This is a genomic window from Dyadobacter alkalitolerans DSM 23607, assembly GCF_000428845.1.
Lineage (GTDB): Bacteria > Bacteroidota > Bacteroidia > Cytophagales > Spirosomataceae > Dyadobacter > Dyadobacter alkalitolerans.
In genome coordinates this window covers 4,185-119,527 of the sequence record NZ_KE386806.1, presented here as the reverse complement: position 1 = coordinate 119,527, position 115,343 = coordinate 4,185, and the positions used below count along the sequence as shown (strand labels likewise).

The window sequence follows — 115,343 nt, the reverse complement described above, 5'->3', positions numbered from 1 at the left end:
ATGCCGTGGGCGTTTCAAATATCACATGGCGCGTGAAGCAAAGCGGAAATATTATCAGAAATGGTAAAACAGGTAATTTAACCTCAAATTCCGCTGCATTATCGTTTGCCACATTGGGTGCAGGCACTTATTCTCTGGAAATTGAAGGTGGTGACTGCGTATCTTCGGTAAGCACTTCGAACTTTACGATTAACGCGGGAACTTGCCCTGGCGGTCCTACATTGGGCACGATCAGTAACATTTCGGTATCTGGTCTGCGTTTCCAATTTGACGGTAACGGTGTTCCTAACATTACATGGAGAATCAAATCCGGTGCGGATGTAGTTCGCAATGGTAAGACTCCTGGCTTGACTTCCTCACTCGTTGACATCTCATTCGCGACACTTGGCGGTGGAACTTATACATTGGAAATTGAAGGTGGTGACTGTGTATCAACTGTCAGCTCGAAAACATTCTCCATTGGCTCGACTAACTGCGCAAGCGGACCATCGATCTCCGGCATCACAAATGTTTCTGCTACTGGTTTGACATTCAATTTCAACGGCGTGGGCGTTTCTACAGTAACATGGCGCGTGAAGCTAAGCGGAAATGTAGTAGCAAGCGGAAAAACGGGCACTTTGAGCTCTAATTCAGCAGCTATCACATTCGCAAGCCTTGCAGCGGGTAACTACTCTCTGGAAATTGAAGGCGGCAACTGTACATCTACGGTTAGCACTTCAAACTTTACGGTTGCAACACCAAACTGCGCAAGCGGCCCGGCAATTTCAGGTCTTAGAAATGTTTCGGCATCTGGCCTGACTGTTGATTTCAATGGTGTGGGTGTTCCAAATATCACTTGGCGCGTGAAGCAAAGCGGTAATGTGATCAGAAATGGTAAAACAGGTAACTTAACCTCAAACTCTGCGGCGTTAACATTTGCTACGCTGGGTGCAGGCACTTATTCACTCGAAATCCAAGGTGGTGACTGCGTATCTACGGTAAGTTCTTCAAACTTCACTATCAATGCAGGAACTTGCCCAGGCGGTCCGACATTGGGCACGATCAGCAACATTTCGGCATCCGGCCTGCGTTTCCAATTTGACGGTAACGGCGTTCCTAACATTACCTGGAGAATCAAATCCGGTGCGGATGTAGTTCGTAACGGTAAGACTCCTGGTTTGACTTCCTCTCTGGTTGACATCTCTTTTGCAGCACTGGGCGGCGGAACTTATACTTTGGAAATTGAAGGTGGTGACTGTATCTCGACTGTTAGCTCGAAAACATTCTCCATCGGCTCGACAAATTGCGCAAGCGGCCCGACAATCTCAGGCATTGCTAATGTCTCAGCTACCGGTTTGACTGTTAACTTTAATGGTGTAGGCGTTTCATCTGTCACATGGCGGATCAGACAAGGCGGAGCGATAGTGGCAAACGGAACAACTGGAAATCTTTCCAGCAACTCTGCTGCGATCACCTTTGCAGCGCTTAATGCAGGCTCTTACTCACTTGAAATTCAAGGTGGCAATTGCGTATCAACGGTTAGTTCAAGCACATTTAATGTAACTACGGTTGATAACCGCCTTCCATGCGAGTACGGACCAATTTTGAAATCTGTCTACAACCAAACTGAGACTGGCCTGATATTTAACTTCCATGGTAACAATGTTGCCAGCATCGACTGGAAGATCATGCAAGGAAATACGGTAATGCGTTCTGCACGGGTTAATTTGACCAGTGACCGTCCGCAGATCAGCTACGCTGCGCTTGAAAGAGGTGACTACACGCTTCAAATTGAAGGCGGTTCTTGCAAATCAAGTGTTCAGACGATGGCATTTAAAATTGATGCAGTGCTTCCGATCTACATCGCCAGGTTTGCTGCTGCACCAGCGGAAGAAGGCGTTGAGCTTTCATGGAATGTGACTGACGAGCAGAATGGTAAAGGTTTTGAAGTGATCCGTTACGATAGCCAGGTGAAGGTTCCGAATGTGATCGGCGAGTTGCCATTGTCTGACAAGCGTGTTGGAGAATACAAATTCGTTGATAAATCACCGGTTTACGGCAACAACTATTACCAGCTGAAAATGGTCGACCAGGATGGTAAATTCCTTTCCAGTCGCATTGTTACAGTTCGTTATGAAGCTATTACAGGAGCATTTGTATCGCCTAACCCGGTTAGAGACGTTGTTAATGTTGAGTTTATTTCAAAATCTGCCGGAAAAGGAAGAGTTGAAACTTACAACATCAGCGGCATCAAACTGAATTCGGCTGAGCAGGATGTGGTTGAAGGAAAAAATACTTTACCACTGAATGTAACGGGCTTGAATGAAGGTCATTATTTCCTAAAAGTCTACTATGGCAATCAGGAAATGAACATGCGGTTCTTCAAGGTTCGCTAGTAATTAAATGTTTTGAGAAAAAGGGATGTGGCTCGCTGTCACATCCCTTTTTTGTTTGGTAAATAATTGAAAAGAAATACTTGCAGCAATGTCCTATTCGTCCATACTCATTTGTAATGGGGATGTAAATTATTTATCATTAACCATAAATTGAGAACAATATGGAAGAGTACATTGTAATTATGCGGTTGGATTTGCTGACCAAGGAAGCCCAGCCCTCGCCCGAACAAATGGAAGGCTTTATGAAGCAATATCATGACTGGGTTGGCGGCATTGCGGCCCAGAACAAATTCAGCGGCGGAAAGGGCTTAGCTGTCGAAGGGAAGGTGCTTAAACCAAACAATGTGATGACAGACGGGCCGTTTGTCGAAATCAAAGAATCGGTTGCGGGCTTCATCATCATTAAAGCAGCCAGCCTCGATGAGGCCGTTGAAATGGCACAAGCCTGCCCGATCCTGCATGGTGAAGGCAATAGTGTTGAAGTCCGGAAAATCATTTCTGTGCACGAAAGCTAAAACAATGCCCGACCACGGACCCGTCATCCCACATTTGTTCAGGACCGAATACCGGAAAATCGTATCCGTGCTTTGCAGGCATTTCGGGTTTCGGGAGATTGAGGTGGCCGAAGATATTGCAAGTGAAACGTTTCAGGCAGCCATGCAAGCCTGGGGCATAGAAGGCCTCCCGCCCAATCCGGCGGGATGGCTTTATAATACAGCGAAGAACAAAGCTAAAAACCACCTCCATCGGGAGTCCATCTTCCGGGACAAAATCGCGCAGGAATTGCAAAAGACCGCGCAACAATCAGACAGCGCCAAGATTGACCTTTCATTCCAAAACATTACAGACAGCCAGCTGCAAATGATGTTCGCAGTTTGTCATCCTTCCATCTCCCACGAATCGCAGATATGCCTCTCGCTGCGCATTCTTTGCGGGTTCGGAACCGACGAAATAGCGAGCGCCTTCATGACAAATAAAGAAGTCGTCAGCAAACGCATTTTCAGGGCGAAAGAAAAGTTGCGCGAATCAAAAGTGGCTATTGAAATGCCGCCTTTAACGGAAATTGAAGCCAGGCTGGAACCGGTTTTGAAGACCATTTACCTGTTGTTTAATGAAGGTTACTATTCAGTTAATCAAAACAATACATTAAGAAAGGATTTATGTCTTGAAGCAATCCGCCTTTGCACCATGCTGATCGAGCATCCCGAAACCAACAAACCGAAAGTAAATGCACTGCTGGCGCTGATGTGTTTTCATGCTTCGCGCTTCGATGCGAGAATGAATGACAACGGTTCCCTGATTCTTTATGACGATCAGGATTCGAGCCTTTGGAACACAGACCTGATCAGTAAGGGCGCTTACTTTCTAAAAATGGCCGGGCAGGGAAATGATTTGTCTAAATATCACCTCGAAGCCGGCATCGCTGCATGGCATACGCAACAGGCAGACAGCCCCCGAAAAGTGGGACGGGATTTTGCATCTATACAATCAGTTATTACAGCGCGAGTACTCCCCTATCACAGCGCTCAACCGCACCTACGCTGTTGCAAAAGTCAGGGGAAAAGCGGCCGCAATCGCAGAAGCAGAAAAATTGCAAATGCCCGACAATCACTTCTACTTTGCCCTCTTAGGAACGCTTTATACGGGTCTCGATGATCAAAAGGCAATGATGCACTGGCAAACCGCATTGTCCCTCGCCAAAACAGAAAGCGACAAAGAAGCAATCCGCAAAAAGCTTGCTGATTGAGCTAAGAAACTTCGATTGCCGCAATGGAATTGCCGCAATGGGATTGCCCCAATGGAATTGCCCCAATGGAATTACGGCAATCGAATTGTCGCATTGTACCCTCTAATTCGTCGTATTTACACTGCGTCTGTCGGCCGGATGTGCGGTAGATTTGTATCAACAAAAACAAACTCAACCATCAAACATTTACTGTCATGAAAACGACCCGCATTATTTTCTGGATTTCAACAACATTGATCTTTTTGTTTGAAGGCGTCATGCCCGCGCTCACTTCCCATACTGAAATGGCCCGCGAAGGAATCCGGCATCTGGGTTACCCAGATTATTTTGGCCCGATGATCACAGCCTTCAAAATTGCCGGCACAATAGCATTAATGCTGCCGCAAGTTCCGCCGCGCCTTAAAGAATGGGCTTATGCCGGCTTCGTCTTCGACTTCCTCTGTGCAAGCATCAGTATCACCGTCGTAGACGGATTCGGCTTCAACTCCATATTCCCGCTGATCGTTCTAGTCGTTCTCATGGTGTCATATTTCACTTATCACAAACTTCAAGCCCAGCAACATGGCACGCATGCCTTTTGATGCGCTGCATTTTTTTATAAACTAAACTAGAAAGGAATACTCCTTTCTAGTTTAGTTTATAAAAAGAAATCAATGTAAATACAAAGGCTGCAAATGCGCAGAAAGTGCGGACGGTATGAAGATTATTCCATGGCTGTTCGAACAATAAGCGATGTCTGGCAATCTCGCTACTAGTCGCTGTATTAATATCAAAGTTGGCCAGTGCGTCATTCAGTGGCACATTTCCGAAAATAGTAATTCCTAAAACGCCTACGACGTAAATGCTGGTTGCCGTTAACAGCATTTTGAGTTGAAAAGCATGTTGTAAGGAATAGCTAAGCCAGCTCGCCAGGATAAGCACCAGAACTGAACCCATGAACGAAGCGAAAAATGCAGGGTTCAGGATCGCTTTGTTAATCTGCTGCATTGCACGCAAATATTCCGCATCAGGCAATTTATGCAAGCCCAAATTAACCGAGCAGGAATAGGAATAGAATAAGCCGGCAGACAACCCCGTCAATAACGCAGAAATAACCAGGCTAGGGAAGTAAATGAAGTTCATGTGTTAATGGAATAGCAAGATGTAGTCATCACTCTTTAAACATGGGCAAAGTTAGCATCCTCATTCTCATTACAATAGAAAAAACCCGACATTGAACGACGGAAGTCTCCATAAAAAACACTCAAAAAACATTCCCAGAGCCTTGCGGCATATCATTTAAATAGTACTTTTGCAAAATCCTCGGCCAGGTGGTGAAATTGGTAGACACGCTACTTTGAGGGGGTAGTGCCTTCGGGTATGGGAGTTCGACTCTCCTCCTGGTCACAACCTGCGCTGTATTCCGGCGCAGGTTTTTTTATGGCATTCCTTTTTAAAAAATTAGCATATATTTACTATTAATTGGACGATCCCTGATTTTTCTTAATAGTTTGAAGGACTACCACCACATGAAAGTGATTGCGCTGCTTGGCGTTATTGGGCTCGTTTTTGCTTCCCAGTCTGTTTGCCACGCTCAGTGCTTGACCAAAGTGAGCCGATCCACGAACAAAACGGAATATTATCAAGTTGTTCAGCTGGTGGATAAAAAGGAATATCTGAGCCTGTCGAGGACGGGGGAAGAGAAGATTTTTACCTATCACAATGAAGAAGTAGAACTCATTTTTCACGTGCAAATGTTCACGGAAATAAGGTTTACAACCAAAGAAGGCACTTTTTCACTTTTTACAACCACTTCCGACCGCAATTTCTGGAACAAGTCATTTATGCTTTCCTCGCCGGTTACGCCTCAGGAACTGGAGAAAATGAAAGGCACATCCAAGATTGAAATCATCCTTCCCGAGGAGCGCAAGATTTACACATTCAGCCTTAAAAGCAATCAGATCCTCAACAAGGCATTAGCATGCGTGCTTTAATCGACATTTATTAATGGTCTGATTTTCAGATGTAAAACAACTCCTTGTTTAACCTGGAAACGATGTAGTTGAAATCGTCTGGATTAGAAGCAAAGTCCATTTGGTTTACATCAATTTCGATGATTTTGCCATGATCGTAATGTTTGACAAAATCATCATAATAATGGTTGAGTGCTGTCAGGTAATCGGTTGAAATGTCGGCTTCGAAGTCCCTGCCCCGCTTTTTGATTTGCGAAACCAGCTTCGGAATGTCTGCTTTGAGGTAAATCAACAGATCCGGTTGGGACACGGTCCGTATAATGGATTCAAAAAGCAAAAGATAGGTTTGGTAATCCCGCTCGGTCATCACGCCGGACTCATGCAGATTTCTTGCAAAAATAAATGCATCCTCGTAAATGGTCCTGTCCTGAATAATGGTCGAGTAAGTGGTTTCGCGTATTTTCTGGACCTGTGCGAAGCGGTTATTAAGGAAAAAGATTTGCAGATTAAATGCCCAGCGATCCATATCCTGGTAAAAATCAGCAAGATAGGGATTGCCTTCGACGGCTTCGTACATGACGTCCCACTTGAAATATTCACCCAGCATTTGGGTTAATGTCGTCTTGCCTGCGCCAATGTTGCCAATGATTGCAATGTGCATAATGTGAACGGAGTAATGCTTGGGAATGCGTTGATTGCGGTAAAAATATAGAAATCATTTCAATAGTTTGCTTCGTGCAAAAGTCCAATTCGCGCATTTTCGTTAAAGTGCGTTTCTTCGTATATTTGCACCTGATTTGGGGGAAAGAGCTGCGTGGACATAACCCTTTCCTCTTTGGAATACATCAACTAATGCAACAATGAAGCCTTTCAAGGTAATTTTATATTATTTCTATGCGCCCATCGAAGACACGGAAACGTATCGCGATGAGCATCATTTGTTCTGCGTGCACCACAATCTTCTGGGCAGGATCATCATTGCGCCGGAAGGTTTGAACGGAACAGTTTCCGGCACACCGGAAGACTGTGAGGCTTATATGAATTACGTGCGTTCGGACAGCCGGTTTAAGGATGTGCAGTTTAAGGTGGAAGAGCATGATAAAGTGGCTTTTCAAAAATTGCATGTCCGGGTGAAGGACGAAATCGTCAATTCCGATCTGGGTGTTGATCCGCTGGTCCGCACGGGTAAGCATTTGGAGCCGTCTGAATTTAAGGAAATCCTTAACGATCCGAATGTGGTGCTTGTGGATATGCGCTCGGATTATGAGCATGAATTAGGCAAATTCAAGGGTGCGATCACATTTGATATGCATAACCTCCGCGAGCTGCCTGATCACATTCACGAGATCGAACATTTGAAAGATAAGAAGATCGTAACCTATTGCACAGGCGGCATTAAGTGCGAAAAAGCAAGTGCTTATCTGCTCGAACAGGGTTTCCAGGACGTATATCAGCTACATGGCGGCATTATCCGTTACGGGCTGGAAGAAGGCGGGGAAAATTTTGATGGTAAATGCTACGTTTTTGACAACCGCATTGCGGTTGAGGTTAACAAAGTCAATCCAACCGTTATCTCCCGCTGCTACATCTGCGACGAACCTTGCGACCGCATGATCAACTGCGCCAATGCAGAATGTAACACGCACGTGCCGGTTTGTCACAAATGCGGTGAAGAAATGGAGGGTGCATGCTCACCTGAATGTAAGGCGCACCCGGACAAACGCACGTATGACGGAACGGGATATTATGTGAGCAACAGCAACCATTACCATCCACTGCAAGGCCTGAAAAGTCAGAAGAAGAACATTAAAAAAATGAAACTGGCCCAAAGAACTGAACCGGCTCAACAAGTCAGTTCTTTTTCCAACACATAATCATTCATCCAGTAAGGACCAATGGGAATGTCCTCCTGGCCTGTCACTGCAAAGCCCATTTTTTCATAAAATCCCTTTGCCTTATTGTACCGGTTGACATTTAAACCTAATTTTTTCCCACCGACCGACTTTACATAATTTTCAACCGCAGCCAGGAGATATTTTCCCGCACCCGTTCCCTGCGTGGAAGGAAGTACATATATTTTATGTAACTTAAACTTTTCCCGGCCTTCTTCGGAAACAGATGCAAAACCTTCCGGCTTGCCGTCGTTCAACAAGATCAGGAAGGAATGCTGCTCAACGATAAACTGACGCTCGAGAGACTCGGGGGAATATATTTTTTCAAACATATAGTCAATCTGTTCTCTCGTAAGTATTTCACTATAAGTTGCTTCCCAGGTCTGTTCCTGAATTCCGATGATGGTTGGGATGTCGGCTGTGGTTGCAGGCTTTATTGAGAATGATGGCATAATGCTTAATTTTGACTCATAGCAGTTACAAATAAATCTTTTTTCAACCTAAAAACCGCATTACTTCATTCGTCAGTTCGGACTTTTAAACCCCTTAATGTGACCGGCGATAAGTAGAATTATATGAGACCCCTTATTTTAGTTACAAATGACGATGGCATAACGTCCAAAGGAATCCGGACATTGGTGGAAGTGATGCAAACCATTGGAGAAGTGATCGTTGTTGCGCCAAACAGCCCGCAATCCGGGATGGGCCATGCTATCACGATTGGCGAACCGCTAAGACTTTATTCCACACATATTTTTGAAGGCGTTGTTGAATATGAATGTTCCGGAACACCTGCCGACTGCGTAAAACTGGCTAAAAATTATGTTTTGAAGGATCGCAAACCGGACCTGGTCGTGAGTGGGATCAACCATGGAAGCAACAGCTCGATCAGCGTGCTTTATTCCGGGACCATGTCCGCAGCCATAGAAGCTGCGATAGAAGGTATTCCGGCGATTGGGTTTTCATTAACGGATTACCGGGAAGATGCGGATTTTGATCATGCCATTCCATTTATCAAATCCATTACTGAAGAAGCGCTCAAAAACGGCATACCGAACGGCATCGCACTGAACGTTAACATTCCTGAGAAGACGGACCTACCGTTGAAAGGCGTAAAAGTTTGCAGACAGGCGCACGCAAAATGGCAGGAAAAATTCGATTATCGCGTAGACCCGAACGGAAGAGGTTACCTGTGGATGGCAGGCGAATTCGTGAATTTTGACACCGAAAAAGAGGATACCGATGTCTGGGCACTGGATAACAACTACATTTCTGTTGTGCCGTGCCAATATGATCTGACAGCGTATGAGGCGTTAAAACAGCTTTCGACCTGGGATTTATAATTTTAAAATTCAGCTATGGCATTAGTAGGGAGTTTATTAAAAAAAGGAATTCATATCAGCAACATTGTTGCTAACCGCAGGAAAGCAAGTCTTCACATTCAGCAAAAAAAGACGCTGGCGAAATTGCTGGCCAAGGCGCGCTACACAGAGTTTGGAGAAAAATACAATTTTGACGAGCTGCTTTCATCCATATTGTTCAGTGAAAAAGGCGCTTATTACGAATTATACAAGAAAACAGTTCCGGTTTACGATTACAACAAGATCTTTAACGAATGGTGGCACCGTTCGCTTGAAGGAGAAAAAGACATTTGCTGGCCCGGCCAGATCAAATATTATGCATTAAGTTCAGGAACTTCCGAGGCTGCTACGAAGCACATTCCGGTCACCAAGGCCATGTCGCGCGCGATCCAGAAGACCAGCATCCGCCAGATCCTCTCGCTCGGACATTATAAGGATCTTCCCAATGATCTGTACGAAAAAGGCTTCCTGATGCTCGGCGGCAGTACAAATCTGAATAATCAGGACAAACATTTTGAAGGCGATTTAAGCGGCATCACGGCCAAGCAGATTCCCTATTGGTTCAGGCCTTACTATAAACCCGGCGAAAAAATCGCGGCGCAAAAAGATTGGGGTTTGAAACTGGAAGAAATTACAAAGCAGGCGCACGAATGGGACATTGGGTTCATCGTGGGCGTTCCGGCGTGGATCCAGCTTTTGATGGAAAAGATCATTGCGCATTATAACGTAAAGACCATTCATGATATATGGCCCAATTTGCAGGTCTTTGCGCACGGTGGCGTCTCGTTTGAGCCTTACAGAAAGGGTTTCGAAAAGCTGCTGGCAAGGCCATTGATCTACATTAACACGTATCTTGCCTCCGAAGGATTTATCGCCTACCAAACCCGCCCGGGCGCAAAAGGTATGGAGCTGGTTTGTGACAATGGGATTTTCTTCGAATTTATTCCCTTCAACGAAAAAAACTTTGACTCAGAAGGAACATTGTTATCCGATCCTGAGACCTTAATGATTGATCAGGTTGAAGAAGGGAAAGAATATGCATTGCTGCTGTCGACCTGTGCCGGATCATGGCGTTACCTGATCGGTGACACAGTTAAATTTGTGGACAAAGCGAAAGGTGAAATTGTCATTACAGGACGTACGAAGCATTATTTGAGTCTTTGCGGGGAACACCTTTCGGTCGATAACATGAACAAAGCCGTCGATCTGGTTTCGGATGAGATGGGGTTAACGGTTAAAGAATTCACTGTCTGCGGCATTGAATACGGTTCTATGTTTGCGCATCATTGGTATATTGGTGTAGAAGAAACGGATGTGAATGCAGAAGAGCTCAAAACCAGACTGGACGCCAAACTAGCAGAGCTTAATGATGACTATGCCGTGGAAAGGCGTCATGCATTGAAGGAAGTGTTTGTTACTGTGCTGCCGAACAAAGCTTTTTACGACTGGATGAATGCCAAAGGCAAAATGGGCGGCCAGCACAAGTTTCCGCGCGTTTTCAAGAATTTCCTGATGGACGATTGGAAGGGATTTTTGCAAAAGAACAGCTACATAACGGAGCCTCCTTCGCATTAACGCAGAAAATTGACATAAGCAATCTGGCAGGCGATCAGGATAAAAACGACGCCTGTCACTTTGTTAAATATCGTGACCACTCTTGGCGTAAAAACACGTTTCAACTTGTGCGCAAAGATCGCAATGCCACATTCCACCAGAAAGACCGCCACTACACTCGCCGCAAAAAAAACAAGCACCTGGTGATAATTGTAATGCAGATTGGTGCGGATATAGGAAGCAATGGTGACCCAGCTGATAAAATTCACCGGATTCAGCCCATTCAGAAAAAAACCGGTTGTGAAATAATAAAGAAGATTGCCGAACCGGGTTGTCGGATAGGCGATTTTTGGCTGACCTTTAATCAAATTTGTTAGCCCTAACGCGATCAGGAAAAATACGCCGGCACCAGCCATCCACTTCTTGAAATCGGGAATATCGGGCAGTAATGCAGTTCCGTAGATAGCGAAGAAAACAAAAATAATGTCGCAGACGAAAACGCCTAATGCGATCTTCACGCCGGTTTTATAACCGTTATCAACACTGTTTTGGACCAATGAGAAAAAGACGGTCCCAAAAGTGAGGCATAATCCTATTCCCGTAAGCGTCCCATAGAAAAGCGATTCAAGCATATCAGATTCCCTTCAGTCTGGCGGTCATTAAAATTGCGCATACAGACAGCGAATCAGTAATTTCGGAACGCATGCACATGTCAACCGCTTCCTGCAAAGATACTTTCCGCACTTGCAGATCTTCCGTATCCTCAGGCTCTGCTTCCTGTTGCGTCAGTTCTTCGGCGATGAACAGGAAACCTTCTTCATTGGTGGCGGAATTGGAAGTATGAATGCGCGCAAGCTTGGTCCATTTTTCAGCCAGTAAACCCGTTTCTTCTTTCAGCTCCCGCTTGGCTGCGTCCAGCGGATCTGCATTTAAAGCGCCGCCGCCTTCCGGAATTTCCCAGGAATATTCATCGATTGCATAGCGATATTGTCCTACCAGATAAATGTTGCCCTCGGCATCCAGCGGAATAACGCCAATGGCTTGATTCTTAAATTTTACCAGCCCATAAATGCCCTTATTTCCCGACGGGTTGATCACATCGCGATGGCTCAGTTCGAGCCACGCATTTTCGTAGACAGTTTCGGTTGAAAGTGTTTTCCAATTATTTTCTGTGGTTATAACCCGCATTTTCTTAGTATTTTTGGCCTCTGAATTTCAAATCGCAAATGCAAATAAACCAAAATAAGCTTAAACAACGTCTCATACTGCTGTCTTTTATAGCCAGCATCATCCTGACGGGTTTGAAATTCTTCGCTTATTATCTTACCTCTTCCAACGCCATCCTGAGCGACGCGCTGGAATCGATCATCAATGTTATAGCGAGTGGTTTTGCGTTTTACAGCATCTATCTTTCGGCGCAGCCCAAAGACAGGAACCATCCCTACGGCCACGGCAAAATAGAATTTTTCTCCGCTGGATTTGAGGGTGCGTTGATCATGATCGCTTCGCTTTTTATCATTATCGAAGCGGTGAACAGGATCCTGGACCCAGCTCCTATTCAAAACCTGCTTCAGGGTTCCGGGTTTATACTTTTTACCATCATTATAAACACTGCTATTGGTTATAAGCTTTTAACCGAAGGCAGGAAAATGAATTCGCTGGCACTTACCGCCGATGGACGCCATTTGATGACGGATAGCATCAGCAGTCTGGTCCTGATCGTGAGCGTTGGACTCATTATGCTCACGGGCTACGTCTGGATTGATAGCGCTGCTTCCCTCCTGTTCGGTTTATTTCTTGCTTATAACGGGTTCCTGCTTGTTAGCAAATCCGTAGCCGGGCTTATGGACGCTGTGGATGACGCGTTGCTGGAAAAAGTGGTGCAGACATTAAAGGATAACAAAAAAACAGAATGGATCGACGTGCACAACCTTCGTGTGCAGCAATACGGCTCTGATCTGCACATTGATTGCCATTTGACATTGCCATATTATTGGGAACTGCAAAAAGTGCATGAAACAATTCATAATTTTGAGAATATACTGAAAGAAAGTCATACGGGAGAAACCGAGATTTTCGTTCATGCAGACCCGTGCCTGTATCAATGCTGTTACTTTTGCCGGGTCGAAAACTGTCCCGTTCGCGCGCATGCATTTATCAAGGACATTGATTGGGACGCAGCGAGTCTGGTGAAAAATGAGAAGCTGTATAATGAAGCAAGAATTCACATTCCATAATAAATATAAATCTAAATTCTAACCAAAATGTACGTTTCTCGTCGCGATTTTCTTAAAAAAGCCGGTGCTACTGCCTTCGCAGCGACTGCTTTTTCCGACTTACTAATGGCAGATCCTGCCAAAAAACTCTGGTTTGATATTTCACTCGCAGAATGGTCTTTGCACAAAGCCCTTTTCAAGAAGGAACTGACTAACCTCGATTTCCCGGCATTGGCGAAAAAAGAGTTTGGCATTTCCATCGTGGAATATGTAAACCAGTTCTTCAAAGACAAAGCGGAAGACAAAACATATCTGAATGATTTGATCCAAAGACAAAAAGACAACGGCGTTACCGCACACCTGATCATGATCGACGGCGAAGGCGGCCTGGGAGAATTGGACGCTGCAGTTCGTAACAAGGCTGTTGAAAACCATTACCGCTGGGTAGAAGCTGCGAAATATCTGGGTTGCAAAACCATCCGCGTAAATGCATTCGGAAAAGGTAGCTTTGAAGAAATAGCAAAATCTGCTGTTGACGGGCTTGGTAAGTTAGGTGAGTTCGCTGCGAAAACAGGCATTAATGTAATCGTCGAAAACCACGGAGGCTCTTCTTCCAATGGTCAATGGTTATCAGGCGTAATGAAGCAGGTTAACCTCAAAAATGTAGGGACATTGCCAGACTTCGGTAACTTCTGCATCACCAGAAAAGACGGCGGCTGCGCAGAATCATACGACAGATATCAGGGAACGAAAGAACTAATGCCCTACGCAAAAGGCGTAAGCGCAAAAACATATGACTTTGACGAAAAAGGAAACTGTATCGAAACGGATTACACAAAAATCCTGAAAATCGTTAAAGACGCAGGTTTCAAAGGAATCGCTGGAATTGAATATGAAGGAAGCAAGCTTTCTGAGTATGATGGAATTAAAGCTACGAAGGCGTTGCTTGAGAGAGTTGGACCAACGGTTTAACACAAGGAGCGTTAAGCGTAAGGTTTGATTAGTTCTGTTACCTTGGGCGGACTGTCCCTGTCACCCTGAGCGGAGCCGAAGGGACGTGTAGGATGCTTGCTGGCATGCTGCACGTCCCTTCGGCTCCGCTCAGGGTGACAGGGCTGGTCTTTAAAGCTAACGAATCACATCCCCAAATAACTCAAAAACTCCTTTTTAGTACTCTCCTCCTGAAACTTCCCCCCATAAAACGCGGTAACAGTGGAGCTTCCCGAATCTCTTATTCCCCGCGACTGAACGCACATATGTTGTGCATCGATTACAACTGCCACATCTTCCGTTTCCAACGCTAATTTCAGTTCCGTAGCAATCTGCACGGTGAGGCGTTCCTGGACTTGCGGACGTTTTGCGAAATATTCTACGATGCGGTTCAGTTTGGACAGGCCGATTACTTTACCACTGGAAATGTACGCAACGTGCGCTTTTCCGTAAATGGGGACAAAATGGTGTTCGCAGTTGGAGAACACCGATATATCTTTTTCGACCAGCATCTGGTCGTATTTGTATTTGTTTTCAAAAAGCGTAACGGCTGGCTTATTCTTTGGATCAAGACCGCTGAAAACCTCTGTGATAAACATTTTGGCAACCCGTTTCGGTGTGCCTTTCAGGCTGTCATCGGTCAGGTCCAGGCCCATGATTTCCATAATGTGGCGGAAATGCTTTTCAATCAGCTCCATTTTCATGTCGTCCTCCATTGCAAAGGCATCTTTGCGCAAAGGCGTGTCGATCGAAGAAAATACATGATCGTTTCCAACTTCCTCAACCTCAACCATTTCAGTCGACGGGATATTCGACAAAGTTCCGTTCTGTTTCATATAATCTAACTTTCAGGTCAAGGCCTGAGTCAATTTTTGATCTTAATATGGTATAAATAACGATCGCGATATTTTCCGCGGAAGGGTTGAGTGATTTGAATTCTTCTACGTCGAGATTAAGGTTTTTATGATCAAAACGATCAAGCACAAATTCCTTTAAAACAGAACTCAGCACTTTCATATCCAGCACATAACCGGTTTCAGGGTCAACTTCCCCCGTCACCTGAACGATCAGCTCATAATTGTGCCCGTGAAAATTGGGATTATTGCACTTACCGAACACGTTCTCATTCTTTTCAGCCGACCATTCCGGATTATGAAGACGATGAGCCGCATTGAAATGTTCCTTCCGGAACACCGCCACCTTTTGAGCCATATGATGATTTACTTAAAATAAAATGCGCTTTAAATGTCGTTACAAAGTATGTGTCCAACACACTTAAAGCCTTCGAGCCTGGACGTAATGCTCTTTCTGGGGTCACTTGTGTTGGGTTAACGCTTTGCAATTCCAATTTGTTCATTTTTTAAAATAATCGTCACCACTTGCAAGAATTTCCATTTCATCTGAATTAATAAAAAAAATTAAAAAATACGGTTATTGAATGTAAATTGCGATCTTGGAAACCATTGTGCCGATGGCAGGCCAACCGCATCCTGAACCTTTAAATGGACAACGTCATGAATAGACGCGACTTTATTCAACAAGCCTTAATGGCCGGACCCGCCATCGGGATATTGCCGTCAATGTATTCCAACGAAGCGAAAGCAGCTGAGAAAGTGCGACTGGGGTTTATCGGTGTAGGTCTTCGCGGCCGCAGTCACCTGAAACAGGCACTTTTTCGTCCGGATGTGGAAGTGAATGCAATCTGCGACATTGATCCGGCCGCCATCAACGCTTCCCTGGCACAAATCAAGAAATCGGGAAGAAAAGCGCCGGCGGTTTATGGTAAGGGTGACGAGGACTTTCTGAATATGGTTAAGCGCGATGACCTGGATGGGATCCTGATCGCAACGCCCTGGCAATGGCATGTTCCTATGACGCTGTCTGCCATGAGAGCTGGAAAGTATGCAGCGGTTGAAGTTTCTGCCACGGTCACTTTACAGGAGTCGTGGGACCTGGTGGACACATTTGAAAAAACCGGATCGCATTGCATGATCCTCGAAAACGTGTGTTACCGCCGGGATGTCATGGCGATATTGAACATGGTCCGCAAGGGAATGTTTGGCGAAATGACCTATGCGCATTGCGGTTACCAGCACGATCTGCGGTCTGTTAAGCTGAATGATGGCAAAAGCAATGGCGGTGTTGGCGTTGAATTTGGTGAAAAAGGATTTTCGGAAGCCAAATGGCGCACCCAACATTCCGTCGACCGCAACGGCGACATTTATCCAACGCATGGCCTCGGCCCTGTGGCACATTGGATGGACATTAACCGCGGCAACAAATTCTCTTATCTGACTTCCACGGCTACCAAATCGAGAGGTTTACACAAATACATCGTTGATCATGGCGGTAAGGATCATCCTAATGCCAAAGTCAATTTCAAGCTCGGCGACATTGTTACGACCGTAATCCAATGCCATAATGGCGAGAACATTGTACTCGTTCATGACACAAACTCGCCACGCCCCTACTCGCTCGCTTTCCGTGCGCAGGGGACCAACGGCATCTGGATGAACGACGGACACAGCATATATATAGAAGGCGTTTCGCCAAAAGAACACACCGCCGAACCTGACAAGGCCTATCTCGACAAGAACGACCATCCGTTGTGGGCAAAATATGCGAAAGATGCAGAAAGCGCCGGCCACGGCGGCATCGATTATTTCGTATTAAGAGGCTTTATTGAATCCATCAAAAGAAAAACCGTACCGCCCATTGACGTGTACGATGCGGCCACATGGAGCGCCATCAGCCCATTATCCGAAATGTCCATTGCAAAAGGAAGCGCGCCCATTGAAATTCCGGATTTCACCCGGGGCAAATGGAAAACCAACAAGCGCATTTTCGGACTGAATGACGAGTATTAACAGCTATTTTTCATTTTTAACCTACATAACCCTTACCAATTAATTCAAACCTAAATGGACAACAAAAAAAGCTACCTTGGCCCTCTCTTTATGATTGGCGTTATATTCTTCGTGATGGGTTTCATCACCTGGGTAAACGGCACATTAATTACCTTTTTCAAAAAAGCATTTTCCCTTGATAACACCAGTTCCTACCTGGTAACATTCGCCTTTTTCATTTCCTACACGATCATGGCGATCCCGTGTTCTTATGTTGTAAAAAAGACGGGTTTCAAAAACGGAATGTCGCTGGCCCTGCTTGTGATGGCGGCGGGAACATTGATCTTCATTCCAGCTGCTGAAATGGCCTCCTATCCGGTGTTTTTGGTCGGACTTTTCACAATTGGGATCGGTCTGACGGTTTTGCAAACATCTTCCAATCCATATGCAACAATACTCGGGCCACGCGAAAGTGCTGCTCAGCGGATCAGTATCATGGGAATTGCCAACAAATCGGCGGGGATTCTGAGCCAGGTGATCATTGGTAAATTGCTCTTATCCGGTGCAAGCTCAACAGACCCCCAGGAAGAACTTGACAAAGTGGTTGTCCCTTATCTCGTTCTGACAGCCGTTTTGGTCGGTCTGGCGATTTTGATCCGCATGTCGAAAGGCTTGGTTGAAGTAAGTGAAGAAGAGGAAGCGCCGGTTGGATCAGCGCCGGTTGTAGAAAAAACGAGCGTTTTCCAGTTTCCTAACCTTGTGTTGGGCGTGATCGCACTGTTCTGTTATGTGGGTGTTGAAGTAATTGCCGGGGATACGATCATTAATTATGGTGTTTCGCTCGGTTTTGCAGAAGAAGAAGCGAGGCTTTTTGGAACATATACATTGGGTGGGATGATGTTTGGCTATGTTTTGGGCATTGTTTTGATTCCTAAATATGTATCTCAACAGGCATATCTCATGTTTTCGGCCGTTCTCGGAATGGTAGTAACCATTGCTGCGATCTTTACAACCGGCTTTGCATCAGTGCTTTGCATTGCAATTTTAGGTTTTGCCAATGCGGTGATCTGGCCTGCATTATGGCCTTTGGCATTGAGCGGACTGGGTAAGTTTACCAAAATAGCGTCTGCATTACTGGTAATGGGGATTTCCGGGGGCGCGGTGATGCCATTGGTTTACGGCGGCATTGCAGATTCAATCAAAAGCACGCAGCAGGCTTACTGGATCATGGTTCCGTTGTATATTTTTATCCTTTATTTCGGTCTGGTAGGCCATAAAAAGAAAAGCTGGTAGTTCATGAAGATTTCGACGCCGGGCCGTATATGTTTATTTGGTGAACATCAGGATTATCTTGGATTGCCTGTCATTGCAGCGGCCATTTCCCGCCGGATCAGCATCGACGGGCATTACCGTAATGATGACAGAATCATCCTGCATTTGCCCGATCTTGGGCTAAAAGAGGAGTTTTCTCTAAACGATACATTTCCATACGTGGTGCAGCGGGATTATTTCCGCAGCACCATTAATGTTTTAAAACGAAAGGGTTTGACCTTTTCCAAAGGTTTTGAATGTGTCATTCACGGCAACATTCCGATCAATTCCGGAACGTCGAGCTCATCAGCATTGATTGTTTCCTGGGCACATTTTCTGGATAAAATGAGCGATAAGCCGGTTGGTTTTTCTCAAAAAGAATTGGGAGAAGTCGCCAATGCAGCCGAAGTGCTCGAATTTGGCGAACCCGGCGGCATGATGGATCATTATTCTACGGCCATCGGCAATGTGATTTACCTGGAATCAACACCCATCATTCATGTTGAAGCACTTACGCCGACATTGGGAACATTCGTTTTGGGTGATTCTTTGGAGCCGAAAGACACATTAGGCATTCTTGCGCGTTGCCGTTACGGAATGGAAGACGTGATCAAAAAAGTCACGCAATTTGAACCCGAGTTCTCCATTTTCACCACGCCTTTTGAAAAAGCTGCTGACTACAAATCAAAGCTGACCGACGACGAGCTGAGCCTTTTAAAGGCCAATCTCGAAGATCGCGACATTCTTCTTGAAGGTAAAGTGCTGTTAACACAAAGCATCCATAGCCCTGTTAATGAGGAGTTTGACAAACATTTTGGCGGACTTTTATATAAACATTACAAAAACCTCCGCGACCATAAAAGGACGTCAACGCCCAAGATAGAACGCATGATGAATGCAGCTTTATCGGCGGGTGCATTGGGCGGCAAGATCAATGGCTCGGGCGGTGGCGGCTGCATGTTTGTATATGCGCCCACGCAAGCCGAGGAGGTGGCCGAAGCCATTGAAAAACAAGGCGGAAAAAGTTACATCATCACAGTTGATTCAGGAACGCGGATCGAAAACTGAGGCATTAAAATGCACGATTGTAATTCCGATTGTGTTTTTGTTTTAAGACCTTTGCCAATATCATAACAACTCCATGGCAGTAGTTACAGCTTCTGAAAAAACGACAAATCTTTACTGTCCTTCCCTGACAGCATATAAAAGACGCGAAACCATCACCATTAATATCGGCGACCTGCCTATGGGTTCCGACTATCCCATTCGCGTGCAGTCGATGACCACGGTTGACACGATGGATACGCAAGGTTCCATTGATGAGGTGCTTAGAATGGTGGATTCGGGCTGTGAATATGTGCGCATTACGGCGCCCAGTGTAAAAGAAGCACAAAATCTTGAAAACATCCGAAATGGCCTGCGCAAGCTTGGTATCAATGTTCCGCTCATCGCCGACATACATTTCACACCCAATGCAGCCGAACTGGCAGCGAGGATAGTTGAAAAAGTAAGGATCAACCCTGGAAATTACGCCGATCGCAAGCGTTTTGAAGTCATTGACTACACCGATGCTTCCTATGCCGCGGAATTAGAACGGATCCGTGAAAAATTCATCCCATTGGTGCGCATATGCAAGGAATATGGCACAGCGATGCGCATTGGCACAAATCACGGCTCGCTTTCAGACCGGATCCTGAGCCGTTATGGCGACACACCGCTGGGTATGGTGGAATCGGCGCTGGAATTTCTACGGATCTGTGAAGAATTCAATTATTTCAACATTGCGCTTTCAATGAAATCCAGCAACACGCAAGTGATGGTGGAAGCATATCGGTTGCTTGTGCAACGTTTGGATGAAGAGGGCTTAAAGCCTTATCCGTTGCACCTTGGCGTGACAGAAGCAGGTGAAGCGGAAGATGGCCGGATCAAGTCGGCTGTTGGAATTGGCACATTACTGGAAGATGGCTTGGGCGATACAGTCCGTGTTTCATTAACGGAAGCACCTGAAAAAGAAGCGCCTGTGGCCCGTGCGTTAATCCAGCGTTATGCTGACAGAACACCGCACGATTTCATCGAGCCGGTTGAATCTTGCCCTATCAATCCATTTCAATACACAAGAAGGGATACAAAAGAGGTTTATAATTTCGGTCATTTGAACGTGCCGCGTGTGATTGCGGATTATTCCAATATCGAAGTTACCCAGCTCGAAAACCTGAAAAGCATCGGACATTTCTTTTTGCCCGTGCCGGATAAATGGGCTATGAACGATCAGGGAGCCGATTTTATATATTCCGGGAAAAACCCTGTGCCGTTCATGCTGCCAAACGGTTTGCGTGAGATCCTGGATTTTGAGCAATGGCAGCAACATGAAAATGCTGCAAACAAATTTCCGCTTTTCGAGGCGGAACAATGGCTTGAAACCGATAAGGCACTCGTTTCAACACAGTTGAATTTTATCAAAGGCACCATACATTCCCTGAATAATGCGCTTCTGAAAAGTGTCAGAGAGGCAACCAACATTGTCCTGCTGATACACACCGACAACGCGCATGCAATGCCGGAACTGCGGCGGTTTTTCTATAAACTGGTTGAAAAAGGCATCAAAATTCCGGTTGTTATCCAGCGTGAGTACGCCACCGATTTGGGCGATGAACTGACATTATATTCAGCTACGGACGTTGGTGGATTGCTGGTTGATGGTTTTGGAGATGGCGTGTTGTTACAGCCAACATTCCCGACGCATATCAATCATACAGATAAGCTGAAAGCTGCCGCTTCATTCAACAGCATAGCATTCGGCATTTTACAAGCCGCGAGAACCAGAATGTCGAAAACGGAATACATTTCCTGCCCATCCTGCGGACGAACGCTTTTTGACTTACAGGAAACAACAGCCATGATCCGCAAGCACACCGAACATTTGAAAGGCGTGAAAATCGGCATTATGGGCTGCATCGTGAACGGACCAGGTGAAATGGCCGATGCGGATTATGGATACGTGGGTATGGGAAAAGATAAAATTGCTTTGTATCGTGGTCAGGAAGTGATCAAAAGATCAGTAACCGCGGCGAAAGCAGTAGAAGAATTGATCGGGTTAATTCGTGAAGACGGTCGCTGGATCGAGCCGGACGAGCGTGAAATATTGGTTTAGCAGGGTTGGTAAAGACAGAAAAAGAAAAAATTTATGAAAAGATACTTTCAATTAGGCGACGTGTTTGGTTACTTCTTTCGCGTCTTCAAAAAAAGGGATCCGAATGCCCCCGATTCCTTTAATCTCCGCATGATGCATGGCATTAACCGCATCTCCATCGTCATGTTTTTGATTTGCGTTATCATTATGATCGTTAGAGCATTAACAAGATAAACCTGGAATCGCTGAGAGACTTTTGCCTGCAACTGCCAGGCGTAACAGAAGAACTGCCCTTCGGTCCTGATACACTCGTATTCAAGGTAAAAGGCAAAGTGTTCCTCCTCACCCCCCTGGACTCAGCGTCCCACCAGTTTAACGCAAAATGCGATCCCGAAAAAGCAGAAGAGCTAAGAGAAAAATATCCGGACGTTAAGCCCGGATATCATATGAATAAGAAGCACTGGAACACGGTTTACGTCACCGGTAACATTCCTAGTGAGACGTTGTTTGGCTGGGTGAAGGACTCTTATGATTTGATTGTGAAGAGTTTGCCGAAGAAGGATCAGGTTGAGCTGGTCTTATGACTTGCAGGCTGCCATAGTGCTAGCCCTTCGGCTCCGCTCAGGGTGACAGGGCAGGAGGATTGTCAGTCTGAGCGGAGCCGAAGACACGACCGCAACGCAACCTGCTCGTAGCGCACCCTGTCAGTCTGAGCGGACCGGGCCGCCGGGCGGCAGAAGACACGACGACAGCGCCCTACTTCGCGGCCTTCATCTCCTCATCCAGCTTCTTGCTCAGCGTCTCACAAACCCCTTCAATCGCATCTGCCATCACATTGTCATTGGTAGCTGTCAACAGCGTATCCGCGATGCCGCTCATGAGTTCGATGTAGAAGCGTTTCATTTCGAAAACTTCCATATCCTTGGTCCAAAGGTCGATTTTTAATGTGCCTCTGTGGTAATGGTCCCAAACGGCGATGGCGATGGCGCGGGTGTCGTTGATGCCTTCATTGGGGTTGTCAGTAGCATTCCAAAAAATCTTTTCCGGTATGTTCTTGTCGTCAAGTTCGACACTAAAATGTATTTCTGATTTTTTCATATGAGGTGTTAATATTTAGACAAAAGTAACCAATTGAGGAAATTTATAGTTCTGAAAGATTACTTTGCTGCCTGCTTGAACACCTTTTTCAAAAGATCGGTAACCCGTGCTTTCGGGTCTTCGCGGATTTTTTTCTCTTCCTGGGCGATCAAAATGAATAACCCGTCAATGGTCTTTTGCGTAGCATAACCTTTTAAATCCGGGTTCACTTTCTTCACCAAGGGAATTTTGTTATAAGTGTCGACGATTTCCTTATAATAGTCCGTCGCCTTGTTCAGATTGAGCGTAGAGTCTACAACAGGGAAGAATGTCTTATACAAATCTTCATTCGTCGTCTTCTTCAAATATTGCGTTGCCGCATCATCCTGGCCTTTTAATATGCCTAGTGCATCAGGGACGGTCATGGACGTAATGGCCTTTACAAAAATAGGTTTTGATTTCTTTGCGGCATCTTCTGCTGCGCGGTTGAGTGACAATGTAAATTTATCCACCTGATCTCCCAGTCCCATCTTCCTCAATGTCTCTGCGACTTTCTGCGCTTCCGGCGGGACGGCAATTTTGATCAGTTCATTTTTGAAAAAACCATCCACTTTGGAAGCTTCCGCAGAACCATGACTAATCCCGACATTCAGCGCCTCTTTCAAACCCGATACGATTTCATTTTCACCAAGTCCATCCGATTTCCCGCTCACCTTATCCAGCACTTTTCCTAAGTTGAACTGGGCCTGTGAATTAGTCGCTGCCAGGAGTGAAAATATTAATATTGCTAAGATTTTGTGATTCATTACGATTGTGTTTGTTAAATTCTGACTACGGTCTAAACGTACTCAATAACGATTAATTTTACTTATTTTTGGGAAAATAACGGTCTCAATCAACCAATTTCAAACTATGGCTCCCATAATCCGGGCTGAAATATTAACGATCGGTGATGAAATCCTTTTTGGACAAATTACGGATACGAATACGCAATGGATTGGCTCTCAACTGACTGATATAGGCATTCGGCCGGTTAGAAAGACTTCGGTTGGAGATAACAAAGCCGACATCCTGGATGCCTTTTCGGCGGCCAGCCAGCGGGTGAACGTTATTATTGTGACGGGAGGCCTCGGCCCTACCCGCGATGACATTACGAAGCATACATTTTGCGAATATTTTGGGACTGAACTTGAAATCAACCAGGAGGCACTGGAACTGATCACGGCGTTTTTTGCAAAACGCGGACGCGCCATGACCGAGCTGAACATCCAGCAGGCTGCACTTCCCAAAAATTGTACCTACATTCCAAATCTTTGGGGAACCGCGCCGGGAATGTGGTTTGAAAAAGACGATGTAATTTATGTTTCGCTGCCCGGCGTGCCGTACGAAATGAAGAGCCTGATGGAGTTTGAGATCCTCCCCAGGCTGAAATCAAGATTCGTTTCAAACATTATTCAACATAAATCGGTGCGGACGATCGGCATAGGAGAATCTTTTCTGGCCGAAACGATCGCACCTTGGGAGGATGCCCTTCCTGAGCATATAAAGCTTGCATATCTACCTCATTTCGGGCAAGTTAAGCTGCGTCTTACGGGCACTGGAACAGATCAACCCCAGCTGGATGCCGACCTGGCAGAGCAGGTTGCATTACTGATGCCGTATATTGAAGAATGGGTTTTTGGATTTGATACAGATGAACTGGAAACAGTGATCGGATCGTTACTTAAGCAGCACAATGCGACAGTAGGGACGGCGGAAAGCTGCACGGGCGGTTTCGTTGCCAACCAAATCACGAGTGTTCCCGGCGCTTCGCAATATTTTCAGGGCTCGGTGGTGAGTTACAGCAATGAAGTCAAAATGAATTTGCTGGGCGTTTCACCTCAGACATTGAAGGCATTCGGGGCGGTAAGTGAGCAGACGGCGCGTGAAATGGCCGAGGGTGCCCGCAAAGTGCTGAACACCACATTCGCGATTTCCACGACAGGCATTGCCGGACCGGATGGAGGCACGGCCGAGAAGCCGCTTGGAACTGTCTGGATCGCCTGCGCAACACCGGAGGAAACATTCACCCAATTACTTACCTTGCGCAACAACCGGAAGATCAACATTGAGCTTACCGCTTCCTATGCACTGAATTTGTTGCGCAAAACCATTTTGAAAACAAATCTTGCCATCAAAGGCTAAGGAGAACAATAATATACATTCGGCAACAAAATAAGCTGCCGCGAATGAAAGATACCAGTTATGAAAATAGTTGAAATGGTAATGCCTCCAATGGGCGAAAGTATTATGGAATGCACTGTCCTTCATTTACTTGCAAAAGCAGGTGATAAGGTTTCGGTGGACGATTCGATATTGGAGGTTGCCACGGACAAAGTTGATACGGAGGTCCCCTGCCCTTTTTCCGGCGTGCTTACGGAATGGCTTGTTGCTGAAAACGACGTTGTGCCCATAGGAAGCCCGGTTGCAAAGATTGAAGTGGAGAATGATGTGGATGAAAGCGATCAGCAGCCAGTGGATAAACCTGTCCATGAGCCGGTTAGCGCGGCATCAGAGGTGGAAGCAACGGCGGCTGTATTGGAAAAGGAATATGAGGAAGTGCTTACCAAAACGGCACAGTCTGCACTGGAATACGCCAAAAATAGCCCGGAAAACAATGCATTCTATTCCCCTCTTGTTCTGAGCATTGCGCGTGAAGAGCACATCACGGAAACGGAGCTGGCCACCATTCCGGGAACGGGCATGGAAAACCGGGTCACTAAAAACGATATTATTTCCTTTCTGGATAACCGTAAAAAGTCTCCTGCAACGGCAATGCCAGTTGCGACATCACTGAACGGCAGCAACGAGATCATTGAAATGGACCGGATGCGGAAGATGATCTCGCAGCGGATGGTTGAGTCGAAGCGAATTTCGGCGCATGTTACTTCCTTTATCGAGACCGACATGACGCCGGTGGTTCAGTGGCGGGAGCATACAAAGGCTGAGTATAGAAGGAAAACGGGCGACAGCATCACGTTTACGCCTATTTTGATTGAAGCTGTGGTAAAAGCGATCAAAGATTATCCGATGATCAATATTTCAGTGGATGGCGACCGGATCATTAAAAAGAAGGAGATTAACATTGGCATGGCCGTAGCTCTGCCGGACGGAAACCTCATTGTTCCGGTTATCCATCGCGCAGACCAGTATGATCTGCCTGGGTTGGCAAGAAAAGTAAATGATCTCGCCAAGAGAGCGCGGGAAAACAAGTTGAAGGCCGACGATCTGGCTGGCGGGACTTACACGATTTCCAACATTGGCGCATTTGCCAATCTGATGGGCACGCCGATTATCGTGCAGCCCCAGGTCGCGATCATGGCTTTTGGCGCAATAAAAAAGAAACCGGCCGTGATTGAAACGCCGCAAGGCGATTTGCTCGGCATTCGCAGCCTGATGTTTATCTCACATTCGTATGACCACCGCGTTGTGGACGGCTCCCTGGGCGGACTCTTCCTGAAACGCGTGCACGATTATCTTGAAAATTTCGATACGCACAGAACTATAATGTAATGCTCAGACTCACCTTGGACATGGATGATGTGATGGCGAACACGCACAAAAAACTCGCCAACATTGTTCATAATGATTTTTCAACGGTATATAATGAAGAACAGCTGAGAAAAAGCGCTTTTAGAGATATTTTACACCCCAAGCAACTTGCAAAGCTGCACAAGATCATTGATACGCCTGGCTTTTTTGCCGACATTGAAGTGATGAACGGGGCGGTTGAAACAGTCTACAAGCTGTCTAAGTTTTATGAAATATTTGTGGCAACGGCCTGCATGGAATTTCCAACGTCGTTCAACGATAAATTTGCATGGCTAAAAAAACATTTCCCGTTCATTCCGTGGACTAATGTTGTGTTTTGCGGTTACAAAAGCATTATCCAGTCCGATTACCTGATTGACGATCACGTGCGAAACCTGAATGCGTTCAAAGGCACAGGCATCCTCTTTACAGCGCCGCATAATGTTAAAGAAACCTCATATAAGCGTGTTTCCAATTGGAAGGATGTTTCTGAATTATTCCTACCCATCGCATGAAGCTACTACTTATTGAAGACGAACCGAAAACGCTGCAATCCATTAAACAAGGGCTGGAAGAAAACGGATATGAAGTGGACATTGCCTATGACGGCCTGATCGGCAGGCAGCTGGCAAAAAACAATACTTATCAACTCATTATCAGCGACATTATCATTCCCGGGATCAACGGCATTGAGCTTTGCCGGGAGATCAGGACCTGGGGTGATGAAACGCCGATCTTAATGTTAACCGCGTTGGGCACGACAGATGATAAAGTCACGGGTCTGGATGCCGGCGCGGACGATTACCTGGTTAAGCCATTTGAATTCAAGGAACTTTTGGCACGGGTAAGGGCACTAACCAAACGCGGCACAACCGTTTCTCATACCGCGCAGCTTTTGAAGTTTGCAGATCTGGAAATATCGTTGGACGCAAAAACGGTTCATAGGTCAGGAAATAAGATCAATCTCACGGCAAGGGAATTCAACCTGCTCGTTTACCTGATCCGAAACCAGGGCCGGGTCATTTCCAAAGTGGAGATTGCGGAGCAGGTTTGGGATATCGGCTTTGATACGGGCACCAATGTCATTGAAGTTTATGTAAATTATCTTCGAAAAAAAATCGATAAGGATTATCCTGTCAAGCTGATCCACACCCAGTTTGGTATGGGCTATGTGCTTAAAGTAGAGTAAATTATGCAGATCCGCACCAGACTTACAGTTCAGTTTTCCCTGCTGGTGAGCGGAATCCTTCTGATCACTTTTCTGGCTATCTACTTTTTTTCCTATTACAATGTTAATGAGGACTTTTACGATCGGTTAAGGTCCAAAGCCAAGTCGCAAGCCGAACTTTTGCTGAAAGTCCCGCAAGTGAATACTGAGGTTTTGAAAGCATTGGATGAAACCAATCGAGATTTGATCTACGACGAAAACACATTCATTTTCGACGAAAAGAACCGCCTCATTTACAGCAACCCAACCAGCCCTCAGTCCAAATCCATTCACGTATCCAACTTCTGGCTGGACGAGATCCGGAAGGCCGGACAGATCCGCTACACTGATGGCGATTATAAAGTTGTAGGGTTGTATTACAAATATCCCTTCAATCGCGCCGTGGTTTTGTTAGGCGCAAAAGATTTGTACGGACAAGCCAATCTGTCCAATTTAAGCACCCTACTCACGGTTTTGTTTTTTATCGTGACCATTATCGTGGCACTCGTTGGCTGGATTTTCTCGAAACGTGCATTAAGGCCAATTTCCAAGGTGATGAATGCCGTTGAAAGGATTTTGCCCCAAAAACTGGACACCAGACTGGACGTTCCGAACCAAAAAGATGAAATAGGGCGCTTAACGACAACATTTAACAATCTTCTTGACCGGATTGAAACCGCATTCCAAATGCAAAAGATATTCGTGGCTAATGTTTCGCACGAGCTTAAAAATCCATTGACCAAGATCCGTTCGCAGCTGGAAGTCAGTATGCTAAAAGAACGAAATACAGCTGATTACCAGCTTACTATTCAGTCAGTTTTGGAAGACATTCAGGAGCTGGCGCAACTATCGAATACATTGTTAGAACTAGCGAAAGTGAGCGAGGATCAAAAAGATCTGCTCACAGAAATCATTCGCGTTGATGATCTTTTACTGGATTGCCGACTGGGCCTCGCACAAGCAAACCCTTCCTACAACATTCAGCTCAATTTCGACGAGTTGCCCGAAGACGACACCTGGCTTGAACTGACTGGAAACTCTACATTATTGAAAACCGCGTTCCTGAATCTGATGGACAATGCGTGCAAGTTTTCCGAGAACAATACAGTAAATGTGAATTTGAAAACGTCTGCGAGGCGATTGACGTTGAGCTTTTCAGATAATGGTAAGGGAATTCCGAAAGAAGATCAGAGTCTGGTTTTCCAACCATTTTACCGCAGTGACAATACGGCAAACATTAAGGGATATGGAATCGGGCTGTCACTGGTGGAGCGGATTGTGAAGCTGCATTCGGGCAATGTCAACATTTTCTCCAATCAACCGAAGGGCACAACATTCGTTGTAACATTTTCGAAGCTCTAAGCAAATTCTAACTTTTTATTAACGCCCTTTTAAGTATTGTATGATTTATTTGTATTGTCTTAATAAGACATGCCGATAAAACGGCAGTTCAAAAGGATTTCATTTTTTGTGGTGTTAATAAGCAAACTTGGCAGGTGTATCTCACACCTGCCAAAGTTTTTTATAACGTAGTGCATTACCCCTTCTTCCTAATCTCAATGATCTTCAACTTATTCAGCATCTTGATCACCGGGTACGTTGGGTCTACTTCATACCATCTTGATCCGAAATTGATTGAATTGGGTCTCTTGTGGTGATTATTCTGAAACAGCTCGCCCATCATTAAGAAATCGAAGATGAGAGAATTCTTTGATTTGTCCTCATTATCGAAGTTCTGGTAACCGTATTTGTGACCGCTCCAGTTTACAATTGCGCCGTGGATTGGGCCCATTAGGAAGTGGATCGGCAAAAGGAAGAAAAACGCCCAGTGCATATCCAGATAAATGTAGGCAAGGATGTAAAATGCGGTATACAACAACGCCCAGCCAGAACGTGAAAGCCACGAATCTCCCAACTTTTCAATAAAGCGCCATTCCGGATAATTTCTTTCGAATTGTGATTCAATTGCTCGCTTGCGGCTTAGCACTGCATTATAAATATTCTTCGTTTCCCACATCATCGTAAACACGTTTTTAGTATGGTGCGGCGAGTGCGGATCTTTTTCCGTGTCGCTGAAAGCATGGTGCATCCGGTGAAGAATCGCGTAAGCTCTTGGACTTAAATAGGAAGACCCCTGGGAAAGATAAGTCAGTAAATAGAAGAACCGCTCCCATGGCTTGCTCATAATGAACATTTTATGAGCAGAGTAACGGTGTAGGAAAAAGGTTTGACAAAAAAGGGATAAATACCAATGTACAACAAAAACGATAAGGACTATATACATGGAACGAGATGAAATGATATTATTTTAAACTTTGTACAAAAGTAAGGCTAAGCACTTACAAAACCGAAATTCAGAAAACTAATTTGGAATTATTTTATATTGCCTACGCCTGTATTTAGAGAATCATGAAAGCATAACTTAGCAGGTTCGCACCCATTTGCAGCGCCTTTCTTCGCATTTCCTCGGGATCATTGTAAACACTCTGATCTTCCCAGCCATTGCCCAGATCTGTTTCGTAACTGTAATAGCAAACCAATCGTCCTTGCCAGATAAGCCCGTAACCTTGCGGCTGCTTGCCATCGTGCTCATGAACTTTGGGCAGTCCTTCCGGAAACAGATATTTGATCCGGTAAACCTGGTGGTCAAAAGGCAGCTCGACAAATGAAAGCTCAGGAAAAACCTTTTTCATTTCCCGTCTCACAAACTGATCGAGGCCATAGTTGTCATCGATGTGCAGAAACCCGCCCGAGAGCAGATAATTGCGCAGGTTTTGAGCCTCCGCATCGTTGAAAACAACATTGCCGTGGCCCGTCATATGCACAAACGGATAAGTGAAAATGTCCGCGCTACCCACTTCCACCACGTCTTCTGTGGGGTTAATGTTCATTTTCAGCTCCGTATTGCAGAATTTGATCAGATTGGGAAGAGAGGTTTTGTTGGCATACCAATCGCCACCGCCGCCGTATTTAAGTTTTGCAATCTTTAACGATGATTGCGCCAATGTTACTGTGCCTATCAGAACTAATGTGACCAGCCCTAAAAATTTCCCAAAACGCACTAATGATCGGTTCATATACATTGATGCTTTTATAATATGTTCTGTGCCAGGTTAATGGCATGGCAGCCTGCTACGGCCGCTGTTTCTGTTCTTAAACGGGTCGGGCCGAGGGAAACCGTTGAAAATCCGTAATCAAATGCCAGCGAAACTTCCTTTTCACTGAAATCTCCTTCAGGACCTATCAATAAAGTGGTTCCCTGGTCTTTTTTTACTTTACTAAAAACGTGCTCAACCTTATTATGATCTGGCACATAGGCAATTAATTTTACAGAATCCTTTACATCCCTCACAAACGCTTCATATTTATTGCCCACCGTGATGATCGGCAGATAATGTTGCTGTGATTGTTTCATCGCAGCGGCAGCGATCCGGTTCAGCCTGGTGAGGTTTACGACGCGGTTGATCGTGTCTGTATTCGTATGTTCGGTGATTACAAAATCAATGCGCTCCACGCCTATCTCGGTCATCTTCTCCACCATCCACTCATTGCGCTCGGCCTTGCGCGTGGGCGCGATCACCATATTTACGGCAAAGGGTCGTCTTTCGATCTGCTGTGATTCCAAAACTTCGTAACCCGCCTTTCTGCCCTGAACATTCAACACGCATTTCTGCAATGTGCCTTTGCCATTGGTAACATATATAATGTCGCCGGAGCCGAGCCTCAGCACTTTGGAACTGTGCCTGGCCTCTTCTTCATCCAATTCAAAAATTTTCGAGTCGGGCTGGTAAAATAGATGCATTTGGAAAGTAAATAGGAATTAAAATAAGAGAACCGTCGACATTATCAAAGCGACGCTCAAATTTACGTGTATGAAGCACATAACCACCATGGCAGCCTTATATTATTCCGGGAATGCCAAAAAAGATGATTTTTGCATTTTGGCAACATTTTGACATGAAGCACGTCCGATTGAAACGCGGATTTAGTGTTTTTGCAAAAATATTCTCCGGAAGCATTCATTTACAATTTCACCACTTTTATGAGAATAGTACATCTTTTACTGACAATACTACCACAAACCCAATAATATTCTGTGTATGGTTAATTTTTCTTAGTTTTTATTTTTTGGAAATACATTTTTGCATTAATATTGTGCCGTTATAATAATTCGTCACCACTTTATCTAGTACTATTATGTCAAAATCCAAGCTGGAATATATTTGGTTGGATGGCTACAAGCCGACCCAAAGTTTACGTAGCAAAACCAAAATTGAAAGCGATTTCAGTGGAAAATTGGAAGATTGCAGCAACTGGTCATTTGATGGTTCATCTACTGAACAGGCGCTTGGCGGTTCTTCTGACTGTTTGTTAAAACCCGTTTACATTTGCCCGGATCCATTGCGCAGAGATGCTTATCTGGTTATGTGCGAAGTGCTTAACGCAGATGGAACTGCTCACGTATCCAATGGTCGTGCGACAATTGAGGATGATGACAACGATTTCTGGTTCGGTTTCGAGCAAGAATATTTCCTTTGGGATGTTGATACAAACAAACCATTGGGCTTTCCGGCAAATGGTTACCCTGCACCACAAGGACCATATTATTGCTCAGTAGGCGCGCAGAATGCATTTGGCCGTGAGATCATTGAGGAGCACCTTGACGCATGTCTTGATGCAGGCCTTAATGTTGAAGGTATCAATGCAGAGGTTGCAGCAGGACAGTGGGAATTCCAGATCTTCGCAAAAGGCGCGAAAGAAGCTGGTGACCAGATCTGGCTTGGCCGTTACTTGCTTGAAAGAATCGGTGAAAAATATGGTGTTGCTATCAACTGGCATTGCAAGCCTCTGGGCGAGCTTGACTGGAACGGAAGCGGAATGCACGCTAACTTCTCGAATTCTGCTTTGAGAACAGCTGGCAGCAAAGAAGTTTTCGATAAGGTTTGCGAATCTTTCCGTCCTGTTGTTAAAGAACACATTGAAGTTTACGGTGCAGATAACCACCTGCGTTTGACTGGAAAGCACGAAACTGCTTCTATCCACGATTTCAGCTACGGTGTATCTGACCGCGGTGCATCGATCCGTATCCCGGTTCTAGTTCCTCAAAAAGGATGGAGCGGATATTTGGAAGATCGTCGTCCAAACTCAGCTGCTGATCCTTACAAAGTAGCAGCGCGTATTATCAAGACTGTTAAATCTGCGCTATAATATTTGCAGAACGGAATATAATGTTAAATGAAAAAACCGCTTTAAAAGCGGTTTTTTCATTTAGAGCTATTTCTAAGTTCGCTTCAAACCTCAATCCTGCTCTTCGCTTCCGGAGAAGGAATAAAGCGTCGGATCTAGCTGGATGCGGCCGGCGTTGAAGCGGAGGATGAAATCGTTGATGGTTTTATCATTGATTTCTGTTTTGTTCAATCCCACTTCCAGCCCGATTCCATAGTCAAACGTCTCGTCCGTTTCAATGTGCTCGCGAACCGTGATCTCTTCATTTTCTTCGATCTCTTCGATGAATTCGGTCAGCATTAATTCTGCCTCCTCGTCTTGCTCATCGTCACAAACGTAATCGTCCGGGCGCTCGTCGAGGGAAACGTAATTCGGCATCACTTTTTTCAGCCTTTCCAAAGCAGCATCGTAAACCAATGTCGAATGGTGCAATCTCAATGTATAGATCAGCGCGTCGTAGATGACTTCTTTTTCTTTATACATGCCTACAAACTGAACGTGCGCATGTTCGTTGTTGTCTTCTTCATCATCTTCCAGCTCGTCCTCAACGTGTATAAAGCTTGATCGCTTCGCCTTACATTCTTGTTTCAGCACTTCAATTTCTTCTGGATCAAATCCCGGATTCATAGTCTCGATAGTTTATTGAATAAAGCGTTTGCTTTAAAATTATTCCAAAAATAACATTTCACGGTATTTTGCCAAAGGCCAGTCTTCATCATCGATTAATAATTCCAATTTGTCCACGTGATATCTGATCTCTTCAAAGAAACCTTTCACTTCCGAACCATACATTTTCGCCCTTTCAAAAAGGTCGTCAATGTTGTTGGCTGTCTTGCGCTGATCCGTCATTTCCTGCACAAGCTTTTTGATGACGACAATGTGCGTTGAAATGTCCTTGATGATTTCCTTGATAGGCGCAGCCTCTTCCAGCATTTCCAGATCTGTCAGCGATCGGGCCGTTTGCGCGAGTTTGAACTGATATTTTACAACCGTGGAAACGATGTGGTTTAATGCAAGATCGCCGATTACACGGGATTCGATCTGCAATTTTTTGACATAATTTTCCAATTCGATTTCATAGCGTGCATGCAATTCACGCGAGGTAAGCACGCCCATTCTTTCAAATGCAGCAATAGTGCGTTCGGTTTTATATGCATGCAAGGCCTCGTAAGTTTCACGGATATTGGTAAGCCCCCTGTTTTTGGCCTCTTCCACCCATTCCTCAGAATAACCGTTTCCTTCGAAAAGAATGTTTTTGGATTCTGTAAAATAGCGTTTCAGGATCTCTACCGTTGCTACTTTCTTTTCCTCTCCTGCCGCAAGGCGTTCATCCATTTCTTTTTTGAATTCCAGCAACTGGTTTGCTACTATGGTGTTCAAAACGATCATTGGCGACGCGCTGTTTTGCGAGCTTCCTACTGCGCGGTATTCAAATTTATTTCCTGTAAAACAGAATGGCGAAGTGCGGTTACGGTCCGTGTTATCGCGCTGCAAATTAGGAATGCGGGTTATGCCCAATTTGTAATAAAAATTTTCCCCTTTTTCCAGCGTGATCTCGCCTTTATTCACCAGTTCTTCGAGCATATTCGTCAGTTCATTTCCTAAGAAAACAGACACAATCGATGGCGGCGCTTCATTCGCCCCCAACCGATGCTCGTTACCGGCAGAAGAAATAGAAGCACGGAGCAGGTCTGCGTGATCGTGAACAGCTTTCACCACATTCATCAGGAAAGTCAGGAAGCGGAGGTTTTCTTTTGGCTTGGAAGTTGGTGCGAGCAAATTGATGCCTGTGTCCGTAGACAGCGACCAGTTGTTATGCTTACCGCTTCCGTTGATACCTGCAAAAGGTTTTTCGTGAAAAAGCACCTGGAAATTATGCTTGTCGCCCACTTTCTGCATTAAATCCATCAATAATGCATTGTGGTCAATGGCCAGGTTTACTTCTTCAAATGTCGGTGCACATTCGAACTGGCCGGGTGCGACCTCATTGTGGCGCGTCCGCACGGGAATGCCCAGTTTCAATGCTTCAAATTCAAAATCCACCATAAATGCATTCACCCTTGGCGATATAGAACCAAAGTAATGGTCGTCCAGCTGCTGGCCGCGCGCGGGGCTGTGTCCAAAAACGGTTCTACCTGCCATTAGCAGGTCGGGACGGGCATAGTATAGTGCTTTATCAACCAAAAAATATTCCTGCTCAATGCCCAATGTTGGCGTTACTTTATCCACGTCGCGGTTGAAAAACTGGCAAACCGAAGTGGCCGCTTTATCCAGCATTACCAGCGATTTCAGCAATGGTGCCTTATAATCCAGCGCCTCTCCTGTGTACGAAATGAAAACAGACGGGATACATAATGTCTTACCTCCCGCCCCATTATCCATCAAAAACGCCGGAGAGCTTGGGTCCCAGCCCGTGTAACCACGTGCCTCGAATGTTGCACGCAAGCCGCCGCTCGGGAAGGACGATGCGTCCGGTTCCTGCTGCACCAATGCGCTGCCTTTGAATTTTTCGACGGCTTTTCCGTCTATCGTCAGGTCGAAAAATGAATCGTGCTTTTCTGCCGTGGTTCCGGTAAGGGGCTGGAACCAGTGCGTATAATGCGTCGCTCCTTTGGAAACTGCCCATGATTTCATTGCCGCCGAGACCTCGTCTGCAACCTCCCGGTCAATCGTCGAGCCGGAGCGTATTGCATTAGAAATCTTGGTGTACGCCTCAGCGGAGAGCAGTGTTTTCATTACATCATCGCTGAATGTGTTACTACCATACAAGTCGGTAATTTTTTCTGATGGAGGGGAAAGTGAGGGGGCAACCCGGCCTTGGGCAATTTCAAACGCTTTGGAACGAAAAGTCATTTTATTTCTTGATTTATATTAATTCTGCCCAAAATTATTTATTTAAAAGTACGAACAACAATTCCGGGCGACATTTTCACATTTAACCTCATTCCATACGGCAGGTTGGCGCATTTTTCAGAACTTTGCAGATTCTCTCAGACACAATGCGCAAAAGATTAGAATTTATTGCTCTTTACGGGATCACCTGGATCGTTCTATTCCAGTTTTTCCGGATCATATTTCTCGCTTATCATTTTAAGAAAACCCTTGAACTGCCTCCTTCTCTTTGGGTTAGCAGTGCCGCGCACGGATTACAAATGGACATTTCCTTTGCCGGCTATATATTGCTCATTCCCACATTGCTGGTCATGTTTACGGCCAGAAAATGGCGCTGGTTTGCCAAAACGCTTTCTATATACAGCATCATTGTCTCATTTGCAATCGTTTTGCTCGTTGTTACCGACCTGGAACTGTTCCGGGCATGGGGATTCCGCATTGACGGCACATCCTTACATTACCTGAAAACGCCTACGGAGGCCATGGCATCCATGGGTGCCGCGCCGGTGGTTCCGCTTTTAATGCTGTTCGCGTTGCTGTTTATATTGGTTTGGAGGCTGTTGCAAACGATTATCAGGCGAAGCACTTCGGCCTTTCAGCAAACGGGTTTCGTTTATACCATTCCGGTTTTTCTGGTTTTAACTGCCAGCCTGATCATTCCTGTTCGCGGGGGTCTTCAACTGGCCCCTATGAACGAAAGCGCAGTGTTTTTTAGTGATAAAAGTTTCGCAAATTATGCCGCTGTGAATGTTCCCTGGAATTACATGAGCTCGCTGATCAATGCGACTTATCAAAAGAAAAACCCCTTCAAATATTACGAAGAAAAGCAGGCGGACGACATGGTAAAGACGCTGTATCACGCCGACAGCACTTCGGAAAAGGTTGTTAAGGAGGGAAAAATCAATGTGGTGGTGCTCATTTGGGAAAGCCAGACAGCCAAGGTTGTTGGCAGTTTGAATGGTGTTAAAAATGTAACGCCGCAGTTTGATCAGCTTGCGAAGGAAGGACTGCTTTTCACTAAAATGTACGCAAGCGGAAACCGCAGCGACAAGGGAATGGTTGCGATTCTGAGCGGCTATCCGGCCCAGCCAACCACCTCCATCATTAAGATTCCGAAAAAAACGGCAACGCTGCCGTCATTGCCAAAAATGTTTCATAAAAACGGCTGGTCTACTTCCTTTTATTACGGAGGTGAAACCGAATTTGCCAATATGAAATCCTACTTTTTGCAACAAGAATTCGACCGGATCATTGATAAAAACGATTTTGATAAAAAAGACATGAATTCAAAATGGGGTGCGCATGACCACATTGTTTTGAACCGCTTACTGGACGATCTGGACAAACAGAAAGAGCCTTTTTTCTCCACGCTTTTCACATTAAGCAGCCACGAGCCGTTTGAAGTGCCGGTCAAAACCGCCATCCCCGGCAATGATCCCGAGCATTTGTTTTTAAATGCACATCATTATACGGACGCCTCTATCGGGGATTTTATTAAAAAAGCAAAAACAAAATCCTGGTGGGATCACACGCTGGTGATCATTATCGCCGACCACGGTCACCCGCTTCCGGAAACGGACAAATCAAAACCCGCCGAATTTCACATTCCTATGCTCTGGCTGGGCGGGGCACTGGAAAAACAAAGTGCAAAAGTGGATTCGCTCTGCTCGCAAACGGACCTCGCCGCGACCTTATTGAACCAGTTGCATATGCCTTCGGGTTCTTTCAACTGGAGCAACGATATTTTTGCTAAAAACCGCACGCCTTTTGCCTACTTCGCATTTAATAATGGATTGGGCTGGATGAAACCGGGCGGGTTTCTGGTGCGGGACAATATTGGTGGCAACATTATTGAAAAATCAGGCGCGCTGACGCCGGAAGAAGAAAAATTGGGAAAAGCATATTTACAGTCTTCTTTCAATGATTATTTAAAGCGTTGAAACTAAAAGGTGTAATTTTGCAGAATATTTGAAAACAATGAAAAAAGTCGCTTTCTATACATTAGGCTGTAAACTGAATTATTCCGAAACATCGTCCATAGGAAGGATGTTTGAACAAAAGGGATATCAAAAGGTTGAGTTTAATGAAACACCTGATATTTTCATCATCAACACATGCTCCGTTACAGAGAACGCGGATAAAAAATGCCGCAAGATTGTCAGGGAAGCCCAGAAGATCAATGCGGATGGTTATGTGGCCATCATCGGTTGCTATGCGCAATTGAAACCAAGGGAAATATCTGAAATCCCGGGTGTGGACGCTGTTTTGGGTGCAGCAGAAAAATTTCGCCTGGTCGAACTTATTGACACATTTGAAAAGACGCCGCTGGGTCAGCCTGCTCAGGTGATTGCGTCTACCATCGACCATGCCATTGAATATCACACGTCTTATTCCCTGAATGACAGAACGCGGACGTTTCTCAAAGTGCAGGATGGCTGCGATTACCCCTGCTCCTACTGCACCATTCCATTGGCCAGGGGCAAAAGCCGTTCCGACAGCATAGCGAACATTGTGGATGCTGCTCGGGAAATTGCTGCCAGGGACGTGAAGGAAATTGTTTTGACAGGCGTCAATATCGGTGATTTTGGCTTACATAATGGCGAACGCAAAGAGACTTTTCTGGATCTGGTGAAAGCCCTGGATGAGGTGGAAGGCATTTTACGATTTCGCATTTCGTCTATCGAACCAAACCTGCTCACGGATGAGATCATCGAATTCGTAGCGCGATCCAAGCGCTTTGCGCATCACTTTCATATTCCGTTGCAATCGGGTTCCAACACCATTTTGGGGTTAATGAAGCGTCGCTACAAACGCGAGCTTTATGCAGAGCGCGTTGCGAAAATCAAATCGCTTATGCCTGAATGCTGCATTGGCGTGGACGTTATAGTGGGCCACCCTGGCGAAACGCAACAGCTATTTGAAGAAAGTTATCAGTTTTTGAATGAGCTGGATGTTTCCTACCTGCACGTATTCACCTATTCGGAAAGAGAAAATACGGCGGCTTTAAGCATCAGGCCGATTGTTGCGAAGAATGTAAGGGCGGATCGCTCGAAAATGCTGCATATCCTGTCAGAAAAGAAAAAGCGCTTCTTCTACGAGCAGCAAGTCGATAAACAGGGATTGGTTTTATTTGAAGACGAGATTCAGAACGGCCAGATGCTTGGTTTTACAGACAACTATGTGCGCGTCGCTGTGAAATATGATCCGTTACTCATTAACGAAACAAAAGCCGTGCGATACGGCCACATTAATGATGCAGGCTTCATGGAAGTGACTGAATTGGAAGAAGAAGTTTTGATCCATTCCTGACTATAAGAGCATAACAAACGATTATATAAAAGCAAAGCCCGCAACATTCCGGGCTTTGCTTTTATATAATCGTTGAGAAAAATTACGCTTCTACAAGAAACTCATCGTGCTGACTTACATCCAATCCAGCTTTTTCGTCTGACTCAGATACACGTAGCGGCAAGATAAGGTCTGTGATTTTAAGCAACAGTAAAGAGCCTCCGAATGCGAACACGGATACACCTACCAAAGCAATCACGTGATTGATGAACAATGTTGTTTCACCGAAAGCAAGACCTTGATCCGTAACCAGTGAGTTAACACCGCTTGTTGCGAACACGCCTGTCATCAGCATACCAACCATACCGCCTACACCGTGGCAAGGAAACACGTCCAATGTATCATCCAAAGTAGAACGGGTGCGCAGGTGAGCAACGTAGTTACTGATTACAGCAGCAATTGTTCCGATGAAAAGAGAAGCAGGAACCGTTACGAAACCAGCAGCAGGCGTAATAGCCACAAGACCTACCACCGCACCGATACAGAAACCAAGCGCTGACACTTTTTTACCTCTTGCAACATCAAATAAAACCCATGAAAGACCAGCCGCACCAGCAGCAGTATTCGTAGTAGCGAAAGCAGAAACTGCCAGAGGAGACGCTGAAAGCGCTGAACCTGCATTGAAACCGAACCAGCCGAACCAAAGCAAACCTGTTCCCAAAAGAACGAAAGGAATGTTAGCAGGAGGCAGTACGTGATCTTCCAACAATGATTTACGTCTTTTCAGATAAAGCGCACCAGCCAAAGCAGCCCAGCCCGCAGACATGTGAACAACAGTTCCACCCGCAAAGTCAAGCACACCCATTTTGAACAGGATGCCATCCGCATGCCAGGTCATGTGTGCCAATGGAGAATAAATAAAGATGCAGAACAGGATGATAAACAACACGTAAGAGCGGAAGTTTACGCGTTCAGCCATAGAACCAGTTACAAGTGCAGGCGTGATAACCGCGAACTTCATCTGGAACATTGCGAACAAAGCGAAAGGAATTGTGCCCCAAACCGGACCGTCCAATACGCCTTTGAACATGAAGTGCGTCATTGGGTTACCAATAAACCCGCCAAAGTCGTCACCAAATGCAAGACTGAAACCAATTACAACCCAAAGGACACTGATCACGCCCATTGCAATGAAGCTTTGCAGCATGGTAGAAATCACGTTTTTGTTATTCACCATTCCACCGTAGAAGTAAGCCAGACCAGGCGTCATGAGCAATACAAGCGCAGCAGACACAAGTAACCAGGCGGTGTCACCCGAATTAATGCCTTCCGTCACGATCTGCGTCGGAACATTGGGGATGAAGGCACCAAGAATACTGATTACAAGCAGGATAATCAGTGGAATGTAATTACGTTTTTCCATTTTAGTAAATTGTTATTATGGGTAGATTAAGAAGGTATGTGATTGAATTAGAATTTGTAAATGAATGCAAGTCCGAATGTAGTCTGGCTGTTTTTGGTCCACTCGCCATTCTTATCTTCGAATTGCTGCGCTTCTGTTGCACCGGTTACTTTTGGATATGTATCCAGACGGAATTCGGGTTTTACCAGGATATGTCCATCCGCAAGGCTGATGTTACCGGTTAGCGTAATTGAATTAACACTTGTTCCCATGCCGGCAGGTGTAAGCAAGCCGCGCACGCCGCTGTCATTGTTGAAGTATTCGTAACGCGCACCGATTCCGAAGTTGTCAGTCAATGCTGTGTTGGCGTAAACCGCTACACCACCCCAGGTTTCTGTGTCGGCAGGTCCGCCTGCACCCTGGTAATCTCCTTTTTGGCTTCCGTATGCAGCATTCAGTCCAAGCAGGAATTTCTCAGTGATCTGGAAACTTGTGGTGAGGTCGAAAACCTGGTAGAAAGCAGATGGCTCTTTGAATGTAACCGAGTCCGGATTAGCCTCGTTGCTTCCGATGTAGTTCACATATACGTTCCAGTTTGCGACAGGCTGGAAGTAAAACTGACTGATGATCCCTTTTTTGCGGTTGTTATCTCCAAGTCCGTCCACATTGTTCACAACGCCCACCATTAAAGAAGCCTTGTCTGAAAAAGCATAAGTTGCTTTCAAACCGGCGTGGTAGAATGGTCCGTTGTTGAAAAGATTAGAAAGTGAGTAGTTGAAGTTGGCCGGTGCGTCGATCACTTCATATCCGATGTTGGTGCCGAATTGTCCGGCCGTCATCGAAAACTTGTCTGTGAATTTATAGGTAAAATAAGCCTGCTTGATAGCGAGTGCGGTGCTGAACAAAGCATTTCCATAATTACCCATGTTCGCATTAGGACCGAATGTCAGGTCAACAACGGCTTCTGACTTTGCATTGGTGTAGGCAACTCTTGTTTGTACAAGTCCCAAAGAAAACTGACCCGAACGCTGATCAAAAACCCGTGCATTGCTTCCTCCCATATTAGAACGTGAAGCGGGTTTATTGAAATTGGCCATGTAGTAGGAATCAAGATAGCCCGAAAACGCAAACGCGCCCTTCGCATCCTCCTCATCCTTCGCCTCTGTAACCATTAATGTATCAGCCTTGGCAGCTTTCTTGTCTTCATTTGACTTCGCAAAACCCAAAAATGATACCATTAAAGATAATACTGTACAATAGACTTTTTTCATAATTATATTCTGTTAAGTAAATATCACTATCCGGCTCGATTGATGAATCAAATATTATATATAAATTGTATTAATCAAATAACTGAACAGAAATTTATCTTAAAAAACACAATTATCACATTTTTCTACACAGATTTCTTGTTTTATGAACATAAAATAGACTGTTTTGCAAAATCTGTCTAAATATTTAAATTCTGTGAAAGTATAGATATACAAAATTTTATAAATTATAGTATACGACAGGAACGTAGATTTTTTATGATAAAAGTGCCATTTACGTTTGGTCAGGGCACAAAAAAAGCCCCGCTGCTGGCGGGGCTTCAAAATCTTATTTGGTTAGCAGGTGCTACTCACCATGCATCCATGCCTTTTTGGCAAGTAATGTATCTTCTTCCTCTTCATTCTCAGGATCCGGAACGCAGCAATCGACAGGGCAAACCGCTGCACATTGTGGCTCTTCATGGAACCCTACGCATTCCGTACATTTGTCTGAAACTATATAATAGAATTCGTCAGAAACCGGCGACTGCTTTTCCTTACCGCTTACAATGGTTCCATCGCCGAAATCCACCTCGTCCAGACTTGTCCCATCTCCCCAGGTCCACTCCACACCTCCTTCATAAATTGCTGTGTTAGGGCACTCTGGCTCGCACGCCCCACAATTTATGCATTCATCGGTTATCATTATAGCCATATCGCCGGATTGTTTATATTTGTTGCTATTTCTTCTGTTAGAGTAACAAATATAACTATTTATAGTTTCCCAACAATCAGAAAAATAAAAACGAATACCTAATTTAACTTTTCAGCGTTCAGTCAGAATGATATCGAGAGCCCAGCGGATCAATGCATTTATAAATCTTGGAAAATTCATCACAAACCCTCAAAACGAACCGGTAATTGAAGAGTGGTTCGCCCGCGCCAACAGCAGGAACAACTGGTTCACCCCCGAAAACGTAGCACGTTCCCTTAATGCAATCGCCCATCAATTTCTGAATCCGGACAAGCTGAATGCTTGGGCCTCACAATATCCGGAGCCCGTATCTTCTCAAAAAATAGGCGTTGTAATGGCCGGCAACATTCCGGCGGTGGGATTTCATGACGCATTATCCGTCATCATCAGCGGACATATACTAATGGCGAAACCGAGCTCAGACGACCATATGCTTATTCATGCCCTGCTGGATAAGCTTATGGAGATTGAACCGGGACTTAAAGAGCACATTCAATTTGTAGAGCGACTGAATGATGCAGATGCTTACATTGCCACCGGAAGCGACAACACGGCGCGTTACTTCCATTATTATTTTGCCAAAAAACCCAACATTATCCGTCGAAACCGGACATCCGTAGCCATCCTGACCGGCGATGAAAATACGGAGGAACTGGCGGCGCTAGGGCGTGATGTGCTGCAATATTTTGGCCTGGGATGCCGCAATGTCTCTAAGCTTTTTGTTCCCGCCGGATATGATTTTACCAAGTTTTATGAATCCATTCAAGGCCTGGATAAGACCTATTTGCATCACCACAAATACTTCAACAACTACGAATACAACAAGTCGATCTTCCTGGTAAACCGGGTGCCGCATTACGATAACGGTTTCCTGCTGCTGACGGAAAGCAAAGCGCTCGTTTCCGCTATCAGCGTGCTGCATTATGAAACATATGAATCACTTACGGACATTGAAGCGCCATTGACCGACCAGGCAGAAAAGATCCAGTGCGTGGTTACTAATGGCGATATCGCATTGCCAGGACTCATCCCATTTGGCAAAACGCAGGAGCCGGGCTTGTACGATTATGCGGATGCCGTCGACACTATGGCGTTTTTAGCAGAATTCTAATTTTCTGTTTTCTTCTTACATCCAGCTTTATTGTCCGAAGCCCACCTCAGAAAACCGGGGAGCGCTTCGGACCAGGTTTTAAGGTTATGCTCGCCAAAAGCGATCTCCGTGTAAAATACATCGCGGTTCCAGGTGTAACCTTTCTTTTCCAGCTCGGCAATGCATTCCAGCGTATCCTGAATCGAATCTATAACGCCGTCACCATCGCGATCGTCGTATTCATCCAGCGAACCACATTGAAACCAGAATTGGAGATCCGGTTTAACGCTGGCATTACGAAGCTGCGCGTGCATGATGCGGTCGGAATCGCTGTAATCATCGTGCAATGCTCTTTTTCGCCACCATAATGCACCGGAAAATATGCCTGCTTTGGCAAAAATCTGCGGATTATTCCAGACAATGGCCAAAGCCATCAACCCGCCCAGCGAAAAGCCTGCGTAAGTAATGCGTTCTTGCAAAATGTTGTAATCGGCATGTAAATGCGGGATTAATTCTCTGACTACAAAGTCCGAAGTGGCATTTGCCCTGTTTCCCCGCCCTGCATAGTCCGCCTCAGCGGCAACACCATATTCGAAAATGCGGTTGTCATTGGCATGGATGCCAACAACCAGAACAGGATCGGATTCCCCGGTCGATTGCAAATCTGTCAGGATCGATGCCATCCCAAGTCCTTCAAAATCCTGGCCATCATTAAATAAGACCAGCGGATAACGCTTCGAACGATCATAATCTGAGGGCAGAATGATAGTAATCACAACCTCTCTTTCCAGAAAGACAGAAAATACATTTTTGACAATGGTATGAACAGGATTGGTGTCGAAACTCAAATCAGCGCGATTGAAATAGTTGTATTAAGAGCCCGCAAGTTAATAAATGCCTATAATTTGCTTCCGTTAATTTGTTTTGTATATTTCAATATCAATGGTTTTACCTAAATAACCTCCTTTTGGAAGAGAAGCATATCACCTATTATTCGCATCATCTGGACAGAAATGTGGACATGCTCGTTTATGGTAACTGGGGCTATCCGCTCCTGCTCTTCCCTACCACGCTCGGGCGCTATTACCAGGCCAAAGATATGGGCCTGATCGAAGCTGTGAGCGGATTGGTGGAATCTGGAAAATACAAGATATACTGTGTGGATTCCATTGACGCCGATTCCTGGTACGCCAAACATTTAAATCCGCAATACCGGGTGCTGAACCACATTCAGTATGACAAATTCCTGCATAACGAACTGGTGCCCTATATAATGAGTGAGTGCAATGTCGGCAAGATCGGTGTGGCCGGATGCAGCTTTGGCGGGTTTCACGCTGCAAATTTTGCATTCAAACATCCCGACCAGGTTGCCTATATGATCAGCATGAGCGGCGCCTTCGACATCCGCAGCTTTACCGACGGCTTTTACGACGACACAGTTTACTTCAACAACCCTGTTGATTTCATGCCGAACGAACAAGGATGGCGCTATGGCCATATGAAAATCGTTTTGGGGACTTCGGACTGGGATATTTGTCTGGATAGTAATTTAAAGATGTCCAAAATCCTCAATGACCAGGGCATTGAACATTGGCTCGATATTAGAGGGTGGGAAAAACACGATTGGCCGCTGTGGAACAAAATGTTCCCGGAATACCTTTCGCGGATTATGTAAATACAAAACAAAAACCGGATATGAAAAAAATAGGCATTTTGTTTGGAATGGAAAACACTTTCCCGAACGCATTTATTGAAAGAGTGAATAGCAAAGACAGCGGCTTCATCGCAGAAGCCGTGACGATTGACAAAGTAGTACAAGCCGATCCGACTGAGTACGCGGTGATCATTGACCGGATTTCTCAGGATGTGCCTTTTTATCGTGCATATCTGAAAAACGCCGCATTATCAGGCACGGCGGTCATTAATAACCCTTTTTGGTGGAGTGCCGACGAGAAATTTTTCAATAATGCACTGGCCGAGAAAATCGGAGTTCCGGTGCCAAAAACGGTGCTGATCCCTTCCAAACAGCGCCCTGATAACACAACCGAAACATCCTTCCGCAACCTGGCATTTCCGATGGCCTGGGAAGAAATATTTGAATACATTGGCTTTCCCGCCTATATGAAACCACACGACGGAGGTGGGTGGAAAAGCGTTTATAAAGTGGTAAATCCGCATGATATGTGGCATAAGCACGAGGAAACCGGCCAGTTGGTAATGATGCTGCAAGAAGAAATCGAGTTTACCGACTATTTCCGTTGCTACTGCATTGGCCAGAAAGACGTGCTGATCATGCCTTATGAACCGAGAAACCCACATCATTTACGCTACGCAGCCGAAATGAAGGCAACCGGCGAAGAAGGGGAAAAATTATTGGAAACAATAAGAGATTATACATTAAGATTAAACATTGCGCTGGGCTACGATTTTAACACCGTAGAATTTGCCGTGCGGGATGGCATCCCTATCGCCATCGACTTTTGCAATCCTGCTCCCGATGCCGACATTTATTCCGTAGGTCGCGATAATTTTGAATGGGTGGTAGAAGCTGCCGCTAATCTGGCCATTGAAAAAGCCAAAGCACATGTGCCTGGCCAAACCAACCTGACATGGGGAACATTTGTAAAGGATGCGATAGGCGCTCCCGCAAACATGGGTGCTCCCACAAGCATGAATGCTGCTGAGAACACAAGCGCTTCTGCAAGCATTGACGCTCCTGCGGACAGCACCCCGGTAAGCGCTACTGCATCCGCAGAGACTCCGCTGGCAGCCCCGGCTTCTGCCAAAGAAGTGAAGGTGAAAGCCATTACGCCAAAGAAATCGTCAAAGCTTGTGGAGGACAAAGGCAACCAGCCCGTTCCGAGCGAGCCGACGCCCAAAATCCCAACCAAAAAAGCGGCTGCTACCAAAGCGCCTGCCGCCAATTCTAAATTGAAAAAACCTTAAACCAACCACTTACGCACGCTTTATGGCCACTTTCACGCTGGGAATTGAAGAAGAATTTCAGACCATCGATCCTGTGACGAGGAATCTCAGGTCGCATATGTCAAAGCTTGTTGAGGACGGAAAGATTACGCTGAAAGAGCGTGTGAAAGCCGAAATGCACCAGGCTGTTGTGGAAGTAGGCACCAACATTTGTCATAACATTCAGGAGGCGCGTGAGGAAGTTACCTATCTGAGGAAGATGATCCTGGACCTGGCTGATAAGCAGAATTTGCAAGTCGCCGCAGCCGGAACACACCCGTTCGCAGACTGGGTCGACCAGCTCATTACAGATGATCCCCGCTATGACGAAATTATCGATGAAATGCGCGACGTAGCACGCGGCAACCTGATTTTCGGGTTGCACGTGCACGTTGGGATTGAAAATCGGGACGAAGCCATTCAGATCATGAATGCGGTGCGATATTTCCTGCCGCATATTTATGCATTGTCAACCAATTCGCCGTTCTGGTGCGGTCGTAACACGGGTTTCAAGTCTTACAGGTCTAAGGTTTTTGATAAATTCCCCCGAACCGGCATACCGGATTCGTTTTCAAGCGCAGCCGAATACGATGAATATGTCAATCTGCTGATTAAGACCAAATGCATTGATAATGGTAAAAAGATCTGGTGGGACATTCGCGTCCATCCGTTTTTCGACACCATTGAATTCCGCATGTGCGACGTTCCTATGCGTACGGATGAGACCATTTGTCTGGCTGCTATTATGCAGGCGCTTGTTGCCAAAATCCATAAGTTGCATCGAATGAACCTGACATTCAGGCCCTATCACCGCATGCTGATCAATGAAAACAAGTGGCGGGCTGCGCGTTACGGCATCCACGGCAAGCTCATCGACTTTGGTAAGCAGGAGGAAGTGGAATACAAGATGCTCGTCGTTGAGCTCCTGGAATTTATAGACGATGTTGTCGACGAGCTGGGAAGCCGTAAAGAGATCGACTATATCCATCAAATTATGGCTATGGGAACGGGCGCTGACCGTCAACTGGCTGTTTTTGAGCAAACTGGAAGTATGAATGCTGTGGTGGATTACATCGTTTCTGAAACACGAATCGGGTTAGATTGAGGCATCTTTTTCGGCTCGCGGCGAACTATTAGCGGGTCAGGTTGTTAACCATATTTACTCTATTTATTACAAATAATGCTAACGGCTGACGTTAAATAAGCAGCTTTTTAAGATGAACGATAACAAAAAACATTTCCGGATTGCCATTCTGGATATGTACGATGGTTTCGAAAACGAGGGAATGCGTTGTATTAAGAAGATTATAACTGCATTCGGTGAGCAGGAATCTTTGGACGTTGCCTACACTGTTTTTGATGTCCGACAAAAATTGGAGATCCCCGGATTGGATTTCGACGCATATATTTCAACTGGCGGCCCTGGTAACCCATCGCCGGTCGGCGCGGCCTGGGAGAAAAAATTTTTTGGGTTTTTGGATCAGATGCTGCGGTTCAATGCCAGCAGGCATAATAAGGTAAAAAAACACCTTTTCTTAATTTGTCACTCATTTCAAATGGCCTGCATTCACTGGCAACTGGCGAGCGTGAGCAAGAGACGGAAAACTTCCTTCGGCACATTTCCTGTATATAAATCTGCTGCTGGGCGTAAGGATCCTCTTTTAACAGCTCTGGCTGATCCGTTCTGGATCGTTGATTCACGCGATTATCAGGTTACACAGCCTAATCAGTTCGCTTTTGATGATCTGGGCGCTAAGCTGCTTTGTTTAGAAAAAATCAGGCCGCATGTGCCGCTGGAACGCGCTGTAATGGCTATCCGTTTCTCAAAAGAGATCGTAGGAACACAGTTTCATCCGGAGGCAGATGCCGAAGGCATGCTCCGTTACTTTTTGCGCGAAGACAAAAAAGCCGCAATCATCGCCAATCACGGTGAAGCGAAATACAATGATATGATCATGCATTTGAATGATCCGGACAAGATTATGATGACTGAATCTGTGATCATTCCCGCGTTTCTTAAAAATGCTTTGAACAAAACTTTTATGCCTGCATATGCATAAGCAAGCGCGCGAAGCATTCAATGACTCTTTCACCGGGGATAAATATGAAAAATTCGTAAAGTCATTTGATCTCGATTTCCCCGGACAACTTGATTTTCGCGTAGCCGAAACCCCGATATTTGTTCCGAAAGATTTGCTCGAAAAGATCAACATCGCTTCGGAGCAAATTATCAAAACATTGCGTTCGCCCGAATTTCTAAGTCAAACAGAAAGGGCCGTTCCAGCCGACCAAGCTGTGCCTAATGAGAATGAGCACACATCTTTTCTGGCTATCGACTTCGCCGTTTGTGAAGATGAGACAGGAAATCTAGTTCCGCAATTAATTGAATTACAAGGCTTTCCTTCCCTATTCGGCTATCAGGCTTACTTGTCCGAAAACTTCAAAAAGCATTTCGACATTCCTGAAAATTTCACTTACTGCTTTGGCGCTGATTCGTATGCAGCTTATGTTGAGAAACTAAAAGATTTGATCCTGGCTGGTGAAAAACCTGAAAATGTCATTCTCTTGGAGATCTTTCCAGAAAAGCAAAAGACGCGCGTCGATTTTGCGGTAACAGAAGCAATGCTGGGCATCAAGGCTGTTTGTTATACCAAATTAATTAAAGAAGGAAAACATCTGTTTTACGAAGAGAGTGGCAGAAGAATTCAGGTTAAAAGGATCTATAACCGGCTCATATTCGATGATCTGCTCAACTATTCCGACCTGCAAACGAGTTACCGTCTTACGGACGATGTAAATGTAAGCTGGGTGGGTCATCCCAACTGGTTTTTCAGGATCAGCAAGTTTTCGATTCCCTTTCTCCAAAGTGCATACATTCCGGAAACGCGTTTTGTAAGTGATTATAAAGGCAATTTTCCTACTGATCTTGAAAATTACGTTTTGAAGCCCCTTTTTTCATTTGCTGGCTCAGGCGTACAATTGCACATTACAAAAGCAGATTTAGCAGCATTGCCGGATCCGGAAAACTATATATTACAGCGAAAAGTGACCTATGAACCAGTCATTCAAGCGCCGGATGGATTGGTTAAATGTGAAATCCGCATGATGTACGGCTGGAATGACAATGCGGAAAAACCGGAATTGTTCATTGCGCTGAGCCGGCTGAGCCGGGGCGAAATGATCGGGGTTCGCTATAATAAGGATTTTACGTGGGTTGGCGGAAGCGCAGCCTTTTTCGAAAAGTAAATTAAGTTTTATAAAATTAAATAATAAAATACTTTTCAAAAGTATTGAACTTTTAGAATGCATATATCTCACCGTCAACACTTCTTCGATCACCTCGCCCAGACATCCGATTACCCGCTTGCCCTTGAAATCGTAAGAGCGGAAGGCGTCTATATGTATGGCCCGGACGGCAAGAAATACATGGACCTGATTTCCGGAATCGCGGTAAGCAATGTGGGACACCGGCATCCGAAGGTGTTAGCAGCTGTTTATGAGCAACTTGAAAAGCATATGCACTTGCTTGTGTACGGAGAATATGTACAAAGCACGCAAGTGCAGCTCGCAAAGGCACTCACTGAAACATTGCATTTAACGAGCGCAAATCCTTCGCCATATGGCTTGATTGATAATGTATATTTCACAAATTCCGGGACGGAAGCAGTCGAAGGCGCGATGAAACTGGCCAAACGATTTACCGGTCGTGATGAATTTGTTTCTTGCTTTAACGCCTATCACGGCGCGACGCAAGGAGCTCTAAGTCTGGCCGGAGCGGAGTTTTTCAAGCGAAATTTCCGCCCGTTGCTTCCCGGCATTACGCACATTCAGCATGGTTTTTTACCCGATATTGAGAAAATAACAGATAAGACGGCAGCCATTATCATTGAAGTCATCGGCGGAGAATCCGGGGTCTGTGTGCCGGGTGACGACTATTTTCCGGCACTTCGAAAAAAATGCACTGAGACGGGCGCGCTTTTGATTTTTGATGAAATTCAGTCAGGATATGGCCGTACGGGATCGTTTTGGGCCTTTGAGCAGTTTAATGTTTACCCCGACATGCTGCTCGGTGCCAAAGGAATGGGCGGCGGCATGCCGATTGGTGCCTTTATGGCTTCGCAGGAAATCATGCGTGTTTTCAAAAATAATCCCATACTTGGCCACATTACTACATTTGGCGGTCATCCGGTAAGCTGCGCGTCTTCGCTGGCGGCATTGCAAGTGACATTAGAGGAAGGCCTGGCAGCATCCGCCATAGAAAAAGGAGCACTTTTCAAAGCATTGCTGGTCCACCCGGCCATTAAGGAAGTAAGGGGAAGAGGCTTGATGCTCGCGGCGAAAATGGAATCATTCGCGAAGTTAAAGGACACCATTGATCGCTGCATTGAACGCGGCGTGGTTACCGACTGGTTTTTGTTTTGCGAGAACGCCATGCGCATTGCCCCACCGCTTACCATTACCGAAGACCAGATCCGCGAAGCTTGCGACGTAATATTATCCGTTTTGAACGATAGCAACATATGAACTACTCAGTCGAAAATCATTTTCTAAAAATTTCCGTGCAGGAAAAAGGCGCAGAACTTTGCCAGATCCAGTCAGCCATTACAGGAAAAGACTTTTTATGGGACGCCGATCCGGACGTTTGGGCGAGTTATGCCCCTGTGCTTTTTCCTGTAATCGGAGCGATTAAAGATCGTTTTGTAAACTACAAAGGCAAGCAATATGCAGTCCCGCGCCACGGTTTTATCAGAAATAATGCGGACGTAAAACTTGTCGACCAAACGAACGACAGCCTGACATTCGGACTAAAATTCAGTGAAAAAACATTAGAAATTTACCCATTCGAATTTGAATTCCGCATTACTTACAGCCTGCAGGAAAAGCGGATCATTGTCAATCATGAAGTGGTCAATCACGGAAATGAGGAAATGTTATTTTCGCTGGGTGGACATCCCGCATTTAAATGTCCTCTGCATGACGGTGAGGTTTACGAGGATTACTATCTTGAATTCTACGCTGTTGAAAACGACGCAACCTGGCTGTTAGAGAAGGACGGCCTGGTCGGGAACACCGCAAAGCCTGTTTTCGAAAACACCAATATCCTTCACTTAAACAGACATTTGTTTGACAACGATGCGCTGATTTTCAAACATTTAGTTTCAAAACAAGTAAGTCTCCGAAGCACAAAATCCCCACAAGTCATCACCCTGCATTACGACGACTTCAAATATCTTGGCATCTGGGCAAAACCCGGCGGCAACTTCGTCTGCATCGAACCCTGGCTAGGTATAGCCGACAGCGCCGACTCGGACCAGAACTTTGAAACCAAAGAAGGAATTTTAGAGCTGGCCGCTGGCAACAAGTTCGAAGCGAAGTTTGAGATCGAAATTAGCGAATAGATTGATCGCTACAATTTCAACGCCAGAAGCTCACTGCCCAGTTGGTGCAGTGCAGCTTCAATCTTTTTCGCCTGTGCGGGACGGGGCTTTTTCAAACCGGAAGCATAGTGGTTAAGCTGTTTTTCATTAATGCCAGTCAAGCGAGCTATGCCGGACTGGCTGAAAATGCCTTTATAGTATTTCAAAAAGCTTCCAACGTCGAACTTCCAGACAATTTCATATTCACCTTTCAAAGCTGCGGGAATATTTCTATCGTCAAAGGACTTGATGATCTCGATGCATTCCAGAACCGACTTTTTAACCTCGTCAATCGTCTCTCCACCTCCATTTAACATCTTAACATTCTCAGCATACGCGCCGTAGAAATCCTTGCTCCGCTCGATTACAACTCTGATCTTTTTCATCTTAGTTCTAAGTTCATTCCTTTAATTGCTTTCAACCTTGTTCCTTCCGGCATTTCTCTTGCACCATGATTTGCAACCGAGTAAGTCTGGCCGTCTTTCTGATAAATATGGTGACTGCCTCGCGTTCTGATATGCAACCAGCCATTACGCCGTATGATACGGTGAAACTCTGAATATTTCATTGATAGTGTGAGCAAAGTGTTGAATCCAAAGGTATATAATTATATACCATTTCCAAACCACTGCCCACAAAAAAAAGCTTCCGGATGGAAGCTTTTAGTCTTTCTACAAAACGCTTACTACTAAACCGTAGCTTCGATTTGTGCGTTTAATTTATCTTCCAAAGTTGTTTTTGGTACAACACCTACAACTTTATCTACTAATTGTCCGCCTTTAAAAATCATCAATGTTGGGATACTGCGAATACCGAATTTAGCTGGTATCGAAGAGTTCATATCCACATCCATTTTACCAATAACTGCTTTGCCCTCATATTCGCCAGCCAATTGTTCTACAACCGGTCCGATCATCTTACAAGGACCGCACCATTCAGCCCAAAAGTCAACAAGTACTGGTTTATCTCCCTGGATGAGATCTTCAAAGGTGCTATCGGTAATTTCAAGTGCTTTTCCCATGTCGAAAAAATGTCTAATGTTTTTTTATTAATCTGATGTAATAAGGATTATATGCCACTAAAAGTTCCTGATTCTATCTGCATCAGGTTAGTTTAAAAAGAATTTTACCCCATGAAATCCATTGAGCACTTTGAACAATTCATTCGTAGGCGCAACCCGGTAACCACGCGACACCATTTCCACTTCTAAATGCGTTTCTGGATCCACAACGGTCATATTTACCGCGCATGCACCGGGGTGATTACCAAAGGTTTCGTTAAGCAAATGAATAAACTGCGCATCGATCTGATCCAGTGTCAGGTTAATGCGGATTTTACGGCACATCTTTTCTCGTATCTCCGTTAGCAGCTGTATCTGGGAAATTTTAAACTCAAACTGATCTTCCTGTTTCCAGCGGTTCTGAACCTTGCCTTTAATGTACAGGAACTGGCCAACCTGTAGGTAATTTTTGAAACGAATGTAATCCTCACCACCCAAAAGCATTTCCATCGAGCCACGGTAATCCTCGATTTTAAAGATCATAAACAAGCTGCCGTTCCTAGACATGCGTTCCTGCGCGCTAGTTACGATTCCTCCTACATTGATTTCCTTGCCGAAGTATTTCGGTGCCCGCTCATTTTCACCAATCTCCATCACTTTGTCTACCGTGCAGTTGCAGAAATTGTCCAGTTCCACCCGGAATGTATCCAGCGGATGCCCGGATATATAAAAACCAACCACATCCTGCTCATAACGCAGTTTCGCCAGATCATCCCAAGGCATAACTTCTGCCGCTTTCGGCTTAGACATCAATATTTCATTTCCACCAAATGCACCAAAAAGCGACGACTGGGCCGAGGCCTTTTCTGCATGATAATTATTGGCATATCGGATCAATTTCTCAATAAATGTTCCTGATTCTCCCGGCTCGGTTGCAAAATACTGCGCACGGTGATATTCCGGAAAACAGTCGAATCCACCTGCATAAGCCAGACTTTCTATCGTCTTCTTATTAACGGTCCGCAGGTTGACGCGAATGATAAAATCAAATATGTCTTTAAACGGTCCATTCTGATTCCTCTCCTCAATAATGGATTCCACGGCTGCGTCGCCGCTTCCCTTCACACCTGCTAATCCAAAACGGATCTCACTTTTCTTATTGGCATTGAACTGCCTGTCAGACTCATTAATATCAGGCCCTAAAACCTTCAATCCCTGCGCTTTACACTCCTCCATGAAGAATGTGATCTTTTCAATGTTGCCCAGCGAGCTTGTCAATACGGCAGACATGTATTCTGCTGTATAATGCGCTTTGAGATATGCTGTCTGGTAAGCAACAAAAGCGTAACATGTCGAGTGGGATTTGTTAAATGCGTAAGATGCGAAAGCCTCCCAGTCCGTCCAGATCTTTTCGAGCTTTTTGGTGTCCAAGCCCTTCTCCGCGCCGCCTTTCATGAAGTCGCCCTTCATTTTATTCAGCGTTTCTATTTGCTTCTTACCCATTGCTTTACGCAATGTATCAGCTTGTCCTTTGGTGAATCCGCCCAGCTTTTGGGACAGAAGCATTACTTGCTCCTGGTAAACCGTAATCCCGTATGTATCAGCCAGATATTCTTCGAGTTCCGGCAAATCATAAGTTACTTCCTCCAATCCGTTTTTACGACGGATGAAGTTCGGGATGTAAGCGATCGGACCCGGGCGGTACAATGCGTTCATGGCGATCAAATGCTCGAAACGATCGGGGATCAGGTCGCGCATGTACTTTTTCATCCCGTCAGATTCAAACTGGAAAATCGCGTTGGTTTCACCCCTTTGAAACAATTCAAACACTTTCGGGTCGTCCAGCGGAATGTCGTCGATCACTATATCGACATTATGGTTCTGCTTGATCAGCCGCAATGCTTCCTTTATGATCGTGAGGTTTCGCAGACCCAAAAAGTCCATCTTAATAACCCCCGCATCTTCAATAATCTTCCCCTGATATTGCGTAATCAGGAAGTCGGAATCTTTGGATGTGCTTACGGGAATGATTTCAGTCAAATCGCTCGGTGCAATAATGATCCCAGCTGCGTGAATTCCCGTGTTTCTTACTGTTCCTTCCAGCCTTCTTGCTTCCTGTAAAACGCTTGCCTGCAAATCATTGCCTAAGGCAATAGCGCGCATTTTCTTCACATTGTCCAACTCCTCAGGCGCAATTCCTTCCTTTTTGGTCAAACTCCCCTCTCCTTCCAGCGGCGCTGTAAAGATCCGGTTCAATGTCATATTGTAAGTAGGCTTGTCCGGAACCAGCTTCGCGAGCGCATTCGCATCCGCAAGCGGCAGGTCCATCACACGCGCTACGTCCTTAATCGCCGATTTAGCGGCCATTGTGCCGTATGTTACGATCTGCGCTACCTGGTTATAGCCATATTTTTTAACCACATAATCGATCACTTTCTGACGGCCTTCATCATCGAAATCCGTATCAATATCGGGAAGTGAAATACGGTCAGGATTCAAGAAACGCTCGAACAGCAGGTCATACTTAATGGGGTCAATGTTGGTGATCCCGGTGCAATACGCTACCACGGAGCCGGCTGCCGAACCACGTCCCGGGCCGATAAACACGCCCATTTTCCGGCCCGCATCAATAAAGTCAGCCACGATCAGGAAGTAACCCGGAAAACCCATGTTCCGGATGGTTTGCAGCTCAAAGTTCAGACGATCTTCTATCTCAGGCGTGATCGTTCCATATTTGAACTTCGCCCCTTCGAATGTAAGGTGTTTGAGATACTCCCACTGGTTTAACACATCAGCCGTAAGCTCCTTTTTACCAAACATTTCCGACAGCGTATGCGTCTTAAATTCTTCGGGAATCGGGAAATTAGGCAGTAAAATGTCTTTCCGCAGATCCAGGGCTTTTATTTTATCTACAATTTCATTCGTATTGTCCAGCGACTCAGGCAAGTCGTTGAACAGCTTCATCATTTCGCTGGTGTTTTTGAAATAAAACTGATCATTGAAAAACGCGAAACGCGAGCCTTTCGGAATACCTTTGTCATCGTCAAAATCTTTTGCCGAAGGCGTGCTTTGCTTATCGCCCGTGTTGATACAGAGCAAGATATCATGCGCATTCCAATCTTCCTGATCCACATAATGCGAGTCATTGGAAGCGATGATCTTAACATTGTATTTCCTTGCAAATTTGACAAGAACCTGATTCACAATTAATTGATCGCGGATCTCATGGCGTTGCAATTCCACATAGAAGTCGTCACCAAACAGATCCAGCCACCATTTAAATTCCTTCTCCGCTTCCTCTTCACTCTTTCTTAAAATGGTCTTTGGAATAATGGCTCCAATGCAGCAAGTCGTGGCAATAAGTCCCTTGTGATACTTGACAATCAGCTCTTTATCGATCCGTGGATATTTGCCATACATGCCCTCGATAAAGCCGAGCGAACACATTTTCACCAGGTTTTTGTATCCTTGTTCATCTTTTGCCAGCAGCAACTGGTGATGCCTGACGTCCTTTTTGTCTTTTGTAAACTGCCGGACATGCCGGTCTTCCACCACATAAAATTCGCATCCTACAATCGGCTTAATGCCCTGCTTATTGCCTTCCGCCACAAATTCGAACACGCCAAACATGTTACCATGATCCGTGATGGCCACGGCAGGCATATTGTCTTCCTTGGCTTTTTTGAAAAGCTTCTTTATATCCGCCGCACCGTCGAGAAGTGAAAATTGGGTGTGGCAGTGCAAGTGTGAAAATTGCATATGCTAAAATGTAAGTTGGAATGTGGACTAATCAGAAAGGCAGGCACTCAAATTCAGGACTCCGCAGGCTGTTCATATATTACATAATTCATATAATCGGTAAAAGGTTTAAGGATCGAAATGCCTTTTACGACCATTTTTCCAAAGTCCTTGGAAGCCACTTCTTTATCCGTATAAGTATGGGAGAAAAAAAGCTGTTTCTGTTTCAGGAGCTCAATCTCCGGATGATCTTTGGCGTAACCTTTTGGCGTCGTTTTCAAAGCCTCGCCCTCGATGTTCGGATAATAGGCATGAAATTCTTTGTCATGGATAATCTGCTTTAACTCATCCGCATTATAATCAATCTCCTGACGAAATCTGGCCAGTTGCTCCGGCGTGGTTTCCCACATGCCGCCGCCCAGAAAAGTCTTGTTACCTGGCTGGATTTGCAGATAATAGTCGATTTTCCCGGACCCCTTTCCACCCGGGCCGATGCCCGCGCTCAGGTTATTTTTGTATGGTGCCTTATTTTTAGAAAACCGGATATCGCGGTTGATCCGAAAAATGCATTCTTTGACTTGCAAATTGCCCAGATCCTGAAACTTGCCCACTTCCTGAATCAGGTAAGCAACCAGTTGCTCCAAATCCGCCTTTGCTGCGTCGTAATCCTTTCTATTTTGCTGGAACCAATCCCTGTTATTATTTTCGGCTAGTTGACTTAAAAAGTGAAGTGTTTTGGATTCCATCGTATCTTGGTGAAGCTATAAAATTCAAATTTACTACGTTTTTATGATTCAATTTAACGAATTTTGCGGATTAGAAATCGGAAAAATATTTAAATGGCCAGAATCCTTACAGGCATTCAGAGTAGTGGAAGGCCCCATTTGGGGAATATTTTGGGAGCGATCGTTCCCGCTATTGAACTTTCAAGAAACCCTGACAATGAATCCTTCTTTTTTATCGCGGACCTGCATTCGCTTGTTTCTATTAAAGATGGGAAGTTAAGACATGAATATGCTAGGGCTATTGCTGCCACATGGCTGGCCTTTGGTTTTGATTTTGAAAAAAATGTTTTCTGGAGACAGTCTCGGATTCAGGAACACACGGAATTAGCCTGGTATCTCAATTGTTTTACGCCGTTTCCCATGTTGGCGAATGCGACGTCTTTCAAAGAAAAATCAGAGAAACTTGCCGATGTGAATGCTGGCTTGTTCACTTATCCGGTTTTGCAGGCTGCGGATATTTTGCTTTATAATGCGAACATTATCCCGGTAGGAAAAGACCAGAAGCAACATCTGGAAATGACAAAGGACATTGCCACACGCTTCAATCAGATCGCCGGAGAGGAAATGCTGGTGTTACCCGAACCGCAAATAGACGAGCGCATCATGACGATTCCGGGCGTCGACGGCCAGAAAATGAGCAAGTCTTACCACAACTACATTGATATATTCGTTCCGGAAAATGAGTTGAAAAAATCGATTAAAAAGATTGTTTCTGACTCCACGCCCTTGGAAGAACCAAAAGATCCCGAAACAGACATTACATTTAAGCTGTACAGCCTCATCGCCTCTGAAAGCGACGTTGCCACCATGCGCCAGAATTATCATAATGGCGGTTATGGCTACGGGCACGCCAAACAAGCATTATTAGCATGTATGCTGGAAAAATTCGCTGAACCACGCCGAATTTTTAATTATTATATGGAAAACGAGCAAGAGCTGGAAGCCATCCTTGTAGCAGGCGAGACGAAAGCGCGCGCTATTGCGCAGGAAACGATTGCGAAAGTTCGTAAAGTTCTCGGTTTCAGCTCATGACAGAAAGCGTTGACATGCTGATCAATTCCGACCAGGATCTTTTTCTCTGGTTAAACGGTCAGCATGTGCCCTGGCTCGATACCTTAATGTATTGGATCACGTACAAATACACGTGGATTCCCATGTACATTGTCCTGATTGTAGTCCATTTAAGAAAGGATTGGAAAAAAGGACTGGCAGAGCTCGCCGTTGTACTGATTGCAGTGATCATTGCTGATAAGATCACGTCCGGACTTATGAAGCCTTATTTTGTTCGGTACAGGCCCTGCCACGAACCTGAATTGCAGGGTTTGGTGCATCAGGTCACGGGTTGCGGCGGACTTTATGGTTTTGCATCGTCGCATGCTTCCACAAGTTTTGCTGTGGCAATGACCTGGTTCGCTTTTTTACGGACAAAATTGCCGTACATGTGGTTCCTGTTCATCTGGGCCGCTATTTATTCATATAGCAGGGTCTACGTTGGCGTACATTACCCCGCAGATATCGTGATCGGCTGCATGATCGGACTGACGGTCGGGTGGCTTTGTTTGAAACTTTACCATACTTTTTTGACCAGATATTACCGTATCTGATCGATTTTATTTAATTTTGCGCAAATTTCAGTTTGGCCAATGGGTTCATTTAATACAGTAAAAATATTTTCGGGAAGTCAATCCGAATATTTGGCCAAAGACATTGCCAGGTATTATGGCAAAGAGCTGGGAGGTTATACATTAAGGAAATTCAGTGACGGAGAGCTTTCGCCCAGCTTCGAAGAATCGGTTAGAGGGTGCGATGTTTTCCTGATCCAATCTACTTTCCCTCCGGCTGACAATCTGATGGAATTGCTCTTAATGGTGGATGCCGCACGTCGCGCTTCTGCTCATTATGTGACTGTAGTAATTCCTTACTTTGGTTACGCAAGGCAGGATCGGAAAGATAAGCCACGTGTGGCAATTGCTGCAAAAGTGGTTGCTAACCTGCTTACTTCGGTCGGTGTGGATCGTCTGATGACGGTTGATTTGCACGCAGGACAGATCCAGGGCTTTTTTGACCTCCCTGTTGACCATTTAGAAGGAACGTCTATTTTTGTTCCCTACATTAAATCCCTGAACCTTAAAAACCTGCTGATTGCATCGCCGGATATGGGCGGAGCAGCCAGGGCGCGTAATTTTGCGAAATTTTTGAATGTTGATATGATCCTTTGCGATAAGCACCGGAAACGGGCGAATGAAATCGCGAGTATGCAGGTGATCGGGGATGTGGAAGGCATGGATGTTGTATTAGTGGATGATTTAATTGACACCGGTGGCACACTTTGCAAAGCTGCTGAATTGATTATCGAAAAAGGGGCCAATTCTGTGCGGGCTATTAGTACCCACGCGATTATGTCGGGTAAAGCGCACGAAAACATTGCCAATTCTGTTTTGGAAGAGCTGATCATCACTGATACGATTCCTTTGAAGCAACAGAATGATAAAATACGCGTGTTGTCGGTTGCAGAATTATTTGCAAAAGCCATCGGGCGTATCCGTGATCATGAATCTATTAGTTCTTTGTTTATAAATTATCAGTAAATTTTTTTATTTTTTATCTTCTTAATTAAATATTCTTATGAAAACGCATGAGATTGTAGGGTTTAAAAGAGCGAATCTCGGCAAGACGGAAGCGACCGAACTACGTTCACAAGGTTATGTTCCGTCTGTGCTGTATGGTGGAGCTGAGCAGGTTCATTTTTATGCACCGGCTATGTTGTTTCGCCAGTTGCTTTTCACACCGGATATTTTTAATGTTACGCTCAATATCGAGGGTACTCTATATAATGCCATCTTGCAGGAAAGACAGTTTCACCCTGTTAACGACTCATTGATCCACGCGGATTTCTTGCAGATCGTTGACGGCAAAGAAATTAAAGTTGACGTTCCCATTAAATTGACTGGTACATCATCTGGTGTTATGAAAGGTGGTAAAATGAACCAAAAATTGCGTAAATTGCGTGTACAAGGTTTGGCTGAGAACATTCCAGACTACGTAGATGTTGATGTAACTGAGCTGGATTTAGGAAAATCTGTTAAGGTTGGTGCAGTTAAGGCTGAAAATTTCGTTATATTAACAGCCGCAAGCAACCCGATTGCTTCAGTTGAGATCCCACGTGCACTGAGAGGTACACTTGGTAAGTAAGTATTTTATTTTTCATGGCTAATAGATGCAAACGTGCCGACCTTTGGTCGGCATATTTGTTTATAGCCAGTTCCATTTTGATTATGACAGCCGCTGCTTGGTCTGTTGAGAGTCGCTGTTTTCGTCAGATCCAGGTCCGGATCTGTTCAATCAACACTTCATTGATACGCACGTAACTTTCATGTGTCCAGCCGGCAATATGCGGCGTGAGCACGACATTATCCGAGGCCCGCAGGTAATCGAATGTCTTCTGTTGCGCATCGGTCAGTTTGCTGATCTTTTCATTTTCCAACACATCCAGACAAACACCCAGGATCTTACCGGACTTAAATCCATTTGCAACTGCGTCAAGGCTCACAGTTTCGCCCCGGGAAAGGTTTAGCAAGTAAAATGGTTTGGAAAAATTGTTTACAAAGTCATCATTGACCATATAACGCGTAATTTCCGTCAATGGGATGTGCAGGCTTATCACGTCTGCTTGCTGCATAATCTCTTCCAGACTGGATTCAGTCGCATAAGCGTCGCTGTAATTGTCACGGTATTTGTCATACGCAAGCACGCGGCAGCCAAATCCGCTCAGTCGCCGGGCAGTGGCAGAACCATTGTTCCCGTAGCCAATAATGCCCACGGTCTTTTTCATAAGCTCCACGCCTCTATTCCCTTCCCGGTCCCATGTTCCGCTGCGAACCTGACGGTCGGCCCGTAATATGTTGTTAAAAAGGGCGAGCAGCATTCCAATCGCATGTTCAGCCACAGCATCGCGGTTCCCAGTTCCAGCGTGGAAAACTTCTATCCCGCGTTTTGCAGCGGCTTCCAGATCGATGAGGTCGAGCCCTGCTCCTGCCCTGGCTATAAATCGCAGCTCGGTTGCCGCAGCAAGCATCTCTTCATCAACATTCGTCTTGCTCCGGATCATGAGCCCTTCGTAACCCGAAATGTTGTTTAAAATATCTTCCCGGCGGAATTCCGGGTGATAGGAATAATCCCAGCCTTCATCCCGTAGCATTTCAAAAAGCGAGGGATGCATAGAGTCTGCGATCAGGATTTTCATAGGAGCACGGGATTTTTTGTAACTTGCCGGTCAGACATTGCGCAAAAGTAATACAGAATTACTCAGGAGAACAGTTACAACAGCATTAAACGTACATGAGCGACCAAATCAGCGATAAACCTGTTATAGGAATTACATTAGGCGATTACAACGGAATCGGACCGGAAGTTATACTCAAAGCATTAGAAGGGAATCAGTTAGCGAAATTGTGCACACCCATCATTTACGGATCGTTGCGCGTGCTTAACCAGTATCGCAATCTGTTTGAAATGAAAGAATGGACATTGCACGGCATTCAAAAAGCGGATCAGGCTAATCCGAAGCTTACCAACGTCATCACTTGCTGGCACGATCATCAAACCGAAATCCAGCCAGGAAAGATAACCCCAGAGGCAGGACAAGGATCTTTTGCATCATTGAAAAGAGCCGTCGAAGACCTGAAAGAAGGAAAAATCCAGGCGCTGGTAACAGGCCCGATCAATAAGGACAATATTCAGAGTGAAGATTTCAAATTTCCGGGTCATACAGAGTTTCTGGCGCAGTCTTTCGGCAAAGAAGATGCGTTAATGTTCATGGTCTCCGGCGAACTTCGCGTTGGCGTTCTGTCTGGGCACATTCCGCTTGATAAGGTCAGCACCAATGTTACAACCGAAAAGCTGACGGCAAAAATTGAGCAGATGCTGCAATCGTTGAAAGGCGATTTTGGTATTAAAAAACCCAAACTGGCCTTACTGGGACTCAATCCGCACGCCGGTGAAAACGGATTACTCGGAAATGAAGAAATAGATGTCATTACACCCGTAATCAAGAATTTTAAGGAAAGAGGCAACCTTGTTTTCGGTCCTTTTCCGGCAGATGGCTTCTTTGCTGCCGCTACTTACAAGCAGTACGACGCCGTCTTAGCCATGTATCACGACCAGGGTCTAATTCCTTTTAAAACACTGGCTTTCAATGAAGGTGTTAACTTTACAGCCGGACTTTCGGCGGTAAGAACTTCGCCGGATCATGGAACGGCCTACAACATTGCAGGTAAAAATATAGCAGAACCCGGTTCATTGCTCCAAGCCATTTACCTGGCATGCGACGTTTCCAGGTTCCGGGTGGTGAACGAGGATATTAATAAGCATGCATTAATTTCGAAACCACAACAATCTGAAAGCCAGCATCCTGCCAAGTCCGGGGGAAAGCAGCGGTTTAATAACTAACATCCGGCTCCCGGCTTTCGGGCGCTGCTTTACATCCATTTTACCTAGATCAAAAACCAATGTTGAAATCAATGACCGGATACGGTGTATCCAACATCGAATCCGATTCCATAAATGTTACGGTTGAGATAAAAACGCTGAATTCCAAGTTTCTTGACATTTATTGCCGCATTCCAAGACAGTTTTCTGAACGCGAAATCGAGATCCGCAACTTGCTTACTCAGTCGCTTGAACGCGGTAAGGTTGAGTTTACATTAACAGTTCAGCCGGTTGGAAAAACAGTTGCTTCAACTTCTGTTAACAGAGCGCTGGTAAATGCCTACTATACAGACCTTTCTGATACTGCGTCTACCATTGGGTTCATTCCGGATTTTACGGAATTGTTCCGTATTGCGTTGCAAATGCCTAATGCCTATAATAACGACACGGTTGATGATTCCAGCAAAGAAAATGACTGGACGCAGATCAAAGTGGCCGTAATGGAAGCAATCCGCAAATGTTCGGTTTTCAGGGAGCAGGAAGGGAAAATGACCTCTGACAAATTCACAGAGTACATTAATACCATTCAAACTTTGCTGAACAGCGTTTCCGAGCAAGACAAATTAAGAATTCCGGCTGTGCGCGAGCGGCTTGAAAAGCAGATCAGGGAGCTTCTGGCGGATGATAACTTTGATACCAACCGATTTGAGCAGGAATTGATCTATTATGTAGAGAAATTTGACATTTCGGAAGAGAAAATCAGGCTTGCGAACCACCTAACCTACTTTACCGAAACATTGCAATCACCTGAAAGCAACGGCAAAAAGCTGAACTTCATAGCACAGGAAATTGGCCGTGAGATCAATACAATCGGCTCGAAAGCGAATGATGCGACGATCCAGCATTTGGTTGTTCAAATGAAGGATGAGCTGGAAAAGATCAAGGAACAAACTATGAACATTATCTAACCGGTGCCGGAAAGCATACTGCCATTATCCTTTTACGCTGCTTATGACACGCGCTCGCTGGCAGCGAAATTACTGGGCTGCGAGCTCGTGCATGAAAGTCCGGATGGCGTTACCAGCGGGATCATCGTTGAAACCGAAGCTTATCTTTCCAACGATCCTGCCTGTCACGCATACAATAGGCGCACGACGCGTACGGAACCCATGTACGGGATTGCAGGCACAAGCTACGTATATCTGATCTACGGTATGTACGAATGTTTTAATGTGGTCAGCAACCAGGAAGGTATTGGCGAGGCGGTGCTGATCCGCGCATTGCAGCCTGTAAAAGGCATTGAGCTGATGGAATTGCGCCGTTCGCTGATCCCAGGCAAGACGGCTCCGAAAATCCGCACAAAGCAGTTGAAAGTAAATGAGTTGTGCAAAGGTCCGGGAAATCTGGCAAGGGCTATGGGCATAGAAAGATCGTTGCACAACAACATATTATTGACTGGCGGACCGCTGTACATTCAGGATCGGGAAGTGCAGGATCTTGCAATCGAATCGTCTGTACGCATTGGAATCAATGTCGGTAAGGAGCTGCTTTACCGATTTTATATTAAAGACAACCCTTTTATAAGTAAATTGTAATTTTTTGCAGGAAATATACCACATTCAACACTTTTAAGGCCAGATAGTCCTGCGCTTTTATAATTACTTTTTATCTTTGGATCTCCAATCCACACTCGACGACCTATATGAAAACCTACAATTGCTGCTTCTGGTGGCCTGTTTTACCCGTAGCGGCAGTTTAGTCTATGGGTAATTTGTACAGACTATTAACGATTTTGTCTTTGGCAACGCTGGTAAGCGGGAGTCGTTGTACTTCTGTTTCTGATCATAATGATAGTGTTGGTGCAAAGAAAGACGTCGTTGAATCTGTACCCGTCGAGGGTTTTGCAGAAGACACAGTCCTGATCTTAAAATATCACCGGTTCGCGAAAGAATATTTGTTTCAGGATGCTGAAAAGGCCATGTTTTATTCCAAACATGTGTTAAGACTTTCACAAAAACACCGGTGGAGCAAAGGTAAAATACTGGCATACAACTTATTGAGCACTTACTATTTAATGGATGGCAGTTATGACGTGCTCCGCGAGCTCTCTAACGAAACCATGTCACTGTCCAAAGACCTGCCGTTTTACACGGCCTACTCAAAGTTTTTTCTGGCCGAGAGCTATTCCGAATACCGTCAGTGGGATTCGGCACAAATAAATTACCGGCAGGCCATCGCCATTTTTGAAGAACTTGGCGAAGACAGCTCGGCTGCGACTTGCATCAATGCGCTGGGAAATTCTTACCGCGAAAAAAGCCTCTTCGCAGAGGCTATCCCTTATTACGACCGGGCTTATGCGCTTTTTGATAAAATGAACTCCGATTGGGGCCGGGCTACGGTGCTCCAAAACCGGGGCTACCTGCACGTCATCCGGAAAGAACGCGAACAAGCGGAGGATTTGCTGAAACGCTCGCTTGTGCTGTTTCAGAAAATAAACAACCGTTACGGGGAGCTTAACGTACTGAATGACCTGGCCAACATTTATTGCCTGAGCAATCAGAACGAGCTGGCGATCACAACCGCCGCACGCGCGCTGGATTATTCGACAATATTCCATTCTTCGCAGCAGACCAACTGGGCGTTACTATCGCTCGCGCGGGCCTATAAGAACAAGAAAATGTTCCGTGAAGCGCTGGATTACATGGAGAAAGTGATCTTCAACCGGCGTATGCTGCATACGGAATATGTTCAGAGACAATACACCATGTTTCAGCTGAGCTATGACAATCAGATCATGGACTCGCAAATTCAAAATAAGATCATTGCCGAGCAGCGCATTGTGCAGCGTTTTCTGATCGGATTTTCATGTCTGATCATCGCATTTGCTGCATTTCTCTGGTTTAACAACAAGAAACTGCGCAGGAAGAATGCGGAGATCAGCGAGGCGATGGCACGTGGGCAAGCGATTGAACGTAAACGCGTTGCAGCCGAACTGCACGACAACCTCGGTGGAACGCTTGCCTCATTGAACTGGTATTTGTTTGGTATTGATAAAAAAGTGCTTTCACCGGAAGAGCAAAAAATCTATGAAAGCGTACATCAGATGGTAGGCGCAGCTTACCGGGAAGTGCGCAGCCTGTCGCACAACCTGATGCCGGCCGAACTGGAAGAGCACGGGCTCGTTATGGCAATGCACCGGCTGATTGACAAGATGAACGAGAACAAGAATATTGAATTCAGTTTTAACGTTTCAGGCATGTCGCATCGTTTGAATAACAAGACGGAATTTGAGCTTTACAGCATTGTTCTGGAACTCACCAACAACATTATCAAGCATTCCGGCGCGAACAAGGCAAGCATTAACCTCACCGAAAACAAGAACATTCACCTGACTATCATTGACAATGGCAATGGCATGGTGGAGCCTTCGCGGCAAGGTGTAGGGCTGAAAAATGTGAAGAACCGAGTAGAAAGTCTGCGCGGGAAAGTGCAGATCATCAGTCAGCAGCCCAAGGGACTGAAAGTTGACATTGAAATCCCGAAGACCCTGATTTAACGAACAAGAGCATCCCCATCCATGAATATTTTGCCAAGAGTAGAAGAATTTATTAACGCATTTGAACAGAGTATTTCAAACAATTCCTTTATAAAGCTCTCTCTGGGGAATTACCAGGGAACAGAGGTGAACCTGAAAAACATCTATGTGAGGAGGGTTTTGATCAAAAAGGAGGAGAAGTTCAGTTTTACTTACCGATACAAAACAAGGGACATTGTCAAAAATTACAGTCTGGACGAAACCAGAATACTTTTTGAAACGCTTATTGCAAATGATTTCCACATTGCTACGCTCGTCACCGAAGCGGAAGAATTGCAATTCGAGATTTTGAAAAACAACAAAATCACCCTCAAAAAGAAAGTTACCGATACCAAAGAAGTGCCTCTCCCAGAACACGACCACAGTAAGAGCCGGCTGATCAGCAGCGAGAATAAAATCTATTTGCATGAGCTGAACATTACCGACAAAGACGGGAATGTTTTCAAAAAGGCGCAGGATAAGTTTAGGCAGATCAATCATTACATTGAAATTCTCAGCGCGCTGATCAAGGAAATACCTACCGATAAGCAGCTCAATGTGGCCGATATGGGCTCAGGAAAGGGTTATCTCACATTCGCCCTTTACGATTATCTGAAAAATGTCCTGCATGTCGACGCGCATGTTACGGGTGTGGAATTTCGGCAGGACCTTGTGGCATTATGCAACGAGATCGCGCAGCATTCAAACTTTGAAAATCTGCATTTTGAGGAAGGGACAATTGACAATTTTGACAGCAAGGGCGTCAATCTTCTCATTGCGCTTCATGCATGTGACACAGCCACGGACGATGCCATCTTCAAAGGCATTTTCGCCGGCGCAGACCTGATCGTTGTGGCGCCTTGTTGTCACAAACAGATCCGCCGGGAAATGGAAAAAAGCAAAACCGGGAACGATATTCAGTTTCTTACCCGATACGGGATATTCCTTGAACGGCAGGCTGAAATGGTTACGGACGGGATCCGGGCATTGGTCCTGGAATATTTCGGATATAAAACCAAAGTTTTTGAATTCATTTCTGACGCCCACACGCCGAAAAATGTCCTGATCGTTGGCACAAAAGACAAGCGTAACATGGCGGATCAGGCGGGAATACTACAAAAGATTCAGGAGGCCAAGCAGTATTTTGGCATCGGTTACCATCATCTCGAAAAAATTGCCGGTTTGCAAAGTCACTAAATGTCAATTGGATCGTCTTTTGTAAACATCTTCAAAGCCGGATATATCTCGTGAAAAGTCTCACTTTCGCTTCCCTGTCCGTATATTTGCACCTTTTTGTGGAACTGACTAATCTATTATGTGGAATAAAATAGCAACTTACATTATCCGCTACCGGCTTTTGTGGGTTGCACTGGTGTTTGTTTCAACGGTTTTCATGGCATATCAGGCCAGCAAGATCGAACTCTCTTATAATTTTGCACGGATATTGCCTTCCAACGATCCGGTTGAAAAAGAATATCAGGATTTCAGAAAACTATTCGGAGAAGATGGCAGCGTGATGGTGATCGGCTGGCAGGATCCGCAGCTTTTTGAGATCAATAAATTTCGCGACTGGTGCAAGCTAACCCAGCGCATCAAGGACACCGAGGGCATCAAAAATGTGCTTTCACTTGCTAATGTCTACAAGATCAACCGCAATGACAGCCTCCGAAAGTTTGATGTCGCGCCGGTTATAAAGCAAATTCCATCCACGCAGGCTGAAGCAGACAGCATTCAGAGAGAAATCGCCAACCTGCCGATTTACGAAGGACTGGTCCTCAATAGTAAAACCAATGCAACGCTCATCGTTGTAACATTCAACGACAAAGAACTGAATTCAAAGCGCAGGCTTACCATTGTCAGCGACATTGAAGCGATGGCCGAAGAATTCGGGACGAAATATCAGGCGGACCTGCATTATTCCGGGATGCCTTATATCCGCACGGTGAACATGAAAAAGATCTCCGGCGAAATGGAATTGTTCATGGGACTGGCCGTTTTTGTGACATTACTGATCCTTTGGGCATTTTTCAGGTCGCTCAGACTAACATTGTTATCCATAGTTGTGGTGCTGATCGGCGTCGTCTTTTCTGTTGGGATTTTGCACCTTTTTAACTACAAAATCACTGCACTTACCGGCCTTCTTCCACCGCTTTTGATCGTAATCGGTGTTCCTAACTGCGTCTTTTTAATCAATAAATACCAGGCAGAGCTCAGATCGCATAGTAATAAAGACGAAGCTCTGCTGGAAATGATCCGGCAGATCGGCTTATCGACGTTCCTTGCCAACATGACCACTGCAATTGGATTTGGTGTGTTTTACTTTACAAACAGCATTCTGCTTGTTGAATTCGGCGTTGTAGCGGCGATCAGTGTGATGGCTACTTATGTGCTTTGCTTGCTGCTTTTGCCGATCACATTGCATTATATGAGCGTTCCAAAAGCGCGCCATTTGAAGCATCTCGATGGAAAATGGGCGTCCGGTTTCCTCAGAAAGATCGATTACCTGGTGCACAATCACCGTAAAGAAATTTACATGGCGATGGTTGTGCTGATCGTTATTTCGGCTTTTGGGATGACGAAAATCAAGACAATCGGTTACGTTGTTGATGACCTTCCCAAGAAAGATGTCGTTTACACGGATTTGAGATTTTTTGAGAAAAACTTCAATGGTGTGCTGCCGTTTGAAGTGATGATCGATACCAAACAGCCAAACGGAATTTTCGCTGACCAGGCCGAAGTGCTCTATAAAATAAAGGCTTTTCAGAATGAAATGGCCAAGTTTCCTGAGTTTTCTAAACCGCTTTCTGTGGTGGAAGCTTCAAGGTTTTTATACCAATCTTACCGGGGCGGCGATGCTAAATATTATGCATTACCGGGCGTTCTGGAACTGAATAAGCTTACCGGTTACGTACAAGATCAGCAGGGTGCGGCGAAGCAGTTGAATGCGTTTTTGAGCAAAGATAAAAGCGTTACGCGTGTCAGTTTTCAGATGGCCGACGTTGGTTCTGAGCGCATTAAGGAGCTGATGCAAAAGATCCGTCCCAAAGTGGATTCCATATTCAGCCCTGAGAAATATAAAGTGAGCCTTACGGGTCATAGTTTGGTTTTCCTTAAAAGCAATGATTATCTGCTTAGCAATCTGTATGAAAGCTTGCTGATCGCGATCGTTCTGATCGCCATTGTCGGCATGGTGCTTTTCAGGTCTATTCCGATCATTTTGCTTTCTAAACTGCCTTGTTTGATTCCATTAGCCCTTACAGCCGGGATTATGGGTTACTTCGGCATTTATTTTAAGCCAACCACTATTTTGATTTTCAGTATTACATTCGGCATTGCGTCGGACGGAACTGTCTATTTCCTGACGAGATATCGCGAGGAGTTGCACAAGAATGGCCTTACGCCGTCACAGGCTGTAACGCAATCCCTTTTCGGAACTGGGCTAAGCATGATTTACACGGCTGTGATCTTGTTCTGCGGATTTTCTATTTTCGCAGCGTCCAGCTTCGGAGGAACGGCGGCAATGGGTGTGATGGTTTCCATTACCCTGCTGGTTGCCATGTGCACCAATCTTATTCTATTGCCCGCGTTGCTTCTTTCCATCGCTAAGCGCCAAGGTAAGAATGTGAGGCCTACATAATGTTCGGCTTCGCGAATATTCCCTTTATAAATTTTCAATGACCTTATAAACAACAAAGGCTGCTCAAATGGGCAGCCTTTGTTGTTTATACTATTTTCTCGAAACTCTGATCCATCCATTCTTCCGGAATGTCGTCGAGCGCCTGTTTCAGCTTATCGGCCCAGATGTCTGAGATCTGTTCCAGGTCCTTTTTTTCGTATCGGTGTTCAACGATCTTGAAGCTGTCCTTTTTGTAAAGGACCACGTCAATGGGAAAATCCACATCATTATTACTAACGCGCGTCGAGTCAAACGAGAGGAAACCAGCTTTCAAGGCCTGCTTCATCGTGGATTCGCCGTTCAACACGCGGTTCAGGATGGCTTTTCCCTGGCCGGAGTTTCCGATTATCACATAAGGTGAACCTTCGTCGAGTTCCACCCAGTTCCCTTCGGAATAAAGCAGGAACAGTTTGTGATCCGTATCGTCCTTCAATTGTCCACCAACGATGGTGTTCAGGTTAAACTTCAATCCTGCACGTTCCAGCGATGCCCTATCCTCTTCTGCAACGCGCTTGATCTGCTCTCCGAATGCATTCACAGCTTTGTAAAGCTTGTTATAAACAACGCCCTCGCTGATCAGCTCTTCAAAATAATGCACCGCCTTATCCCGCACGGAACGCAGTCCGCTGGTCATGATAAAAAGTGAATAATTATCCTTCTGCGTTACATACATTTTCTTTTTTACAGTCGTATTGGTGCCAGCTGTAATGCGGGTGTCGGCCAATGCCACAAGCCCTTCTTTTACTTTTATCCCTAAACAATAAGTCATTATCTACTAAAATTAAATCGCCCGAATCGCCGTTCTGAAATGGTCATAAGCGGCTTCAACGAGATTAAATACGCTCAAAAGTACCAAAATGACCGATGGCGCGAGCAAAAAACATACATTTAATGGCGATTTTTTTAAAAAACCTCCGCTTTATTAAAGCGAAGGTTTATGCACTATATTCCAAAATTCTATAACCTTGAATTACGCTTCTTGTAAGGCTTTCAACCGGATCACCAGTCCGTTCATCTGATCATTGCAGCGTAGCTGACAGGCCAGGCGGCTGTTCGATTCGGCGTCTGGCAAGGTGTCCAGTGTTTCCAGTTCATTGTCGTTCAGTTCGGGCAAGCCTTCTCCTCCTTCCAGCACGGCAATGTGGCAGGTTGCACACAATCCCATGCCGCCGCACGTTGCCTGAATGTCGTATTCATATGCTTTAAGCATTTCCATCAGGTTGAGTCCCATATCCACAGGCACTTCCAGCTCCTGACGGTCCCCGTTGTTATCTTCTACTTGAATATTTATCATGACTAAAAAGCGTTAACTCCGTTGACAGTTGTGTATTTAAAACTTAATTTCTGATCCGGATACACATACTTAAAAGCGCTCTGCATCATAATGGCCGCCTCGTGGAAACCGCAGAGGATCAGTTTTAATTTGCCCGGATAAGTGTTAATGTCGCCTATGGCATATATGCGCGGGACGTTGGTGGAGTAATCCAGTGTGTCTACTATAACAGCCGATTTTTCAACACCCAAATTCCAGTCAGCAATCGGGCCGAGCTTGGGGCTTAATCCAAAAAGCGGGATAAAATGGTCGGTAGGAATGGTGGTTACGTTCTTATCATTGCCTGTAATCGAAATTTCTTTCAGAACACCATTGCCGCCCAGGCTGCTTACCTGGGATTGTAGAATTAAGTTAATCTTTCCTTTTTCGGCAAGCTCAAAAACCTTTTCGGCTGAATCCGGCGCGCCTCGGAATGTGTCTCCCCTATGAACCAGTGTTACGCGTGAGGCAATGTCGGCAAGGAAAATAGTCCAATCCAATGCAGAGTCGCCGCCACCCGCCAGCACCACGTTCTGGTTGCGGAACTGTTCAGGTTTTTTTACCATGTAATGCACGCCTTTGCCTTCGAAATATTCAAGTTTTTCAACGGCTGGTTTTCTGGGCTCAAAGCTTCCGAGTCCAGCTGCAATCACCACAACTTTGCAATGCACAGCAGTTCCCTCATTCGTACGGACAATGTAGCTTTCATCTTCCTGCTTTTCGAGCGCTTCCACGCGCTCGCCCAATGTGAACCCGGGCTTGAACTCCTCGATCTGCAACATCAGGTTTTTGACAAGATCTTCGGCGATAATGCCCGGCGCACCAGGAATATCGTAAATAGGCTTTTGAGGGTAAATTTCGGCAAGCTGGCCTCCTACTACGGGAAGCGCATCAATCAAGTGGCAGCGCATTTTTAATAAACCCGCTTCAAAAACTGCGAACAAACCGACGGGGCCAGCCCCTATAATGCAAATATCTGTGGTAATCATGAACATGATGAGATTGAACTTTGGAATAATTTAATGTTCCAAAATTACCGCCTCGCCGCATGCAATGCCAATCACATTTGCTTATCCATCATAACCAAAAGTTATTAGTCTGCGGATTTTGTCACCAGGAACTGTAACATGTTAGGTTGTATTTCAATCCGTATCTCAGCAGGATTTTCGAGCTTGATGCGCTCATCATCTATGTGCAGATCCTTACCTTCCCAGAGCAGCGTAACATTCTTTGCCCTGACAGTCGTGAAGTCAAACTCCTTATCCTCACCATTGATCAGCGCCAGAATGTACGTTTCCAACTTCTTCCTTTGCGTTTCCGGGATCATCACGATTTCCAGCTCTCCGTCTCCCGGATCCGCCGCAGGTGCCAGAACCAGATTGGGGCCGATAGACCTGATGTTCATGACTTCCACCATCAGGTATTTGCCCGAATACGAAACGCCATCTGCTTCCACCCTGCATTCCTTTGCATCATAGTTAAGCACAACATCGTAGAGAACCGCGAGTGCCGCTTTCAGCTTTTCCTCCGCCGAATCACCGATCTCACCCTCTATTTTTTCCATCACTTTCATCAGGCGCGGGAATACGCCGTAGCCAAAGCCTTCCAGGAAAAAACGGTCGTCCTTCAAGCCATATACTTTACCAATGTCAAAAGGCTGCAAATTTACTTCGTGCCAGCGTTTGGCAATTTCTTTGGGTTTACCGCTGATCCCTATTGCTGTAGCAATGTTATTGGCCGTTCCATGCGGCAATAGTGCAAGCGGATATTGCTTGTCCAGCCGCTTCCTGGCCATAAGCGCTTTGGCAACGCGCCTCACAGTCCCGTCGCCGCCTGCAATGATAAGAAAATCTGTTTCTGTTTTGAACTGGTCCCAGCCTTCCTCTTTAACAGAGGAATATTCGCAATTAAAACCTTCCGCCTCGATCTGTTTCACTAGTTGCGTTTCGGAAAAATCATTATCCCCGGCTGTGGGATTATGCAAAAGGTTTGCGTTTTTCATAGAAAGTATTTAGGATAACGTACCAGGCATAAAAAACATACCAGGCATAATTTTATTACCCTGAACCCTAAAAAAGATATCATTATGAAAATCCTGGTGACAAACGACGATGGAATATACAGTCCCGGACTCGCTGCCCTGGCAAAAATTGCGGCGCGGTTTGGAGAAGTTAAAGTGGTAGCCCCCGATGTTGAACAATCATCTATGGGCCACGCGATTACAGCTTCCCGGCCACTTTCTTACAAAAAATCACCAATCGAATTTGATGGCATCGACGCCTGGCGCGTCAACGGCACGCCCGCGGACTGTGTGGCACTCGGCCAGCATTTATGGGACAAACCGGATGTGGTGCTTTCGGGCATCAACATGGGGCCAAACCTGGGAAATGCCATGTGGCATTCCGGAACGCTCGCCGCCGCCAAACAGGCCGTATTATTCGGCATGAAGGGAATTGCCCTCAGCACGCCAACCGATAAGGAGCCTGATTTTGATGCATTGGACCCTTTTGTAGAGAAAGCACTGGCCCTTTTATTTCAAAATGAACATTTGAACCTGGTGAATGTCAACTTCCCGCATGATCCGCAGGGTGTGCGCTGGACAAGGCAGTCGGTAAGGTTATACGACAACCAGATCGTTCCTGCGCTTGATCCTATGGGTCGGAAACATTACTGGTTTACGGTAATTCCAATGGAGCCCGCCGAGGAAGGAACAGACCGTTGGGCGATTGAAAACAATTTTGTTTCCATCACCCCGCTCCGCCTCGACCTGACCAACGAGGCCGACCTGGAAAAAGCACAAAGGGACTATCCTATCAACTAGTTAAAGTTGAGATAAAGTTTCTGAAAATACATTCTTCCGTCGCTACAAGCCAGCTTGTTAGTGGCGGGAGTCTTTTTTATTGGCCGCGCCGCAATGATTTTAAGGGGTAGAATGATTAAAAAACAGTCTTCTTTTCGAACAAACAGTTTTTACATCCTGAATCCGAAAAAATCGATTTACCTCTCACTATGGAAAAATCCAAAATTGGCAATTACCGTTGGGTCATTTGTGCATTGTTATTCTTCGCCACCACAATCAATTACATCGACAGACAAATCCTGGGTTTACTGAAACCCACGCTTGAAGTGGAGTTCAACTGGACCGAAACTGACTATGCTAATATTGTCATGGTATTTGCCGGATGCTATGCCCTGGGTTATATCATTTTTGGAAATTTCATCGACCGTATCGGTTCGAAATTAGGATATTCTATTTCCATCATCATTTGGAGCATTGCTGCCATTGCGCACGCATTTGTAAAAAGCACATTCGGTTTTGGAGCGGTTAGGGCACTTTTAGGCCTTGGGGAAGCCGGTAACTTTCCTGCTGCTGTAAAAGCAACAGCCGAATGGTTTCCCAAGCGCGAACGCGCATTGGCCACCGGGATATTCAACTCCGGAACGAGCATCGGCGCCGTTGCAGCGCCCATAATGGTTCCCTGGTTACTTGGCGCTTACGGCTGGCAGGAAGCATTCCTGATTACGGGTGCGCTGGGATTTATCTGGCTCATTTTCTGGTGGTTGTTCTACGAAATCCCTTCCAGACATAAGAAAATCAAGACGCCTGAATTTGAGTACATTCACAGCGATAGCGAAGACATTGCTACGCCGGATCAAAAACCGATCAAGTGGGCCAAGTTGGTCCAACTTCCTCAGACATGGGTTTTTATCAGCGGAAAACTGCTTACCGATCCCATCTGGTGGTTCTTCCTCTTCTGGCTTCCCTCCTATTTTGCTACCACGTTCGCACTGGATCTTAAAAAACCAAGCTTGCATTTGGCGGTCGTATATACGGCAACAACATTCGGCAGCATTGGCGGCGGTTATCTTTCGTCTTATCTGATCAAAAAAATGGGCTGGGCACCGTTGCGGGCGCGGAAAACGACGTTGCTGGTCGTTGCAATCGCAGTATTACCGATCATTCTGGCACAATTTGCGACTGATATCTGGGTGGCAGTGGGCATTATCAGCATTGCAGCAGCAGCGCACCAGGCTTGGAGCGCGAATATTTTTACGATTGTTTCCGACATTTTTCCAAAGCGCGCGGTAAGCTCCGTCGTAGGAATCGGTGGCATGGCCGGGTCTATTGGCTCCACGCTTTTTCCATTGCTGGTGGGTTCGTTACTGGACTATTATAAAGCAGCGGGGAACATTGGCGCAGGGTACAATATTTTGTTCGTTATATGCGGCCTGGCCTATCTGGTAGCATGGCTCATCATTCATTTCCTTACCAAAAATATGAAACCGGTGGAAGAAGCGTTAAGAGATTGATTGTTTGGTTCTTCCAACCTGCTATATTTAATTTCACCATTACTGCAAAGAGGTTATTCATTGAAATGAAAAAGTCCCGATATTATATTCTTTTCCTGACAATTTCGGTCACATTGTTTTATTGTAAGTCAAATAAGCAAACCGGCTCACAGCAGGTCGTTACCGAAAAAGTGGAAAAGGAAGTTCCTGCCGAGGCTGAGGTTTCCGCATTATCGCCATTTATTTTACCCGAAAAGACCATTGCAAAAATGCAGGTGGACGATGGTTTTGAAGTAAAACTGATCGCTGCCGAGCCGCTCGTAAGTGCGCCCGTTGCCATGCAGTTCGATGACAAGGCCAGAATGTGGGTCGTGGAGATGACGGGTTATATGCCCGACACCATCGGTACAGGCGAAGATATTCCGAACGGGAACATCGTAATCCTGGACGACAAAAACAAAGACGGCGTTTATGATGACCGCGCAGTCGTGATCGATTCCCTTGTTCTTCCACGGGCGATCTGTCTTATTGAGAATGGGTTACTGGTGGCAGAACCAACCAATCTCTGGTTTTATGAGATCAAAAATGATAAGGTCGTAAAAAGAACATTAGTCGATCCGAAATACACAGAAGGCGGTAATGTTGAGCACCAGCCTAACGGGCTTTTCAGGGCGCTGGACAACTGGATTTACAATGCCAAATCAGACAAGCGCTACCGCAAGCGTGGTAATAAATGGGAAATTGAACATACGCATTTCCGCGGCCAGTGGGGCATCAGCCAGGATAATTACGGTCGCCTTTATTATAACAACAATTCGCAAAACCTGATCGGGGACTATTTCCCGGCCGGGCTTGGCGCTTCCAATAAAAACCAGAAGAATGTGGCAGGTTACAATGAAAAATGGGTGGCCAATAACCGCGTTTTCCCATTGCATCCTACACCCGGCGTGAACCGCGGCTACATGAAAAACGTCCTCGACGACAGCCTGCGCCTGACTAACTTTACTGCAGCAGCAGCGCCCGTCGTTTACCGCGGCGACCTGTTTGGCGACAGCTACGCATTTAACGCGTTCGTTCCCGAACCTTCGGCGAACCTCATCAAACGGAATGTGCTCAGCGAAAACGGCTACGTTGTTAAGGGGGAACAGGCATACAAAAACAAAGAATTCCTGGCAAGCACAGATGAGCGTTTTCGTCCGGTAAGCCTTTATAACGGACCGGATGGTGCCATGTATATTCTGGACATGTATCGCGGGATCATCCAGCACAAAACTTATTTGACCCCTTATCTGAAAGACCAGATTGGCAAGCGCAGCCTTACACAACCACTTTCCAGCGGACGTATTTATAAAATTGTCCCAAAAAACGCAAAGGCCAAACCGGTAATGATTCCCTCCGGCGCCGATGACCTCGTGAAATTGCTGGGCCATGCCAATGGCTGGGTAAGAGACCGCGCACAACAGAAGCTGATCGACGGGAAGTATAACAAGACCGTTCCTGCCTTGCGCGCAGCGATCAAGCAAACAACAAATCCGCTGCTCGCTATTCATGCATTATGGACGTTGGAAGGCCTTAATTCCCTGAAAACAGAGGAAGCTTTGGCATGGCTGAGACAGGCTGACTGGAAATTCCGTATGCAAGGGCTTGCCGTTTCGTCAGCATTGATGACGCCCGGTTCCTATCAGCAATTTGCTTCAGCATTCAATACTATGGTGGACGCTAATGACACATTAGCAGCCCCTTACATTGCGCTTGCAGCCAAAACCATCCAACCATTCGATACAACGGCTGCCCGCGGGCTGCTTACCAAGCTGGCTGCGAAATATCCGAACAACCGTTATGTCAGCGACGCCATTATCAGCAACCTACAAGATCAGGAAGAAAGCTTTCAATCCGCAATTTCCGCTTCTCTCTCTAATCCCGACTTTCTGTTGAACAAGCAATTGCAACGGGTTATCAGCACTGTGCAGAGCGCACGCGGCAACCGGAATCCTGAAATGCTGAAAAAGGAATTTCCAAAAGGCGAAGCATTGTTCACATCCATTTGCCAGACATGCCATGGCGCAGATGGCGCTGGGATCAAATCGCTCGCTCCGCCATTGAACCAGTCGGAATGGGTTACGGGGAATAAAGACAAGCTTATTTCGATCATTCTTTATGGCTTAACCGGCCCTGTTAAAGTAAATGGCCGCGTGTACCAGACGCCCGAGGTGAGCGGCGATATGCCCGGCATTGGCTACGATAAAGATATGCCTAGCGAAGACATTGCCCAGCTGCTGAGCTTTATCAGAAAATCATGGCGCAATGATGCGGACAAAATCACCACCGAGGAAGTTGAAAAAACGCGTCAGAAATTAACCGGGCGTGAAAAAGCATTTACGGAAAGTGAGCTGAACGGAATATAGGCGGTTAGGGCAGAAAGCACTAAGTTTGTTCTTTTAAAATAAAACAAAAGAGCTGACCGCCGAAAGCTCAACTTCACGCATGTCATATTTCACAACACCTTCCCGCGTCATTATCACTTGTCACAAACGCCTTGCGCCCTATCTGGAACAGGAGGTTAAGGACCTGGGATTCGAGATTGAGGAAGCATTCGTTACCGGATTAAGGATTAAAGCATCAATTAATGAGTGCATTAAGCTAAACCTTAATCTCTATTGCGCGAGCCAGGTTTTGTACAGTCTGGGTTCATTTACAGCGCACCATCCTGATGACGTTTACCGGTTCCTGCTGCAAATGCCCTGGGAAGATATCATTGCCGACGAAGGATATTTCTCGGTCACCAGCAATGTACAGAACCCGACCATCAACAACAGCATGTTCGCGAACCTGCGTGTTAAAGATGCCATCGTAGACCGCTTCCGGGATAAGAAAGGCACGCGACCAACCACAGGTTCGGATCTGATAGGCACGGTGATCCATTTGTTTTGGAAAAATGATTCAGCTGAAATTTTTATAGATACGTCCGGCGACTCGCTTGCCCGGCATAGTTACCGCAAAATTCCGGGCAGAGCGCCCATGCTCGAAGCGCTGGCCTCCGCCACAATTCTTGCCAGCCGCTGGGACCGGAACTCAACATTCATCAATCCGATGTGTGGGTCTGGAACATTGGCCATTGAAGCTGCTTTAATCGCTACAAACAGCCGCCCTGGCCTTTTCAGGGATAACTTCGCATTTATGCACGTGCTCGGCTACGACCAGGAAATTTATTACGCCGAGCAAGACAAGCTGGAACATCAGATCAGGGAAGTGCCCGGCTTGCGGATCATTGCGACAGATTACAGTAATGTGGCCATCGCTAATGCTAAGAAAAATGCCATCGCAGCCGGCGTAGCCGAACTCATCGACTTTGAATGCTGCGACTTCGCCGATACAGAAGTCCCGCAAGAAAATAAAGGCGTGTTTTTTATTAATCCCGAGTACGGCGACCGGCTGGGCGAAATCGCAGAGCTGGAAGAAACATATGCGCGGATTGGCGATTTTATGAAACAAAAGTGTGGCGGATATTTCGGATACGTGTTTACCGGAAACCTGGACCTTGCAAAGAAGATCGGGTTAAAAGCCAAGCGCAGAATTGAGTTCTATACCAGCACAATCGACTGTCGCTTACTGGAATACGAGCTTTATGAAGGAACCCGAAGAGAATTTAACAAGGAGCCCGCACCGCTGGCATAGTTTTTAAAATGTAAGGTGCATAACCAAATAAAGATTGTCATGAAACAGTCACAAAATTCGGGATCGATGCAGCAATCGCAGAGCAACCGCAAGCCTGACAATAAAGACAATATCGACAGCAGGCACAAGGAAGAGGAAATGGTTAAAGGAGACCACATTACAAATAATCACAAAGAGCAACATAGCAATTCAAAACAGCAAAAACAGCAGCAATAGCCGTTGTGAAAATGCAGTTTTGTGAAGGTAGGCCAGGATTCGTTCTGGCCTTTTTTGCAATATATCATTTCAAATTTCACTAACAATATGATTGTTAATTATCAGGAAAATGGCTGGCAGATCATCTCACAGCGCGCGCACGGGCTGCTTTCCGGGCAAATATGCTTTCACTGGAAACAGGACCTAAGGCCGGAACGATGGCTGGAAACGATCATTGCCACAACGGAGCATGACGACGCATTCAATGAGTTCTTAAACGACAACATGCTCCTGAATGAAAATGGCGGGCCTGTGAACTTTAAGATGCGGAAATTTGATGAGGACAAATGTGAAGAACTCCTGCAACTGGCCATGTCCAAAAGCCGCTACATTGCTTTGCTAACATCACAGCATTTGCAATTTTTATACGAAAAAGAAACCGACAAAAAGATCGCTGCATATTGTGCCAAACTAAAAAAATACGATCGGAAATGGCTTAAAGAGGCACAGCTGGATGAGAAAGAGATCAAAACGGCTTATGCTATTCTCGAATGGTGCGATGCGTTTTCTTTATTGCTATGCCAGAACCTGGTCCCGCCCGAAGGCCGTAAAATCGAGATCAGCGCCGGGCCGGATCAGCAGAACTATGAGCTTTGGTCGCCTGCCGATAATGAACTCAGCGTTACACCGTGGCCTTTTGATGTGGACAGTTTTCAGATTAATTTTGAATCAAAAACAATGACACAACTGCAATTTAACAATGTGGAAGAGTTTCGGCAGAAATTGAAAGACGCGCCGCTCAAGTTCCATACTTACATGATTGCAAAACACTGATCACACACTTTGCATTTTATTCAATTTTAAGCTCAACCATTCGTTCATTAGCTGATTATCGGTTAAACTTTGCCGGTAATGCAGCACATTGTTATGAGAACAGCCTTTTATTGTGCCATTCTTTTGATTGCCACCATTTCCTGCGACTGGATAGGCAACACACCCAGCTTTGGTGACGATTTTATTACTTACACCATTAAAGCCGGTGAGCATGAGGTCGAGAAAAATGTTAATACGCCCTTCACAGCCAGCTCAATGCGTTTTCAGGTCGTTTTCGACAGCTCCTGCATTTATCAGACAGCCATTCCTGAAAACCAGTTTGACATCAATAAGCTTTATGGATTTTCGGATTGCAGCTCGCAACATCAAAACAACAGCGCAAGATTCGGTTGGAACTGGTTGGAGGGCAACATACACATCTATGCATACACCTACGCAAATGGCGTCCGGGAAGTAAAAGACCTGGGTACTGCTGAGCTGAACGAGACCAACAGCTTCAAAATAGCCTCGGAGGATAATGCTTACATATTTTCTTACCATGGGGTGGATACAAAAATGCCACGCCACTGTTCAGGCGGCGTGGCATTGCTTATAAGCTCCTTCCCTATTTTGGCGGCGACGAAGTGGCGCCACATGAGATGAAGATTAAAATACGGAATTTGTAAAAATAGCAAAGCTCTCCGGCGGCAGCATAATCAGTCTGTCAGCCGGTGGCTCGATAACATTCCCCAATCCATTCCAAACTTCGTCAGAGGACGCGATCAATTTCTTCCATCCGCCTGCCTGCTCTGGTAACCACATTTCACGGACCGATTTAGAGAAATTTAGGAAGGCGACAATCTCCTGTTCCGAAGTCCAGCGACGCAGGGTGATCGTTTCATTTACCGTGTTCGGCTCAACCTCCAACGCTTCGCGATCACTGCTGCTTAATGCTGGCTGTGATTTTTTCAGACGGATCAGCTCTTTGTAAAACTGCAACATCGTCTTATGCTGACCTTCTTCCGGCAGTGACCATTGGAGTTTCGAATTATTGAAAGTCTCTTCCGACATCGGGTCCGGAGCTTCGCCATCCAGATGGAACGCTGCGAACTCCCGCTTCCGACCTTTTCTAACAGCTTCTGCTAATTCAGGATCAGTATGGCTCACAAAATACTGAAATGGATTGCTCTCGCTGTATTCTTCGCCCATGAAGAGCATTGGCAGGTAAGGGCTCACAAAAACAGCACCGGCCAGCAATTTCTGCATCTCAAACGAGACAAGCTGACTTGTGCGCTCACCCAGCATCCGGTTTCCTACATGATCGTGATTTTGAGAAAAAACCACAAATTGCTCGCCGGGATGCCCGTCCGCCTTCACACCGAACTTCCGCTTGCGATGTTCAGAAAACCCACCGTCATATACGTAGGCATCTTTATAGGATTTAGCCAGAGATGTTATAGGCTCAAAGTCAGAGTAGTAACCGCTTCGCTGCTGGCCTGAGGAAACGCGCAATGCGTGGTGAAACTCATCTATCCACTGTCCGTCCATTCCGTAACCGCCATTTGCGATTGGCTTAATGTAACGTGTGTCATTCAGGTCCATCTCTACGATCAGGTAATGACTTTTTCCAGTCTGCTGAGCCAGCTCATCGACGTGCGTCCTCATTTCCTGCAAGATATGAACGGGACTCATGTCCTTTATGGCATGAACCGCATCCATCCGCAGCGCATCAATGTGGAAATCCCTGAACCACATCAGCACATTTTCGACAAAATATTCCCGGACACCATCGCACCAGGGAGAGTCAAAATTGAGCGCATCGCCCCAGGGTGTGTTGTATTTATCCGTAAAATAAGGGCCGTACTGAGGCAGCACATTGCCTTCCGGGCCGATGTGATTGTAAACGACATCCAAAATGACGGCGATTCCTTTCTCATGGCAGGCATTTACAAGATGCTGCAAAGCCTCTGGCCCGCCGTAGGAATCCTGGACACAATAAGGAAGAACCCCATCATAGCCCCAGTTACGCGCGCCTGCAAATTGCGAGACAGGCATGATCTCAATCGCATTAATGCCGAGTTCAACCAGATAATCCAGCTTGCTTTCCATCGCTGCAAATGTGCCTTCCTCTGTAAAAGTCCCGGTGTGCAGCTCATAGATAATGTAATCTTTCAGCGCCGGTTGTGGCAGGTCCTTATCAGTCCATTTGAAATTACGAACGTCATAGGCAGCGGAAGGTCCATGTACGCCCTGAGGCTGCCATAGGGATGCAGGATCAGGCAGTGGCTTGTCTTTTACCACAAACTGGTAAAGATCGCCCTGTTTCAGCGCGTCGGTCCTCAGCAGCCAATAACCCAGCTCCTGCTTTTTTAGAGGAAGCTGCTCCCGCGAGGTTTCAAGCAGCAGTGAAATCTCTTCTAATTCGGGAGCCCACACAACCACTTGCGCTTCACCGAATTCGTTGAACCGTACACCCGGTATCAATTTTTCGTTATCAATCATATTTTCTGTTGTTCCAATGCATGTTTAAATACAATGATCGACCTGCTATCCACCGTTACAGATGTATCTGGTCCGAATTGTTCGCCTTCTTCGTTCACTGTGCCTTCACTCGTATCAATTACTTTTCGCCATTCCGTTCCGTATTTTTTAGGAGGCAGCGTGTATTCAACGGGTTCATAATGCGCATTGAAGATCATATAAAAGCTATCATCATAAATCGGCTCACCCTTTTTATTCACGTGGCGGATCCCCTTACCATTCAGGAAAACGGCCAATGACTTGGCGTAGTCGTGGTTCCAGTTTTCTTCCGGCATTTCGCTTCCATCAGGCAGGAACCATGCAATATCCTCCAATCCTTTTCCCTTAATCGGTAACCCGCGGAACCAGTCCCTTCTTCTGAACGAGCGGTGCGCCTTACTGAAAGCGATTAGCTTTTGCGAGAATGTCAATAACTCGGTATCCGCCTTGTCCCAGTTGAGCCACGATATTTCATTGTCCTGGCAGTAAGCATTGTTATTCCCTCCCTGGGTCCTGCCCCACTCGTCGCCGGCAACCAACATAGGAACACCTTGCGATAAAAACAGGGTAGTGAGAAAATTCCGTTTTTGCTTGTTTCTCAATGCATTCACTTCCGGGTCGTCGGTTGGGCCTTCTACGCCGCAATTCCAGGAACGGTTATGGTCGTCCCCATCATTATTGTTTTCGCCATTGGCTGCATTACGTTTGTCATTATACGACACAAGGTCATTCAATGTAAAACCGTCGTGTGCGGTGATGAAGTTAATGCTCGCCGTTGGCCTGCGGTACTCTCCTTTGTATAAATCGGAACTTCCCGTAAACCTTTCTGCAAATTCGGCAAGCATGCTGTCGGCACCACGCCAGTAATCGCGCATACAATCACGGTATTGCCCGTTCCATTCGGCCCATCCGATCGGAAACTTTCCTACCTGATAACCATTGAAACCTATATCCCAGGGCTCGGCGATAAGTTTCACCTGTGAAATGATCGGATCCTGGTGAATGATGTCGAAGAATGCGCTCAACCTGTCCACTTCATGCAATTCCCTGGCAAGCGTAGAAGCCAGGTCGAACCGGAAACCATCCACATGCATTTCGGTGATCCAGTAACGCAGGCTGTCCATGATCAGGCGCAGCACGCTCGGAAGCCGGGCATTCAAGGTGTTACCCGTTCCCGTGTAATCCATATAGTAACGGCCTTCCATAAGCCGGTAATAAGACATATTGTCGATTCCCCGGAACGATAAGGTCGGCCCCATCTGGTTTCCTTCGCCTGTATGGTTATAAACCACATCCAAAATCACTTCGATGCCTGCCTTATGCAATTCCTTCACCATATTCTTGAACTCAACCACCTGCTCACCCAGGGTCCCGGCACTGCTGTAACGCACATCCGGCGCGAAGAAACCAATGGAATTATAACCCCAATAGTTGGTCAGTTCGCGCTCTTTCAGGTGCCGGTCGGCAATAAAATGGTGAACCGGCATGAGCTCAACTGCGTTTACGCCGAGTTCTTTGAGATATTTAACGGTGGCCGGATGCCCCATAGCAGCATACGTTCCCCGTATTTCCTCAGGAATCTGATCATTTAAAATAGTAAATCCCTTTACGTGTGTTTCATAAATAATCGTATCATGATAAGGAATCTCAGGTGGCTGTACCCCTTCCCAGTCGAAACCCGAATCGATAACCACTGATTTAGGAATGTAGGGAGCACTATCCAGCTCGCTGAAACTGAGGTCTTCATTTTCATCACCGATAACATATCCGAAAAGCGCGTCATGCCACTGGATAGTTCCGGAAATGGACTTTGCATATGGATCAATGAGGAGTTTATTAGGATTAAACCTGAATCCCTCAGTGGGTACGAAAGGCCCGTGAACACGATAACCATACAACTGACCCGGCTTTAAACCAGGCACATAGACATGCCACACATGGTGTGACGCTTCTTGTATTTCAATTTTAATATGCTCCCGTTCGCTCTCCTGGCTTTCAAAAAGGCAAAGCTCAACCCCTGTGGCATGCTCGGAATATAATGCGAAATTAACTCCTTCACCATCATATGTAGCCCCCAGTGGATAGGGTTCGCCCGGGTATACTACGACGTTAATATGTTCGGATTTTTTGACAACGGTATTATTGGATACTTTTTTCATTTTTTAGATTTTTATTACAAATTTCCGTTTCGGCCACGCGGAAAAGCCCGCCTGAACACACATTACGCAGACCATCTTCGCCAGAATTTTTGTTTGAGAACATAATTTGCTATAAAATTATGCCAGTACGGCACTGAAGGATTCGGGAAAATATTCCACAAAGCCTTTAATTTGAAGGATAACAATGATGATATGGACAAAAACACGCCCTTCATTCATCCCATGATCACCATTCAGAAATGGTCCGAAGAACTTAAAAAATTGTAAGCGAGGCATAGGGTCATTAGTATTCAATAATTCAATAAATACTGCCATTTAATGCAAATTTGGTATGATTTTTGTGTCAAATCTCTAATATCGATTACCTTACACTGAATTTTTTGACTTGTTGCTATCACTCTATCTTAACTAATTGAATTACAGCGTATACACATGCAGGTTTAATTTTAAGCATACTAGATCACTTCACAGCTGACATTAGCAAGGATTTGAATGGATAGTTTTTTACCCATATTATGATTCTGATTGTCGACGACAGGCCCGAAAATATACTTCCACTTAAAAAGATCCTGGAACTGCACGATTTCAAAACGGATAGTGCCGAGTCAGGAGAAGAGGCTTTAAAAAAAATACTGAAAAACAGCTATTCTGTGATCATTATGGACGTCCAGATGCCCGGCATGGACGGCTTTGAGGTTGCCGAAGCAATTTCGGGTTTTGGGAAAGCAAAGGATACACCCATCATTTTCCTTTCTGCTGTTAACAAAGAGAAGAAATTTATTACCAAAGGCTATTCCTCCGGCGGCATTGATTACCTCACCAAGCCCGTGGATGCGGATATTTTGCTGCTTAAAGTAAAGACTTTCTACAAACTTTACGAGCAGCAGCAGGAACTGAAAGCAATTCAGCATTCACTTCAATATGAAATTGAAATAAGAAAAAAAGCCCAGGAAGAACTCGCCGGACGAATGGAGGAGTTGCGGGTTATACTTGAATCGCTTCCGCAGATCGCATTTACCATTGGTGTGGATGGAAAAATAGATTTCGTAAACGAACATTGGTTTCAGGTGTCGGCGGATGCTAATGTATTTCCCGAATCGCATCCCGAAGATAATTTTTATGAGCACTGGGAGACATCATTCAGGAACGGACAGGAATTTACCAGCGAAGCGAGGTTAAGACATTTAGAAACGCAGGAATACAAATATTTTCTGATCAAAATCATCCCGATCCTCCAAAACGGGTTAACCATCCGCTGGGTAGGCACATTTACAGACATTCACCAGCAAAAAATGGCAAATGAACTGCTCGAACACAAAGTAGAACTCCGCACGAAGGAGCTGCTTGACAAAAACTCGGAACTCGAAACGACGAACCACGAGTTGCAGCAATTTGCCTGGGTTGTTTCACACGACCTAAAAGAGCCCCTACGTAAAATCCAGACTTTCAGCCATTTGGTAAAAGACAAATATCTGAATGAAAATGCGGAGGCCGTTTCGTATCTCAACCGGTCCATCAGCTCGTCGGCCAGAATGTCCCGCCTGATCAGTGACCTGCTCGATTATTCCAGGCTTTCGGTTAAAGCCCGCTTCCAGCCCACGGACCTGAATTCTTTACTGGACGATTTGCTTTCCGACTTCGATGAGATCATCCTGAATAAGAAAGCAGAGATTCGGATCAGCAAGCTGCCCATCATTGATACCATACCGAGCCAGATTCGTCAGGTTTTCCAAAACCTGATCAGTAATGCGCTCAAATTCTCCAAAGAAGGAATTCCGCCGGTTATAAACGTGACATCAACGATCATTGCAGACAAGCACGTGGACGCAGCTGAGCACAACGAGGGGCATTATTGCAAAATCGTGATCGAAGATAACGGCATCGGGTTTGACGAAAAATTTCTGGACAGGATATTTGTCATTTTCCAGCGGCTCAACAATATGAACAGCTATGAAGGGACGGGAATCGGGCTGGCGATTGCCAAAAAGATTATGGACAAGCACAACGGCATCATCTCAGCAAGAAGTGCGGAGAACCGCGGCGCCCAATTTATTCTCATCCTGCCCCTCGTCCAGGAGCAGGCTTTAAACGATAACAAAACTGAAAAATCAGCTATAAGCGCAGATGAAAAAAACCTCTAACTCTATAATTCAGCAATTACAAATTGTATTCTCCTTTTCCATTCTGCTGCTTATATTCAGCCTTTTGGCCTCCTATTACAGCACTCAGAAGCTTATCAATAATTCAGAACTGGTTAACCACACCAACCAGGTCCTCATAGAAGCTGAATCCATTATCTCTTTCGTAAAGGATGCTGAAACGGGCCAGCGGGGATATCTGATCACTTCAGACGCAACATTCCTGGACCCTTACAATGATGCGTATGCAAAAACAACCAACAGCTACAACAACCTTAGCGAACTAACCGCTGACAACCCGGCGCAGCAAAAAAACCTGCGGGAAATTAAAGCATTGTACGAAGCCAAATTCGGGCAAATGCAATACATTATTGACCAGACACGCCGGAACAGCAACTTTGCGGATGATCAAAACGGTCGGCTGCGTGAAATGGTCAAAGGAAAAAAGATCATGGACGACCTGCGGCTGACCACAGAACGTATCAAGTCTGAAGAAAATAAAATTCTCCAGACCCGACTGGAACAGCAGCAGATCTACATTCAATATACGCCTATCCTGCTCATCGTGGCCGCATTGATCTCCATTCTGATTACGGTGTTTGCATACATGCGCATCAAGAACGATATGGACAAGAGACTTGCTTTGCAGCTTTTAGAAGAAGAAAAATACAGAACCACAGAACGCAGGATTAACCGCATAGAACAGATCACAAGACAGGTTTCGGAAGGCGATTATGCCGTAAGATCCCAGGATGAGAGTGATGACGACATTGGCCGCATTTCAGCCGCACTGAATAAAATGACTGCTTCGCTCGAACAGACATTCAATGATCTGAACACCAGGAACTGGATGCAAACCGGAATGGTGGAGATCAGCGATGCGATCCGCGGCGAGCGAATTTTGAAAAAACTGGCGGCGAACCTCATTGAAACCATTACGCGCTATTCCAAAGCCCACCTCGGCACGATCTATATCCAGGATAACGACTGGAACTTTAAACTAGCAAGCAGTTATGCCGCGGAGAATGCACCGGAAACCATCACTCCCGGCGCCGGCCTCGCTGGACAGGTGATCCATAGTAAAAAGCCGGTCGTAGTGTATGATGTACCCGAAAATTACCTGAAAGTAACTTCGACGCTCGGCGAAACCAAGCCAGCTGCGCTGGCGATCCTACCGCTTATTTACGCCTATGAATGCATCGGGGTGATAGAATTGGCTTTTCTTTCCAAACCGGATAAGCTTGAAATTCAGTTTTTGGAAGGCAGTTTGGAATCCATTGCTACGGGCGTCAACTCGGCATTGGATTACCTGAGATTGCAAAATTTCCTGGAAGAGACGCAGGCCCAGTCCGAGGAATTGCAGACGCAGCATAATGAGCTGGAAAATCTGAATGCAGAGCTCGAAGCACAGTCACAGAAGTTGCAGGCATCCGAAGAAGAGCTTCGCGTGCAGCAGGAAGAACTCCAACAAACCAACGAAGAACTGGAAGAACGCAGCGGACTGCTGGAAGAAAAGAATGCAGAGATACAAAAGAAGGCCGAGGAACTGGAATTGACGACGCGTTACAAGTCCGAATTCCTGGCCAATATGTCCCACGAGCTGCGCACACCACTAAACTCTATTTTACTACTGAGCCGGTTACTGTCCGAAAATGACGAGAAAAACCTGAGCAGTGAACAAGTCGAATATGCAACCGTGATCCAATCTTCCGGAAACGGATTACTCGGGCTGATCGACGAGATCCTGGACCTTTCCAAAATTGAGGCCGGCAAGATGGAGCTGGACTATGTCAATGTTACGGTAAAGGAAATTGTGGACGATCTGAAAGGTTTGTTCGCCCCGGTTGCACGGGAAAAAGGACTTGATTTCGTGGTTGACATTGAAAACGGTGTTCCCCTGGTGATTGAAACGGACAGAATGCGTTTGGAACAAATACTTAAAAATTTGATATCCAATGCATTGAAATTCACTTCACAGGGTTCCGTCCGCATCGATATCAAGCGCAAATCCGGCTCGGAGAATATGCTCAGCTTTTCGGTGACAGATACGGGTATAGGCGTAGCGCCGGAGAAGCAATTGCACATTTTCGAAGCATTCCAGCAAGCCGACGGTTCTACAAAAAGAAAGTACGGCGGAACCGGACTGGGGCTTTCCATCAGTCGTGAGCTTGTCAAACTGCTGGGTGGTGAGATTGAACTGTCCAGCAAATTAAATGAAGGCAGCGTTTTCACCCTCTCCATTCCTGTTGCGAAAGCATTCGCCGGAAACACCAGCGAGCCCAAAACGTATTTCCTGAACCATAGCGAAGAAGCATTAAAGACCAAGCCGGAAGGAAACGATGCACGTTTCATCAGCACGGTAATCCCGTCCAGCATTGCCGACGACCGCGACAACATTCAGGTTACGGACAAAACGATCCTGATCGTGGAAGATGACACAATGTTTGCCAAGTCGCTGCTCGATTACACCCGGAAGCAAGGTTATAAAGGGATTGTCGCTGTTCGCGGAGATGAAGGGCTGGAACTGGCACAGACCTTCAAACCAATGGGCATTTTGCTCGACATTCAGCTTCCTGTCATGAGCGGCTGGGAAGTGATGGACGAATTGAAATCGAGGCCGGAAACAAGGCACATTCCGGTGCACATAATGTCTTCGCACCGCATGAAAAATGAAAGCCTGCTGAAAGGCGCTGTGGATTTCATTGATAAGCCCGTTGCGTTCGAGAAGATGGAGAAGATCTTTAAAAAGATTGAATTTGTGGTCAGCAAGCAAAGCAAGAAAGTGCTAATCGTGGAAGATAATTCCATGCATGCCAAAGCCCTTGCTTATTATTTGTCGTCTTTCAACATTAATTCTCAACTGAAAAGCGACATTGACGAAGGGCTGCAAGCTTTGCAAAATAATGAGGTCGACTGCGTGATCCTGGATATGGGCATTCCCGACAAGAAAGCCTACGAAATGCTCGAAATGGCAAAAATGAATCCAAGCTTCGAACATATCCCGATTATCGTATTTACGGGAAAAAGCCTTTCGATGACCGAAGAGCTGCGTATCAAACAATATGCCGATTCCATCGTGGTGAAGACTGCTCACTCCTACCAGCGTATGCTGGATGAAGTTTCACTTTTCCTGCATGTGGTTGAAGAGAGCAAAAAGGCTCCGCAAAAAGCTTCGGACAGGCAGAAACTGGGCGGCCTGAGTGAAATCCTGCAAGGTAAAACGGTGCTTATTGCCGACGACGATGTGCGGAATATATTCTCGCTTTCCAAATCTTTGGAAAACTTTAAAATGAATGTGCTAACGGCACTTGACGGAAAAGAAGCATTGCAGCGGCTGGAAGAAAATCCGGACGTGGATGTGGTGCTGCTGGACATGATGATGCCGCAGATGGATGGCTATGAAACCGCCAGACGCATCCGGGAGAATTACCAGTGGCGCAACCTGCCGGTGATTGCCGTCACGGCCAAAGCAATGACAGGTGACCGCGAAAAATGCATTAATGCGGGCGCGTCCGACTACATTACCAAGCCTGTGGACATTGATCAGCTGATGTCACTATTGCGCGTGTGGCTTTATGAAAAATCCTGAACCTGGGAGATGGCTTAATGATCCGGATCCAAAGAAAACGACCTCCCTATGACTAAGAAAAAAGTGCTGATTATCGATGATGATTCCAGGAACATATTCGCCCTGAAAGCCACATTGAAATCCAAATCCTACGATTGCATCTCCTGCACGGGCGCTGCCGAGGCATTAGAATTGCTTAGGACAAATGAACCTGTCGATGCGATCCTGATTGATATGATGATGCCCGAAATGGATGGTTATGAAGCTATTCCATTGATCAAAAACATAGAAAGCAGAAGAAATACGCCTGTGTACGCAGTGACCGCGCAAGCCATGGTAGGCGACCGCGAAAAATGCCTCAAAGCTGGTGCGGACGATTATATCTCCAAACCGATCAACGTCGATAGATTATTGCAGGTTTTAAAAGACATTTAGACGAAAATGATTGAGGACGAGGAAGTTGAGATACTGCTGACAGACTTATTGGACATTTATGGCTACGACTTCACGAGCTATTCCAGGGCGTCCCTGAAAAGACGCATCGTGCGGCTTGTCTCAATTGACAAATTTCCGAGTTTTGCCGAGTTCCGATACAAGGTTAGGACGGATGAAAATTACCTGAAAAGGTTTGTTGAAGAAATTACGGTGAATGTGACCGAGATGTTTCGCGACCCCAGTTTCTACAAGTCGTTACGGGAAGACATTTTGCCGGTTCTAGGCACAAAACCATTTATAAGAGTATGGCATGCAGGCTGTTCCACTGGTGAGGAAGTATTTTCAATGGCCATTTTGCTAAAAGAAGCCGGGCTGTTGCGGAAATCGCTGCTATATGCGACCGATCTTAACCCGAGCGTGCTGGAAAAAGTGCGGAAAGGGATTTTTCCAATGCACCAGATGAAGCAATATTCGGAAAGTTACATTGAATCGGGCGGCCTGAAAGACTTTTCAGAATATTACACAGCCAATTACGGACAGGCAAAATTTGACAAAGAACTGTCCGAAAAAATCATTATTTCCACGCATAACCTGGTGTCGGACAGTTCCTTTAATGAGTTTGACCTGATATTATGCCGGAATGTGCTCATTTACTTTGACAAAGATCTGCAAGACAGGGTTTTGAAGCTCTTCGATGCCAGCCTGGGAACGCTGGGTTATCTCGCATTGGGAACGAAGGAAACATTGAAATTTTCGGTGATACAAAACAAGTATAAGCAGCTTAACCGGGAAAAAATATGGAAGAAAGTGATGTAAAAAAACCTGTTAAGGCGCTGCTGATCGGAGGATCAGCCGGAAGCTTACAGGTGCTCTTCCATCTGCTTCCGTTGTTGAACAAAACTCTTCCATTCACCATAATAGTGGTGCTCCATCGCCGCCATTCAGCTGATTCATCGCTTTCTGAGTTGCTATCTACAAAAACCGCATTGCCTACCCATGAAGTGGAGGACAAAGACAGGATCCTGCCAGGGCATATTTACCTCGCGCCGGCGGATTACCATCTGCTGATCGAAAAGGATGAGACTTTTTCACTGGACTACTCAGAAAAGGTCAATTTCAGCCGGCCGAGCATAGACGTTACATTTGAATCTGCGGCGGAAGTGTATGGTTCTTCACTGGCTGCATTGTTACTGTCGGGTGCTAATGAGGATGGGACAAAAGGTCTTTTGGCTGTGAAGAAAACAGGGGGAACCACCCTCGTTCAAAACCCTGAAACAGCCCAGATGCCCTACATGCCGAACTATGCCTTGATGCACGCCGTAATTGACCACGTGTGCGACATTCCGCAAATGGCACATTTCATTAACACCCTGCACTGATCTTAGCCGGTTGTCTGGAAAAATTGGCACGGGTTTTATAAGCGATCGTTGATCTGTACCACAAAACATACCATCAGTCTTTCTTTCTGAGCTGATTTCTCGCGTAATTTGTGTCAATCCAAAACTTCAATACCATGGCAAAGCCAAATAAATTATATAGCGTCCTGTTCAATAAATGTCCAAGATGCGGTGTAGGCGATTTTTTCATTTCTAAAAGCGCCTACAACCTTAAAAACTTTGACAAAATGAATAAGCACTGCCCGCATTGCGGCGAAAACCTGGTTCCCGAACCCGGATTTTACCAGGGTGCGCTGTACATGAGCTACTCTTTTTATGTAGCCTTTATGGTGATCTATTTCCTGATCTTCGTTAACTTTTTCGAGGAATATCTGGACTACTTTTTGATGTCGATCATTCCTGTATTGATCATCCTGACACCGTATTTTTACCGGTTGGCGCGGCGTTCTTGGCTGGCCTTATTCATCAAGCCAGCGAATCAGGAAACCGTTAAGCGCTAGGGTTTAATGGATTGATTGGCAGACTTAGCCCGAAATGCTTCCGGTGTCATACCTGTCTCTTTTTTAAAAAAGCGGGCAAAGTAAGAGTTGTCATTAAAATTAAGCTTGTAAGCAATCTCCGACACCGTGAAATCGAGATTGATCAGCAGTCGCTTCGCTTCCAGCGCGATGCGGTTCCGGATAACTGCCCCTGCTTGCAAGCTTAAATGTTCCTTGCTCAGCGCATTCAGGTGATTGGGCGTAACATGCAGCATTTCAGCATATTCACCCGGCTGCCTGATCTTGATAAAGTTTTTCTCGACGAGTTTTTGAAAGTTTTTGATCAAAGGATTCTGCTGGTTTTTGACCTCTTGCTTTTTCTCTTGCGCCTGACCCTGTTCAAGCAGAAGGAAAATGTGCAGCAGTAAAACCCTGATGATATCTTCCCGGAATTTCGCCTTCTTTACCTGCAACAACAGATCTTCAAATAGCCCCACAACATTCTCCTGAATAACATACGGAACTGTAATAACGCTATTATTGCTATCCCCGTCAAAAAACGAAAAGGATTCGAGATAATCAGGTTTTAGCAGGAACGAATGGAAAAAAGCTTCCGAGAAATTCACTACAAACCCCTCCATTCCACCTTCAAAATGCCAGGAATGCACCTGACCCGGAATCATGAAATAAATCTGGAACGGGTGTACTTCGAAGTGGTTGAAATCAATGGTATGAAAGCCCCCACCCTTCGTAAAAAGGACCAGATGGTAAAAGCCGTGCCGGTGTGGGAACACCAGGTTCTGGTGTTCGGCCAGGTAATCCTCAAACCGGCTGATCATTACATCATTCTCCTTATACTCGGATAGCGGGCCAATGTCAAGCCGCGGAAAAGTTGTCTGCATGCAAAAATAGATCGGACATTATCTCCCGGCAATTTAACAATATAGTCTTTCACGGCCGACCAATCTTGACAACTTTCCTGTCCTGGTGAACGGATGACATATTATCGATCATATCGGCGCAGGTAAGGTCCCAGGAGATCGTGCTCAAAAACTTGTCGACGTTTCCTAACCATTCCTTTTTATCCTGCATAGCAATCCAAAACGCAATCGCTTCCACGAAATCTTTGCCATTTTCACCAATAGACACCAGATTCTTAGTGCCATATGGATTTACGACATCGCGGATGGGTGTGGATACAACGGGCTTTCCGGCGCACAGATATTCGGGCGTTTTTGTCGGACTGATGAATTGCGTGGATTCATTTAGCATGAATGGCACCAATGCAACATCCCATCCCGAAAGATAAGCCGGTAATTGCTCATAGGATCTCGCTCCCAGATAATGAATGTTAGCCTGCCGAGGCAATGTAGCCGGGTCAATTTTCACCACAGGACCAATGAGGATAATGTTCCAATCGGGCCGTTCTGCGGCGATGTCGCGGATGAGATCAATGTCAAAACGCTCGTCGATTACGCCATAGAAACCAACCTTTTTCCCTTTGATCTTCGCCTGATCGGCCGGTTCATAGTTTCGTTTTCTTGCCTGTCCGAAATGCTTTTTATCAATGCTGCTCGGGAACGGATAAATGTTTGCGTGCTGATGGCGTTTGGATTCAAAAAGAGAATGTCCTCCCGTGAAAACAACATCTGCGCGCGTCATCAATTCCTTTTCCAGGCCTTTCAAGGATTCAGGTGCGAATTTGAATGCCGAAAGCTCGTCCATACAATCGTATACGGTAAGCCCCGGAGATAGATGCGATGAAAATTCAAGCGCCATGGGCGTATAATACCAGAAGATGAAATCGTCAAGCTCTTTATTGATGAAAAATACCCGGATCAGTTCCCGTAGCTGTGCGTTCACCTCAACCTTGGTAAGACCGTCGGCCAGGTGCGGCACGCAGACCCAGAGTTCCGGAAGCCGCTGGGAAAAAGTTAGGTATGGAACATCTGTTTTACCAAATATCGGTTCTTCCAAAAAGTAAACCGCAGCAATGTCTGAAAACCGCGTGAGCAAATGCTGTGGACGTTGGTAAACAAAATCCCATCTGAGATGAGAAAAGCAAAGCAGGTTCCTGGGGAGCGAATCCTGCTCCTCATCTTCCGCCAGGGTCAGGTGCTGCAACTGTTTTGCGGAAAAATCGTTGCTGATTGGGGTATCGATCATTATACAAATGTGAATGTTGATGAATGTGCGATCCGCTTTCTTTTTCTGCTAAAATCCAGATATTAAAACGAACCAGAATGTGCGCGTAACATAAATTACTATGCCAGAAGCTTTGCAAGAGAATCGCCCGGTCATAAAGCGGAACGTGTCAACTATACGCAATACGGCCTGGATAGCGGGAAAAACTGATTTTGGCCGGATGAAATTCCTGACCGAGAATGCGCTGCCGCTTCAAAAGCATTTGAACGGGATGATTCGTGAAATGGGCCTGGACACGGCAGCGCCCGGGATGTTACGCTATGATGCGCCGCATATGTTCAGCCCTGGGGCATTGCAACCGGCAGATTCGGTGCGTGATGAGGGTTTATTTGCAAAGCGGGCTGCGCTTGGAAAAAAGCTGTTTTTTGAAAGGCGGCTGTCCGGCGACAGTTCCAAAAGCTGCGCTTCCTGTCAAAATCCTGCCCTCTATTTTACAGATGGCCTTCCAAAAAGCATGGGCATTAAAGCGCATGCAATCGGAAGAAGAAATGCCCCTTCCCTATTTTATGCAGCCGCGCAGCACACCCAGTTTTGGGACGGACGCGCGAAAACGATCCTCGAAGGTGGTGAAGACCACTATTTCGAAACCGCGCCGACACCGGGTACAAAAGGAAAATACAGATTCGGCGTGCTGGGCGACTGCGGGACAAATTCAGCCACAGGCGACGCGCTTGTATGACACGCTCGGCAGGCAGGTCCAGTGGATCAAAAAGGACCTGGCCGCTAACCAGAACAAGGATTGGATCGTTGCCTCCTGGCATCACCCACCCTATTCCCAGGAATTTATGATCAGTTCACTATTGAGAAAGTAAGTGTGAACGGGCGGAGCGTCGTGCGCAAGCTAGCGGTTAACTAATCATGGCTTTGAAGAGAATGATACGCTGACTCCATTTCCTTGATCGCAATCGCAATGTCCGCGGATGTGGTGCGGTAATTTACGAATGCTGCGCGCACTGAGGCCTTGCCATCTAACGTAGTCGGAGTCATGAAGACCTTCCCATTCTTGTTCATTTTTTCCAGAAAGTCTGCCACCTGATCCGATTTTTTTAGCCGGAAACTGACCACATTAAGCCTTACCGGCGCTGACAGCTCGAAAATTTCGCTTTCTGTAATATAACCTCCTAACTCGTTTGCGCGAGCAATGCTGTTTTCCACAATCCACTGAAAGCCAGCCCGCCCATAAGCTGTTAGTGAAAACCACGCAGGTAAGGCACGGAACCGGCGCGAGTTTTCGGGCAAACGATTGAGGAAAGAAAAGTTTTCAAAAGTGTCGCCTAAATATGGCGCATTATTATTCTGGAAGGTCTCCACCTGCAATCGGTCATGTTCTTTGCGCACCAGGATCACCGCACTGTCGTAAGGCACATTCATCCATTTGTGACAATCAATTGTGATACTATCCGCTTGTTCCCAGCCTTTAAGCAAATGATTGTGCGCAGGCGAACAAGCCGCGAAACCGCCGAATGCCGCATCAATGTGCAGCCAGAAATCATACTTTTCCTTCAATGCTATGATCGCAGCAATGTCATCAAAATCTACCGTATTGACGGTTCCGGCGCTGCAATTGACAATGACAGGCTTTCCGTTATTATATTTCAATTTGGCTTCCAGATCCGAAATGTCCATTGCTTCCCGGCCTGGCATTGCATTGATTTTCACCAAATGATTGCTGCCAAATCCAAGCATAGCAAGCGATTTGATCACCGAAGAATGCGGCGTTGCTGCCATCACAACCAGGTCGGAAGACATTCCTTCTTTGGAAATATCAATCCCCAATTTCTTGCCAGCCCACTGCCTGCCCACAGCAAGGCCCGTGAAATTGGACATCGTTGCACCCGTGACAAAACCTCCGTTGAAATCCTCAGGCAAGTTGAACAACTGGCATAACAAACGGATTGTTTGCTTTTCAATAATCGCAGAAACGTCGCCCGTTCCGCTTGTACTCTGTGTGTTTTGATCAAAAACAGCTGTGAGCCAGTCGCCTGCGATAGCAGCTGGCGTCGCACCTCCCGTAACAAAGCCCCAAAATCTCGGACCGGAACTTGCTACCATCAGTTTCTGATATTTTTCCTGGAAGCGTTCCAGGCTTTTCTCAGCGCCTAAACCTTTTGCTTCCAACAGTTCAGCATCGGATTTCTGATCTTCTACATACGTAGGCAAGTTGCTCAGCTGCGTATGAAAATCAAAACTTCTCTTCCTTACATTCTCTAAAATCTGATCCAGATGCGCCAGATCTTCTTGTAATTCAATGTTCATGTTAATCGTTGTAGGGGGCTTTTACTAAATTGATTTTCCCGGCTTTATCAAACTGCTTTAAGCGTCGAGATCCATCTCCGGTGATAATTGATCTGGCCTAAGTGGTAAGATAAATGGGTTAATAAGTGGGTAAGGACCAATGCTGTAGTCTGGTTGGTAAACATATCCAGGACAGTTCGGGGATATTCGGCTTCCAGCTGCGCTTCGGACAGGCTCCCTACGGATTTCACTACGATAGGAAGCAGTTGATTAAGTTCGTCGAGCAATGCTGTTTGCGTGAAAAGTCGCTCAGTAAACTCTGCGTCGCGGTTCCTAACATAATGAACCTGGCCCAGTGCGAGCCCCACGTAGGTTCTCAAATTCCCGATCAAATGCTGGCAAAGGTTTCCACCCGTATTGATCGTCCCCGGCAGCTGAACCCAAAGTGAGTTGTCGGAAGGATATAGTTGAATTTCGTCCCGTAATTTTTTCAGGTCGCGTTCGAAAAGTTGGACAAGGATCTCAGTTTTCATAGCTAACAGTTTATTAAAGTCCAGTGTAATGTAACAAACATTCCAGATAACCCTGTGCACGGGTCGCGGCGTATGTCACTTTAATTGCAATGCAAAATTGTTAATTCCAAATCAGCAAAAACAGATTCAGATTTCTTATTTTTGAGCATAACAGATTGACGGATTTCCCATGAAAAGCATTTCCCTAGCCGAAAAAGATGAATTCCTGTATCATCAAGTCGCAGAAAGACTGGAACAGCAGATTGAAAACAATGTCCTCAAAGCCGGAGACAAGCTTATTTCGCTGAGGGCACTGAGCAAGGAACAGGGCATCAGTTTGAGCACTGCTTTTAAAGCTTATGTGGCATTGGAAAATAAAGGCTATGTCGAAGCAAGACCCAAATCTGGCTATTTTGTTTGTTATAAGCCTTCCCACCGTGTTAAAAAGCAAGCATTTCCGCTTGCTAAGTCCGAGCCTGCCAAAATCGACCTGGATCAGATGATCAGACGGGTTTACAGAACATTGTCTGCCGACAATGAAATGGTTCGGCTATCTTCTGCCGTCCCTCCCGCAGCATTAATCCCGGTTGCCAAACTTAATAAGGCACTTATGGAGGCCATTCGCCAAAGTCCTGAAAGCTGTACGAATTATGACGAGATTTCCGGAAACCTGAACCTGAGAAAACAGATCGCCCGTTATGCGTTCAATTGGAGCGGCAATGTTACCGCGGACGACATTATCACAACCCACGGATGCATGGAAGCCGTCGCATTTTGTCTTAGAGCGGTAACGGAGCCTGGTGATACGATTGCGATCGAAAGCCCCATTTATTTCGGCATTTTTAATGTGATCAAAATTCTGGGTTTGAAAATCTTTGAAGTTCCCAGCGACCCGCTAGACGGCCCGGACATTGATTTTCTCGAAAGATCCCTGGAAACAGTTCCCATCAAAGCCTGCCTTTTCGTACCCAATTTCTCTAATCCCACAGGCGCACTAATGCCCGATTCGCGGAAAAAGCAATTGGTTGAAATGCTGACAGCGAGAGAAATTCCTTTGATCGAAGACGACATTTACGGAGAAATGTATTTTGGTAAAAGCAGACCCAAAACCTGTAAAACTTTCGACAAAAAAGGGCTTGTCATGCTGTGTTCGTCCGTTTCCAAAACATTGGCGCCCGGCTATCGCGTGGGCTGGTGCATTCCAGGGAAATTTTGGGATAAAGTGCTCACCAACAAGATTACGCAAACCGTCTCCTCAGCAACCCCCACACACGCTGCAATCGGAAACTTCTTCGAAACAGGCCGTTATGACCTCCATATGCGGAATTTGAGGAAAGCGCTGCACACCCAAAGCCTTCGCTACATTCAGGCGATCGCAGAATATTTTCCGTCGGATACGCAAGTCAGCAGGCCGCAGGGAGGTTACGTTCTATGGATTGAATTAAATCCGAAAATCGATGCATTCGAACTGTTTGAAGCCGCTATCCTGCAAAATGTCACCATTGCTCCGGGCCACATTTTCAGCACGGATGCCCGCTTCACAAACTACATCAGGATCAGCTTCGGATCACCCTTCACACCCGCAATCGACGCTGGCTTGCAGCGGTTGGGAATGCTAGTCAAAGAAATGCAAAAATCAGGCGAATAATGCTTTAAGTATATTCAGCACGGCGTCGGAATGGAAAAAATCCGGCGTTCTGCTGACCTGATCAAACGCAGCAATTCCACTGCAACAACATTGCAATTAGCTGATTTTCAGGACTTGTAACCCTGTTGCACGGCGTTAGCGCATATATTTGTTATGTCGTTATCAAATGCCGGTTACATGTGATGTCGATAACGCAAACACCATTTGACTATAATGCAATGAAGATTGAGACAGATAAAAAACATATCCATCAGGATAGCAAGGATTGCTGTTCGGCAGATATGCCGGTTTTAATAAACCATAAAAAGGAACATTCTCACGCAGCACATGACGGGCATGACCACGGGGATAGCGATGATCACGACCACGACCATGATCATAGTCACGACCATGGCAGCGGCTCAGATGCGGGATTGCTGAAAAGCCGCTGGATGCTTTGGGTGAGTCTGGCGATCTTATTCGGTTTTCTTTTTGTCTCGTTCATTTTAAAAGTTGAGGTTGACAGGAATGCAGAGATCGTACTAATGCTGGCTGCATATGTTCTGGCTGGAAATAAAACCATTGCAACTGCCTTCCGGCGCGTGATGCGCGGCGACTTTTTCAATGAATTTACATTAATGACCATTGCGACCATCGGTGCTTTCTATATCGGCGAATTCAGCGAAGGCGTTGCGGTGATGATCTTTTACGAGATTGGAGAATTGTTTCAGGATCTGGCTGTTAGCAGGTCCAAGCGGTCTATTAAGGCGCTTCTGGACATTCGGCCCGAGCAGGTTACCGTCATCCGCGATGGTAAAGATATTCACGTTGCTCCTGGCTCGGTGGCCATTGGCGAGACGATTGTCGTGAAAGCAGGCGAAAAAGTGGCTTTGGATGGCACATTAAAATCGCTTAACGGCACATTCAACACGGCGGCCCTGACCGGCGAATCCGTTCCTGACCAGAAGAGTCAAAATGAAGCTGTTCTGGCGGGAATGATCAACTCGGAGAAATCGGTTGAAGTGGAGGTTACTGCGCTTTTTAAAGATTCAAAACTTTCGCAGATCCTGGAAATGGTGCAGGAAGCGACGGGAAGAAAAGCGCCTACGCAGTTACTGATAAGCCGGTTAGCAAAGATTTATACGCCTATCGTTTTCCTGTTGGCATTGCTGATCATCCTCCTGCCCTACTTTTTTGTAAGCCATTACATTTTTGACCAATGGCTTTATCGCGGCATGGTGTTCCTCGTGATCGCATGCCCTTGTGCGCTGACAATTTCAATTCCGCTGGGCTATTTCGGCGGGATCGGGCTGGCGTCCCGCAATGGGATTCTTGTAAAGGGAGCGAATTTCCTCGATGTCATTACTAAAATTGATACGCTGGTTTCGGACAAAACAGGCACATTGACCAAAGGAGTTTTCAAGGTGCAGAAAGTAGAGACCATACTGAATATCAATGACTTTCTTACCAAAACGGCTTCACTGGAAAGTTATTCCACCCATCCTGTGGCAAAGGCCGTCGTTGCGCATGCTTCCGGTCTCACATTGATTAAACCAACCGACGTGGAAGAGATTTCGGGTCATGGTCTCAAAGGGAGGATCGGCGAAGATTCAGTGCTGGCCGGAAACTTGAAATTGCTGGATAAATTCCAGGTCGCTTACCCCAGTGAGCTGGCCAGCATTGCCGAAACCATTGTCGCAATAGCGATTAACAACTCCTATGCCGGCTACATTACCATTGCCGATGAGATCAAAGAAGATGCGTTGGAGGCGGTGTTGAAATTGAAGAAGCTTGGAATTGAGACGATTATGCTTTCGGGTGACAAGGAGGCGGTTGTCTCGCATATCGCCGGACAATTGCAAATCGGGCGAAGTTATGGAAACTTGCTGCCCGAGGACAAGGTCCGGATTGTGGAGCAGCTCAAAGCGGAGGGCAGGCACATTGCCTTTGCGGGCGACGGCGTGAATGATGCGCCTGTCATCGCGCTGGCTGATGTGGGCATTGCGATGGGCGCTTTGGGCTCAGATGTGGCAATTGAGACGGCCGACATTGTGATCCAGAACGATCAGCCTGTAAAAATTGCTTCCGCGATCAAAGTCGGGAAGATTACCAAAAGCATTGTATATCAAAACATTTCGGCCGCAATGGGCGTCAAAGTGCTCGTTATGATCCTCGGCGCCGGAGGAATTGCAACATTATGGGAAGCGGTTTTTGCAGATGTTGGCGTAGCTTTGCTGGCGATCCTGAACGCTTTTAGAATACAGGGAAAGAAAATTTAGGTAAAAAAAAACACATCCAATGAAGTTTCTGGCCATCATACTGTCTTCCTATATGCTCCTGCTGGCGCTGCTTCCGTGCGGCGATGAGGTGGAATGCATGGACGACGACCGGTATGAAACGGCTTTCAACAATAACACGCAGCAGGATCACGAAAATCACTCGGAAAATTGCTCGCCATTCTGCATTTGCGCGTGCTGCGGGCAGGTTTTGAATGTGTTATCAACGCCATATTTTGCATTGCAACCCCAATTCCAGACTGCATTTCACAGCGCTTTCTACAAAGATCCCTATTTCGAAATAATCCCCATTGCCATCTGGCAGCCCCCCAAGCTGGTTTAAATCAGAAATAGCATTCTATTTTTTACTTTGATTTAAATCTCACAATGCAGAAATTTTTCTTGCTTGTGCTGGTTGTGCTATACGCCATCCAAATTCAGGCACAAGATAAAACCGATACAACGTCTGTTTACCAAACAGACAAAACCCAGGAAATGGAGGAAGTCACTATCTCCTCCACCCGCAGCTCTCGCACAATCCGCGACATTCCTACCCGCGTGGAATTCATTGCCGGCGAGGAACTGGACGAGAAAGCAAACATGAAACCAGGCGACATCCGCATGGTGCTCAGCGAAAGCACGGGCATTCAGGTGCAGACCACTTCGGCCACAAGCGCCAACGCCAGCATTCGTATTCAAGGCCTGGACGGGCGTTATACACAGATTTTGAAAGATGGCTTCCCGCTTTATTCAGGCGCTTCGAGTGGGTTGGGTTTGCTGCAAATTCCACCGCTCGATCTCAAACAAGTGGAGGTGATCAAAGGAGCGGCATCTACATTATACGGAGGCGGCGCGATTGCTGGTCTCGTCAACCTGATCTCGAAAACGCCCAAGGACGAGCAGGAACTGAGATTTCATTTGAACGGGACAAGCGCAGGAGGCTTTGACGCCAATGGTTTTTATTCCAAGAAATTCGGTAAAACAGGTGCCACCTTCTTCGCTGCGCATAATCGCAATGCAGCCTATGATCCTTCCGGAAATGACCTCTCAGCCATTCCGAAATTTGAGCGCTTTACATTCAATCCCCGTTTTTTTGTGTATCCCAATCAGAATACAACGATCAGTCTGGGCGTGAACACGGCATTTGAAAACCGCATTGGCGGGGATATGCATTTGATCAAAAACCAAAATGAACCGGGTCACACCTATTTCGAAAAAAACAAAACGGAGCGCATCAGCACGCAGTTTTTGTTCGATCGCATCTTTGGAAACCACGAGCATTTTATCGTAAAAAACAGCGTCAGTTATTTCAACCGAAAGCTTACGACGCCCGGCTACACATTCGACGGAACGCAATATTCGACATTCACGGAAGCGTCCTATGCCAATCATGGTGAAAAACTGGAATGGATCGCGGGAGCCAATTTGTGGACGGACCAGTTTAAAGAAAAGATGCCTGTTAATGGCCCAAAACGCGACTATAACCTCAACACATTCGGCGCATTTGCACAAAATACCTGGAAAGCAACTGAATGGATGCACGTGGAAACCGGTTTGCGCGCCGATTACGTGATGGATTACGGTCTGGCTTTTCTGCCCAGGATTTCGGCGTTACTGAAATTTTCGCCTGCATTTACTTCCCGGATCGGTGGCGGCATGGGTTATAAAGCGCCCACAATTTTCACGGAAGAGAGCGAGCGGATTCAGTATCAGCATGTTTCAGGAATTGATAAAGACAGAAATCGCCTCGAACACAGTTATGGCGGAAACTGGGATCTGAATTACCAGACAATGCTATTCAATGACCAATTGAGCCTGAGCATCAACCAGTTATTCTTTTACACTTACATTAACAAGCCCCTTATTCTGAAACCGGACCGCGACGGAGGATATCTGTTTCAGAACATTAACGGGCACATCGATACGCGCGGAATGGAGACAAATTTGAAATTGGGTTACAGCGATTTCAAACTGTTTCTCGGCTACACCTATACGGACGCCAGAATTTCAGAAAACGGCCTTCATCAGCAGAATTTCCTGACGCCCAAACACAGGATTAACTCTGTGTTGTTTTATGAAGTAGAGGAAAAATGGAAGGCCGGACTGGAAGCTTATTATTTTAGTAAACAAAAACTAAGCGACGGCAAAACCGGCAAAGACTATGTCATCCTCGGTTTCATGGTGGAACGACTGTGGGAGCGGTTTTCCATCTACATTAATTTTGAAAATTTCCTCGACGCACGGCAAACGCGCTTCGACAGCATTAACTCAGGATCAATCACTAATCCCGTTTTCCGCGACATTTACGCACCATTAGACGGTTTTGTATTCAACGGCGGCATTAAGATTAATTTGTAAAAAAACTGGAAAAGGAGTTGGCGATCCGCTCCTTTTCCTGGTTTTTTACAAATGCCTTTTACATGATCCTAAGAAGAGAATTAGAGTAATTTTTTGACCAAAAACCCTTTTCTCAATTCCAAAAGAACATAAAAGTCAATCAACGATTAACCAAAACCGCGAGGAACGATGTCCAGAACCGATGCATTATCCCCTGAACAACTTCGGGAAGAACTAGTAGAAAACACGCAGAACCAAGCCGTTGGTGACACTTTGCTTTTCGAGAATGATAAAGTCAAAGTATGGCACATCAGCCTGCAACCTGGCGAGCGCATCCATTATCATCGTCATAACTACGATTATTTCTGGACGGTTTTACAGGATGGTCAGGGCGTTTCCAACCAGGAGGACGGCAGCCAGGTAAGTTTTACATTCAAAAAAGGGCAAACCTCTTTTCAAAATATCATTGAGCAGGGCAGCTCCATTCATGATCTAAAAAATACCGGCACCGGCATTCTGGAATTCATTACTACGGAATTAAAGTAACGGTTAGGTCACACAACGTTAACCGGCTTAATGCCTGCAATTTTTTCAAGCGCAACAGTCACGCGCTCAATGCGGTCGACATTGCCGCGACTACTGTCCGACACTGCCTGGGCGACGGAGGTTAAATAATCTCCGCCCAGCTTGGTGTTAAAGAAGGGATCGCGGGAGGCTAACACGCCGCGCCAATTTTTACCAACAACATTTCTTGACTTGATGAACCGGAGGAGCAGGCGCTCTTTGATTGTCATACAACCGTACTCTTTCACCCTGGTCTGGTGTTTTTCCATTTGATACAGCGATAATGTGTGAGAGTATACTTGCTTTTTTGTAATTTGTGCGTTACTGAAAGCGATATACAAAAGTACAATAAAAATATATTATTATCAAATAAACTGCACTAAATTCTAAATAAATGATTAGTATTGGCCAAAGAATAAAGCAGGGTCGCGAAAAATTGGGTTTGAGCCAGGAACAGCTGGCGCTAATTATGGCGAAAAAAGGAAAGGGAACGATTTCAAATTGGGAAACAAATAAGAACGAACCCTCCATTGCTGAATTCAAAAAACTGGCAGAACTATTCAGCACAACCGCGGCCTACCTCATCGGTGAAAGCCCGCAGTTTGAAGAGCCTCAGGAAAATTATGTGATGGTGAAAAAAGACGATCTGATCGAACTGCAAAAGAAGGCCCTGGAACGGGAAGCTGAGAAAAATAAAGAATTGCTCGACCTATTGGAACAAGCACGGAAATCAGAAGAAAATGAGGCTTAACCCAGCCTCATTTTTTCTTGAAAAAGCGTTTTAAACCCTGCTGCGCACACAAGGCTGAGAAAAATCAATGCAATCCACAAAACATTATAGCCCCAATGTGCCGCAATGTACGCACCGGCTGCCGGGCCGATGATCTGCGCAACCGACTGGGAAACGGAATAGGCGGCGGAGTATTTCCCTCTGTTAAATTCCGAAGCGCGGGCGAGCACGAAAGTGCTGATATAAGGCAATGCGAGCATTTCCCCAATCGTAAAAAACAGCACCGCAGCCCCCGCCAGAATGATCGGCTTAATCACCGGAACGACCAACATACTGAAAGCCAATGCACTAAATAACGTTCCAGCGATCATATAGTATGAATCCGGACGGCGGTTTGCCAGATTCTGGATCAAGACCATTTCAAAGAGCGCAATAACGAGCCCGTTCATTCCCAGCAAGATGCCGATCGTTGCTTCATGAATGTGCATCTGTTCTTTCCAATACACCGGCACCAGCCTGAATAACAGCACAAAGCAGATCATATACAGCATTACAATCACCATAAAGCGGACAAACAGCATGTCTTTCCACGGCGATTGCCCCGATTTGGTATTGCTATCTTCACGACTAACAGACCGAACCAATGTTGCATTCGGGAGCAAAAACAGGATTAATACGCCAGCCATTGCATACACGATTCCGTCTACCCAAAACAGCAAGCTGTAATTAACGGCGGCCAGGATTCCGCCCACAGAAGTGCCGAAACCAAAGCCAATGTTTGTCGCAAGCCGGTTCAATGCATAAGACCGTGTAAGATTTTCCGGCGAAGAATAAGCGGCAACCGCCGTGCTGTTCGCAGGTTTAAAAGCCTCGACGAAGAAGCTAAGCAATACAATCAGAAAACAAAGCCCAGTAAAATTGGTCACCATTCCAAACAGAACGAATAGTATTCCGCTGATAATGAGGCAAATTATTTGCACAGGCCGGAAACCCCAGATGTCGGTCAGGTAACCACCCGCCATGCCACCAAGAACAGATCCGGCACCAAACAATGTGATGATCAAACCTGCATCCGCGATGCTCCTGTTCAGGCTTTGCGTAATGTACATACTCATGAAGGGCACCGCCATATAGCCGCAGCGATTTACCAGAATAACGAGACTCAGCAACCAGGTTTCCCTGCTTAATCCGCTAAATGAGACGCGATAACTTTCAATGATCTTATTCAGCATACTTTATTTTCAAGGCTAATTGGCTCACAAATTTCCCAATAAATTCCTGACTATCTCAACACTTTCTTCCAATTCCTGGGCATTCGAAGAGGCAAAACCGAGCCGTATAGCGCTGCCCGGTGGCTCGTCGTAAGCATTTCCTGCGGGAATCCCCGAGCTCCCATTGGACATATACAAATCTTTTTGCAGGGCTTTTTCCGCAAGTTTCGCAAGATTAATGTTGGGATCAAACTGCGTCCAGACCGCCATACCGCCATCGGGAACCTGGAATGTTACGTGATCGCCGAGCTGGCTCCGCAGCAGTTCACAAAACAAGTCCCTGCGCTGCTTATATATCCGCACCGACTTGCGTAAATGCCTTTGAATGACGCCTGTGTGCAGCAATTCTGCGATGGCATTTTCGAGCATCTGGTCCCCCTGCCGGTCGATGATCCGCCTCAATTTGGCCAGGTAAGAGATCACATCCGCCGGCCCGACCAGATAACCGATGCGGAAAGCGGGTGAAATTGTTTTGGTAAAAGATCCGCAATACATAACCATTCCTGCCGGATCCGCCCCTGCAAGCGGCATGAGTGGCTTGCTTAAATAATGAAAATCGCAATCATAATCATCCTCAAATAAGATAAAACCATATTGCTCTGCCAGTTTCAAAAGATTAAGCCGCCGGTCGGCACGAAGCGCGACGGTGGTGGGATAATGGTGATGTGAAGTCACATAAACCAACCTGATCTTCTGTTTCTGACACATTTGTTCCAATGCGGCCACATCTATCCCGTATTCATCCGCAGGCAGCCGCAGCACATTCGCACCGGCCTGCGTAAAATTCATATTAGCGCCAAACCACCCCGGTGCGGAAACCACCACATTGTCACCGGGATCCAGCAGGGCCGTACTCACGAGATACAAACCCATGATCACTCCCCGGACGATCAATATGTTGTCGGGTAAGGTTTTCATCCCACGCGTCTCATTGAGGTAGGCAGAAAGTTCTTCCCTGAGCCAGGAAGCGCCTTTTGTGTCACCATAACCCAACCTTGCATACGGATTTGCGCCCAATAGCTGACTCCGGTAAGCCCTCGACAAATCGTCCAGCGGTGCAAGCCGGGGATCCGGAAAACCATCATCCAAATGCAAGCGTGTGCTATTGCGAAGGACAGCCCGGTCGAGATGCGGTGCCTGCTTGAAATGAAAACCGGCTTTCGAAGCGGGCATAATCGCCTTTTCCGCATGCATGTCCTTTTTGGCTGATTGGATTTCGGGCAAATGTTTGGCTACGAATGTTCCGTTCCCGGTGTGGCTTTCCAGCCAGCCCTGAGCCAACAATTCGTCGTACGCCTGCACAACGGTTCGTCGGTGCACCTTCAATAATGTTGCCAATTGCCTGGTACTAAGCAATCTGTAACCCGTTTGCAATGTTCCGTTACGGATCAGCGCCATGAGTTGGTTGGCAATTTGAAGATATACGGGCTGCTTGCTGCCCTTTTCTACATGCAGCAAAGTGGAGAGAACCTGCACCATAATTGGACCACTTAATTTCTAAATATTGGACTCTTTCGAGCAGCCAATTTCAGCATATTTTTGTAAAAAACAAACACATGAGCACTCCTCCATCCCATCTTTTACCCAGCAGATTACCCAAAAGATCCACTTCCGACAATGAGGTGATCTACGCCATTCTCGATGAAGCATTATTCTGTACGATCAGTTATTCCGTTGACAATCGCCCCTTTTCTATTCCAACTGCCTTTGTGCGCTATGAGGATAAAATTTACATTCACGGCTCAGTAGGCAGTCATTTTATCAGGGAAATCGAGAAAGGAATTCCGGTTTGCATTACCGTTATGCTTACCGACGCGCTCGTTGTGGCGAAGTCTGCGTTCAGTCATTCTGTCAACTACCGGTCGGTTATTATATTTTCAAATGCCGACAAAGTGGAGGATTGGGATACGAAAAAGGCTGCTTTTGAATGGCTTACGACCAAGATCGTTCCGGACAGCTGGGATTATCTCCGTCCGATGAAGGACAGCGAAGTCAGGAAAACAACTGCATTGGCATTCTCATTGGAAGAAGCCTGTGCCAAAACGCGGTCGGGCATGCCTAAGGACGAAGAGGAGGATTTGGAGCTTCCGATCTGGTCGGGCCTCATTCCCATCCAGACAAAATATCTCGCGCCGGTCGCGGACGAACTGAGCCAGAACCTACCGTTGCCAAAACATTTGGCTTAACCCATGCAACCTTGGGCAAAATTTGCGCATCTTTCGGTCAGATTGATACCAGATGAACCCAAACATTGCAAACCATGACAGGAAAGGAAATTTTTGACCGTTGCCAGTTGGCTGCCCTAAAAAACGGACTAGGTTCCCAGGAATTTCATTACGGGAATGTTTTATACCAAGCGCTCCAATTGGAAGGAGAAGAAAAAGTCTTTGAACTCCTGGAACAGGCTGAAAACACCGGGAAACGAGTTGGTTTGGGCTATTCTTCGGACAGCTTTCAAAATTCGAACGATCCGGATATGGCAATTTTGGTTTGATTCGAGCATTTGCTCCCTCATATTAAGAACAGAAAAATCCTCCTGAAACCAGAAGGATTTTCTTTTCACATTCACCAAACAATACACTTATTTTTCAATCACTACTTTTCGCGTACTCACGGAACCATCCGCATGCGTGATCAATAAAATATAATTCCCCGCCGCAACATTCCGGACATCAATTTCCGTAACCGGAGCCAAAGAGCGATAAACCGACCGGCCTGTAACCGTCAACATTTGAATACTTTTTATCTTATCAAAATCATCTGACTTCAACATTAACCGATCCGATGCCGGATTAGGATATACGTAGACCAATTCTCCTTCCTTTTCAGCCATCGTCTCCCCGACCTTTCTCCTTACCGTCTCCGACATATTATCCACAACATTCTCCGGAACCGGCGCAATGCTGTTGCCCAAAAGGTAGGCAGGCAAATAACGCCACGGACCATAAAGCTGGCCGGTCAATGCTAACGCCGGATCATATTTCACCCGCACGCGCACCTTGGTTGAAGTCCCTTGCTTGGCAATCACACTTTTCATCTCAACCCCCGTCAACCCCAAACTTGCATAACCAATCCAAGAACCCGTTGACATCGTGCTATTCGTTATCACATTATTCGCCCCCTTAGAAAACCCTTGGCCCTTAGCCTTTGTTTCCCACACGAGTTTCCCTTTGTTTCTACCAAGAAAAGACTTAGCAAAAAATCCTACGCCGAAGTTGTTTTTGGCTTTTTGAGATTGGTTGATGGGGGTTGTGAGGTCGGAGTTGTAGATGCGTAGGTTGTTTTGGAGGCCACCTGTTTTGTCGCCGTAGAAAACGAATGCAACCCCGCGTTTATTCATAGTTGGAGCCCCCACAATGATATCACTAAAACCATCACCATTTACATCTCCGGCTGATGCGACTGACTGACCCAAATCTGAAAATGGCAAATTGCTTTCAAAGTTTTCCATTCCAGTTTTTTGGATTCCGACCGGTGATCCTTTGAAGATAAAAAAAGCTCCCTCCGATGTCTGGCCAGTATTAAAATAAGGTGCACCAATTAGTACGTCACTGTACCCGTCACCATTTATGTCACCTGCATTAGATACAGAAACTCCGAAGTAAGCGTTTTCTTTGTCAACTTCTAGAATCGTGACTGGCACATTATTAATTCCACCAGCAGACCCATGGTAAATAAATGCTGCACCTTCACTATTTTGCCCGTTACTGTAAGTCTCGGCGCCGACTATGACGTCACCAAATCCATCACCGTTGACATCTCCGGCACTTGAAACCGATTGACCCATGAAAGCATCATCTTGATCACAACTTAATGTCACTGCCGCCTTAGACTGGATTCCTATCGATGAGCCATGAAATACAAACGCGGCACCTTTTCCACCGCCATAGAAGTTAGCGCCTACAATGATGTCTCCAAAGCCATCCCCGTTTACATCACCAGCGGCTGCTACGGCATGCCCCATGTATATTTCCTTTGCATCCCCTTCCAAGACCGCATCGGGATTTGGTGACATTCCGTTGGCAGATCCATAATACACAAACGCCGCGCCTTCATTTAACTGTCCATTTGAATAAAGTATACTACCCACGATGACATCATCATAGCCATCTCCGTTTACATCGTTGGCATTTGCAACCGAATGGCCCATCGTGGCAAAATCTTGATTGCACTCTAAAATAATGGATGGAGAAGAAGTAATACCATTAGCAGAACCATGAAAAATATATGCAGCGCCTTCGAAATTCTCATCGTTTGTATATCCGATAGCGCCAATGATAACATCACCATAGCCATCTCCATTCACATCGCCAGCCTTCGAAACAGAATATCCAAATTCTGACTGGACCCGGTTGTTTTCCAGGATTATAGCTTTTGATACATCAATTCCAATAAAGGACCCATAAAAAATGAAAGCGCCTCCCTCATTGTAGTCTCCATGATCATAGTACCTGGCTCCGACAATGACATCGCTGAAACCGTCGCTGTTAATATCACCAGCAGAACCAACAGAAAAACCGAGATAAGAAGTCGCTTGATCAGTTAATATCTTTGACGATGGCAAAGAGACGCCCTCGTCCGCCATCCCCATCCAAACAAACGCCACCCCCTCATCCACTTGCCCCTTATCAAAGCTATACGCCCCAATCACAATGTCGCTGTATCCATCGCCATTAACATCCCCGGCGCTGGCTACTCCGGTGGCGCTTCCCAGGAAGGCTTCGGCTTGGTCGCCTTCGAAAGTACTAAAAGGTGTGTTTTGGATTCCTGTCTGAGAGCCCAGGTGCAGGAAGACGGCGCCTTCATTGGTTTGGCCCTTATCGTATCTGGGTGCTGTTAATAGCAGGTCGCTAAAACCATCGCCATTTACGTCCCCGGCATTGGTAACGGCCGCGCCCAGTTGGGCAGCTCCTTGATTGGAGTAAATGATCGATGCAGGAGCGATAATGACGCCATTGGCTGAACCTTTATAAATGAAGGCAGCGCCCTCATCGCCAAAATTTTTGTCATAAGCACTTGCCCCGACCACCAGATCGCTGTAACCGTCGCCATTGATGTCTCCCGCTCCTGAGACCGATATGCCGAATTGTGCGTTGGTCTGGTTGCCTTCTAAAATTGTATTTGCATTGTTGCTAATGCCAAGGGCCGAACCGTGATAGATCAATGCAATCCCTTCGTTTGTATGGCCTTTGTCAAATGCATAGGAGCCGATTACGATGTCACTGTATCCATCTCCATTTATGTCTCCGGCCCCAGCCGTTGCGTGGCCGAACTGGCCGCTGGCTTGATTGCCTTCCAGGGTCATGGCTGCGATCGGGTTAATGCCGTTTGCCGAGCCCTGAAAAATAAAAGCAGCGCCTTCGTCTGCTTGCCCTCCGTTTTCGAATAATGGTGCGCCAATTAATAGGTCGCTGTAACCGTCCGCGTTAACATCACCAGCAAGCAATACGGACTTTCCGAAACTAGCATCGGCCTGATTGCTTTGCAAAACAGTAGCATTTACGACGATCCCATTGGCTGAGCCGTGGTAGACAAAGGCCGCACCTTCATTGGTTTGCCCCTTGTCGTAGTAACGGGCGCCGATTACGATGTCGCTGTAACCGTCCTTGTTCACATCGCCGGCAGTGGAGACGGAATATCCATATTGCGCTTCGTTCTGGTTGCCTTCCAGGATTAACGCGGGGTTCGCAACCGGGCCGCTTGCTGAACCATGATAGATAAATACAACGCCTTCATTCGTATGGCCTTTGTCAAACATCGGCGCGCCAACCAGCAAATCGCTGTACCCGTCGCCGTTTATATCCCCCGCGCTGGAAACGGCATAGCCCATCCACGCGCCAGCCTGGTTGCTTTCGAATGCGGCACTGGCATTCGCTGGATTCCCATTGACAACAATCGGGTCAATGGTGACCGGATAAGTCGCATCTTCCACTGCCACGCTCAGCAATACCAAGTCATTTTTATAGCTTAATGTTGCAGGCAAGGTATCGCCGTCTGCATCCCAGCATTTAATATCTTTATAAATCAAACTGCTTACAACCTCGCCTTTCTTGTTGTCGGCATAAAATTGCAGCTGGTTATTTTGAAGATCTTTGACTTTTAAGCCTTTGGCGGATAGCTTTACTTGAAGTTCTTTTGCCGTTTTCGGTGCGGAACTGATGATGAAGTTCTGGCGTACGCCTTCCTCGTTGTTTATAAACTCTTCGGTAAAGCCGTGATGCCTGATCTGTAATTTGTTATCTGCGTGGTGAAGCGCTGCATCAGTTTGCGGCCCAAGAATTTTTTGACCGTCTGCGTAAATGCCTTCATTGACGAGTTTGAAAGAAAAGTTATGGCCTGCCGAATCAACCCGGTTGTTCACCGTCAGCTCGCCTGGTTTATAATAGGCACGCAGGCCTTGCTTGCGGTTCGGGCTTTGTAGCGATTTTTTTTCGTCGTCAAAAGAAATGTTGTATTCCCGTTTTGCCAGGCTTTGTTGAATGTTGCTGACGGTGCTGTCGTGGACGACACTGCTTTGTTGATGAGAACCATTCAACTTAACGCTTTTAGTTCTATCCGAAACGGTTTTGCTCAATGTTAGCCGCTGTGTTTTTAATACATAAGCGATTACCAACAGTGAGAATAAAACAAAATAAAGGCCCTTTTTGTAGTGCTGTTTCATATTCTGAATTTTAGGGTTTTTATAAAATTTGTAGTAGACAGTAAGTACCCTGTTCCCAAAGGCAGGCGTAAACATAAAAATCATGTATGGCTACTTACCAAAAAATAAGTCACTTCTCAATCACCACTTTGCGCGTACTCACGGAACCGTCGTCATGCGTAATCAACAAAATATAACTCCCCGCCGCAACATTCCGGACATCAATATCCGTAACCCGAGTCAAAGAGCGATAAACCGACCGGCCTGTAACCGTCAACATTTGAACACTTTTTATCTTCTCCAAATCACCCGACTTCAATATTATCCGATCAGATGCCGGATTAGGATATACGTAAACTAATTCACCTTCCTTTTCAGCCATCGTATCCTCCACTTTCCTCCTTACCGTCTCCGACATATCATCCACAACATTCTCCGGAACCGGCGCAGTGCTGTTGCCCAAAAGGTAAGAAGGCAAATAACGCCACGGACCATAAAGCTGGCCGGTCAGCGCCAACGCCGGATCATATTTCACCCGCACGCGCACTTTGGTTGAAGTCCCTTGCTTGGCAATCACACTTTTCATCTCAACCCCCGTCAACCCCAAACTCGCATAACCAATCCAAGAGCCCGACGACATCGTGCTATTCGTTATCACATTATTCGCCCCTTTCGAAAATCCCTGGCCCTTAGCCTTTGTTTCCCACACGAGTTTCCCTTTGTTTCTACCAAGAAAAGATTTTGCAAAAAATCCTACGCCGAAGTTGTTTTTGGCTTTTTGGGATTGGTTGATGGGGGTTGTAAGGTCGGAGTTGTAGAGGCGTAGGTTGTTTTGAAGGCAAAAGCCAGTATTTCCATATGCTACAAAACCTGCCCCTCCATTAAAATAGGGTGCACCAACGATTATATCACTGTAACCATCTCTGTTAAGATCTCCTACACTAGCAACTGATTGTCCAAAACACGCATTTTCTTCAAAGACTTCAAGTGATGAAAAAGGATTCTGAATTATACCTGTACTGCTACCGCCAAATACATATACTTTCCCCGTATGTTTTTTAATAATGACATTGTTGGAATTAATTTCCCTATACCCCTGTGACGCTCCGATGATAACGTCACTATAGCCATCACCATTTACATCACCTGCCCCTGCAACAGATTCTCCCATTCTAGCATCTTTTTGGTCTCTCTGTAGGGCTTGCACGTTATTTTTCGTTGGTCCAGAGGACGATCCATAATACAAGAAAGCCGCGCCCTCTTGATCTGTGCCATTATTCCACTGAGGTGCACCCACTACGATATCAGGATAACCATCAGCATTTACATCGCCGATGCCGGCAACTGACCATCCAAAATTAGCCTCTGCCTGATCAATTTCTAGGACATATCTTGATCCACTATTGAGGCCACTAATGCTTCCATAATAAACGTGTACAGACCCTTCCCAGGCTTCATCATTTGAATAGTATGGTAGACCAACAAGAACATCGCTAAATCCATCTGAATTAATGTCTCCTGCATTGGCGACTGAATATCCCATATATGCAGCATCCTGATTGCCTTCGAGTTTTACCAAGGCTTGTGGGTTAATTCCATTCACCGAACCCATGTATAACAATGCAGCACCTTCGTTAAATTGTCCGTTATCATATGCTTCGGCACCAACAATGACATCGCCAAAGCCATCGCCATTTACATCGCCTGCGGATGAGGCAGAACGTCCCATTAAAGCATTTGGTTGATTACTTTGTAGAATTGTAAATTTATTCTTATCAACTCCATCGGTCGAGCCATAATATACGAAAGCTCCTCCTTCAAACTGCTCGCCATTACTGTAAAAAATCGCTCCTACAATGATGTCACCATAGCCGTCGCCATTTACATCTCCCGCAGAAGAAACAGATTTGCCCATTGCAGCATTGGCTTGATTGCTTTCCAACATTACAGATGCTATGTCGCCTATTCCTTTGGAAGATCCGTAATATACAAATGCAACACCCTCATCCGATTGCCCATTATCGTAATCTGGGGCTCCGACGATCACATCGTCAAAGCCGTCGCCATTAATATCACCCGCACCAGAAACGGACCAAGCCATTAAGCTTGCTGCCTGATTTACGTCCAAGGATACGGACGAGGTCAAATCTAAATTAGCAGCCATCCCCATCCAAACAAACGCCGCCCCTTCATCCACTTGCCCCTTATCAAAGCTATAAGCCCCAATCACAATGTCGCTGTATCCATCGCCATT

General features: G+C 45.9%; 105 protein-coding genes and 1 tRNA gene (1 of these 106 only partly in view). 66 read left to right on the top strand and 40 right to left on the bottom strand.

Annotated features, from left to right (window positions below; translation table 11 throughout):
• The 4 genes from G395_RS0127685 to G395_RS0127670 all read left to right on the top strand — a co-directional run.
• On the top strand, positions 1 to 2,375 hold the 3' portion of the coding sequence (locus G395_RS0127685) for a T9SS type A sorting domain-containing protein (RefSeq protein ID WP_026632964.1). Its footprint begins 2,680 nt before the window's first position; only the last 2,375 of its 5,055 coding nucleotides appear in the window; its start codon lies off the left edge, out of view; it ends in the stop codon at positions 2,373 to 2,375.
• Positions 2,376 to 2,536: 161 nt separating this feature from the next.
• Positions 2,537 to 2,890 (top strand): YciI family protein, encoded by a 354-nt coding sequence (locus G395_RS0127680; RefSeq protein ID WP_026632963.1) that lies wholly within the window; start codon positions 2,537 to 2,539, stop codon positions 2,888 to 2,890.
• Between the two features lie 4 nt (positions 2,891 to 2,894).
• On the top strand, positions 2,895 to 4,031 hold the full coding sequence (locus G395_RS30775; RefSeq protein ID WP_310588939.1) for an RNA polymerase sigma factor: 1,137 nt from the start codon (positions 2,895 to 2,897) through the stop codon (positions 4,029 to 4,031).
• 285 nt (positions 4,032 to 4,316) lie between these two features.
• On the top strand, positions 4,317 to 4,703 hold the full coding sequence (locus G395_RS0127670) for a DoxX family protein (RefSeq protein WP_026632962.1): 387 nt from the start codon (positions 4,317 to 4,319) through the stop codon (positions 4,701 to 4,703).
• Between the two features lie 46 nt (positions 4,704 to 4,749).
• On the opposite strand, the gene G395_RS0127665 is transcribed toward G395_RS0127670, so the two are convergent.
• Positions 4,750 to 5,244 carry an anthrone oxygenase family protein gene (locus G395_RS0127665; protein ID WP_026632961.1) on the bottom strand — a complete coding sequence of 165 codons (495 nt, stop codon included), beginning with the start codon at positions 5,242 to 5,244 and terminating at the stop codon, positions 4,750 to 4,752.
• 182 nt (positions 5,245 to 5,426) lie between these two features.
• Between G395_RS0127665 and G395_RS0127660 the strand changes: the two genes are divergently transcribed.
• Together G395_RS0127660 and G395_RS0127655 are read left to right on the top strand one after the other, a co-directional pair.
• Positions 5,427 to 5,508, top strand: a tRNA-Leu gene (locus G395_RS0127660).
• A gap of 122 nt (positions 5,509 to 5,630) precedes the next feature.
• The gene (locus tag G395_RS0127655; RefSeq protein ID WP_026632960.1) at positions 5,631 to 6,095 is read left to right on the top strand and encodes a hypothetical protein; all 465 of its coding nucleotides are present in this window, start codon (positions 5,631 to 5,633) and stop codon (positions 6,093 to 6,095) included.
• A 25-nt stretch (positions 6,096 to 6,120) separates the two neighbouring features.
• Here the strand turns inward: G395_RS0127655 and G395_RS0127650 are convergent, their stop codons facing one another.
• The gene (locus tag G395_RS0127650) at positions 6,121 to 6,735 is read right to left on the bottom strand and encodes a deoxynucleoside kinase (RefSeq protein WP_026632959.1); all 615 of its coding nucleotides are present in this window, start codon (positions 6,733 to 6,735) and stop codon (positions 6,121 to 6,123) included.
• A 199-nt stretch (positions 6,736 to 6,934) separates the two neighbouring features.
• On the opposite strand from G395_RS0127650, the gene trhO reads away from it, so the two are divergent.
• Entirely contained in the window at positions 6,935 to 7,948 is a 1,014-nt protein-coding gene (gene trhO / locus G395_RS0127640) for an oxygen-dependent tRNA uridine(34) hydroxylase TrhO (protein WP_026632958.1), read from the top strand.
• On the opposite strand, the gene G395_RS0127635 is transcribed toward trhO, so the two are convergent.
• A complete protein-coding gene (locus G395_RS0127635) occupies positions 7,918 to 8,418 on the bottom strand; it encodes a GNAT family N-acetyltransferase (RefSeq protein ID WP_026632957.1) in 501 nt (166 codons plus the stop codon). The two genes, trhO and G395_RS0127635, sit on opposite strands and share 31 nt — an antisense overlap.
• Positions 8,419 to 8,541: 123 nt before the next feature.
• Between G395_RS0127635 and surE (G395_RS0127630) the strand changes: the two genes are divergently transcribed.
• Both surE (G395_RS0127630) and G395_RS0127625 read left to right on the top strand, forming a co-directional pair.
• The gene (surE, locus tag G395_RS0127630) at positions 8,542 to 9,309 is read left to right on the top strand and encodes a 5'/3'-nucleotidase SurE (protein ID WP_026632956.1); all 768 of its coding nucleotides are present in this window, start codon (positions 8,542 to 8,544) and stop codon (positions 9,307 to 9,309) included.
• A gap of 15 nt (positions 9,310 to 9,324) precedes the next feature.
• Positions 9,325 to 10,902 carry a GH3 family acyl-acid amido synthetase gene (locus G395_RS0127625; RefSeq protein ID WP_026632955.1) on the top strand — a complete coding sequence of 526 codons (1,578 nt, stop codon included), beginning with the start codon at positions 9,325 to 9,327 and terminating at the stop codon, positions 10,900 to 10,902.
• Here the strand turns inward: G395_RS0127625 and G395_RS0127620 are convergent.
• Positions 10,899 to 11,513 carry a LysE family translocator gene (locus tag G395_RS0127620; protein ID WP_026632954.1) on the bottom strand — a complete coding sequence of 205 codons (615 nt, stop codon included), beginning with the start codon at positions 11,511 to 11,513 and terminating at the stop codon, positions 10,899 to 10,901. The two genes, G395_RS0127625 and G395_RS0127620, sit on opposite strands and share 4 nt — an antisense overlap.
• A 1-nt stretch (position 11,514) precedes the next feature.
• Positions 11,515 to 12,069 (bottom strand): NUDIX domain-containing protein, encoded by a 555-nt coding sequence (locus G395_RS0127615; protein ID WP_026632953.1) that lies wholly within the window; start codon positions 12,067 to 12,069, stop codon positions 11,515 to 11,517.
• A gap of 38 nt (positions 12,070 to 12,107) precedes the next feature.
• Between G395_RS0127615 and G395_RS0127610 the strand changes: the two genes are divergently transcribed.
• Both G395_RS0127610 and G395_RS0127605 read left to right on the top strand, forming a co-directional pair.
• Positions 12,108 to 13,118, top strand: coding sequence for a cation diffusion facilitator family transporter (locus G395_RS0127610; protein ID WP_026632952.1), 1,011 nt, complete (start codon positions 12,108 to 12,110; stop codon positions 13,116 to 13,118).
• 27 nt (positions 13,119 to 13,145) lie between these two features.
• A complete protein-coding gene (locus tag G395_RS0127605; RefSeq protein WP_026632951.1) occupies positions 13,146 to 14,069 on the top strand; it encodes a sugar phosphate isomerase/epimerase family protein in 924 nt (307 codons plus the stop codon).
• Positions 14,070 to 14,233: 164 nt separating this feature from the next.
• Here G395_RS0127605 and folE read toward each other — a convergent pair whose 3' ends face one another.
• A complete protein-coding gene (folE, locus tag G395_RS0127600) occupies positions 14,234 to 14,923 on the bottom strand; it encodes a GTP cyclohydrolase I FolE (RefSeq protein WP_026632950.1) in 690 nt (229 codons plus the stop codon).
• Complete coding sequence (locus G395_RS0127595) at positions 14,883 to 15,299, bottom strand: 6-pyruvoyl trahydropterin synthase family protein (RefSeq protein WP_026632949.1); 417 nt, start codon at positions 15,297 to 15,299, stop codon at positions 14,883 to 14,885. The genes folE and G395_RS0127595 overlap by 41 nt, the downstream gene beginning before the upstream one ends.
• A gap of 302 nt (positions 15,300 to 15,601) precedes the next feature.
• On the opposite strand from G395_RS0127595, the gene G395_RS0127590 reads away from it, so the two are divergent.
• From G395_RS0127590 to G395_RS0127570, 6 genes are all read left to right on the top strand, one after another.
• Positions 15,602 to 16,954, top strand: a complete 1,353-nt coding sequence (locus tag G395_RS0127590; RefSeq protein WP_051350473.1) for a Gfo/Idh/MocA family protein — start codon at positions 15,602 to 15,604, stop codon at positions 16,952 to 16,954.
• Positions 16,955 to 17,008: 54 nt separating this feature from the next.
• Positions 17,009 to 18,226 (top strand): sugar MFS transporter, encoded by a 1,218-nt coding sequence (locus G395_RS0127585; protein WP_026632947.1) that lies wholly within the window; start codon positions 17,009 to 17,011, stop codon positions 18,224 to 18,226.
• A gap of 3 nt (positions 18,227 to 18,229) precedes the next feature.
• Positions 18,230 to 19,312 (top strand): GHMP family kinase ATP-binding protein, encoded by a 1,083-nt coding sequence (locus G395_RS0127580; protein ID WP_026632946.1) that lies wholly within the window; start codon positions 18,230 to 18,232, stop codon positions 19,310 to 19,312.
• Between the two features lie 73 nt (positions 19,313 to 19,385).
• On the top strand, positions 19,386 to 21,395 hold the full coding sequence (ispG, locus tag G395_RS0127575; protein ID WP_026632945.1) for a (E)-4-hydroxy-3-methylbut-2-enyl-diphosphate synthase: 2,010 nt from the start codon (positions 19,386 to 19,388) through the stop codon (positions 21,393 to 21,395).
• 33 nt (positions 21,396 to 21,428) lie between these two features.
• A complete protein-coding gene (locus G395_RS31915) occupies positions 21,429 to 21,608 on the top strand; it encodes a DUF6728 family protein (RefSeq protein WP_084439924.1) in 180 nt (59 codons plus the stop codon).
• Complete coding sequence (locus G395_RS0127570) at positions 21,596 to 21,958, top strand: MmcQ/YjbR family DNA-binding protein (protein ID WP_310588945.1); 363 nt, start codon at positions 21,596 to 21,598, stop codon at positions 21,956 to 21,958. Before G395_RS31915 ends, G395_RS0127570 begins: the two co-directional genes overlap by 13 nt.
• Before the next feature lie 172 nt (positions 21,959 to 22,130).
• On the opposite strand, the gene gldC is transcribed toward G395_RS0127570, so the two are convergent.
• Together gldC and G395_RS0127560 are read right to left on the bottom strand one after the other, a co-directional pair.
• Entirely contained in the window at positions 22,131 to 22,472 is a 342-nt protein-coding gene (gene gldC, locus G395_RS0127565; protein ID WP_026632943.1) for a gliding motility protein GldC, read from the bottom strand.
• Positions 22,473 to 22,531: 59 nt separating this feature from the next.
• Entirely contained in the window at positions 22,532 to 23,257 is a 726-nt protein-coding gene (locus G395_RS0127560) for a DUF4197 domain-containing protein (protein ID WP_026632942.1), read from the bottom strand.
• Positions 23,258 to 23,363: 106 nt separating this feature from the next.
• Here G395_RS0127560 and G395_RS0127555 point away from each other — a divergent pair, with 106 nt between their 5' ends.
• From G395_RS0127555 to G395_RS0127535, 5 genes are read left to right on the top strand one after another with little or no spacing between them, the layout of a single operon-like run.
• Positions 23,364 to 24,635: a competence/damage-inducible protein A gene (locus G395_RS0127555; protein WP_026632941.1), complete on the top strand. Its 1,272-nt coding sequence runs from the start codon at positions 23,364 to 23,366 to the stop codon at positions 24,633 to 24,635.
• Between the two features lie 60 nt (positions 24,636 to 24,695).
• Positions 24,696 to 26,003 (top strand): dihydrolipoamide acetyltransferase family protein, encoded by a 1,308-nt coding sequence (locus G395_RS0127550; RefSeq protein ID WP_026632940.1) that lies wholly within the window; start codon positions 24,696 to 24,698, stop codon positions 26,001 to 26,003.
• Positions 26,003 to 26,536, top strand: a complete 534-nt coding sequence (locus G395_RS0127545) for a 5' nucleotidase, NT5C type (RefSeq protein ID WP_026632939.1) — start codon at positions 26,003 to 26,005, stop codon at positions 26,534 to 26,536. Before G395_RS0127550 ends, G395_RS0127545 begins: the two co-directional genes overlap by 1 nt.
• Positions 26,533 to 27,210, top strand: a complete 678-nt coding sequence (locus G395_RS0127540; RefSeq protein ID WP_026632938.1) for a response regulator transcription factor — start codon at positions 26,533 to 26,535, stop codon at positions 27,208 to 27,210. The genes G395_RS0127545 and G395_RS0127540 overlap by 4 nt, the downstream gene beginning before the upstream one ends.
• 3 nt (positions 27,211 to 27,213) lie before the next feature.
• Positions 27,214 to 28,590 (top strand): sensor histidine kinase, encoded by a 1,377-nt coding sequence (locus G395_RS0127535; RefSeq protein ID WP_026632937.1) that lies wholly within the window; start codon positions 27,214 to 27,216, stop codon positions 28,588 to 28,590.
• Between the two features lie 175 nt (positions 28,591 to 28,765).
• On the opposite strand, the gene G395_RS0127530 is transcribed toward G395_RS0127535, so the two are convergent.
• From G395_RS0127530 to G395_RS0127520, 3 genes are all read right to left on the bottom strand, one after another.
• Positions 28,766 to 29,512 carry an acyl-CoA desaturase gene (locus G395_RS0127530; RefSeq protein WP_026632936.1) on the bottom strand — a complete coding sequence of 249 codons (747 nt, stop codon included), beginning with the start codon at positions 29,510 to 29,512 and terminating at the stop codon, positions 28,766 to 28,768.
• Between the two features lie 115 nt (positions 29,513 to 29,627).
• Positions 29,628 to 30,305 carry a DUF4159 domain-containing protein gene (locus G395_RS0127525; RefSeq protein WP_026632935.1) on the bottom strand — a complete coding sequence of 226 codons (678 nt, stop codon included), beginning with the start codon at positions 30,303 to 30,305 and terminating at the stop codon, positions 29,628 to 29,630.
• 14 nt (positions 30,306 to 30,319) lie between these two features.
• Positions 30,320 to 31,030 (bottom strand): RsmE family RNA methyltransferase, encoded by a 711-nt coding sequence (locus G395_RS0127520; protein ID WP_026632934.1) that lies wholly within the window; start codon positions 31,028 to 31,030, stop codon positions 30,320 to 30,322.
• A gap of 395 nt (positions 31,031 to 31,425) precedes the next feature.
• On the opposite strand from G395_RS0127520, the gene G395_RS0127510 reads away from it, so the two are divergent.
• Positions 31,426 to 32,436 carry a glutamine synthetase beta-grasp domain-containing protein gene (locus tag G395_RS0127510; RefSeq protein ID WP_026632933.1) on the top strand — a complete coding sequence of 337 codons (1,011 nt, stop codon included), beginning with the start codon at positions 31,426 to 31,428 and terminating at the stop codon, positions 32,434 to 32,436.
• Positions 32,437 to 32,526: 90 nt separating this feature from the next.
• Here G395_RS0127510 and G395_RS0127505 read toward each other — a convergent pair whose 3' ends face one another.
• The gene (locus G395_RS0127505) at positions 32,527 to 33,081 is read right to left on the bottom strand and encodes a hypothetical protein (protein ID WP_026632932.1); all 555 of its coding nucleotides are present in this window, start codon (positions 33,079 to 33,081) and stop codon (positions 32,527 to 32,529) included.
• Between the two features lie 39 nt (positions 33,082 to 33,120).
• Entirely contained in the window at positions 33,121 to 35,307 is a 2,187-nt protein-coding gene (locus tag G395_RS0127500) for a glutamine synthetase III family protein (RefSeq protein WP_026632931.1), read from the bottom strand.
• A 146-nt stretch (positions 35,308 to 35,453) separates the two neighbouring features.
• Here G395_RS0127500 and G395_RS0127495 point away from each other — a divergent pair, with 146 nt between their 5' ends.
• Together G395_RS0127495 and mtaB are read left to right on the top strand one after the other, a co-directional pair.
• On the top strand, positions 35,454 to 37,286 hold the full coding sequence (locus G395_RS0127495; protein WP_026632930.1) for an LTA synthase family protein: 1,833 nt from the start codon (positions 35,454 to 35,456) through the stop codon (positions 37,284 to 37,286).
• A 37-nt stretch (positions 37,287 to 37,323) separates the two neighbouring features.
• The gene (gene mtaB / locus G395_RS0127490; protein ID WP_026632929.1) at positions 37,324 to 38,655 is read left to right on the top strand and encodes a tRNA (N(6)-L-threonylcarbamoyladenosine(37)-C(2))-methylthiotransferase MtaB; all 1,332 of its coding nucleotides are present in this window, start codon (positions 37,324 to 37,326) and stop codon (positions 38,653 to 38,655) included.
• Between the two features lie 82 nt (positions 38,656 to 38,737).
• Here the strand turns inward: mtaB and G395_RS0127485 are convergent, their stop codons facing one another.
• The 3 genes from G395_RS0127485 to G395_RS0127475 form a co-directional block, all read right to left on the bottom strand.
• The gene (locus tag G395_RS0127485; RefSeq protein WP_026632928.1) at positions 38,738 to 40,057 is read right to left on the bottom strand and encodes an ammonium transporter; all 1,320 of its coding nucleotides are present in this window, start codon (positions 40,055 to 40,057) and stop codon (positions 38,738 to 38,740) included.
• 47 nt (positions 40,058 to 40,104) lie between these two features.
• Positions 40,105 to 41,307 carry a porin gene (locus tag G395_RS0127480; RefSeq protein ID WP_026632927.1) on the bottom strand — a complete coding sequence of 401 codons (1,203 nt, stop codon included), beginning with the start codon at positions 41,305 to 41,307 and terminating at the stop codon, positions 40,105 to 40,107.
• 346 nt (positions 41,308 to 41,653) lie between these two features.
• Positions 41,654 to 42,001, bottom strand: coding sequence for a 4Fe-4S binding protein (locus G395_RS0127475; protein WP_026632926.1), 348 nt, complete (start codon positions 41,999 to 42,001; stop codon positions 41,654 to 41,656).
• A 127-nt stretch (positions 42,002 to 42,128) separates the two neighbouring features.
• On the opposite strand from G395_RS0127475, the gene G395_RS0127470 reads away from it, so the two are divergent.
• Positions 42,129 to 43,151, top strand: coding sequence for an acyl-CoA reductase (locus G395_RS0127470; RefSeq protein WP_026632925.1), 1,023 nt, complete (start codon positions 42,129 to 42,131; stop codon positions 43,149 to 43,151).
• On the opposite strand, the gene G395_RS30770 is transcribed toward G395_RS0127470, so the two are convergent.
• Positions 43,148 to 43,978, bottom strand: coding sequence for an alpha/beta hydrolase (locus tag G395_RS30770; protein WP_035362238.1), 831 nt, complete (start codon positions 43,976 to 43,978; stop codon positions 43,148 to 43,150). The two genes, G395_RS0127470 and G395_RS30770, sit on opposite strands and share 4 nt — an antisense overlap.
• A 119-nt stretch (positions 43,979 to 44,097) precedes the next feature.
• Here G395_RS30770 and G395_RS0127460 point away from each other — a divergent pair, with 119 nt between their 5' ends.
• The 7 genes from G395_RS0127460 to G395_RS0127430 all read left to right on the top strand — a co-directional run bounded on the left by G395_RS0127460 (position 44,098) and on the right by G395_RS0127430 (position 51,493).
• Positions 44,098 to 44,805: an esterase family protein gene (locus G395_RS0127460; RefSeq protein WP_026632924.1), complete on the top strand. Its 708-nt coding sequence runs from the start codon at positions 44,098 to 44,100 to the stop codon at positions 44,803 to 44,805.
• Positions 44,806 to 44,825: 20 nt separating this feature from the next.
• A complete protein-coding gene (locus tag G395_RS0127455) occupies positions 44,826 to 46,076 on the top strand; it encodes an ATP-grasp domain-containing protein (RefSeq protein WP_026632923.1) in 1,251 nt (416 codons plus the stop codon).
• Between the two features lie 22 nt (positions 46,077 to 46,098).
• Positions 46,099 to 47,199, top strand: coding sequence for a carboxylate-amine ligase (locus G395_RS0127450; protein WP_026632922.1), 1,101 nt, complete (start codon positions 46,099 to 46,101; stop codon positions 47,197 to 47,199).
• 112 nt (positions 47,200 to 47,311) lie between these two features.
• Positions 47,312 to 48,154 carry a type 1 glutamine amidotransferase gene (locus G395_RS0127445; protein ID WP_026632921.1) on the top strand — a complete coding sequence of 281 codons (843 nt, stop codon included), beginning with the start codon at positions 47,312 to 47,314 and terminating at the stop codon, positions 48,152 to 48,154.
• The gene (locus tag G395_RS0127440) at positions 48,147 to 49,340 is read left to right on the top strand and encodes a hypothetical protein (RefSeq protein WP_026632920.1); all 1,194 of its coding nucleotides are present in this window, start codon (positions 48,147 to 48,149) and stop codon (positions 49,338 to 49,340) included. The genes G395_RS0127445 and G395_RS0127440 overlap by 8 nt, the downstream gene beginning before the upstream one ends.
• Before the next feature lie 57 nt (positions 49,341 to 49,397).
• Positions 49,398 to 50,618 (top strand): aspartate aminotransferase family protein, encoded by a 1,221-nt coding sequence (locus G395_RS0127435; RefSeq protein WP_035362236.1) that lies wholly within the window; start codon positions 49,398 to 49,400, stop codon positions 50,616 to 50,618.
• Complete coding sequence (locus G395_RS0127430; protein WP_026632918.1) at positions 50,615 to 51,493, top strand: aldose 1-epimerase family protein; 879 nt, start codon at positions 50,615 to 50,617, stop codon at positions 51,491 to 51,493. The genes G395_RS0127435 and G395_RS0127430 overlap by 4 nt, the downstream gene beginning before the upstream one ends.
• An 8-nt stretch (positions 51,494 to 51,501) precedes the next feature.
• On the opposite strand, the gene G395_RS0127425 is transcribed toward G395_RS0127430, so the two are convergent.
• The 5 genes from G395_RS0127425 to G395_RS0127405 form a co-directional block, all read right to left on the bottom strand.
• Entirely contained in the window at positions 51,502 to 51,897 is a 396-nt protein-coding gene (locus G395_RS0127425) for a transcriptional regulator (RefSeq protein ID WP_026632917.1), read from the bottom strand.
• A complete protein-coding gene (locus tag G395_RS33195; RefSeq protein WP_026632916.1) occupies positions 51,894 to 52,079 on the bottom strand; it encodes a type II toxin-antitoxin system HicA family toxin in 186 nt (61 codons plus the stop codon). The genes G395_RS0127425 and G395_RS33195 overlap by 4 nt, the downstream gene beginning before the upstream one ends.
• 120 nt (positions 52,080 to 52,199) lie before the next feature.
• Positions 52,200 to 52,532 (bottom strand): thioredoxin, encoded by a 333-nt coding sequence (gene trxA / locus G395_RS0127415; RefSeq protein ID WP_026632915.1) that lies wholly within the window; start codon positions 52,530 to 52,532, stop codon positions 52,200 to 52,202.
• Between the two features lie 87 nt (positions 52,533 to 52,619).
• Positions 52,620 to 56,270 (bottom strand): DNA polymerase III subunit alpha, encoded by a 3,651-nt coding sequence (dnaE, locus tag G395_RS0127410; protein ID WP_026632914.1) that lies wholly within the window; start codon positions 56,268 to 56,270, stop codon positions 52,620 to 52,622.
• Positions 56,271 to 56,323: 53 nt separating this feature from the next.
• Positions 56,324 to 56,995, bottom strand: a complete 672-nt coding sequence (locus tag G395_RS0127405) for a DUF2461 domain-containing protein (protein ID WP_026632913.1) — start codon at positions 56,993 to 56,995, stop codon at positions 56,324 to 56,326.
• 93 nt (positions 56,996 to 57,088) lie between these two features.
• Between G395_RS0127405 and trpS the strand changes: the two genes are divergently transcribed.
• Genes trpS through G395_RS0127385 form a run of 4 tightly spaced genes read left to right on the top strand, consistent with a single transcriptional unit; the run spans position 57,089 to position 60,226 of the window.
• Positions 57,089 to 58,066: a tryptophan--tRNA ligase gene (gene trpS, locus G395_RS0127400; RefSeq protein WP_026632912.1), complete on the top strand. Its 978-nt coding sequence runs from the start codon at positions 57,089 to 57,091 to the stop codon at positions 58,064 to 58,066.
• On the top strand, positions 58,063 to 58,638 hold the full coding sequence (locus tag G395_RS0127395; RefSeq protein WP_026632911.1) for a phosphatase PAP2 family protein: 576 nt from the start codon (positions 58,063 to 58,065) through the stop codon (positions 58,636 to 58,638). The genes trpS and G395_RS0127395 overlap by 4 nt, the downstream gene beginning before the upstream one ends.
• 39 nt (positions 58,639 to 58,677) lie before the next feature.
• Complete coding sequence (locus G395_RS0127390; protein WP_026632910.1) at positions 58,678 to 59,622, top strand: ribose-phosphate pyrophosphokinase; 945 nt, start codon at positions 58,678 to 58,680, stop codon at positions 59,620 to 59,622.
• Between the two features lie 37 nt (positions 59,623 to 59,659).
• Complete coding sequence (locus tag G395_RS0127385) at positions 59,660 to 60,226, top strand: 50S ribosomal protein L25/general stress protein Ctc (RefSeq protein WP_026632909.1); 567 nt, start codon at positions 59,660 to 59,662, stop codon at positions 60,224 to 60,226.
• A gap of 124 nt (positions 60,227 to 60,350) precedes the next feature.
• On the opposite strand, the gene G395_RS0127380 is transcribed toward G395_RS0127385, so the two are convergent.
• Positions 60,351 to 61,277, bottom strand: coding sequence for a 2-hydroxyacid dehydrogenase (locus G395_RS0127380; RefSeq protein WP_026632908.1), 927 nt, complete (start codon positions 61,275 to 61,277; stop codon positions 60,351 to 60,353).
• A 95-nt stretch (positions 61,278 to 61,372) separates the two neighbouring features.
• Here G395_RS0127380 and pdxA point away from each other — a divergent pair, with 95 nt between their 5' ends.
• The 6 genes from pdxA to G395_RS0127350 all read left to right on the top strand — a co-directional run bounded on the left by pdxA (position 61,373) and on the right by G395_RS0127350 (position 69,672).
• On the top strand, positions 61,373 to 62,482 hold the full coding sequence (gene pdxA, locus G395_RS0127375; RefSeq protein ID WP_026632907.1) for a 4-hydroxythreonine-4-phosphate dehydrogenase PdxA: 1,110 nt from the start codon (positions 61,373 to 61,375) through the stop codon (positions 62,480 to 62,482).
• Positions 62,483 to 62,541: 59 nt separating this feature from the next.
• Positions 62,542 to 63,429 carry a YicC/YloC family endoribonuclease gene (locus G395_RS0127370; RefSeq protein ID WP_026632906.1) on the top strand — a complete coding sequence of 296 codons (888 nt, stop codon included), beginning with the start codon at positions 62,542 to 62,544 and terminating at the stop codon, positions 63,427 to 63,429.
• A gap of 3 nt (positions 63,430 to 63,432) precedes the next feature.
• Positions 63,433 to 64,056: a DNA-3-methyladenine glycosylase gene (locus G395_RS0127365; RefSeq protein WP_026632905.1), complete on the top strand. Its 624-nt coding sequence runs from the start codon at positions 63,433 to 63,435 to the stop codon at positions 64,054 to 64,056.
• Between the two features lie 203 nt (positions 64,057 to 64,259).
• Positions 64,260 to 66,017: a tetratricopeptide repeat-containing sensor histidine kinase gene (locus G395_RS0127360; RefSeq protein ID WP_229204309.1), complete on the top strand. Its 1,758-nt coding sequence runs from the start codon at positions 64,260 to 64,262 to the stop codon at positions 66,015 to 66,017.
• Positions 66,018 to 66,038: 21 nt separating this feature from the next.
• Positions 66,039 to 67,232 (top strand): class I SAM-dependent methyltransferase, encoded by a 1,194-nt coding sequence (locus G395_RS0127355; RefSeq protein ID WP_026632903.1) that lies wholly within the window; start codon positions 66,039 to 66,041, stop codon positions 67,230 to 67,232.
• A 118-nt stretch (positions 67,233 to 67,350) separates the two neighbouring features.
• Complete coding sequence (locus tag G395_RS0127350; RefSeq protein WP_026632902.1) at positions 67,351 to 69,672, top strand: efflux RND transporter permease subunit; 2,322 nt, start codon at positions 67,351 to 67,353, stop codon at positions 69,670 to 69,672.
• Between the two features lie 85 nt (positions 69,673 to 69,757).
• Here the strand turns inward: G395_RS0127350 and G395_RS0127345 are convergent, their stop codons facing one another.
• The 4 genes from G395_RS0127345 to G395_RS0127330 all read right to left on the bottom strand — a co-directional run bounded on the left by G395_RS0127345 (position 69,758) and on the right by G395_RS0127330 (position 73,025).
• Positions 69,758 to 70,480, bottom strand: coding sequence for a proteasome-type protease (locus G395_RS0127345; protein WP_026632901.1), 723 nt, complete (start codon positions 70,478 to 70,480; stop codon positions 69,758 to 69,760).
• Positions 70,481 to 70,681: 201 nt separating this feature from the next.
• Positions 70,682 to 71,005, bottom strand: coding sequence for a 2Fe-2S iron-sulfur cluster-binding protein (locus tag G395_RS0127340; protein ID WP_026632900.1), 324 nt, complete (start codon positions 71,003 to 71,005; stop codon positions 70,682 to 70,684).
• Positions 71,006 to 71,007: 2 nt separating this feature from the next.
• On the bottom strand, positions 71,008 to 72,012 hold the full coding sequence (locus tag G395_RS0127335; protein ID WP_026632899.1) for an NAD(P)/FAD-dependent oxidoreductase: 1,005 nt from the start codon (positions 72,010 to 72,012) through the stop codon (positions 71,008 to 71,010).
• A gap of 104 nt (positions 72,013 to 72,116) precedes the next feature.
• Positions 72,117 to 73,025, bottom strand: coding sequence for a diacylglycerol/lipid kinase family protein (locus G395_RS0127330; RefSeq protein ID WP_026632898.1), 909 nt, complete (start codon positions 73,023 to 73,025; stop codon positions 72,117 to 72,119).
• 84 nt (positions 73,026 to 73,109) lie between these two features.
• On the opposite strand from G395_RS0127330, the gene surE (G395_RS0127325) reads away from it, so the two are divergent.
• The 7 genes from surE (G395_RS0127325) (at position 73,110) to G395_RS30765 (ending at position 80,659) form a co-directional block, all read left to right on the top strand.
• Positions 73,110 to 73,844, top strand: coding sequence for a 5'/3'-nucleotidase SurE (surE, locus tag G395_RS0127325; protein ID WP_026632897.1), 735 nt, complete (start codon positions 73,110 to 73,112; stop codon positions 73,842 to 73,844).
• Between the two features lie 188 nt (positions 73,845 to 74,032).
• On the top strand, positions 74,033 to 75,334 hold the full coding sequence (locus G395_RS0127320; RefSeq protein ID WP_026632896.1) for an MFS transporter: 1,302 nt from the start codon (positions 74,033 to 74,035) through the stop codon (positions 75,332 to 75,334).
• A gap of 65 nt (positions 75,335 to 75,399) precedes the next feature.
• Positions 75,400 to 77,718 (top strand): DUF7133 domain-containing protein, encoded by a 2,319-nt coding sequence (locus G395_RS0127315; RefSeq protein WP_026632895.1) that lies wholly within the window; start codon positions 75,400 to 75,402, stop codon positions 77,716 to 77,718.
• Between the two features lie 79 nt (positions 77,719 to 77,797).
• On the top strand, positions 77,798 to 78,988 hold the full coding sequence (locus G395_RS0127310; protein WP_026632894.1) for a THUMP domain-containing class I SAM-dependent RNA methyltransferase: 1,191 nt from the start codon (positions 77,798 to 77,800) through the stop codon (positions 78,986 to 78,988).
• A 39-nt stretch (positions 78,989 to 79,027) separates the two neighbouring features.
• Positions 79,028 to 79,204 carry a hypothetical protein gene (locus G395_RS32345; protein WP_157486859.1) on the top strand — a complete coding sequence of 59 codons (177 nt, stop codon included), beginning with the start codon at positions 79,028 to 79,030 and terminating at the stop codon, positions 79,202 to 79,204.
• A gap of 87 nt (positions 79,205 to 79,291) precedes the next feature.
• Positions 79,292 to 80,017: a DUF3891 family protein gene (locus G395_RS0127300; RefSeq protein WP_026632893.1), complete on the top strand. Its 726-nt coding sequence runs from the start codon at positions 79,292 to 79,294 to the stop codon at positions 80,015 to 80,017.
• Positions 80,018 to 80,095: 78 nt separating this feature from the next.
• Positions 80,096 to 80,659 carry a hypothetical protein gene (locus G395_RS30765; RefSeq protein WP_229204308.1) on the top strand — a complete coding sequence of 188 codons (564 nt, stop codon included), beginning with the start codon at positions 80,096 to 80,098 and terminating at the stop codon, positions 80,657 to 80,659.
• A 3-nt stretch (positions 80,660 to 80,662) separates the two neighbouring features.
• Here G395_RS30765 and treZ read toward each other — a convergent pair whose 3' ends face one another.
• The 3 genes from treZ to G395_RS0127275 all read right to left on the bottom strand — a co-directional run bounded on the left by treZ (position 80,663) and on the right by G395_RS0127275 (position 84,990).
• On the bottom strand, positions 80,663 to 82,498 hold the full coding sequence (treZ, locus tag G395_RS0127290; protein WP_026632892.1) for a malto-oligosyltrehalose trehalohydrolase: 1,836 nt from the start codon (positions 82,496 to 82,498) through the stop codon (positions 80,663 to 80,665).
• Positions 82,495 to 84,675, bottom strand: coding sequence for a glycogen debranching protein GlgX (gene glgX, locus G395_RS0127285; RefSeq protein WP_026632891.1), 2,181 nt, complete (start codon positions 84,673 to 84,675; stop codon positions 82,495 to 82,497). The genes treZ and glgX overlap by 4 nt, the downstream gene beginning before the upstream one ends.
• A 117-nt stretch (positions 84,676 to 84,792) precedes the next feature.
• Positions 84,793 to 84,990 carry a hypothetical protein gene (locus G395_RS0127275; protein ID WP_026632890.1) on the bottom strand — a complete coding sequence of 66 codons (198 nt, stop codon included), beginning with the start codon at positions 84,988 to 84,990 and terminating at the stop codon, positions 84,793 to 84,795.
• A gap of 200 nt (positions 84,991 to 85,190) precedes the next feature.
• Here G395_RS0127275 and G395_RS0127270 point away from each other — a divergent pair, with 200 nt between their 5' ends.
• The 6 genes from G395_RS0127270 (at position 85,191) to G395_RS0127245 (ending at position 92,713) form a co-directional block, all read left to right on the top strand.
• Positions 85,191 to 86,816: a hybrid sensor histidine kinase/response regulator gene (locus G395_RS0127270; protein ID WP_026632889.1), complete on the top strand. Its 1,626-nt coding sequence runs from the start codon at positions 85,191 to 85,193 to the stop codon at positions 86,814 to 86,816.
• A complete protein-coding gene (locus G395_RS0127265) occupies positions 86,800 to 90,402 on the top strand; it encodes a response regulator (RefSeq protein WP_026632888.1) in 3,603 nt (1,200 codons plus the stop codon). Before G395_RS0127270 ends, G395_RS0127265 begins: the two co-directional genes overlap by 17 nt.
• Before the next feature lie 48 nt (positions 90,403 to 90,450).
• Entirely contained in the window at positions 90,451 to 90,816 is a 366-nt protein-coding gene (locus G395_RS0127260; RefSeq protein WP_026632887.1) for a response regulator, read from the top strand.
• Between the two features lie 6 nt (positions 90,817 to 90,822).
• Positions 90,823 to 91,632: a CheR family methyltransferase gene (locus G395_RS0127255; RefSeq protein WP_026632886.1), complete on the top strand. Its 810-nt coding sequence runs from the start codon at positions 90,823 to 90,825 to the stop codon at positions 91,630 to 91,632.
• The gene (locus tag G395_RS0127250) at positions 91,614 to 92,195 is read left to right on the top strand and encodes a chemotaxis protein CheB (RefSeq protein WP_026632885.1); all 582 of its coding nucleotides are present in this window, start codon (positions 91,614 to 91,616) and stop codon (positions 92,193 to 92,195) included. Before G395_RS0127255 ends, G395_RS0127250 begins: the two co-directional genes overlap by 19 nt.
• 134 nt (positions 92,196 to 92,329) lie before the next feature.
• Entirely contained in the window at positions 92,330 to 92,713 is a 384-nt protein-coding gene (locus tag G395_RS0127245) for a DUF983 domain-containing protein (RefSeq protein ID WP_026632884.1), read from the top strand.
• Here G395_RS0127245 and G395_RS0127240 read toward each other — a convergent pair.
• Both G395_RS0127240 and G395_RS30760 read right to left on the bottom strand, forming a co-directional pair.
• Positions 92,710 to 93,594, bottom strand: coding sequence for a helix-turn-helix domain-containing protein (locus tag G395_RS0127240; protein ID WP_026632883.1), 885 nt, complete (start codon positions 93,592 to 93,594; stop codon positions 92,710 to 92,712). The two genes, G395_RS0127245 and G395_RS0127240, sit on opposite strands and share 4 nt — an antisense overlap.
• A 49-nt stretch (positions 93,595 to 93,643) precedes the next feature.
• Positions 93,644 to 94,858 (bottom strand): glycosyltransferase family 1 protein, encoded by a 1,215-nt coding sequence (locus G395_RS30760; RefSeq protein ID WP_084439921.1) that lies wholly within the window; start codon positions 94,856 to 94,858, stop codon positions 93,644 to 93,646.
• A gap of 145 nt (positions 94,859 to 95,003) precedes the next feature.
• On the opposite strand from G395_RS30760, the gene G395_RS0127230 reads away from it, so the two are divergent.
• Entirely contained in the window at positions 95,004 to 95,576 is a 573-nt protein-coding gene (locus G395_RS0127230; RefSeq protein ID WP_169720110.1) for a cytochrome-c peroxidase, read from the top strand.
• The gene (locus G395_RS32495) at positions 95,569 to 95,709 is read left to right on the top strand and encodes a hypothetical protein (protein WP_169720109.1); all 141 of its coding nucleotides are present in this window, start codon (positions 95,569 to 95,571) and stop codon (positions 95,707 to 95,709) included. The genes G395_RS0127230 and G395_RS32495 overlap by 8 nt, the downstream gene beginning before the upstream one ends.
• A gap of 40 nt (positions 95,710 to 95,749) precedes the next feature.
• Here the strand turns inward: G395_RS32495 and G395_RS0127225 are convergent, their stop codons facing one another.
• Positions 95,750 to 97,153: a pyridoxal phosphate-dependent decarboxylase family protein gene (locus G395_RS0127225; protein WP_026632881.1), complete on the bottom strand. Its 1,404-nt coding sequence runs from the start codon at positions 97,151 to 97,153 to the stop codon at positions 95,750 to 95,752.
• A 47-nt stretch (positions 97,154 to 97,200) separates the two neighbouring features.
• A complete protein-coding gene (locus G395_RS0127220; RefSeq protein ID WP_026632880.1) occupies positions 97,201 to 97,665 on the bottom strand; it encodes a DUF1572 family protein in 465 nt (154 codons plus the stop codon).
• Positions 97,666 to 97,834: 169 nt separating this feature from the next.
• On the opposite strand from G395_RS0127220, the gene G395_RS0127215 reads away from it, so the two are divergent.
• The 5 genes from G395_RS0127215 (at position 97,835) to G395_RS30745 (ending at position 104,430) form a co-directional block, all read left to right on the top strand.
• Positions 97,835 to 99,292 carry an aminotransferase-like domain-containing protein gene (locus tag G395_RS0127215; protein ID WP_035362232.1) on the top strand — a complete coding sequence of 486 codons (1,458 nt, stop codon included), beginning with the start codon at positions 97,835 to 97,837 and terminating at the stop codon, positions 99,290 to 99,292.
• Between the two features lie 218 nt (positions 99,293 to 99,510).
• Positions 99,511 to 101,550, top strand: coding sequence for a heavy metal translocating P-type ATPase (locus tag G395_RS0127205; protein WP_026632878.1), 2,040 nt, complete (start codon positions 99,511 to 99,513; stop codon positions 101,548 to 101,550).
• Positions 101,551 to 101,569: 19 nt separating this feature from the next.
• Positions 101,570 to 101,890, top strand: a complete 321-nt coding sequence (locus tag G395_RS31460) for a DUF6660 family protein (protein ID WP_051350450.1) — start codon at positions 101,570 to 101,572, stop codon at positions 101,888 to 101,890.
• Between the two features lie 44 nt (positions 101,891 to 101,934).
• Positions 101,935 to 103,905 carry a TonB-dependent receptor plug domain-containing protein gene (locus tag G395_RS30750; RefSeq protein WP_051350449.1) on the top strand — a complete coding sequence of 657 codons (1,971 nt, stop codon included), beginning with the start codon at positions 101,935 to 101,937 and terminating at the stop codon, positions 103,903 to 103,905.
• 168 nt (positions 103,906 to 104,073) lie between these two features.
• On the top strand, positions 104,074 to 104,430 hold the full coding sequence (locus G395_RS30745; RefSeq protein WP_035362228.1) for a cupin domain-containing protein: 357 nt from the start codon (positions 104,074 to 104,076) through the stop codon (positions 104,428 to 104,430).
• 8 nt (positions 104,431 to 104,438) lie between these two features.
• Here G395_RS30745 and G395_RS0127185 read toward each other — a convergent pair whose 3' ends face one another.
• Positions 104,439 to 104,678: a hypothetical protein gene (locus tag G395_RS0127185; protein ID WP_229204306.1), complete on the bottom strand. Its 240-nt coding sequence runs from the start codon at positions 104,676 to 104,678 to the stop codon at positions 104,439 to 104,441.
• Between the two features lie 164 nt (positions 104,679 to 104,842).
• On the opposite strand from G395_RS0127185, the gene G395_RS0127180 reads away from it, so the two are divergent.
• The gene (locus tag G395_RS0127180) at positions 104,843 to 105,199 is read left to right on the top strand and encodes a helix-turn-helix domain-containing protein (RefSeq protein WP_026632876.1); all 357 of its coding nucleotides are present in this window, start codon (positions 104,843 to 104,845) and stop codon (positions 105,197 to 105,199) included.
• Here the strand turns inward: G395_RS0127180 and G395_RS0127175 are convergent.
• The gene (locus G395_RS0127175; RefSeq protein WP_026632875.1) at positions 105,196 to 106,410 is read right to left on the bottom strand and encodes an MFS transporter; all 1,215 of its coding nucleotides are present in this window, start codon (positions 106,408 to 106,410) and stop codon (positions 105,196 to 105,198) included. The two genes, G395_RS0127180 and G395_RS0127175, sit on opposite strands and share 4 nt — an antisense overlap.
• 24 nt (positions 106,411 to 106,434) lie before the next feature.
• Positions 106,435 to 107,928 (bottom strand): MocR-like pyridoxine biosynthesis transcription factor PdxR, encoded by a 1,494-nt coding sequence (gene pdxR, locus G395_RS0127170; protein ID WP_026632874.1) that lies wholly within the window; start codon positions 107,926 to 107,928, stop codon positions 106,435 to 106,437.
• Between the two features lie 77 nt (positions 107,929 to 108,005).
• Between pdxR and G395_RS0127165 the strand changes: the two genes are divergently transcribed.
• Positions 108,006 to 108,635 carry a pyridoxamine 5'-phosphate oxidase family protein gene (locus G395_RS0127165; protein WP_026632873.1) on the top strand — a complete coding sequence of 210 codons (630 nt, stop codon included), beginning with the start codon at positions 108,006 to 108,008 and terminating at the stop codon, positions 108,633 to 108,635.
• A gap of 74 nt (positions 108,636 to 108,709) precedes the next feature.
• On the top strand, positions 108,710 to 108,943 hold the full coding sequence (locus G395_RS0127160; RefSeq protein ID WP_035362226.1) for a hypothetical protein: 234 nt from the start codon (positions 108,710 to 108,712) through the stop codon (positions 108,941 to 108,943).
• Positions 108,944 to 109,030: 87 nt separating this feature from the next.
• Here the strand turns inward: G395_RS0127160 and G395_RS0127155 are convergent, their stop codons facing one another.
• Together G395_RS0127155 and G395_RS0127150 are read right to left on the bottom strand one after the other, a co-directional pair.
• The gene (locus G395_RS0127155) at positions 109,031 to 113,110 is read right to left on the bottom strand and encodes an FG-GAP-like repeat-containing protein (protein ID WP_026632871.1); all 4,080 of its coding nucleotides are present in this window, start codon (positions 113,108 to 113,110) and stop codon (positions 109,031 to 109,033) included.
• Positions 113,111 to 113,219: 109 nt separating this feature from the next.
• Positions 113,220 to 115,343, bottom strand: a 2,124-nt coding sequence (locus tag G395_RS0127150) for a T9SS type A sorting domain-containing protein (RefSeq protein WP_026632870.1), incomplete at its 5' end; no start/stop codon positions are given.

Coding starts and splice junctions, on each gene's coding strand:
- G395_RS0127680 (WP_026632963.1), top strand. CDS start 2,537: ATGGAAGAGTACATTGTAATTATGCGGTTGGATTTGCTGACCAAGGAA.
- G395_RS30775 (WP_310588939.1), top strand. CDS start 2,895: ATGCCCGACCACGGACCCGTCATCCCACATTTGTTCAGGACCGAATAC.
- G395_RS0127670 (WP_026632962.1), top strand. CDS start 4,317: ATGAAAACGACCCGCATTATTTTCTGGATTTCAACAACATTGATCTTT.
- G395_RS0127665 (WP_026632961.1), bottom strand. CDS start 5,244: ATGAACTTCATTTACTTCCCTAGCCTGGTTATTTCTGCGTTATTGACG.
- G395_RS0127655 (WP_026632960.1), top strand. CDS start 5,631: ATGAAAGTGATTGCGCTGCTTGGCGTTATTGGGCTCGTTTTTGCTTCC.
- G395_RS0127650 (WP_026632959.1), bottom strand. CDS start 6,735: ATGCACATTGCAATCATTGGCAACATTGGCGCAGGCAAGACGACATTA.
- trhO (WP_026632958.1), top strand. CDS start 6,935: ATGAAGCCTTTCAAGGTAATTTTATATTATTTCTATGCGCCCATCGAA.
- G395_RS0127635 (WP_026632957.1), bottom strand. CDS start 8,418: ATGCCATCATTCTCAATAAAGCCTGCAACCACAGCCGACATCCCAACC.
- surE (WP_026632956.1), top strand. CDS start 8,542: ATGAGACCCCTTATTTTAGTTACAAATGACGATGGCATAACGTCCAAA.
- G395_RS0127625 (WP_026632955.1), top strand. CDS start 9,325: ATGGCATTAGTAGGGAGTTTATTAAAAAAAGGAATTCATATCAGCAAC.
- G395_RS0127620 (WP_026632954.1), bottom strand. CDS start 11,513: ATGCTTGAATCGCTTTTCTATGGGACGCTTACGGGAATAGGATTATGC.
- G395_RS0127615 (WP_026632953.1), bottom strand. CDS start 12,069: ATGCGGGTTATAACCACAGAAAATAATTGGAAAACACTTTCAACCGAA.
- G395_RS0127610 (WP_026632952.1), top strand. CDS start 12,108: ATGCAAATAAACCAAAATAAGCTTAAACAACGTCTCATACTGCTGTCT.
- G395_RS0127605 (WP_026632951.1), top strand. CDS start 13,146: ATGTACGTTTCTCGTCGCGATTTTCTTAAAAAAGCCGGTGCTACTGCC.
- folE (WP_026632950.1), bottom strand. CDS start 14,923: ATGAAACAGAACGGAACTTTGTCGAATATCCCGTCGACTGAAATGGTT.
- G395_RS0127595 (WP_026632949.1), bottom strand. CDS start 15,299: ATGGCTCAAAAGGTGGCGGTGTTCCGGAAGGAACATTTCAATGCGGCT.
- G395_RS0127590 (WP_051350473.1), top strand. CDS start 15,602: ATGAATAGACGCGACTTTATTCAACAAGCCTTAATGGCCGGACCCGCC.
- G395_RS0127585 (WP_026632947.1), top strand. CDS start 17,009: ATGGACAACAAAAAAAGCTACCTTGGCCCTCTCTTTATGATTGGCGTT.
- G395_RS0127580 (WP_026632946.1), top strand. CDS start 18,230: ATGAAGATTTCGACGCCGGGCCGTATATGTTTATTTGGTGAACATCAG.
- ispG (WP_026632945.1), top strand. CDS start 19,386: ATGGCAGTAGTTACAGCTTCTGAAAAAACGACAAATCTTTACTGTCCT.
- G395_RS31915 (WP_084439924.1), top strand. CDS start 21,429: ATGAAAAGATACTTTCAATTAGGCGACGTGTTTGGTTACTTCTTTCGC.
- gldC (WP_026632943.1), bottom strand. CDS start 22,472: ATGAAAAAATCAGAAATACATTTTAGTGTCGAACTTGACGACAAGAAC.
- G395_RS0127560 (WP_026632942.1), bottom strand. CDS start 23,257: ATGAATCACAAAATCTTAGCAATATTAATATTTTCACTCCTGGCAGCG.
- G395_RS0127555 (WP_026632941.1), top strand. CDS start 23,364: ATGGCTCCCATAATCCGGGCTGAAATATTAACGATCGGTGATGAAATC.
- G395_RS0127550 (WP_026632940.1), top strand. CDS start 24,696: ATGAAAATAGTTGAAATGGTAATGCCTCCAATGGGCGAAAGTATTATG.
- G395_RS0127545 (WP_026632939.1), top strand. CDS start 26,003: ATGCTCAGACTCACCTTGGACATGGATGATGTGATGGCGAACACGCAC.
- G395_RS0127540 (WP_026632938.1), top strand. CDS start 26,533: ATGAAGCTACTACTTATTGAAGACGAACCGAAAACGCTGCAATCCATT.
- G395_RS0127535 (WP_026632937.1), top strand. CDS start 27,214: ATGCAGATCCGCACCAGACTTACAGTTCAGTTTTCCCTGCTGGTGAGC.
- G395_RS0127530 (WP_026632936.1), bottom strand. CDS start 29,512: ATGTATATAGTCCTTATCGTTTTTGTTGTACATTGGTATTTATCCCTT.
- G395_RS0127525 (WP_026632935.1), bottom strand. CDS start 30,305: ATGAACCGATCATTAGTGCGTTTTGGGAAATTTTTAGGGCTGGTCACA.
- G395_RS0127520 (WP_026632934.1), bottom strand. CDS start 31,030: ATGCATCTATTTTACCAGCCCGACTCGAAAATTTTTGAATTGGATGAA.
- G395_RS0127510 (WP_026632933.1), top strand. CDS start 31,426: ATGTCAAAATCCAAGCTGGAATATATTTGGTTGGATGGCTACAAGCCG.
- G395_RS0127505 (WP_026632932.1), bottom strand. CDS start 33,081: ATGAATCCGGGATTTGATCCAGAAGAAATTGAAGTGCTGAAACAAGAA.
- G395_RS0127500 (WP_026632931.1), bottom strand. CDS start 35,307: ATGACTTTTCGTTCCAAAGCGTTTGAAATTGCCCAAGGCCGGGTTGCC.
- G395_RS0127495 (WP_026632930.1), top strand. CDS start 35,454: ATGCGCAAAAGATTAGAATTTATTGCTCTTTACGGGATCACCTGGATC.
- mtaB (WP_026632929.1), top strand. CDS start 37,324: ATGAAAAAAGTCGCTTTCTATACATTAGGCTGTAAACTGAATTATTCC.
- G395_RS0127485 (WP_026632928.1), bottom strand. CDS start 40,057: ATGGAAAAACGTAATTACATTCCACTGATTATCCTGCTTGTAATCAGT.
- G395_RS0127480 (WP_026632927.1), bottom strand. CDS start 41,307: ATGAAAAAAGTCTATTGTACAGTATTATCTTTAATGGTATCATTTTTG.
- G395_RS0127475 (WP_026632926.1), bottom strand. CDS start 42,001: ATGGCTATAATGATAACCGATGAATGCATAAATTGTGGGGCGTGCGAG.
- G395_RS0127470 (WP_026632925.1), top strand. CDS start 42,129: ATGATATCGAGAGCCCAGCGGATCAATGCATTTATAAATCTTGGAAAA.
- G395_RS0127455 (WP_026632923.1), top strand. CDS start 44,826: ATGAAAAAAATAGGCATTTTGTTTGGAATGGAAAACACTTTCCCGAAC.
- G395_RS0127450 (WP_026632922.1), top strand. CDS start 46,099: ATGGCCACTTTCACGCTGGGAATTGAAGAAGAATTTCAGACCATCGAT.
- G395_RS0127445 (WP_026632921.1), top strand. CDS start 47,312: ATGAACGATAACAAAAAACATTTCCGGATTGCCATTCTGGATATGTAC.
- G395_RS0127440 (WP_026632920.1), top strand. CDS start 48,147: ATGCATAAGCAAGCGCGCGAAGCATTCAATGACTCTTTCACCGGGGAT.
- G395_RS0127435 (WP_035362236.1), top strand. CDS start 49,398: ATGCATATATCTCACCGTCAACACTTCTTCGATCACCTCGCCCAGACA.
- G395_RS0127430 (WP_026632918.1), top strand. CDS start 50,615: ATGAACTACTCAGTCGAAAATCATTTTCTAAAAATTTCCGTGCAGGAA.
- G395_RS0127425 (WP_026632917.1), bottom strand. CDS start 51,897: ATGAAAAAGATCAGAGTTGTAATCGAGCGGAGCAAGGATTTCTACGGC.
- G395_RS33195 (WP_026632916.1), bottom strand. CDS start 52,079: ATGAAATATTCAGAGTTTCACCGTATCATACGGCGTAATGGCTGGTTG.
- trxA (WP_026632915.1), bottom strand. CDS start 52,532: ATGGGAAAAGCACTTGAAATTACCGATAGCACCTTTGAAGATCTCATC.
- dnaE (WP_026632914.1), bottom strand. CDS start 56,270: ATGCAATTTTCACACTTGCACTGCCACACCCAATTTTCACTTCTCGAC.
- G395_RS0127405 (WP_026632913.1), bottom strand. CDS start 56,995: ATGGAATCCAAAACACTTCACTTTTTAAGTCAACTAGCCGAAAATAAT.
- trpS (WP_026632912.1), top strand. CDS start 57,089: ATGGCCAGAATCCTTACAGGCATTCAGAGTAGTGGAAGGCCCCATTTG.
- G395_RS0127395 (WP_026632911.1), top strand. CDS start 58,063: ATGACAGAAAGCGTTGACATGCTGATCAATTCCGACCAGGATCTTTTT.
- G395_RS0127390 (WP_026632910.1), top strand. CDS start 58,678: ATGGGTTCATTTAATACAGTAAAAATATTTTCGGGAAGTCAATCCGAA.
- G395_RS0127385 (WP_026632909.1), top strand. CDS start 59,660: ATGAAAACGCATGAGATTGTAGGGTTTAAAAGAGCGAATCTCGGCAAG.
- G395_RS0127380 (WP_026632908.1), bottom strand. CDS start 61,277: ATGAAAATCCTGATCGCAGACTCTATGCATCCCTCGCTTTTTGAAATG.
- pdxA (WP_026632907.1), top strand. CDS start 61,373: ATGAGCGACCAAATCAGCGATAAACCTGTTATAGGAATTACATTAGGC.
- G395_RS0127370 (WP_026632906.1), top strand. CDS start 62,542: ATGTTGAAATCAATGACCGGATACGGTGTATCCAACATCGAATCCGAT.
- G395_RS0127355 (WP_026632903.1), top strand. CDS start 66,039: ATGAATATTTTGCCAAGAGTAGAAGAATTTATTAACGCATTTGAACAG.
- G395_RS0127350 (WP_026632902.1), top strand. CDS start 67,351: ATGTGGAATAAAATAGCAACTTACATTATCCGCTACCGGCTTTTGTGG.
- G395_RS0127345 (WP_026632901.1), bottom strand. CDS start 70,480: ATGACTTATTGTTTAGGGATAAAAGTAAAAGAAGGGCTTGTGGCATTG.
- G395_RS0127340 (WP_026632900.1), bottom strand. CDS start 71,005: ATGATAAATATTCAAGTAGAAGATAACAACGGGGACCGTCAGGAGCTG.
- G395_RS0127335 (WP_026632899.1), bottom strand. CDS start 72,012: ATGATTACCACAGATATTTGCATTATAGGGGCTGGCCCCGTCGGTTTG.
- G395_RS0127330 (WP_026632898.1), bottom strand. CDS start 73,025: ATGAAAAACGCAAACCTTTTGCATAATCCCACAGCCGGGGATAATGAT.
- surE (WP_026632897.1), top strand. CDS start 73,110: ATGAAAATCCTGGTGACAAACGACGATGGAATATACAGTCCCGGACTC.
- G395_RS0127320 (WP_026632896.1), top strand. CDS start 74,033: ATGGAAAAATCCAAAATTGGCAATTACCGTTGGGTCATTTGTGCATTG.
- G395_RS0127315 (WP_026632895.1), top strand. CDS start 75,400: ATGAAAAAGTCCCGATATTATATTCTTTTCCTGACAATTTCGGTCACA.
- G395_RS0127310 (WP_026632894.1), top strand. CDS start 77,798: ATGTCATATTTCACAACACCTTCCCGCGTCATTATCACTTGTCACAAA.
- G395_RS32345 (WP_157486859.1), top strand. CDS start 79,028: ATGAAACAGTCACAAAATTCGGGATCGATGCAGCAATCGCAGAGCAAC.
- G395_RS0127300 (WP_026632893.1), top strand. CDS start 79,292: ATGATTGTTAATTATCAGGAAAATGGCTGGCAGATCATCTCACAGCGC.
- G395_RS30765 (WP_229204308.1), top strand. CDS start 80,096: ATGCAGCACATTGTTATGAGAACAGCCTTTTATTGTGCCATTCTTTTG.
- treZ (WP_026632892.1), bottom strand. CDS start 82,498: ATGATTGATAACGAAAAATTGATACCGGGTGTACGGTTCAACGAATTC.
- glgX (WP_026632891.1), bottom strand. CDS start 84,675: ATGAAAAAAGTATCCAATAATACCGTTGTCAAAAAATCCGAACATATT.
- G395_RS0127275 (WP_026632890.1), bottom strand. CDS start 84,990: ATGGCAGTATTTATTGAATTATTGAATACTAATGACCCTATGCCTCGC.
- G395_RS0127270 (WP_026632889.1), top strand. CDS start 85,191: ATGATTCTGATTGTCGACGACAGGCCCGAAAATATACTTCCACTTAAA.
- G395_RS0127265 (WP_026632888.1), top strand. CDS start 86,800: ATGAAAAAAACCTCTAACTCTATAATTCAGCAATTACAAATTGTATTC.
- G395_RS0127260 (WP_026632887.1), top strand. CDS start 90,451: ATGACTAAGAAAAAAGTGCTGATTATCGATGATGATTCCAGGAACATA.
- G395_RS0127255 (WP_026632886.1), top strand. CDS start 90,823: ATGATTGAGGACGAGGAAGTTGAGATACTGCTGACAGACTTATTGGAC.
- G395_RS0127250 (WP_026632885.1), top strand. CDS start 91,614: ATGGAAGAAAGTGATGTAAAAAAACCTGTTAAGGCGCTGCTGATCGGA.
- G395_RS0127245 (WP_026632884.1), top strand. CDS start 92,330: ATGGCAAAGCCAAATAAATTATATAGCGTCCTGTTCAATAAATGTCCA.
- G395_RS0127240 (WP_026632883.1), bottom strand. CDS start 93,594: ATGCAGACAACTTTTCCGCGGCTTGACATTGGCCCGCTATCCGAGTAT.
- G395_RS30760 (WP_084439921.1), bottom strand. CDS start 94,858: ATGATCGATACCCCAATCAGCAACGATTTTTCCGCAAAACAGTTGCAG.
- G395_RS0127225 (WP_026632881.1), bottom strand. CDS start 97,153: ATGAACATTGAATTACAAGAAGATCTGGCGCATCTGGATCAGATTTTA.
- G395_RS0127220 (WP_026632880.1), bottom strand. CDS start 97,665: ATGAAAACTGAGATCCTTGTCCAACTTTTCGAACGCGACCTGAAAAAA.
- G395_RS0127215 (WP_035362232.1), top strand. CDS start 97,835: ATGAAAAGCATTTCCCTAGCCGAAAAAGATGAATTCCTGTATCATCAA.
- G395_RS0127205 (WP_026632878.1), top strand. CDS start 99,511: ATGAAGATTGAGACAGATAAAAAACATATCCATCAGGATAGCAAGGAT.
- G395_RS31460 (WP_051350450.1), top strand. CDS start 101,570: ATGAAGTTTCTGGCCATCATACTGTCTTCCTATATGCTCCTGCTGGCG.
- G395_RS30750 (WP_051350449.1), top strand. CDS start 101,935: ATGCAGAAATTTTTCTTGCTTGTGCTGGTTGTGCTATACGCCATCCAA.
- G395_RS30745 (WP_035362228.1), top strand. CDS start 104,074: ATGTCCAGAACCGATGCATTATCCCCTGAACAACTTCGGGAAGAACTA.
- G395_RS0127185 (WP_229204306.1), bottom strand. CDS start 104,678: ATGACAATCAAAGAGCGCCTGCTCCTCCGGTTCATCAAGTCAAGAAAT.
- G395_RS0127180 (WP_026632876.1), top strand. CDS start 104,843: ATGATTAGTATTGGCCAAAGAATAAAGCAGGGTCGCGAAAAATTGGGT.
- G395_RS0127175 (WP_026632875.1), bottom strand. CDS start 106,410: ATGCTGAATAAGATCATTGAAAGTTATCGCGTCTCATTTAGCGGATTA.
- pdxR (WP_026632874.1), bottom strand. CDS start 107,928: ATGGTGCAGGTTCTCTCCACTTTGCTGCATGTAGAAAAGGGCAGCAAG.
- G395_RS0127165 (WP_026632873.1), top strand. CDS start 108,006: ATGAGCACTCCTCCATCCCATCTTTTACCCAGCAGATTACCCAAAAGA.
- G395_RS0127160 (WP_035362226.1), top strand. CDS start 108,710: ATGACAGGAAAGGAAATTTTTGACCGTTGCCAGTTGGCTGCCCTAAAA.
- G395_RS0127155 (WP_026632871.1), bottom strand. CDS start 113,110: ATGAAACAGCACTACAAAAAGGGCCTTTATTTTGTTTTATTCTCACTG.